The organism is Pseudomonas mandelii, assembly GCF_024138395.1.
GTDB lineage: Bacteria > Pseudomonadota > Gammaproteobacteria > Pseudomonadales > Pseudomonadaceae > Aquipseudomonas > Aquipseudomonas mandelii_E.
Genome location: NZ_JAMYDU010000007.1, coordinates 54821 through 170163 on the forward strand (window position 1 = coordinate 54821; position 115343 = coordinate 170163).

The following is a 115343-nucleotide window of genomic DNA, read 5'->3' on the forward strand; positions in this document are numbered from 1 at the left end:
TGTAGGAATCCGAGAGCATGCTCACAGGCTGACCTTCGGTGTAGTAGCGCGCCAGGCCGCGGGCCGAGACCATCATGCCGAGGGTCGCAATGAACGGCGGAATCCCGGTGATCGCAATGATGCTGCCGTTGATCGCCCCCGCCAGCAATCCCACCCCAAGCCCGACGATCACTGGAATCCACACCGGCAGGTCCGTCAGGGACGGAAACACCGCCCGGGCAAAGTCTGACGTCTGGGCCAGGCTGGCGGCAATCATCGCCGACAGCGCCAGCACCGAACCGGAGGACAGGTCGATACCGGTGGTGATGATGACCTGGGTCACGCCGATCGCCAGCAGGCCGATGATCGACACTTGCAAGATCATCAGCACCAGACGCTGAGAGTTCATCAGGAAGCTCTGGTCCCGCACGATCCAGCCGAACATCTCGAAGACCAGGCCAATGCCGATCAGCACCAGGAAGATACTCAACTCGGTCGGAAAGCGCCGGCGACTCTTGACCGGTACCGCTGCAGGCTTGTTTTCCAGTATCGCGTTCATAACCACTCACCCTTCTATTACGTCGCGACGGCAGCCAGGGCCACCGCCAGCATCCATTAGTGAACCGCGGACATGCCCGAGGCCAGTTGCATCACCCGTTCCTGGGTCGCTTCGCTGCGGTCGAGGGTGCCCATCAGGTCGCCCTCGTGCATGACCATGACCCGGTCGCTCATGCCCAGCACTTCCGGCAGTTCCGAGGAAATCATGATCACCGCCATACCTTCGCTGGCGAGGTAGGAAATAAGCCGGTAGATCTCGGCCTTGGCGCCGACATCGATGCCCCGGGTCGGCTCGTCGAGAATCAGGATGCGTGGATTGGTCATCAACCAGCGCGCCAGCAAGGCCTTCTGCTGATTGCCGCCGGACAGCGTGTCGATGCATTGCTCCAGCGACGGGGTTTTCACCCGCAGCTTCTTGCACATGTCTTCACACAACACGCGCAAAGCTTTCTGCTGGATGAAGCCGTTGCCGACGTAATGGGGCAACACTGCCATTTCCATGTTCTCCAGCACCGACAGGCACGGGAACAGGCCGCTGAGCTTGCGGTCTTCGGTCAACAGCGCGAAGCCCTTCTCGATCGCCATGTGTGGATCGCTGATGCGCACCACTTCGCCGTCGAGGCGGATTTCGCCACCGTCACTTGGGGTGATGCCGAAGATCGCTTCGGCGACGTTGGTCCGTCCCGAGCCCATCAACCCGGCGATGCCAAGGATCTCACCGGCATGCAGGTCGAAGGAGACGCCCTTGAAAATGCCGTCCAGCTTGAGGTCGCGTACCGACAGCAACAGATCGCCGATCGGCTTTTCGCGCACCGGGAACAACTGGCTCAGCTCGCGGCCGACCATCATCGAAATCAGGCTGTCGCCGTCCATGCTGTCGGCCCGTTGCAGGCCGATGTAAGCGCCGTCACGGAACACCGCCACTTCATCGGCGATGCTGAACACTTCGTTCATTTTATGGGTGATGTAGATGATGCCTTTGCCCTGGCTCTTGAGGTCGGCAATGATCGAGAACAGGTGCGCGACTTCTTTATCGGTAATAGCCGAGGTCGGCTCGTCCATGATCAGGACGTCGGAGTCATAGGACACAGCCTTGGCGATCTCGACCATCTGCCGTTCGGCGATGCTCAGGTTGCCCACCTGCTCTTCCGGGTCGAGATTGATCCGCAAACGCTCCAGTAGCTTGGCGGTGCAACGGTGCATTTCGCGATGGTCGATCATGTGCAGGCCGTTGAGCTGTTCGCGGCCGATCCAGATGTTCTCGGCGATGCTCATGTGCGGCATCAGGTTGAGTTCCTGGTGGATCATCGCAATCCCGGCCTGGAGCGCAGCCAGTGGTGTTTCAAAGACCACCGGCTTGCCCCGCAAGCGCAACTCACCGGCGTCCGGTTGGTAGATGCCGGCAATGATTTTCATCAGGGTGGATTTGCCGGCGCCGTTCTCGCCCATCAGCGCCAGCACGGAACCGGGACGCACCCGAAGCTGTACGTCGGACAAGGCCACCACACCGGGAAAACCCTTGCTGACGTTGATGATCTCCAGCAGGTACGGCTCATCGACAGGTGTTGCTGTTGGCTGGACACCCATTAACGGGGTGCTCGAAGCAGTCGCTGAAGCGAACATGATCAGGTACTCCATCAGCAAGGTCGCGTGGCAACCTTGCGTGCTTATTGTTGTTATCGAACGGATGGGCTATTTGAACGTGTCGACGTTCTGCAGCGTGATCAGGCGATACGGTACCCACACGGCCGGCTCGACCGGCTCGTTCCTGGCCATTTTCACCGCCGTGTCGATCGAACCGTCCGCCTGCCCCTTGGCATCCTGGAACACCGAGACCAGCAGAGAGCCCTTCTTCACCGCGTTCAAACCGTCGGGCGTACCGTCGACACCGGCGATCAGCACACTGCCTTTGGCGACGCCAGCCTGTTGCAGGGCCATTGCCGCACCAATCGCCATCTCGTCGTTATTAGAGACGACCGCGTCGAATTTGCGGCCCTGGGTCAGCCAGTCATTGACCAGGGTCATGCCCTTGTCCCGCGACCAGATGCCGGACTGCTCTTGCTCGATCTTGATGTTCGGGTACTTGGTCAGTACCTCTTTTACGCCCTTGGTGCGATTGGTGGTGGAGTTGTTGGCCAAATCACCGAGCAGAATCACGATGTCGCCCTTGCCGCCCATTTTTTCGGCCAGGTACTGCATCTGCATCTGGCCAGCCTCCAGATCGTTGGAGGCGACAGTGACCACGCCTTTGGGCAGGTTCAGGTCATCGGGACGACGATTGACGTACACCAGCGGAATACCGGCCTTGACCGCTGCTTCGGTGATTTTTTTGGTGGCGGCGGTATCCACCGGGTTGACCACAATGGCGTCGACATTCTGACTGATGAAGCTTTCTACCTGGCTCAACTGCCTGACCACGTCGCTGCGCGCATCTTCGAACTGCAGCTTGACGCCATCGGGGTAGGACTTGGCTTTGGTGTCCATGGATTCGCGCAGGTAGGTCAGCCAGGTGTCATCGAACTGCGACATGCTGACGCCGATCTTCATGTCAGCGAGTGCGGCGCCGCTGGCGAACATCAGGGACAAGGCCAGCGAGGCGAAACGGATCTTGGTCTTCATGAAAGGTCTTTCTCCACATTCTTGTTGGTTTTATGGATAAGGCGTGACGATTTCAGTAAGCGAGCAAGCGGGAAAAGGATTGAAACGAGGCGTGCGGCAGGTCGCCTGAAAATGACTTTATTGGAAATTAATTTCTATATCAACCAATTTTAGAATTTTTTTCTGATTTTATTCCATGACTCTCGAACGGACTCAGCACCACCACTTGATGCCGCTCGAAACTGAGCCGCGCAGCGTCTAGCACGCGGGTGGTCGCCAGTGCATCACGGGCGTCGACCGGCAGTGGGCCACCGCTCTGTAACGCGGTTTGTAGCTGCAAATAGAACTGGTTCCAGCAACCACGCTCCGACGGCACCCGCTCACGCACCTCGCCCTGCTCGAACCAGCCCCAGCGCCGGTGCTCTTCAACACCCCAGCGCTCGCCTTCGGATTTCGGTGTGAGCCCCGCAAGGGTCGACGCCTCTTGCCCATCCAGACCGTCGACGCTGTAGCAGCCCTGGGTGCCGGTCACGCGAAAACGCGGGCCGGGGGTGTTTTGCAGGCAACTGCCGCCCAGGTGCGAGATCACGCCGTTGGCATGGGTCAGGGACATAAAGAAGCCGTTGTCGAAGGGCTGGTCTTTTTCGAGGTAATCCAGTTCGGCGTACACCCGGGTGATGGGGCCGAACAACAGGAGCGCCTGATCCACCAGATGGCTGCCCAGATCGCGCAGGAAACCGCCGCCGCTGCCGTTGTTCACCGACTGTGGTGAATAGCGCTCGATCCGCGATTCGAAACGGGTGACCTGACCCAGTGCCCCGGACTCGATGAGTTTGCGCACGGTGAGAAAGTCCGAGTCCCAGCGCCGGTTCTGGTAGACGCTCAGTTGCACGCCCTGGCGCTCGGCCATGGTGATCAGAGTTTGCGCCTGTTGCGCATCGGCGGCGAACGGCTTGTCGCTGACCACCGCCACCTCGTGTTCGATGGCGTCGAGCACCAGCGCCGGGCGGCCTTTGAGCGGCGTAGAGATCACCAGCACATCGACCCCGGCTTCGACCAGTTGGCCGATGCTGTCGAACGCCGGCACACCGGGATGTTCCGCCGCCAGCAGTTGTCGGCGCTCGGCGGAACGGGTGACCACGCCGACGAAGGTTGCTCCCGGCAGACTGCTGATCAGCGGAGCATGGAAAAACCGGCCGCCATGGCCGTAACCAACAAGTCCGATACGCATGAAAGCATTCTCCTTATAGAACGCGGCCCCTGTGGGAGCGGGCTTGCCCGCGATAGCGGTCTGACAATCACAGATATGTTGAATGTGCCGCCGTCATCGCGGGCAAGTCGGATCGCCGCACCGCCGCTCCCACAGGTTTTGTGTAGGTCGGTTAGCGGCAGAGTTCGCTTTTGACGCGTTCGAGCATCATGCGGTTGGACTCGTCCGGCCGGTCTTCCCAAGCGAATACCGAGACGGTGGCGATGCCATCGAACTTGATTTCGCGCAACGTGCTGAAAAACGCTTCCCAGTCGACCTCGCCCTGGCCGATGTCCAGATGCTGGTGCACGGTGGCGGTGACGCCCGGCGGGTTGACGATGTAGCGCAAGCCCGAGGAGGCCTTGTGGTTGTAGGTGTCGGCGATGATCAGGTGGCTCAGCTTTGAGCCGGCGTACTTGAGCATCGAGGCGATATCACCGACACCGTCGTCATAGAAAAACGTGTGCGGCGCGGCATAGAGGTAGTTGATCCAGTCGCGATCCAGCCCACGAATGATGTCCACCGACTCGTTATTGCGCTCGCAGAAATCGTAAGGATGGGCCTGGATATCGAGCTTGATGCCTTCGCGTTCAAACTCGGGGATCAGTTCGTCCATGGAGCGCATGAACTGGTTTTCGCACACCAGCGGGTTGTCCGACTGGCCGGTGAACTCGGTGTTGACCAGCTCGCAGTCCATCTCCACGGCAATCTGGATCGCGCGCTTCCAGTTGCGCACGGCGGCCACGCGCAAACCTTCATCGGCGGCAGCCCAGTGGTACATCGGTAACAAGGAAGAGAGTTTGACCGCGGTGTCGCTCAGGGCTTTGCGAAATTCCTTGATCCGCGCCTTGTCGACCCGCGGGGCTTTGTAGAACGGCAGAAAATCTTCCCGGGGCGACAGCTCGATGTGTTCGTAACCGAGCTCGGCGACCTTGTCGACCATCTTGCCCAGGGACAGGTTGCGGTACATGTAGGGGTCTAGTGCGATGCGCATGTTTTTTGTTCTCCTTAACCAGGATCGACTCCGTCCCTGTAGGAGCGAGGCTTGCCCGCGAAGGCGTCGGCACATTCAACACTGATGTTGGCTGAACGTCCGTCTTCGCGGGCAAGCCTCGCTCCTACAAGGGGATCGGGGTTAGCTGTAGAAATGTGGGCGGTCTGGCAGGCCGGTTTTTACGATCTGCCCGCTGTTTTGTGCTTCGATGCAGGCATCCGCCGCCACCGCTGCCGCGAAACCATCCCACGCCGACGGCCCACCCACCTGCCCGGCCCGTACGCCATCGATAAACGCCTGCAATTCGACGTCATACGCGGCGATGAACCGGTCCTTCCAATCCATCAGAATCGCATTCGACAGTTTCGCCCCACTGCGCAATTGAACTTGCGACGGTTCCGGCAGTTTGGCGATGCCGGTCTCCCCGACCACTTCGCACTGGATGTCGTAGCCGTACTGGCAGTTGACGAACACTTCTACATCAATGCGCGTGCCTTTGGCGGTTTCCAGCAGCACGATCTGCGGGTCTTTCAAATGGGCATGGGCCTTGCTGGTCTTGCGCGGGAACACCACTTGCACCGACACATAATCGTCGTCGAGCAACCAGCGCAACACGTCCAGTTCATGGATCAGCGTGTCGGTGATCGCCATGTCGGTCTTGTAGTTTTCACCCACGGTCGGGTTGCGATGGGCGCAATGCAGCATCAACGGCTCGCCGATCTGACCGCTGTCGATCACTGCTTTCAACGCCCGATAGCCTTCATCGTATGGACGCATGAAACCGACCTGCACCAGCCGCTTGCCGTGAGCCACTTCGGCCTCGACGATCTTGCGGCAGCCTTCGGCGGTGACCGCCAACGGCTTCTCGCAGAACACCGGTTTGCCGGCGGCAATCGCCGCCAGCACGAACTCTTCGTGGCTCGGGCCCCAGGAGGTCACGAGGATCGCGTCGACTTCCGGCGCCTTGATCAGCGCATGACCGTCGGGATAGACCTCGGCAGTCAGTTTCAGATCGGAAACGACCTTGGCCGCTTGCTGCAAATTGATGTCGGTGACCGCGACGACCTGGCTGTTGAGCAAGGTCTGGCTGCAACGACGGATGTGATCCTGGCCGATGGCCCCGGTGCCGATGACGCCAATCCGCAACGAATTAGAAAGCAAAGACATATAAACACTCCTGTGGGTTCGTTTCAGGGCAATCAGTATTGACGGGCCTTGGCCAGTCGTTCATTGAGGGTCTTGGCCACCGCATCGGTGCGGGCGCTGGTGGAGACTTGCGCCACGCCGACCCGCCACCACGACAGGTATTTGTGAATCATGGTTTTGGGCAGGACCTTGATGTCGATCAGCGTCGACACCGTCTGCAACCGCGCATCCGCCAAGGCGTCTTGTAGTTGCTCGACCGTGTTCACTTTGTAAGTCTTGCAGCCGTAAGCCGCCGCGCTCATGGCGAAATCCACCGGTACGAAACCGCCATCGAGCTTGCCGGTCTGCGGATTACGGAAACGGAACTCGGTGCCGAAGCTGTCCATGCCGTGTTCCATTTGCAGGTTGTTGATGCAGCCGAAGGTCATGTTGTCCAGCAGCACCACGTTGATCTTGCGCCGCTCCTGGATCGAGGTCGCCAGCTCCGAGTGCAGCATCATGTAGGAGCCGTCGCCCACCAGTGCGTAGACCTCGCGCTCAGGCTCGGCGAGCTTCACGCCCAGTGCGGCGTTCACCTCGTAACCCATGCAGGAATAACCGTACTCGACGTGGTAAGTGTTCACGCCCTTGCTGCGCCAGCTACGCTGCAAGTCGCCGGGCAAACTGCCGGCGGCGGCGACGATCACGGCGTCATCGGCCAGTGTTTCATTGAGCACGCCGAGCACCCGGCTCTGGGTCAGGCAGGAACCGGTCAGCTCGATAAATTCGCGCAACACCGCTGGATCCAGGTGATCGTTGATTTCGGGGACGAAATCTTTCGTCTGGTATTCGACCTGATAAATGCGATCGACTTCCTCATCCAGTTGCGCCTTGGCCTGACGGGGTTGATCGCCCCAGCTCGAGCGGTAATCGCCCAACACATCGGCCAAGGCGCTCAAGCCGGTTTTGGCGTCCGCCAGCAGCTGCACGCCGTCGAGTTTCAGCGCGTCGCAGGGGCTGATATTGAGGTTGAGGAATTGCACCTCAGGGTGTTTGAACAAGGATTTCGACGCAGTGGTGAAATCGCTGTAGCGAGTACCCACACCGATGATCAGATCAGCATCCTTGGCCAACAGGTTCGCCGCCAGGCAACCGGTTTCGCCGATCCCGCCGACGTTCAGCGGATGGCTGGACACCACCGCGCTTTTGCCAGCCTGGGTTTCGGCGAAGGGAATATCGAAGCGCTCGGCGAACGCCTGCAACGCTGCATTCGCGCCGGAATATTTGACCCCACCGCCACAGATGATCAGCGGCTTGCGCTTGCCTTTGAACAGCGCCAGCGCATCGCCAAGCATCGCTTCGGTGGCCGGACGACGCTCGATGCGATGCACGCGTTTTTGCAGGAAATAATCGGGATAGTCGTACGCCTCGGCCTGCACATCTTGCGGCAAGGCCAGGGTCACCGCGCCGGTTTCGGCGGGGTCGGTGAGCACGCGCATGGCGTGGATTGCCGCGGTCATCAGTTGCTCGGGACGGTTGATCCGATCCCAGTATTTGCTCACGGCCTTGAAGGCATCGTTGGTGCTGATGCTCAGGTCGTGGAACTGCTCGATCTGTTGCAGGACCGGGTCCGGTTGGCGGCAGGCATAAACGTCGCCGGGCAACAACAGCAAGGGAATACGGTTGGCGGTGGCCGTCGCGGCAGCGGTGAGCATGTTCGCCGCGCCCGGGCCCACCGATGAAGAACAGGCGTAGATTTTGCGCCGCAGGTGTTGCTTGGCAAAACCGATGGCGGCGTGGGCCATGCCTTGCTCGTTGCGGCCCTGATGGACGATCAGGTCGCCGCTGTCCTGCTCCAGGGCTTGCCCCAGACCCAGCACATTGCCGTGGCCGAAAATGGTAAAGATCCCGGCGACGAATTTGCTCTGAACCCCATCGACCTCGATGTACTGGTTATCGAGGAATTTCACCAGGGCCTGGGCCATGGTCAGTCTTGTTGTGGTCATGCTTGCACCTTTTCCGTATGCAAATCCAATCCCTTGTAGGAGCTGCCGAAGGCTGCGATCTTTTGATCTTGATCTTTAAAAACAAGATCAAAAGATCGCAGCCTTCGGCAGCTCCTACGGGGGAAGGTGTCAGGCCAGGGATTTCTGCAGGTGTTCCATGCTCGCGCCAATCGCTGTCTGGATATCCGCCAGGTCATGGACGCTGTCGGCGAATGGTTCGAACGACAGGTAGCCGCTGTAGCCGGTAGCGAGCAAGGTTTCGATCTGCGCCGCGTTGCCAAGGATGTCACCCTCGCCCACCAGCACCCGGTGGCCGTCGCGGATGGTCGCCAGCGGCGCCTCGGCATCCTCGACGCCGGAGATGTGCACCAGCCCGGTCAGCTCGGGGAAGAATTCATGTTCGCTGGCCAGGTGATGGTGAAAGGTGTCATGCACCAGTCGGAACACATCCAGCCCACCGATGGCCTTGATCGCGTCGACCGCCGTGCGTTTGCGCCGCAGCGAGCATTCTTCGAAACCCAGCGGCTCGATGAAACCGAGGATGCCGTGATCGCGCAGGATCGGCGCCAGCTCACTCAACGCCGTGCGCAGCCCGGCAGCACGCTGCGCCTCGGTTCGTGGATCGGCGCGGTCGTTCAACGGGCACATCACCAAACCCTGCGCGCCGCAATCACGGGCATAAGCGGCGAGTTTCAGAGCGTGTGCACGGCGCTCGTCATTCCAGACATCGAACGGATACAGCGCGTTGATCGACAGCACGGTGATGCCTTTGTCCGCGCACAGTTCACGGACGTGTTCGGGCGCGGTGCCGTCCTCGATCTCGACGCCCTTGAGGTCATTGCGAATTTCGATGGCGTCGGCCTTGAGGGTCACCGCCAACTCGATGAACGCGGGCAGGGACAAACGTGGGGCGACCATACGGTTTAGGGCGAAACGCAGGGGTTTGCTCATTTTTTGTTGTTCTCCGCACAAGTGAATTATTTGGCTGTCGGCATGCTGAATTCAGGGCCCTTGGCGATGCTGTCGGGCCAGCGCTGCATCACGCTTTTGTAGCGGCTGTAGAAGCGGATGCCTTCTTCGCCATAGGCGTGGTGATCACCGAACAACGAGCGCTTCCAGCCGCCAAACGAGTGCCAAGCCATGGGCACCGGAATCGGTACGTTGATGCCGACCATGCCGACCTTGATGCTGCGGGCAAACGAACGGGCGATGCCGCCGTCGCTGGTGAAACACGACACGCCATTGCCGAACTCATGGGCGTTGATCAACGCCACGGCGCTGGCGAAATCCGGCACGCGCACGATGCCCAGCACCGGGCCGAAGATCTCTTGCTGGTAGATGCTCATCTCGGTCGTGACGTTGTCGAACAGCGTCGCGCCGACGAAGAAGCCGTTCTCGGCCCCCGGCACCTTGAAATTGCGCCCGTCGACAATCAGCTGCGCGCCCTGGGACACGCCTTCGCCAATAAAACCTTCGACCTTGGCCTTGTGCTCGGCGGTCACCAGTGGCCCCATGTCGCTGTCGCCCTGCATGCCGTTGCCGACTTTCAGTTGATCGATGCGCGGCAGCAATTTGGCAATCAGTTGGTCGCCGACATCACCCACCGCCACGGCAATCGAAATCGCCATGCAGCGTTCGCCGGCCGAGCCGTACGCCGCGCCGATCAGCGCGTCGGCCGCTTGATCCAGATCCGCGTCGGGCATGACGATCATGTGGTTCTTCGCCCCGCCCAGCGCCTGTACGCGTTTGCCGCGCGAGGTCGCTTGCTGGTGGATGTACTCGGCAATCGGCGTCGAACCGACGAAGGAAATCGCCTCGATGTCCGGGTGTTGCAGCAAGGCGTCGACGGCAGTTTTGTCGCCCTGGACCACGTTGAACACACCGTCCGGCAACCCGGCTTCGGTCAATAATTTCGCCATCAGCAAACTGGCCGAGGGGTCGCGCTCGGACGGTTTGAGGATGAAGCAGTTACCGGTGACCAGCGCGATCGGAATCATCCACAGCGGCACCATCACCGGAAAGTTGAACGGCGTGACTCCGGCGCAAACACCCAGAGGCTGACGCAAGTTCCAGTTGTCGATGCCGCCGCCGATGTTGTCGCTGAACTCGGTTTTCAGCAGGTTCGGCGCACCGCAGGCGTACTCGACGATTTCGATGCCGCGCGTCACTTCGCCCTTGGCGTCCGAGAACACCTTGCCGTGTTCGCGGCTGATGATTTGTGCCAGTTCGTTGTGATGCCGGTCGAGCAGTTCCTTGAACTTGAACATCACCCGCGAACGGCGCAGGGACGATTGCTCGGACCAGGCCGGGAACGCCTTCAGGGCTGAGGCGACGGCTTCGTCCACAGTCTTCTGGCTGGCCAGCCCGACCCGCGCCTGAACGCTGCCGGTGGCCGGGTTGAAGACATTGCTGAACCGCTCGCTGCCACTGTCCTGCACCTGACCGTCGATGTAATGACCTATTACCGGGGCGTCGCTCATTGTTCTTGTTCTCCCTTTGAATGTTGGAAATCAGAGATCCAGTAGCCAGCTGTGCTGCGGATCGTTATGGAACTGCCAGACGCGTTTCGGTCCGGCCATCACGTTCAGGTAATACGACTCGTAGCCGTAGGGCACGCTGACCGGGTGATAGCCCTTGGGCACAACAACCAGGTCGCTGTTTTCCACGGCCATGGCCTGGTCAATGCTGCGATCGTCGGTGTAGACCCGCTGGAACACGAAGCCTTGGGGCGGGTTGATCTGGTGGTAATAGGTTTCTTCGAGAAAGCTCTGATGCGGCAGATCGTCGGTGTCGTGCTTGTGCGGCGGGTAGCTCGACGAGTGCCCGGACGGCGTACGCACTTCCACCACCAGCAGCGAATGGGCCGGTTCGGTGTCCGGCAAAATGTCGCAGACGTAACGGGTGTTGGCGCCTTTGCCGCGCACGCTGCGTTTCATGCTGTCGGGTTTGATCAGCCGTGGGCCGAGGTTTTCGGCGGTCGAACCGGGGGCCGCGCAGACGGCGATTTGCACGTCGTTGAGTGCGACCACTTGCGCCTGACTGCCCGGTGGCAAGTACGCGGCGAACGGCGATTTGTCTTCGAACACCGATTGGCGATCACCGATGTTGTCCCAGTCGAACGCGCCCTGCCCTGGTGCTTCGCCTTTGATGCTGACCCGACCGCTGAGCAGCACCAGGCACAGTTCCTTGTCGCCGGCGCTGACCGGCAGGGTTTCGCCGAGGCTCAGGCGGTAAGCGGCGAAGCCGACGTATTCCAGTTCCCCCTGCCCTAACTCGACCATGACCCGGCCGCGTGCATTGCTTTTGACCAACAGGCTCATCTCGCGGTCCTCTCGTTGAGCAGTGCACGCAAGGTGTCGTAGCCTTTTTTGGCGTAGATGTAACTCGGTGCCACCGCTGGATCCTGCTCGGCCTCGACCACCAACCAGCCGTGGTAATCGGCGCCCAGCAGGACGTCGAGCAAGGCGCCGAAATCAATGTCGCCATCGCCGGGCACGGTGAACGTGCCGTTGATGATGCAGTCCGGGAAGCTCCACAGATTGTTGCGCGCCAGTTGCACCACCGGTTTGCGCACGTCCTTGAAATGCACGTGGCAGATGCGTTCGATGTGTTTGCGCAGCACCTGCAAGGGTTCACCGCCGCCCATATAGCAGTGGCCCGAATCGAACAGCAGGCCGACTTCGCTGCCGGTCAACGCCATCAGTTTGTCGATGTCCGCCGGAGATTCGACGTAGGCGCCCATGTGATGGTGATAGGCCAAACGCACGCCCTGGGACAGGGTGAAACGCGCCAGTTCGGTGAGTTTGTCGGCGTATTCCTGCCAGGCTTGTTCGGTGTGAAAACGTGGGCGCTCTACCAGCGGAATGAGCTGGCCTTGAATCGAGTCGGCGACTTCGCCATAAACCAGCACCTTGGCGCCGTTCTTCGCCAGCAGCTCGACATGGCTGGCGATGGCGTCGATTTCCTCGGTCACGGAACGGCGGGCCAGACGGCTGGAATACCAGCCGGAGACCAGCGCCAGATCGTAAGGCCGCAGCACGTCGCCGACGCCTTTGGCATCCTTGGGGAATTTACCGTTGAGTTCGAAACCTTCGTAACCGATTTCCTTGCCCTCGCTGAGGGCGGTGCTCAACGGCGTCTCGCCACCGAGGGACGGCAAGTCGTCGTTGCTCCAGGAGATCGGGTTGATGCCAATTCGGATAGCGGGCATGGCTGCACCTTTTGTTGTTTTCTAAATTACCGTTGAATCTGAGGCCGCCTTCGCGGGCAAGCCTCGCTCCTACAGGAAGCTGTGGTGATCTGTAGGAGCGAGGCTTGCCCGCGAAGAACGATAACGCGGTGTCACGTCAAGCGCGGGCTGTGCGCCAGGCGTCGATCAGTTCGACGAACGTGCCCTGCACCTGGCGGATCAGCGTTTCGTCGTCGATTTCACCGGTCATCCACGCGCGGCTCGGTTCCTGGAAAATCGTCCGGCCCACGGCAAAACCTCGGCAGGTCTGGCTCTGGCTAGCTTGCTGAAACCCTTCGGCCAAGGCCGCCGCCGGGGCATTCAGGCCCAGCAGCACCACGCCACGGCAATACGGATCGCGTTCCTGAATCAGCTCATCGAGTTGTTTCCATTCCTCGGCGCTTTGCGCTTCGATCTTCCACCATGCCGGGTAGATGCCCAGGTTGTAGAGGCGTTTCAGCGCGCGATACAGCACGTCCGGATGGGTTGACGGATGATCCTTGGGCGGAATGATTTCCAGCAGCAGCTCATGACCGCTGACTTGCGAGGCCTGATACAAACCCTTGATCTGCGCTTCCTGCTCCAAACGCAGCAGAGGCTCGTCGTCGGGGTGGAATTGCACCAGGCATTTGATGATCTGTTCTTGCGGCCAGGCAATCAGGTTGCTGCCGATCGAGCGCCCATGCTCGAACGCCAATGGCCGCGAACCCTGCACTTCCACTGGCCGCGCCACCCACCAGCCGCGACCGGTGGCGGCGTTCAGCGAGTCCTGGCCGAAGCGTTGATCGGCCAACAAGCCGACATCAGCCTCGACACCCTGTTCACACAAATCCGCTTCGACCCGCTCCACGGCTTTGATAAAGAGTTGTTTGAGTTCGCCGATAGCGTTCAGGTCGCGCCCGCCCTTGTGGGCCAGCTCCACCAATTGCCCGCGATGATCGAAGGCGAAGATGAACAGTTGCTTCCACTGTTTGCGCGGCACGCTGACTTGATGCAGACGCTGCAACACGGCGTCCTGATCCGGCCGGGTGATCGGTACCGGGCTGTTGAATAGATAGTCGAGTTCGGCGCGGGTCGGCATCGCCGGGGCGCAGGCATGGCGCGACACCACCAGACCGCCGCAGGCATTGGCCAACTGGCAGCAGCGCTCGTCGCTGGCATCCTCCAGCCAGCCGCTGAGGAAGCCCGACATGAAGGCATCGCCGGCCCCCAGCACATTGAGCACTTCGACGCGCACGCCGGGATAGATCGCGCCATCTTCGAGACGCACAGGGATCACCCCATGAATCACCGTGCAGCCTTGCGGGCCGAGCTTGACCACCAGCGTCGCCGTGCTCAGTTGCCGGACGTTGCGCAATGCAGTGAGCAAATCTTCGGAACCACCGGCGATCAAAAACTCTTCTTCCGTGCCGACGATCAGGTCAAAACGCGGGAGGATTTTCTGCACGTGTTGGCTGACGTTCTGATCGGCGACAAACCGGGTTTCGCCGTCCGCCTTGCCGGCCAGGCCCCAGAGTACCGGGCGATAGTCGATGTCCAGCACCCGTTTGACGTTGTGCTTCTCGGCGTAGTCCAGCGCCTGGATGCTCGCTTTGTAGACACCGTCGGTGGAGAAATGGGTGCCGGTGATCAGCAAGGCTTTGCTGGAAGCGATAAAGGCTTCGCTGATGTCTTCGGCGCGCAACGCCATGTCGGCGCAATTCTCGCGGTAGAACACCAGTGGAAAGGTTTCGCGGTCCTTGAGGCCCAGCAGGACCATGGCGGTCAGGCGTTCCGGATCGACCTTGATGCCGCTGACGTCGCAACCTTCGCGGGTCAGCGATTCAACGAGGAAGCGGCCCATGTGGTCGTCCCCTACCCGGCTCAGCATCGCCGACTTCAGACCCAGCCGAGCGGTGCCGAAGGCGATATTGGCGGACGAACCACCGAGGTATTTGGCGAAGCTGCTCACATCCTCCAATCGCGCCCCGACTTGCTGCGCATAGAGGTCGACGCCCAGGCGCCCCAGGCAAATCAGATCCAATTGACGCCCACTGGCAAAACGAGTCTGGCCCATGCTGGCTCCTGTTATTTTTATCTGCCTGCGTTCGGGGCGATGAAGGCGCCGAACACTCTTGGTGGATGCAGACTAAAACGACCGGGACCGAATAATCAATAATTATTCTAAATATTTTTCACGTGGAATATTTTTTCCAATAAACTTCTACACAAGCACTCCAGACACCGTGCATCGTTTCAGCAGACCCGATGACAGCCGCAAGCTCAAGATTTTATTCCGGCCTACCCTGTAGACTGCGCACAGCCAACCTATTGTCAGGGGATGACCCGCCTGTCATCTCTATAAGAACAAGCCAGAAGGATTCCTTATGTCCCGCACCGATCAGCCGGCTACGACCGAGAGCACGCCCGACAGCGATCTCGTCAGCCCCCCGATCAATGCCGAGCGTTTGTTGCAGTTGATCACCGATGAATACGAAAGCCTGCCACGCCAGCTCAAACGCATCGCCAGCTACATGAGCCAGCAGAGCGATCGGATCATGGTCGACCGCATCAGCGACATCGCCCGCGAATGTGAAGTGCACCCATCGGCCATCGTGCGGTTTTCCCAGCGTTTCGGCTTCAGCGGTTTCAGCGAAATGCAGGCGCTGTTTCGCGAGGCCTATACCCATAAAACCACGCCGGTGCAGAACTACCAGCAACGCATCCGCAGCATGATCGCCAACAAATCCCAGAAGGCCAGTGGCGGCGACCTGGCGCGCGAATGCATCGACGCCACCCTGTCGGGCATCGAACGGTTGGGGCTGGAACTCGATGATCAGGCCTTCGATAAAGCCGTGGACTTGGTGGTGAACGCCGACAACATCTACGTGGTCGGGGTGCGCCGCTCGTTCGCGGTGGCCGATTACCTGGTCTACAACCTGCAACACACCAACAAGCGCATCCATTTGGTGTCGGGTCTGGGCGGCAGTTACCGCGAGCAGATGCGCAGCGTGCGCGCCAATGACCTGGTGATCGCCATCAGCTTCACGCCCTACGGCAAGGAAACCCAGCACTGCCTGCGTATTGCCCAGCACAATCAGGCGAAAACCCTGATCATCACCGACAGCAACCTTTCACCTTTGGCCAAGCGCGCCAACACCGTGCTGCTGGTTAACGAAGGCAGCTCGTTTGCCTTCCGCTCGTTGAGTGCGACCTTGTGCCTGTGCCAGGCGCTGTTTATCGCCGTGGCTTATCGACTGGAATTGAAGGTTGATGAGATTCATGAGCAGGTGGGGTTTGAGGATTAGTGCGGGACGCCGATTAACTGAGCCCCAACGATCGTTCCCACGCTCTGCGTGGGAATGCATCCAATGACGCTCTGCGTCATATCGGACGCGGAGCGTCCGGGGCGGCATTCCCACGCGGAGCGTGGGAACGATCAGCGCACGACCTGTAGGAGCGAGGCTTGCCCGCGAAGGCGTCCTCAAGCCAAATCCATTTCCTTGCGTTCAACCTCCGGTACCCCTGCAAACCGATCCGCCAGAAACGGTGTGATGTCCAGCGGCAACGGCTCGTTGTTCACCAGTTTGTCCAGCAACACCCCGGTGATCGCCGACGTCAGAATACCGGTGCGAAAGTGTCCGCAGGCATTCAGGTAACCCTCTACCCCTTTCATCGGCCCGAGAATCGGCAGCTCGTCCGGCGAGCCTGGACGCAACCCGGCCCAGCAGCGTTTCAAATTGATGTCCGCCAGCGCCGGAATGCAACGCAGCGCGCCTTGCACCAGACCGCTGATTTCCGGGTAGGTGGTGGTCACGTCGAAACCCTTGTCTTCGGTGGTGCTGCCGATCAGGATTTCGCCGTTGTCTTTCTGCGCCACGTAGCAGTCGCTGGTGGTCAGGCAACCGTGCAGGATCTTCGGCATGCGCTCGGTCAGCAGGATCTGGCCCTTCACCGGGTTCACCGGAATGCGAATGCCGGTGGCCTGCTCGCTGAGGTCAGCAGCCCAGGCGCCGGCGGCGTTGATCAGCGTATCGCAACGGAACACGCCGGCCTCGTCGGTCTGCACACCATTGACCCGCGAGTCGTGCTTCAACACGCCGGTGACGTTGGTGTTGAAATACAGGTCCACACCGTTCTGTCGCGCGCCTTCGGTGTAGGCATCGGCCAAGCGGAACGGACTGACCTGATGGTCGCAGAGAAACTCCAACGCGCCCCTCGCCTCATGGCTGACACTCGGTTCGGCTTCGCGCAGTGCCGCTTGATCGAGCCAGCGCACCTGATCCGCCAAATGCGGAATACAAGCGACGATATGCTCGGCATAGAGCCGGTCTTCATCGTCATAAATCACGAATTTCAGTCCGGTCTTTTCGAACTTGAAATCCATCCCGTGATTCTCCTGCAACTCCCGGTGCAGGTCCGGGTACATCGCGTTGGACTGCAAGGCGAAATCGAAGAACGACTGCGGCAGGATGTGCGGCGTGCTGGAGTCCACCGCCACGGCCGCGCCATGGGCTTCGCGCTTGCGATTGGCCGACATCATGCGAAAGAAAATCACCCCGCAGCCCAGGCCCACCGACTCACCGATCGCCCACAGGCCACCCGCCGAAGCGCGGGTCGCATTGCCCGGACGCTTGGCGTCGATCAGCGCGATTTTCAGGTGTTTACGCTTGGACAATTGATAGGCGCAGGACGCCCCGATCACACCGCCGCCGGCGATGACCACGTCATAGAACTTACTCATGGCTTGCAGCCTCCCTGCCGACAGACTGGAACGCGGAAAAAGGAATCGGATCGACGGGGAAACGCGGTCGCAACCAACCCACATCCTGCCGGCCGGTGGCTTCACGCAAACGGTCGGTGCAATAACCGACACACATGCGCCCCTGACAATCGCCCATGCTCACACGGGTGCGCATTTTCAGGCTGGCCAGATCTTGCACGCCCTGCTCCAGCGCCCGATCGATGTCGGCGCGGGTCGCGTGTTCACAGCGGCAGATCACCGTATCGGCGGCCGGCAATGCGGTTTGCCCGGCGCCGCGCTCGGTGTAGCGGTCGACGGCGGCGCGAAAGCGCACGATGGACTTGAGTTTCGACAGGTAACGATCGCGCCTGACGAGCGCCAGTTCCAAGTCCAGCACATTGCGTTGCAGCAGGATCGACACTGCCGCGATCCGTCCCGCGAGCATGGCCGCCTCGCCCCCCCGAATCCCACCCATGTCCCCGGCCAAATGCACATGGGGTTCGCTGCTTTGCTGCCAGACATTGGCGCTGGCCCGCAGATAACCGTCATCGCTGAAACCGTGATCCAGGCCCATTTGCTGACTGAGTTGCGTGCGGGGAATGAAGCCGTAACCGACCGCCAGGGTTTGCGCGGCAACTTTCTCGGCGCGACTCAGCTCCGGCTCCCAAGTGCTGGAGTACGGCGCGACGGTCACCGAATTCAACTCGCCTTCGCCCTGTGCCTCGACCACGCCCCAGCCATAGTGCATGGGAATGCCGTGCAATTTCAGGTACGCGAGCATGCTCAAGCCATCGAGAAACAGCTGCGGCTTGTTCAACAGCGCGAGGCTTTCCCGAGCGATTTTGCCGAACGCGCACGCCTCGTAAACTCCGGCAACACTTACCCCGGAGGTGTGCAGCTGGCAGGCCACCAGCGGCAACAACGGACCGGTGCCCGCGATCACCACCGGCCCCTGCGGTTTAACCACGCCGCTCTTGATTTGCAGTTGCAGACCACCCAATAGAATCACGCCGGGCAAGGTCCAGCCGGGAAAGGGCACGCTGCGTTCATGGCAACCGGCAGCCAGCAGCAACTGCGAATACTCAATCTCCTGCAAGCGCTCATCGGCGTCCAGCAGCACCAGTGTGCGAGTGCCTTCGGCACCGACCACGCGATGATTGAGGCGCACGTCAATCAGGCCCGACTGCTCCCGGAACTCTCCATGCAGTTTGGCCAGCACTTGCGAATAGCGCGGCCCCAGATAGTCCAGGTGAACGTTATCGCGCAACGGTCCGCGATAGACCACGCCGCCGAGCCGCGAGGCTTCTTCAAGCAAGGTGCAGCGCACCCCGTGCCGGGCCAGTTCAATGGCTGCGGCCATACCCGCCGGCCCGCCGCCGACGATCACCGGATGCTGGCTCATAACACCTCCTGCCCGGTGATGCGGTTGACTTGGGTTTCGACGCTCATGCCCTCACGCACGATCGTCTGGCAGGCGCGACGTTTGTGTCGGCCATCGATTTTCACCAGGCAGCATTGGCACACGCCCATGCCGCAATAGGCACCGCTGACTTGATCGTGATCGTTACGGGCCACTTGACGAATGCCCAATGATTGAATGACCGTCAGGACGGTTTCGCCGATGGCGGCGCCGACGGTTTGGCCATTGATGTGCACAGTCATGTCCGCCTGCACCAGCGGCTGAATATCGAAGGTTCTGTCTTGGCGTTGCATTGCGCAGTTCATCCTTGAAAAGTAAGGGTTGTTCAGCTCCATGCTGCACTTACACCTGCGGTGGCCCGATGAGATACAAAAACGAGGGGGCCTGCTCGGGTACTAGTCGATGACGCAGCAGGGGCGTGGATTGTTCACGGTAAGGCATATCGCCGAACGAAATATTGATCCAGGCCAGTAAAAGCTGCCGCGCTCGCACCGATCCTCAGCTGGAAAACACGTAGTGCCCTTTGACCTTCTTCGAGCCGAGGAAGCCCAGATCCGGGAACAACAGCGTTTTGAGGTAAGCGACAAAAAACACCATGCCCAAGGTGATTGCGGCACCAATGAGCGTCAGTAGCGGATCCTTCTCAAACCCCTGGAACATGCGTGGAAACTGGCTCAGGGACAGGATCACGTAAATCGTATAGGCCTGCGCAACGTTCTTATAAAAACCCCAGGCGAACAGCAGCGGCACCCCTGCGGCAAACAGGGTAAAAAACACAGCGGCAACTGGCCCGATCATCGAGCCGAGGAAGAACCCGAACACCGCACCGAGCAACGCTTGGGCAATCGTCAGAAAAAGCAATGTCTTGATCTTGCCGGAGTGCCGCTGACACAGCGCAGGGTCCGCATAGGCACCGATCCAGTACGCCAGCACCCGATCCTTGACCTCTCCACCGGACAGCATCTTGAAAATTTCGGTTTTGGAACGCCCGCTTTCGAGCATCGCCACCAGTTGCCGTTTGCTTTCCTTTTTGTCCAAGGTATTTCTCCTGTCAGGCAACACAACATTAAGAGTGGGAGCAGCTCCCGCTGGGGCGATTCTCGCTGCTTGGGCATCCGAAAAGCAAAAAAACGCCGCTTCTACAGGAGGTAGAAGCGGCGCAGGCAAGTGCCTCAAAGAGGATCACGTCAGCAAGGCAATCAGAATGATGATCGGGATCGGTACGCCGAGAAAGAACAGCAATATTGAGCGCATGAGGGTTCTCCTGGGTTAGCGAACAGGTGGCAGCGTCGTGGTTGTGGTGGTAGTGACGTAGGCATCGGTTTCCAGGTACTCCACGGCATCCCGACGACGACCGCCGAAGATCGCGGCGAGGCTGGCAAAAAATGCACCGGCCAGCAGCGCGACAAACATCCACAACGCGGTCAAGGCTGCGACTTTGGCTGCCGTGTCGGCTGCTTGTTGCGCGGTCAGTTTGGCGTCGGCGACGGCTTTTTGGGTGCGGGCATAGACTTCATCGACACGGCGCTCGGCGTCCGCTTGAGTGAGGTTGGTCCGCTGCGCGACCAGTTGTGCAAGGTAAGTCCGATCCTCGGGCGCCAATTGACCGTCGTTGCGCAGGCTGCGCGCGAAGATCCGGGTGACGGTGCCATTGACGGCGTCCTCGCTGACGGCGACTGGCCGATCATCGCGAAACAGGCTGTCGATGAAGTAACCGTACGGGTCACCGTCGGTATTACCGACCGCGCTGCCGGCAGCCTGGGTCATGGCGCTGGCGGCACCGCCGGCGACTGTTGCCCCGGCCTGCACACCGCCGCTGACGATGTTGCTGACCGAGCCGACCACCAGCGTCGCGGTCACCAGCGTCGCGATACACCAGGCCAGGAAGCCATGGGCGGTGTCACGGAAGTAGACCTCATCGCCGTGCATGTAGGCCCACCTCACCCGCAGGCGACCGGCGATGTAGCCGCCGAGCCCGGACGCCACGATCTGGGTAAAGGCCAGCCAGATAATCGTCGAGATACCCAGCGTTTTGGCGCTGAAGCCTTCATGGGCCCACGGCGAAACCGCCGAAAAACCCAGACCAAATCCAAGCAGCACGAGAATCAGCGACAACGCCGCGGCCGCTGCGGCTCCGGCGAAGATAGCGGCCCAGGACACGCCAGAGAGCGTGCTGAACTCATCTGCGGCAGGATAAAAACCATCAGAGGATCTGTTCATTGTTGTAGTGCTCCAGGCAAGTGTTACAACTCGTCAAACGAGCAATTGCAGTCAACGTGCCAGTCGCGCCACCTGGAGAAATCGTTCTATTTCAATACCTTGAAAACAATGAACTTCTCAGGGTCATGCAGTTTGCAAGGTGTCAGTGATATCGGCGGGTTTTATGCATTGATCAAAACGGTGCCTGCATGAAATTTTATTTAGAAAACCATCGATCATTTCTTGGCAAAATGCCGCGCAATGTCTTGAACACCTAACCAGGCAAGCCCTATGACCCGCATCTTGACCATCGAAGACGACGCTGTGACCGCCCGGGAAATCGTCGCCGAACTGAGTAGCCACGGCCTCGACGTGGATTGGGTCGACAATGGCCGTGAAGGTCTTGCGCGCGCGGTCAGCGGTGACTACGACCTGATCACCCTCGACCGCATGCTGCCGGAGCTCGATGGTCTGGCGATTGTCACCACCCTGCGCACCATGGGCGTGGCCACGCCGATCCTGATGATCAGCGCCCTCTCCGACGTCGATGAACGGGTTCGCGGCCTGCGCGCCGGCGGCGACGATTACCTGACCAAACCGTTCGCCACCGATGAAATGGCCGCCCGGGTCGAAGTCTTGCTGCGTCGACAGAACACCGTGACCGCCCAGGCCACCACATTGCGCGTGGCCGATCTGGAGCTGAACCTGATCAGCCATGAGGCCAGCCGCGACAGCCAGTTGCTGACGCTGTTGCCCACCGAGTACAAATTGCTGGAATTTCTGATGCGCAACACCGGGCAGATTCTGTCGCGGATGATGATTTTCGAAGAGGTCTGGGGTTATCACTTCGACCCCGGCACTAACCTGATCGACGTGCACATCGGTCGTCTGCGCAAAAAGATCGACCCGCCAGGCAAAGTCCCACTGATTCGGACTGTGCGAGGCTCGGGTTATGTCATTGCTGAACCCCTCTAAAGGCTGGCGCTCCTCCAGCAGCCGCTTGCTGGCGCTCTACAGTTCGCTGTTCGTGGCCTGGAGCGGGATTCTCATGGGCGTCATGTACTACGAAGTGTCCAGCTACCTGGACACCTTGGCCAAGCATTCGTTAATGCAACGTCAGCATCTGTTTTCCCGTTTCCAGGGCGCGCAGCTGGAGGACGCCCTCGCGGCCAGCGTCACCTTCGACGTTCGCGGCATCGATGCCTATGGCTTGTTCGATGACCAGCGGCGCCACCTCAGCGGCCCGTTGCACCAGATCCCCCAGGGCCTGCCACTGGACGGCAAGATTCACATCCTCAGCGACTGCGTCGACGCCGATGACCCGACCCTGCCCGCCGACAGTTGCGATGCCTCGGCGACCCGGACCCTGGACGGGCGCTGGCTGGTATTGGTGCGGGACAACGGTTCGTTGTTTGCGGTGACCCGGATCATCCTGCACGCGCTGCTGTGGGGCGTGTCGCTAACCATTCTGCCCGGCATCGCCGGCTGGCATTTATTGAGACGACGGCCGCTGCGGCGGATCCGGGCGATCCAGGCCAGCGCCGAAGCCATCGTCGCCGGCGACTTGACCCGACGCCTGCCGCTGTCCAACCGCCCTGATGAACTGGACATGCTCGCCGCCATCGTCAACGCCATGCTCGAACGCATCGAGCGCTTGATGAACGAGGTCAAGGGCGTGTGCGACAACATCGCCCATGACCTGCGCACACCGTTGACGCGCCTGCGGGCGCAGCTGTACCGGATTCAGCAGCAGGCCGATGACGGTTCAACGCTGGCCGTGCAACTGGATTCGGTGCTCGGCGAGGCGGATACCTTGATGGCGCGTTTTCGCGGCTTGCTGCGAATTTCCGAGTTGGAGGATCGCCAGCGCCGTTCGGGTTTCGTGCAACTGGACCCGGTGCCATTGCTGCAAGAGCTGCATGATTTTTATCTGCCGCTGGCCGAAGAAGGCGAACTGACTTTTGAACTGCAACTGCCCGAGTCCCTGCCCCGGCTCAACGGCGACCGGGCGCTGCTGTTCGAAGCCGTGGCGAATTTGCTGAGCAACTCGATCAAATTCACACCGCCCAGTGGCGCAGTGATTTTGCGTGGGGTGAATGACGCTGGGCATACACGAATTGAAGTACTCGACTCAGGTCCCGGCATTGCACTGGCCGAGCGAGAGGCGGTGTTTCAGCGTTTTTATCGCGCCGAGGGCGGTAACCCGCAAAGCGGATTCGGGCTGGGGTTATCGATCGTCGCGGCGATTATCAGCCTGCACGGTTTTACCCTGGAAGTGGGCAGCAGCGAGCTGGGTGGTGCACTGTTGGTGCTGGATTGTCGACAGAGTTTGATTCCCGAGGCCTGACATCATTTTCATTACAAAGAAGCTCTATGTGGGAGCAATGATTACTGTAGGAGCCAGGCTTGCCGGCGAAGGCGCCCTTAAGGACGTCTTCGCCGGCAAGCCTGGCTCCTACAGAGCGCAGCGTCAGACAACATCAATGTTGGCTGGAAGGTAGCCATCGCGAGCAGGCTCGCTCCCACAGGATTTGCTTGGGCTGGGAAACTCGATTCAATACCCCGGAACCTCGCGCAGAAACACCGGCAGATCAGTGATCGGTGGCAGGGCCGGAATCTCGCAGTACATCTGGACCACCCAGCCTCGGTGATAACTGGCATGGTTGACCACATGCAACAGCATCGCGCCGGCGCTCATGACCCCGTTTTCCCCCGACACGGAGGTGAATTCGATGGGTTTATCCAGCGAATCGTCGGTCTGGGCCGAGCTCCATCCACAGAACCATTGATCGATCTCCTGCTGCACCAGTCGCAGCTCGGTGAGTTCAGGATGGAGCAGACCATGGGAGGTTTTGAAGCCGTGGCCGCGCCCCTCCAGATGCGCTTTCCAGATGCAATCGACCACGTAGATATGGTTCAAGGTGCCGATGATGTTGTTGAACACCGACATCCGTTTGCGGTTGAGCTCTTCCGGTGGCAGCGCCATGAGGCTGTCGAAGAGTCGCTGATCGGCCCAGCGCCTGTAATCGGCGAGCATGCGGGCAGTGCGTACGTTGATCATCAGAGGTCTCCCATGACGATGGGCGCATTGCCAAGAATAGCTCCCCGCTGACTATCGGTCACGCCGGAGCCGATCATCACGCATTCGATATCGACGCTCACTTGCCCTCCTCCATGTAGGAGCTGGCGAAGCCTGCGATCTTTTGATCTTCGGCGGCAGCTGAAATACCAAAGATCAAAAGATCAAAAGATCAAAAGATCGCAGCCTTCGGCAGCTCCTACGCTGTCAATTAGCTGAACCACTACACACTTTAATAACCGAACCCGGTTTAACCGGCAGTCAAGTGCACTTTTACGATTGACTTCACCTGCCTCGCTCAGTAAATTGCCCGGGCCGGTAACAACGGCCTTTTATCAACTCACAAAAGAATCCAATGGACACAGCATCTAGCCGCTGTCGGGTTACTGCGAATATGCAGAACCTGGCACATAACCCAGACAATGACGGGACTCGACTTTTCGGTCGGGTAAGCTGCGCTAGAGCCTGAGGCTCCACCGTAACTTGCCTCACCGGAATCAGTCCGGCCCAGAGGCATGTTATGAACTTCAAAACCACTGTAATGCCAGGCGTACGCGCCTTTGCATCGACCATGCGGGTCAAGCTTTTCCGTGAGCGTCTGTTGACGATTCGGCCCAGCGCCCCGTTTTCCGCCCCTTCTGCCCACACCAAGGCACAGCCTCGTGCCAACTGGCGCGTCTGCCCGACAACGGGCCGGCTTCAGCAACGCTGGAGCTTCGACGAAAGCCAGGAACCACCGAGTCGGCGCATCGCGCGCCTGATGTTCGGCCTGTACGTTGGGGCACGCACTTTCAATTGATTTGAAGGCACTTTAAAGGTCCTTCCCGAACGGTTTTCTTAAACGAAATCCGACAACTTTCTATTGCCTGTTAAAAACAACTTTAATTGGAATCAAGTTATGGACGAAGCCAGTAGTCGGTTCGCGGTCTGTCACGTGTTAGTTGATGGACAGCGAACGGTAAAACATCAAAACACAATCATCCGACTCGATCGCTTATTTGCGGCTCGACATACGTGCGCTCGTCTTTGATTAGCTGAGTACCTGTGTGTCGTGCCGCAAGCCTGCGGCAGGAGCACAGCAATGACCCTTGTAAAAACCGCAAAGAAAACCACCCGAGGCGCCTCCAGCGACAACGCCAAGCTGTCGATGCGTGCCGCCCGGGAAGCGCAAAACGGCCTGGCCGTAACCCTCACCAACCTCAACGCCACCGCTGACGGTTTGACCGAACTCGAAGCCGAAGGCCGTCTGGCTCGTGGGGGTCACAACGAAGTCGCCCATGACAAGCCGCCTCACGCCCTCGTCCAACTGCTCAAAGCCCTGAACAACCCCTTCATCTACGTGCTGCTGACCCTGGCCGGCATCAGCTTCTTCACCGACTACTGGCTGCCGATCAGCCAAGGTGAAGGCGACGACGCCGACCTGACCAAGGTCATTATCATCATGACCATGGTCAGCCTGAGCAGCCTGCTGCGGTTCTGGCAGGAATACCGTTCGGCCAAGTCCGCCGAAACCCTCAAAGCCATGGTGCGCACTACTGCCACCGTCCTGCGTCGCCCACAAAAGGGCCGCCCGCCAGTGTTGCGCGAAGTGCCGATGCGCGAACTGGTGGCCGGCGACATCGTGCAGCTCAGCGCTGGCGACATGATCCCGGCGGATATCCGCCTGATCGAATCCCGCGACCTGTTCATCAGTCAGGCCGTGCTGACCGGCGAAGCCTTGCCCGTCGAGAAGTACGACACGCTGGGGGATGTGGCGCAGAAGTCAGCGACCGGCAGCGCTGCCGATCAGTCCAACCTGCTCGACCTGCCGAACATCTGCTTCATGGGCACCAACGTGGTCAGCGGCACCGCCAAAGCGGTGGTGGTCGCTACCGGTTCGCGCACCTACTTCGGCTCACTGGCCAAAGCCATTGTTGGCTCGCGGGTGCAAACCGCGTTCGACCGCGGGGTGAACAGCGTCAGTTGGCTGTTGATCCGTTTCATGCTGGTCATGGTGCCGATCGTGTTCCTGCTCAACGGCTCCAAAGGTGACTGGAGCGATGCGCTCCTGTTTGCACTGGCAGTGGCGGTCGGCCTGACCCCGGAAATGCTGCCGATGATTGTCAGCGCCAACCTGGCCAAAGGCGCCATGGCCATGGCCAAGCGCAAAGTGGTGGTCAAGCGCCTTAATGCGATTCAGAACTTCGGTTCGATGGACGTGCTGTGCACCGACAAGACCGGCACGCTGACGCAGGACAAGATCATTCTTGAACACCATGTCGACAGCAATGGCCAGCGCGACGATTCGCTGCTGGAACTGGCCTGGCTCAACAGCTATCACCAGAGCGGGCTGAAAAACCTGATGGATCAGGCGGTGGTGCAGTTCGCCAACAACAACCCAAAGTTTCGGTTGCCGTTCGCCTACAGCAAGGTCGATGAACTGCCGTTCGACTTCGTCCGTCGACGCCTGTCGATCATCGTCAAGGACAGCCGCGACGATCATCTGATGGTGTGCAAAGGCGCGGTCGAGGAAATGCTGACCATCGCCAGCCACCTCAATGAAAACGGTTTTATCGTGGCGTTGGATGATCAACGTCGCCAAGCGCTGCTGGCCCTGGCGAACGAATACAACGAGGACGGCTTCCGGGTGCTGTTGGTCGCCACCCGCGAGATCCCGAAGGCACAGACGAAAAACCAGTACGCAACCACTGACGAACGCGAACTGGTGATTCGCGGCTTCCTGACCTTCCTCGATCCGCCAAAGGAAACCGCCGGCCCGGCGATTGCGGCGCTGCGCGACATGGGCGTGACCGTCAAAGTGCTGACCGGCGACAACGCCGTGGTGACCTGCAAGATCTGCCGCGAAGTCGGTCTGGAACCCGGCACGCCGCTGCTCGGCCGAGACATCGAAAAGATGGACGACGCCACCCTCAAGGTGCGAGTCGAGGAACGCACGGTGTTCGCCAAGCTGACGCCACTGCAGAAATCCCGGGTGCTCAAGGCGTTGCAGGCCAACGGTCACACCGTGGGTTTCCTCGGTGACGGCATCAACGACGCCCCTGCCTTGCGCGATGCCGACGTGGGTATTTCGGTGGACAGCGGCACCGACATCGCCAAGGAATCGGCCGATATCATCCTTCTGGAAAAGAGCCTGATGGTGCTCGAAGAAGGCGTGCTCAAGGGCCGCGAAACCTTCGGCAATATCATGAAGTACCTGAACATGACCGCCAGCTCCAACTTCGGCAACGTGTTCTCGGTGCTGGTGGCCAGTGCATTCATTCCATTCCTGCCGATGCTGTCGATCCACTTGCTGCTGCAAAACCTCATGTACGACATCTCTCAGCTGGCGCTGCCGTGGGACAAGATGGACAAGGAATTCCTGCGCAAGCCACGCAAGTGGGACGCGAAGAACATCGGCCGTTTCATGCTGTGGATCGGGCCGACCTCGTCGGTGTTCGACATCACCACCTTCGCGCTGATGTGGTACGTGTTCGCCGCCAACAGCGTGGAGATGCAGGGCCTGTTCCAGTCCGGCTGGTTCATTGAAGGGCTGCTGTCCCAGACCCTCGTGGTGCACATGCTGCGCACGCAGAAAATCCCGTTCTTCCAGAGCACTGCGGCGTTGCCGGTGATTCTGATGACCGGGCTGGTGATGGTGCTGGGCATCTACATTCCGTTCTCGCCACTGGGCACGCTGGTCGGTTTGCAACCGCTGCCGTGGGCGTACTTCCCATGGCTGGTCGGCACCTTGCTCAGCTACTGCGTGTTCGCGCAGATCATGAAGACCCTCTACATCCGTCGCTTCAAGCAATGGTTCTGATGATGTAAGCCCCCGCAGCGAGGGGGCAAACCCAAATGACTTGAACACCGCAATCCCTGTAGGAGCTGGCGAAGCCTGCGATCTTTTGACTTTGCCTTTAAAAATCAAGATCAAAAGATCGCAGGCTTCGCCAGCTCCTACAGGGTCGGGTGTTCGTCAGATACCATCCCTCCGGCTCCCGGGCCGTCAATAAATGCAACACGCAAAAAGGGAGAGTCCTCATGTCGGGAACTACTCTACTGATCAACCTCGCAGGCACCATCGCCCTGTTGTTGTGGGGCACCCACATGATTTCTTCGGCGCTGTTGCGCGGCTTCGGCACGCCATTGTGCCAGTGGCTGGGCCACAACCTGAATAACCGCTGGATGGCTTTGCTGTCTGGCATCGGCATCACCGGCGTCCTGCAAAGCAGCACCGCCGTCAGCCTGATGGCGACTTCGTTCACCGCGGCCGGAACGCTGGGACTGGCGCCGGCACTGGCGGTGATGCTCGGCGCCAATATCGGTTCGACCTTGGTGGTGCAACTGCTCAGCGCCGATGTGTCGATGCTCACACCCATCGTTCTGCTGGCGGGCCTGATCGTCTTTCGGCTGCGTGATGACTCGCGCTACGAAAGCGTCGGTTGCGCGCTGATCGGCTTGGGGCTGATGCTGCTGGCCCTGCACATGCTCGGTTCGACGCTGGCGGAAGTCGAAGGCACGCCGATCTTCCGGCTCATCATGCAGAGCCTCGAGGGCGATCTGGTGATTGCACTGCTGGTGGCGCTGATCCTCACCTGGCTCTGCCACTCCAGCGTGGCCGTGGTGCTGCTGATCGTCTCGTTGGCCGCGACCGGCATGCTCTCGGCCAGCCCGATTGTCGCGCTGGTACTGGGGGTGAATATTGGCGGTGCGCTGCCTTCGGTCATCAACGCCGGTTCGAGCGTCGGCCGACGCCTGCCGCTGGGTAATCTGCTGGTGCGGACGGTCGGTGCCCTGGCGGTCTTGCCGTTTGCCGGGCTGCTCGCTCAGGTACCGCTCGCGCCCTCGACGCTGGTGGTGTGCCTGCACACCGGTTTCAATCTGCTGCTGGGATTGGTGTTCATCGGCCTGACCGAGGTGCTCGCCAATGCCCTCACCCGATGGCTGCCGGCGCCTGAGCGGGATGTCGACCCTGGCATGCCGCACTACCTGGATGAAGCCGGTCTGGAAGTGGCCAACATCGGCTTGTCGAATGCCGCCCGCGAAGCCTTGCGCATGGCTGACATGCTCTCGGCCATGCTCGGCCGGATGCTTCAACTGCTCCACACATCGCTACCGGCCTGCGCCGATGAAGTGCGGCGCATCGATCAATCCCTGGACCTGCTCAGCGCGGCGATTCGGGCTTATCTGGCCGACATCGGCAAGGAAGGCATCAGTGACAGCGATGCCGATCGCTCCCAGGAAATCCTCACGTTTGTGATCAACCTCGAACATGCCGCGGACATTCTTTCCAGCAGCCTCGCGCAGTTGGCCATGCGCCGCTTGCGCCGGGGTGAACAGTTCTCGGCCTTCGAACTGGGCAACATCGCCCCGCTGCACGACGCCGTGCTGGAAAGTTTGAGCCTGGCGATCATCGTGTTCCTGCGCGAAGACATCGCCACCGCGCACCACCTGATCCATCGCAAGGAGATCGTCAGAAGGCTGGAAGCCTGCGCCAGCCGCGAGCATTTTCGCCAGTTGCAAGAAGACAAAAGTACCTGGGCGCAATCCGGCGATATTTTCCAGCGGGTGCTGCGTGATTACCGGCGTGTACATCACCACATCGCCGCGCTGGCGTATCCACTGCTGGAACGTGCCGGTGAGCGCTCGATCGAGAACATCGACCCGGCAAAGGAAAACCCGGCAAAAGCAACTTCAGCCGCAACGCATTCCTTGTAGCAGCTGCCGAGCCCGCGAGGCTGCGTTCGGCTGCGCAGCAGTCGTGAGCCTGGCTGACGTGGGTCTGCCTGATGCACCGCAATGTCTGATTTTACGACTGCTGCGCAGCCGAACGCAGCCTCGCGGGCTCGGCAGCTGCTACGGATTGCGCATTAACTGGCGGGATTCTGAGCGGTCGCCTGTGCATGCAACGAATCGGCAGGGAACTCCTGAGCACTGCCAGGCATCCTAAATTATGTGTTACTTCCTTTCGCTTTCGGAGGACGCTGTCATGCGCCATCTGTTGCTTGTAACTTCGCTGGTGCTTTGTTTGCCCGTTGGTTCGGCCATGGCCGATGTGGAGGCAAAAGATGTCGCCACTTCGGCAGGGCTTTCCGCATCGCTGTATTCGACATTCAAAGATGACAAAATCGTGATTCCCGCACAGGATGACGCCTCTAGCTTCGTGGCGAGTGGCGGTACGATTCGCGGCGCTTACCTGGAGTCGGTGTTGAAGGAAATTCGACAAAATAATCCCGACCTCAAGGCAAGCGATGAAGACCTGGCCAAAGCGATCCTCGCTCAGTAAGGTCCAGTCGGTCATTGAAACCTGTAAAAGTCAGCCATGGGGCTCGCAACACTGGGATAGTGTTCGGGCCCTAGGTTGCTGGCGTCCCGCCGGTCAGGCGCGCCCAGCCCGCAACCAATTGCGCGCTGATGCTGACGCCGCCGCACACCACAATCACCACATCATGAGCCTCGGCAATCGCTGGATGGTCGAGGTACGCCACCGCCAATGAAACACCGCACGCCGGCTCGACCAACTGACGCAAGTCGTTGGCGTAACGAACCACGCCCATGATCGCCTCATCATCGCTGAGCACCACGCATTCGTGCGCAAAGTCGAGAATGTGCTGCACCGGCCAGGCCGCCACCTGCGCCGCGCCAAGTGAGGTGGCGACGGTGTCGATGCGCGGCAATCTGACCGGGTGGCCGGCACTGATGGCAGCCGCGAAAGACGCCGCGCCCTGGGTTTCGCAAGCAACGATCCGACAATCCATGCGCTGATGACGGATCAGGCCAGTGAGCAGTCCCGCCAACAAACCTCCGCCGCCCACCGACGTCACCAACACATCGACCTGAGGGCAGTCCTCGAGAATTTCATCGACCATCGTGCTGTGCCCTTCCCACAACACTGGATGATCGAAGGCTGGCACGTATTCGGTGTCCGCACCCTTTGCGAGCTCTTTCGCCCGTTGATTGGCTTCGTCCCAGACCTTGCCGTGGACGATCACCTCGGCACCGGTTTTCCTGATCCTGGCGCGGGTGGTTTCCGGGGTGGTGTTCGGCACCACAATGCAGGCTTTCAGCCCAAGACTGGTCGTGGCCACGGCGGTGGCCAACCCGGCGTTGCCCGCGGAAGGACAGACCACTTTGCGCTTGCCCTGCTCCGCTGCCTGGCTACACAACAGGCCCATACCGCGCAGTTTGAACGAGCCGCTGGGCTGCAGGTTTTCCAACTTGAGCCAGATCCGCCGGGCCGGGGTCGACAGGCCCGGGTGCAGAATCAGGGGCGTTCTGATGTGAAGCATCGTGTGCTCCTTGTGACGCCCTCGGTTCATCGAGATGTTCAACGAGCCGGGAGTGAATAGATAGAATCATCCTTATCCAAGCTTAGTTCACCCAGCCTCGCGGCTATCGTTCTGGCGATGCGCTGGCAACCCTGGTGATGGCGCTTGATTGCCGATATCTCTGAACCCACCACAATTTAAATGTGGGAGCGGGCTTGCTCGCGAATGCGGTTCATCATTCAACATTGATGTCGACTGATACACCGTCTTTGCGAGCAAGCCCGCTCCCACATTAGAGTGTGTACAGGCTGAGTTGGCTGTGGAGATCCACTCGTACCTGGACCGTGTCATAACGGGCCAAAGTGGCATGCGGGGTCTGAAGCGGATGAACATGGGTCGCGGTGATGACCATGACGTGACCACCCGCCGCTTCACCGGCGCGAATTCCCACGGCGGCGTCTTCGAAGATCAGGCACTCGGTGGGCTCGACTCCTAACCGACGAGCGGCCAGCCGATAACCCGCAGGGTCGGGTTTGCCGGCGCTGACGTCTTCAGCGGTGACCATCACGGCAGGTTCGGGAATGCCTGCCGCCGCCATTCGGCGCAGGGCCAGCGCCCGTGGCGCGGAGGTGACGATGGCCCATTGGTCAGCGGGCAATGACTTGAGAAAGTTCGCCGCGCCGGCCACCTCGACAATCCCTTGCACATCCTCGATTTCCGCCTCGGTGATCCACGCGGCTTCAGCTTCAGCGTCCACCCCGGGCAAGGCCAGACGGGTGATGGTGTCGATGGCCCGAACGCCGTGGATAGTCGGCAGGAAGGTATCGACATCGACGCCGTGGCGCAGGGCCCAGATAGTCCAGATCCGCTCGGCGGCCGCGATGGAATTGAGGACAGTTCCGTCCATATCGAACAGAAAAGCGCGGTACGAGGTGTTGAACACGGAGGCTTGAACGGACAAAGGGCGATTTCCAGAACCAGGCGAATGTTATCAGGCAATGTACATCAGCCGCGTAAGAGCTGCCGCAGGCTGCGCCTACAAAGAGCGGTTCGAATGCAAGGCGTTTTGCACACAATCGAGCAACTGTCCCACCGCCCAAGGCTTCTTGATGAACGCCACCCGATGCTTGACCCCCGAACTTTTCGGGGTTTCGAAGCCGGACATGATCATGATCGGTTTGTCTGGCCAACGGTCGCCGAACTGATTGGCCAAGTCCGCGCCATTGAGTTTGCCCGGCATGGTGATGTCCGTCAGCAACAGTCCTACCTCCGGCGCGTGCTGCTCCAGAAACTGCGACGCAGCGTCCGCGCTGACCTGTGGTTCAACCGCAAAGCCTTCCTCCTGAAGAATTTCGCACAGAAACTCCAGGATCAACGGGTCGTCCTCCACCACAAGAATCAAACCGTCAGACAAGTGCGCGCCCGCCGTCGATACTGGACTCATGACTGTGCCACTCCCTGATTGCGTAAATAGTTTCGCCGGCTCAAATCCGCCACCTACAGGTATGAGCAGCGGACTTCGTGGAAATTCATTTTTGATACAGTCAGACGACGAAATCAGCTGAAGCGCATGCTTTGTAGCATCTGGCGATTTCATCGAGTCTTGGCTCATCGCATCAGACTTGAACGCCGCGCAGCAACATGACAGCATTCGCAATTGCAACAACTTCCCATTTGCGAATTATCTTCGTTCGAGGTTTCGTCGTGTCGGGTCAGTCCGCTTCGTCTCTTTCCGAGCTTTACCGTGGGCATCACGGCTGGCTGTTCGGCTGGCTGCGCAAAAAGCTCGGCTGCCCCGACAATGCGGCCGACTTGGCCCATGACACCTTCGTCAAACTGCTGGGTCTGGACGCTTTGCCGACATTGCAGGAACCACGGGCCTATTTGCTGGTGGCCGCCAATCGTCTGTTGATCAATCAGTATCATCGCCGTCGGGTCGAGGAAGAAACCCTGCGCAGCATGGTCGTTCTGCTCGATCAGCAGGCCCAACAAGGCCCGGAACAGATCATTGCCGTGCGCCAATTGCTCGGCAAAGTGCTGTTGCTGTTGCTCGAAGAGCTGGAAGAGAAACCGCGCCAGGCTTTTCTGATGGCGCGGGTCGATGGCTGTTCCTATGCCGAAATTGCCAGGCACCTTCAGGTCTCCGAAAGCAGCGTCAAGCAGTACCTGGCCAAGTCACTCGCGCACTGCCATGCCCGTTTGTTCGATGCCTTGCCCGAGGGATTGAGCGATGAGTGAAAGCCTCACCCAGGATCAAATCCGCGAGCAGGCGGCCCATTGGCTGGTGCGTCTGGACGAGGCGCCCTCACCTGAAGTTCTGGCCGAATTCAACGCCTGGCACGCTGCAGATGTGCGCCATGCGCAACTGTTCGAACAACTTCAGCAGCTTTGGCAATCCTTCTCGCCGCCCCCGAAAACCCGGCCTTTTCGCGCCCGCCTGATAGGCGCAGCCCTGGTGTTGCCGGCGGCTATCGCCGTCGGTCAGTGGCTGCCCGTGCAGAGCTGGATGGCGCCCGCCACGCAGACGATCGCTTCGACCCCCGCCCGGCTGATTTTCCACGACAGGCCACTGCCCGAAGTACTGGCCGAAATTGATCAGCATCGTCGGGGGCTTATCTGGGCGTCGGATGCGCAATTGCAAACCTTGCGCTTCACCGGCGTGCTGCCCGGGCAAGACAGCGATGCCGCACTGGCCTTATTGCAGGCGACCTTGCCGATTCGCATCGAGACCTACAGCAAATATTTGGTGCAGGTGCGAACGCGCTAAGCCCTGAACCCGATCGTCTTTTGTAGGAGCTGCCGAAGGCTGCGATCTTTTGATCTTGATCTGTGGCGACAGGAAGATCGCTAAAGATCAAAAGATCGCAGCCTTCGGCAGCTCCTACGGGGATTCCGATCAATTTGCGGAGCCCCGAAAAAAATCTTCAAGACAACTGCCCGATTTCATTTCAGCCCGGTCATTGGAGTTAATACAGTCGATTCCATGAGCAACAACAATGACCCACCAGACCTTTTCCTTCTTTCGCCTGAGCGCTTTGGCACTTGCCTTGAGCTGCGCTGTACCGGCCTTCGCCGACTCCACGACAGACACCTTTCACTTCGAACTGGCAAGCCAGCCGCTGGACTCGGCACTGACGGCACTGGCCACGCAGACCGGGTTGTCCATCGGCGTCGACGCGGCGCTGTTGCGCGGCAAAACAGCGCCGTCGCTCCAGGGTGATTACAGCACCGAGCAGGCACTCGATAGCCTGTTGCGCGACAGTGGCCTGCAATGGCGCTTCAGCGGTAAAGACAGCGTCACGCTACAACCGGCTCCGGCGCCACTGGAACTGGGCAGCGGCTCACTGTCATTGTCCGACACCGTGGTGTCCGCCACCCGCAGCGAGGCCAGCATCGCCTCGATTCCTGGCACCGTGCAGTTGATTCAGGCGAAGGAGATCGCGCAACAATCGGCTGCCGGGCGCAAGGTGGCCGATATTCTCGGCACGCTGGTGCCCGGTCTGGCGCCCTCCTCCGGCACCATGAGCAACTACGGCCAGACCATTCGCGGACGTAACGTGCTGGTGCTGATCGACGGTGTGTCGCAGAACGCCAGTCGCGACGTTTCGCGCCAGCTCAACAGCATCGCGCCATCGAGTATCGAACGCATCGAGGTGGTTTCCGGTGCCAGCAGCCTCTATGGCGCGGGCGCCTCGGGCGGCATCATCAACGTCATCACCAAGCGTAACGAGGGACAAGCCCTGGCAATGAGCAGTCGCGTAGGCCTCAGCAGCGCCGACAACCTCAACCGCAAAGGTTTTGCCTACGAAGTGTTCCAGAGCGTGACCGGACGCCAGAACGCCTTCGACTGGTACGTGTCCGCCGATCTGTTGCAACGCAACGACCAGTTCGACGGCAACGGCAACCGCATCGCCCAGGAAGCGTTTCAGGGCAGCAACATGGACACCGAAAGCCATGACCTGCACGCCAAATTCGGCTTCGATCTGGATGACGATCGACGCCTGAGCCTATCCGTGCAGGAGTATGAGGACAAGCAAGACACCGGCTATGTGGCCGGTTCTCGCAATGGCGAGTCGGTGGCGATCAAAGGCTTGCAGTTGAGCGACCAGCCGTTCACCCATAACCAGGCCGTGAATTTCAATTACAGCGATCGCGATCTGTTCGGCCAGCACTTGATGGTGGAAAGCTACTGGCGCAAACAACAGGCGCGGTTCTTCCCATACAACTGGGGTGCCAACGCCGGGGTCGTGGCTTCCGAGAGCGAAGCCGAGGTCTATGGCCTGCGCACCGCCGTGGAAAGCCCCCTGCCCTCGATTGGCAGCGCCACCGGCAATCTGGTCTGGGGCGCCGACTTCGAGAACGAACAAATCAGCCAGCAGGGCGACAGATATCGCGTCGACGGCTTGGCCTACACGCCGACAGGCCAGCGCTACGCCTTCGGCCCGGACATTGAAACCAACACCACGGCACTCTTCGCTCAATCGAGCTGGGACATCGGCGACTGGACCCTGCGCGGCGGTGCGCGGCACGAGTGGATTCACAGCGATGTCGCCGACAGCATCGCCTTTGGCGGCATTTCCCAAGCGGGCGTGACCGAGGTGTTGCCCGGCGGCACGCTGAAGTACGAAGACACCCTCTACAACCTCGGCGCGGTCTACCACATCAGCAGCGTCCAGGATGTATTCGTCAACTTCAGCCAGGGCTTCTCGCTGCCCGATGTGCAGCGCTTTCTGCGTGATGTGCGTGGCAGTTACAACATCCAGGACCTCAACGCTCAAGCGATCAAGGTCGACAGCTACGAACTGGGCTGGCGCGGTGACTGGGAGTCGTTGCAGGCCAACGTCACCCTGTTCGAAAACCGCTCGGACGTGACGCAGTACTACGACTCCGTCACCCGGGCGCAACGGCTGATCGATCAGAAAGAACGCGTGCGCGGTGTCGAGACCAGCCTGACGTATCACCTCGATCAAGCCTGGTCGCTGGGCGGAACCTACGCCTGGACCAAAGGCGAAACCCGCCAGAACGGCGAATGGCTCGACCTGCCGGCCACGCGCATCTCACCGGCCAAAACCACCGCCTTCGTCGCCTATGAGCAGGACGACTACAACCTGCGGTTGCAGGCGATGCGCCTGGACAGTTACGACGCCGGTTTTCAGGATGGCAACGGTCGTAAAATCGAAGGCTATACCACAGTCGACCTGCTGGCCGGCGTGGAACTGCCGGTGGGCAAACTGGACATGGGCGTCTACAACTTGAGCGATCGCAACTACGAAACGCTCTACATGCAGGCCAATGCGGCCGCGCCTTACCCTCATGCCGAAGGGCGTCGATTGGCGGTCAGCTATTCGGTGGATTGGTAAACGCGCGCGCTGTTGGTTCGTGGGGGGGCGAATTGTGGTTAAAATGCCGCCCCTTTTACATGATCGACCTTGCCCGATGAACCCAGACGCCCTCTCCGTCCTCCACGACCATTTGCTGACTGCGCTGGCGGCTGCGCCCGCAGAAACCCGTCGGCTGTTCCACGGCCGTGGCCGCTGCTGGCCGGGGCTGGAGCAATTGACCGTCGACTGGCTGCAGGGCGTGGTTCTGGTCTGCGTGTTCAAGGAACCGCAAGCGTCGCAACTGGACGATTTGAAGCAGCGGCTGATGGCGATCACGCAGTCGCCTGCATGGACGACATCCGGCGCGCATACCTTGCTGCTGCAACATCGATACCTGCAGGAAAGCACCACCGAGTGGCTGCTCGGGGAGCCGATCGAAGAGATGACGATCACCGAGGGCGGCCTGCATTATCGCGTGGACCTGGGCCGCAAACAGAACACCGGCCTGTTCCTCGACATGCGCTACGGCCGCGATTGGGTGCGGGCCAATGCTGATGGCAAGCGGGTGTTGAACCTGTTCGCCTATACCTGCGGGTTTTCGGTAGCGGCCATTGCGGGAGGCGCGACGCATGTGGTCAATCTGGACATGTCCCGCGCGGCCCTGAGCCGTGGCCGCGACAATCATCGGCTCAATGGACATGACTTGAGCAAGGTGAGTTTTCTCGGCCATGACCTGTTCAAGTCATGGGGCAAAGTGATCAATAGCGGCCCTTACGATCTGGTGATCATCGACCCACCGTCCTTTCAGAAAGGCAGTTTTCTGCTGACCAAGGATTATCAACGCGTACTGCGCCGACTGCCGGAATTGCTCAGCCCTCAGGGCACGGTGCTGGCCTGCATGAACGATCCGGCTTTCGGTGCGGACTTTCTCATCGATGGCGTCACCCGCGAAGCGCCGAGCCTGCGGTTCGAGCAACGGTTGGAAAACCCGCCGGAGTTTCCCGATGCCGATGTTGAGTGCGGGTTGAAGGCGTTGGTGTTCAAGCTGCAAGACTGAGTAGCTGCCCGCCCCCTGTGGGAGCGAGCTTGCTCGCGATGACGGTGGGTCAGTCGATATCCGTGTTGAATGATAAACCGCTATCGCGAGCAAGCTCGCTCCCACAAGTTATCAACGCAGATGCAACACCCAGACTAATGGTACTTGAGTGCCAGCCCCCGGCTTCTTACGATGATGATACGTGGCGGTTGGAGGTGTAAGCCGTTGCGTAGGTGGTGAGTGAACTGAACCCCAATAAGCTCACCACTTGTTTCATGCGCATCTTGAGCCTCCGGCTCTACTTCCTCCCCATCAAAGAGCTTCGAGGCTCTTTTTTTGTCTTTCAAAAAGCATCGGCGTTGACCGGTCGGCAATGGTGAATACCCTGAGCCGCGTCGCAGAGCCTGGATGCATCAAAAAGCTCACGACCGATCACCCGCGCAGCCTCCAGATGAACCGTCGGCGCCTGGGTCTCCGAGTCGAGCAACAGCTCGGACGTCACAACGCTGGCACCGCAATAATCGAAGATTCCATGGTCGATCTGCGTCTTCATGGCGTCGGCATAACCATGGCGCGCATAGGTTCCCGCGTCGGCGCCACCGACACCCACAAGGTGAACCCGCAGATGGCGAAGCTTCTTCTCCAACTTGGCATCCGCACTGAAATCGAATGCCCAGCCATTAGCGAACACCCGATCGATCCAGCCTTTGAGCAGCGCCGGCATCGACCACCAATAAACCGGATAAACCAGCACCAACGCATCGGCGCGATCAATCCTCGCCTGCTCGGCGGCCACATCGGCGGGGGGTGGTGCTTCCCGGTGATGGACGGCAAGATCGGCCGCGCCGAACCTCGGGTCGAACCCTTGCGCCCAAAGGTCCGCAATTTCGAAAGAGTGATCGGAATCAGCCGCGGATACACCGTCGGCGATCTGCCTTGCGAGGCTATGGGTGAGCGACTGGGGATCATGGTGAGCCACAACGATAAGTGCGTGCATGTCGAAACCTCCTGCTACGGAATCAGTGATTGAGGGCTAGAAGCGAGCCTTATATACTCTTGGTAAGTTACGATCAGTAAGCTACTTTTGGTACATAAGCATGTCAAGCACCGAAATACCTGAGCTGGATTCCGCCCCGCAACCGCGCCGCCGGATGTCGCGCGAAGAGCGCCAGCGCCAGTTGCTGGATGTCGCCTGGCAGCTGGTTCGAGAAGAAGGGACGGAAGCGTTGACCCTGGGCCGGCTCGCTGAACAGGCGGGGGTTACCAAACCGGTGGTTTACGACCATTTCACCACCCGCCCCGGATTGCTGGCGGCGCTTTATCAGGAGTTCGATGCGCGTCAGACCGCCCTCATGGACGCCGCGCTTCAAACCAGTGAACCGACCCTGGCCAGCAAGGCAATGGTCATCGCCTCGTCTTATGTCGACTGCGTGCTTGTTCAGGGCCGCGAGATACCCGGCGTGATCGCCGCGTTGACCAGCTCGCCCGAGCTGGAAAAGATCAAGCGCGAGTACGAAGCGATCTTCATGGACAAGTGCCGCAACGCCCTCCTCCCCTTTGCCGGATCGGGCGAAATCACGCCGGCGAGTCTTCGGGCGATGCTCGGTGCAGCCGAGGCGCTGTCCCATGCCGCCGCAACTGGAGAGATCACGCCAGTGCAGGCACAGGACGAACTTTTCGCAACGATCGTGGCGATGGTCGAAAGGAGCGCACGCCTCGGGGGCGGCCTCAAAACCTGAACGGCTGGCCCCGCCAGGACAGCAGCGTAACGCCACCTATACTCCAAGCCACCTTCTCCCACGGGGGTCTGCGCTACCCACAATAAAAAGCAGAGGTGGAACATGGTCTGGCAGCAAATCTACGACCCTTTCGATAACCCGATGCTATCAACCATCATGGCGGCGGTGCCGGTGGTGGTGATGCTGGTCTCCCTGGCGTTTTTCCACATCAAGGCGCATCTGGCGGCATTGCTGGCCCTGGGCTCGGCCTTGCTGATTGCGATCTTCGCCTTCGGCATGCCGGCGAACATGGCGGGCTCGGCCGCGCTTTACGGTGCCGCCAACGGTCTGCTGCCGATTGGCTGGATCGTGCTTAACATCATTTTCCTGCATCGGCTGACCACCGAAAACGGTTCGTTCAAAGTGCTGCAGGATTCCCTGGCGCGCATCACTGACGATCGACGTCTGCAACTGCTGCTGATTGCCTTCTGCTTCGGGGCCTTCTTCGAAGGGGCCGCCGGTTTCGGCACTCCCGTGGCGGTAACCGGGGCCATTCTGATCGGGCTGGGCTTCTCGCCCCTGGCCGCGTCTGGCCTGGCGTTGATCGCCAATACCGCGCCCGTGGCGTTCGGCGCCCTTGGCACACCCATCATCACCCTGGCCAAAGTGACCGGGCTGGATGAAATGGAGCTGTCGATGATGGTCGGCCGGCAGCTACCGTTTTTTTCGGTGATCGTGCCGTTCTGGCTGATCTGGGCCTTTGCCGGCTGGCGCAAGATGCTGGAAATCTGGCCGGCGATCCTGATCGCCGGGGTCAGCTTCGCCATACCGCAATTCCTCGTGTCCAACTACCACGGGCCGATGCTGGTGGACGTGATCGCCGCGCTGATTTCCATGGCCTGCCTGACCGGTTTCCTCAAGGTCTGGAAGCCGGCCACTGTGCATACCTCCGCCGCCTTGTCAGGCCGGGCCGACACCTCCAGGGTGGATGCGGACCCGGACGAGAAACCCACAGCGACCTTTGCCAGCGATGCAAAACCAGCCGTGATGCGGGCATGGTTACCGTGGATCATCCTCACCGTCTTCGTCTTCGCCTGGGGCACCCAGAGCTTCAAAAACCTGTTCGATACTCGTCCAGCGATAGATCCGCAAACCAACTCGGCCAAGCTCGATCCCCAAGGCAAGCCGATGCGCGAAGCGAACCCGATCTTTGCCCCGACCGTGACCTTCACCACGATTCACCAGCAGATCGAGAAGGTCCCGCCCGTTGTGCCCGCGCCTAAAACCGAAGAAGCGGTCTACAAGTTCAACTGGTTCACCAGTACCGGCAGCGGCATCTTGCTGGCGGCGATTCTCGGCGGACTGCTGATGGGTTATTCCATCCCGCAGCTGGTACACCATTACTTGCGAACGTTGTGGGTGGTGCGTTACTCGCTTATTACCATTGTGGCGATGCTCGCCCTGGGCTTTCTGACCCGTTACTCGGGCCTCGACGCCACGATGGGGCTGGCCTTCGCCGCAACGGGCATTTTCTATCCCATGTTCGGCACGCTGCTCGGCTGGCTCGGCGTTGCCCTGACCGGCTCGGACACGGCCTCGAACGTGCTGTTCGGCGGCTTGCAACGGGTAACGGCCGAGCAATTGGGCCTGAGCCCGGTATTGATGGCCGCGGCCAACAGTTCCGGTGGGGTCATGGGCAAGATGGTCGATGCCCAATCGATCGTGGTCGCCTCCACCGCCACCCGCTGGTACGGCCATGAAGGGGAAATCCTGCGCTACGTGTTTTTCCATTCCGTGGTGCTGGCGATCCTGGTCGGCGGGCTGGTAACGCTGCAAGCATATGTGGCGCCATTCAGCCATATGGTGGTGGGTGGGCATTGACGAGGCGAATGCTGTCAACCGTGGCCCGGGGTCATAGCCCGGGCCGTTCACATCCAGCCGAAACTTGCGCATGGCAACAGTAGGCTAAGCTTTCAGCAGCTCATTGCTCACGATGCTCGATTCTGCAGGGTTTGGTTTTTCTGGAGAGCGTCTGCAACAGCTATTTCAGACAGGCCCAAACCTTTCACGCAGGATTGACGTGATGACCGAGCCCCTCCTCAGCTTTGATGCACTCAAGCGCGCCGCTGCCGCCGGCGAGATCGATACGGTGTTGGTCTGCATGATCGACATGCAAGGACGACTGGTCGGCAAGCGATTCCAGGTCGAGTTTTTCATCGACAGCGGCCACGAAGAAACCCATTGCTGCAATTACCTGCTGGCCGACGACATCGACATGGAACCGGTGCCGGGTTACGCCGCGGCCAGCTGGAGCAAAGGCTATGGCGACTTTGTCCTGAAACCCGACATGGCCACGCTGCGTCGCGTGCCCTGGCTGGAATGCACGGCGCTGGTGCTCTGTGACGTGCTCGATCATCACCATAGAAGGGACCTGCCGCACAGCCCGCGGGCGATCCTGAAAAAGCAGATCGAGCGCCTGCGCGAACGCGGCTATACCGGCATGTTCGCCTCGGAGCTTGAGTTCTATCTGTTCGACGAGAGTTACCAGGCGATCCACGAGCGCAACTACCACAAGCCGAAAACGGCCGGCCATTACATCGAGGATTACAACATCCTGCAGACCACCCGCGAAGAGCCGGTATTGCGGGCGATTCGCAAACACCTGCAGGCCTCGGGCATTCCGGTGGAAAACTCCAAGGGTGAGTGGGGGCCGGGGCAGGAAGAGATCAACATCCGTTATGCCGATGCCCTGACCATGGCTGACCATCACGTGATCATCAAACACGCCTGCAAAGAGATCGCGCAACTGCAGGGCAAGGCGATCACCTTCATGGCCAAGTGGCGCTATGACGCCGCCGGTTCCAGCAGCCATGTGCACAATTCGCTGTGGGACAAGAATGCCAAGAAGCCGCTGTTCTTTGACCCCAAGGCTGAGTTCGGCATGTCGAAACTGATGCGTTCCTGGGTGGCCGGGCAGCTCAAATACGCCAACGACATCACCTGTTTTCTCGCGCCCTATATCAATTCGTACAAGCGCTTTCAGGCTGGCACCTTCGCCCCGACGCGGGCCGTATGGAGCCGGGACAATCGCACCGCAGGCTTTCGCTTGTGCGCGGAAGGCAGCAAGGCCATCCGCATCGAATGCCGTATCGGTGGCGCCGACCTCAATCCCTATCTGGCCTTCGCTGCCTTGATCGCCGCGGGGCTGGCCGGTATCGACGAGAAGCTCGACCTTGCGCCGCCCTTCGAGGGCGATGCCTACGTCGATGAGCACTTGCCTGAAGTGTCGAAAACCCTGCGCGAAGCCTGCGCCGCACTCAAGGCGTCGAGCATGTTGCGCGAGGCGTTCGGTGATGAAGTGATCGACCACTACGTGCACACCGCCGAGTGGGAACAGAAAGAATACGACCGGCGCATCACCGACTGGGAACTGCAGCGCGGCTTCGAGCGCTATTGAGCACACACCATGACAGAGATCGTTCAACTCATCTCCCCGGTCGATGGCCGGGTCTACGCCGAACGCCGCCGCGCCGATGCAACGCAGCTCGAGCAGGCTCTGGCAGCTGCCGCAACCGCCCAGGCGCAATGGCAGCGCCGGCCACTGAGCGAACGCGCCGCGTTTTGCAGCGCCGCCGTAGACGCGATGCTGGCGATGAAAGACCAGATCGTGCCGGAACTGGCCTGGCAGATGGGCCGCCCGGTACGTTTTGGCGCCGGCGAGTTGCGCGGCTTCGAAGAACGTGCGCGGCACATGATCGCCATTGCGCCTGAGGCGTTGGCGGCAATTGAACCTGTGCCTGTCGCCGGTTTTCGGCGCTGTATCAAACGTGAACCGTTGGGTACGGTGCTGGTCGTTGCACCGTGGAATTACCCCTACCTGACGGCGGTGAATACGATCATTCCGGCGTTGATGGCGGGCAACAGCGTCATCCTCAAACACGCTTCGCAAACGCTGCTGGTCGGCGAGCGGTTCGCCGAAGCCTTTCGTCGCGCCAACCTGCCCGAAGGCCTGTTCCAGAACTTGCTACTCGATCATCAGCAGACCGCCGCGATCATCGCCTCAGGACGCGTGCATCAGGTGAACTTCACCGGGTCCGTCGACGCCGGTAAGGCCATGGAAGCCGCCGCCATAGGCCGCTTCCTTGGCGTGGGTCTGGAGCTTGGCGGCAAAGACCCGGCCTATGTCCGGGCAGACGCCAACCTTGAACATGCGGTGGAAAACCTGGTGGACGGCAGCTTCTTCAACTCCGGGCAGAGCTGCTGCGCCGTCGAACGTATCTATGTCGATGAAAAAATCTACCCGGCCTTTGTCGAGCGCTTCGTTGACTTGACCCGCCAATATGTACTGGGCAATCCGCTGGACGAAGCCACCACCCTCGGCCCGCTGATCACACCGAGCGCCGCTGAATTCGTGCGCGGGCAGATCGCCGATGCGTTGGCACAAGGGGCAAGGGCGTTGATCGATCCAAAGGACTTTGCCGCCGACGCGCCGGGCAGCGCCTACCTCGCGCCGCAGGTACTGGTAGACGTCACCCATCAAATGTCGGTGATGCGCGAGGAAAGCTTTGGCCCCGTGGTTGGCATCATGCCGGTGGCCAGCGACGACGAAGCCATCGCGTTGATGAACGACAGTGAGTTCGGGCTCAGCGCCTCGATCTGGACGCAAGATCTCGCCGCCGCCGAACGCATCGGCGACGAGATCGCCACCGGTACCGTATTCATGAACCGCTGCGATTATCTGGACCCGGCCCTGGCCTGGACCGGGGTGAAGAACAGCGGGCGCGGCGTAACGCTGTCGCGCCTTGGCTATGAACACCTGACCCGCGCGAAATCCTTCCATCTGCGCTACGAGATCTGAGCCATGAGCCTGACCGCGAACTGGAACTACCCCACGAGCATCCGCTTCGGTGTTGGCCGCATCGCCGAACTGGCCGAGGTCTGTCGCAGCCAAGGGATCCAGCGACCATTGCTGGTCACCGACAGTGGTCTGGCGCGTGCCCCGATCACCACGGCGGCGCTGGAATCCTTGCGCTCCGCCGGCCTTGGAGTAGCGCTGTTTTCTGACCTCAAACCCAACCCCGTTGAAGCCAACCTGGCGGGTGGGCTCGATGCGTGGCGCGCAGGCAAACACGATGGCGTGGTCGCTTTCGGTGGTGGCAGTGGCCTGGACATGGGCAAGCTCATCGCGTTCATGAGCGGCCAGACCCGACCGGTTTGGGATTTCGAGGACATCGGCGACTACTGGACACGCGCCGACGAAAGCAGCATCGCCCCGGTCATTGCGGTGCCGACCACCGCGGGGACCGGCTCCGAGGTCGGCCGTGCGGCGGTGATCATCGACGAACGCACGCACACCAAACGCATCATCTTCCACCCGAAGATGATGCCGCGGGTGGTCATCAGCGACCCGGCCCTCACCATCGGCATGCCGGCAAAAGTCACCGCCGGCACCGGCATGGACGCGTTTGCCCATTGCCTGGAATCGTACTGCGCTCCCGGCTTTCATCCGATGGCCGAAGGCATTGCGGTGGAAGGCATGCGCCTGGTGGCCAATGCTTTGGTACGGGCGGTACACACCCCCTCCGACCTCGACGCGCGCGCGCAAATGCTCGCGGCTGCGGCGATGGGCGCTACCGCTTTCCAGAAAGGGTTGGGCGCAATTCACGCGCTTTCACATCCGTTGGGATCCCTGTACGACACCCACCACGGCATGACCAATGCCACTTTCATGCCCTACGTGCTGAAGTTCAATCGCCCGGCCATCGAAGAACGCATCACCCGTCTGGCGGCTTATTTGCGCCTGCCCTCCCCGGGCTTCGACAGCTTTCTGGCCTTCGTCCTCAAGCTGCGCAAAGACATCGGCGTGCCGCATACGCTGTTTGAACTGGGGGTGGATGACAAGCAGGCCGATTTGATTGCGGACATGGCGATTGTCGACCCCTGCGCCGGCGGCAATCCGTTGCCGTTGACACGAACTGGCGCGGCAGAAATTTTCGACGCGGCGTTTCACGGCCGTCTTTAAGCGGGTTAGAGACAGGAGCAGTACGACAGGGGGTTGAAGACAAACCCATTCGGCACGCACCACGCGGATGGATGTGGATCAAAACCTGACAAGGGCACACATAATGAGTCCAGTAAGCCAACCCGGCGCCACCGCGCCACAAGACGACGACCTCAAGGTGTTGCACAACATGGGCTATGCCCAGCAACTCTCGCGACGCATGGGCGTTTTCTCCAACTTCGCCATTTCCTTTTCGATCATTTGCATCCTCTCGGGTGGCATCAACTCGCTGGCCCAGGGCACCTCAGGTGCGGGCGGTGCGGCAATCGGTATCGGCTGGCCACTCGGCTGCCTTATCTCCGGGGTTTTCGCCATGGCCATGGCACAGATTTCCTCGGCCTACCCCACGGCTGGCGGCCTCTATCACTGGGGCTCGATTCTGGGTAACCGTTTCACTGGCTGGCTGACGGCCTGGTTCAATCTGTTGGGGCTGATCACGGTGCTCGGCGCGATTAACGTCGGTACCTATTACTTCTTTTTCGGTGCCTTCGGACCGGCCCTGGGAATGGAAGACACCATCACCACACGGATCACTTTCCTGGCGATCCTGACCGGCCTCCAGGCCTTGTGTAACCACTTCGGCATCGGCCTGACGGCAAAACTCACCGACTTCTCGGGCTACCTGATCTTCGCCACCGCAATCGCGCTGACCATCGTCTGCCTGATCTCTGCATCCAGCTATGACTTCGCCCGGCTGGTGACCTTCAGCAACTATTCCGGCGAGGCCGGCGGCAACGTCTGGCCACAGGTGTCGAACGGCTGGATTTTCATGCTCGGCCTGCTCTTGCCGATCTACACCATCACCGGCTATGACGCCTCCGCGCACACCTCCGAAGAGACCCGTCAGGCAGCCTGGTCGGTGCCGCTCGGGATGGTCAGCTCGGTGGCCTGGTCGTTGCTGTTCGGCTGGGTGATGCTCTGCTCGTTTGTACTGATGCTGCCAAGCATGGACGAAGCGGCGAAGCAGGGTTGGAATGTGTTCTTCTGGGCGATGGACACTCAGGTGAACCCGACGATCAAGATGGCGCTTTACGTAGCGATTTTCATCTCGCAGGTGCTCTGCGGGCTGGCGACCGTGACCTCGGTTTCACGCATGATTTTCGCGTTCTCCCGGGACGGCGGCCTGCCCTTCTCGAAAGCATTGGCCTCGGTCTCACCGACCCATCGCAGCCCGGTGGCGGCGATCTGGACCGGTGCCACCCTCGCGGTGCTGTTCGTCTGGGGATCGTCCCTGGTATCGATCGGCGAAACGCCGGTGTACACGATTGTGGTCTCCTGCACGGTGATCTTCCTGTTCTTCTCTTTCATCATTCCCATCGTCCTGGGCCTGTTTACCTACGGGACCGCGAAATGGCCGACCATGGGGCCATGGAACATGGGGCGCGGGTTGTACTCGTTGTTCGCCATCCTCTCGATCCTCTCGATGGTGCTGATCTTTGTGATCGGCATTCAGCCGCCGAACGATTGGGCGCTGTACATCACGCTGGGTTTTCTGATTCTGACGGCGATTATCTGGTTCGCCTTTGAAGCCCGACGCTTCCAGGGCCCGCCGGTGGGCGACATGATCATCAAGCGTCAGGCAGAAATCGCAGCGGCTGAAGAGGCGTTGAATAAACAGGCGGGGTCGTAAAGCGATCTGTAGCAGCTGTCGAGCCTGCGAGGCTGCGTTCGGCTGCGAAGCAGTCGTGAATACGGCATCCACGGTTTGATTGATGCACCGCGTCGTCTGGTTTTGCGACTGCTTCGCAGCCGAACGCAGCCTCGCAAGCTCGACAGCTGCTACAGCTGCTAGAGAGCGCTCGTTTTTTTGGCGCCGAACCGAATCCGGATCAACCAATCAGGAAGCACGCAGATGGACCGTCTCACAGCGAAAGATTTTGCCCCTGAACTGCTCGAACTCTACGACTACTACGCCCACGGCAAAATCAACCGGCGAGAGTTTCTTGATCGTGCGGCGCTGTTCACCTTGGGCGGCTTGACGGCCTCAGCCCTCCTCGCTGCCCTGAGCCCGAATTATGCGCTGGCCGAGCAGGTGCCATTTACCGACCCGGACATCATCGCCGAGTACATCACCTACCCCTCGCCCAAGGGTCACGGGCAGGTTCGTGGTTATTGGGTGCGCCCTGCGAAAGCCACGCGCAAGGTGCCGGCGGTGCTGGTCGTGCATGAAAACCGTGGGCTCAACCCTTACATCGAGGATGTCGCCCGGCGTCTCGCCAAAGCGGGGTTCATCGCACTCGCCCCGGACGGTCTGACGTCGGTGGGCGGCTATCCTGGGAACGATGACAAAGGTCGGGAATTGCAGCAGAAAGTCGATCCGGAAAAACTCATGAATGACTTTTTCGCCGCCATCGAGTGGCTGATGAAACATGAAGCCACCAGCGGGAAAGTCGGCATCACCGGTTTCTGTTATGGCGGTGGAGTCGCCAATGCCGCGGCCGTGGCCTATCCGGAGCTAGGGGCAGCCGTGCCCTTTTATGGCCGTCAGCCAAAGGCTGAAGATGTCCCCAGAATCAAAGCCCCGCTGCTGCTCCACTATGGTGAACTGGATACGCGCATCAATGAAGGATGGCCCGCCTATGAACAGGCGTTGAAAGCGGCCGGCAAAACCTATGAAGCCTATATCTATTCAGGCGCTAACCACGGTTTCCATAACGACTCCACGCCTCGATACGATGATGCCGCCGCCAGGCTTGCCTGGGACCGGACACTGGCCTGGTTTCGGCGTTACTTGGCTTGATTAATCAAATACGAATAATGGCGATAAAGAACTTAACGTTTATGAAGAAGTAACTGAACAGGTCTCCCTTCATCGCCAATCTTAATATTGAATACACCGCCTGCTAACCCATCGCGATTAATAAAATAATATTAAAATTACTCTTCCATTGCCCATTGCATATTTATCCGCGCCTGCTTAACTGCACAAACTGCTGATGACAGCAGTGCCCGCACAACACCACGGAAGGAATCGTTATGAGCAGTTCAACTCGCCATAGCATGCCCCCCTATGGGGTGGCCATCCAAAGCGCGATCAAGGCCGGCGACCTGCCGCAAATGAAAACGTTATTGAACCAACGCGATGTATCCACACCAGAAAACAAAGAGCTAAGTAACGCTTACGAGCAGTTGGCCAAGGAAGTCGCACGCCTGGAAAAGCACTAACCGCTATTTCCGCTCCCCTTATTGCAATGGAGGCAATAACCATGTCTGGTTCTAATCAACAAGCTGTCGGTTTGTTCCCGCTCGGCTACCGAATTGGTACTTCGATGCCGGGTGCACAAAGTCTGGCACTCAATCTTCTGGTCTTTACCCCTGATGAGACTGTCAACGGCACCGCTGCAATCACTCAGGCGACCAACCCGCCGCTGGATGTGCATTCCGATGTCTGGGGCGAGTATACCTATCTGACAGTCATGTCACCCGGCGTCAGCAAAATCCTGATCACCGCCCAAGGCAATCACGGCGGCTCAGGCTCCAATTCCATCGTGAATTTCAAGTTGCAACTGGTAGTGGGCACCGACTGGAAAGAAGGTATTGCCAACTACTCATACTTGAATGGTCAGCAGTGGGTCGAGGTCAACAATGCTCCCGCCCATCTCATTGAGGCGGTGCCGTCCCACGTCTCCCCGCTGCCGTTGGAACCCGGCCCGGTAATTCCACCGGAGTCATCGTATCCGCCCATCATGCCGCTGTACGCCGCCCCGATTCAAAGTGCAATGGCCAGCGGTGACCTGGCCCAGATGAAAAACCTGTCGCGCCTGGCCCAGCAGCAACTGGATCAGCAACCCCAACTGCAGACGGCGCTTGAAACGGCCAAGGAAGAAATCAGCCGGCAGGAGCGCCGCTGACTCGACCACGAAATATGCCCGACTTGTCTTGAATACAAATAAGGGAGTAGCACCATGTCAATCGGACTTTTTCATACCCGCCTCAACGTCAGCAATCACCTGCCGGGCGCACCGGTTTTAACGCTCGATCTGCTGGTGGATACCGCCAAGAAAAAAGTCAGCGGGATTGTCAGTATTGTCCAAAGCACCTACCCGCCCCTCAACTTCCGTGCCCGTGTCTGGGGTGAATACTCCGAGGCCAAATTGGTGCCGACGGCGGAGAACCACATCATCCTCACCCTGGCTGGCAGTCCGAGCGGCCCTCTCAGCCAGATCGCCCAGACCTTCGGTTTGAAGGGCATTTTAGGCGGCGATTGGGCGAGCGGTTATGCCGACTACAAGTACGAGAATCAGGGCCAATGGCATTACGTGAAACACGCAGCGGTCAGCCAGGCTCCCGTTATTGTGCGCCCAGAGCATCCGCACCATGCGGTGCCGCTCTACGCCGTCGCGGTACAGCAAGCGCAAGCCAGCGGTGACCTGGCGCAACTGAAGGCTGTGGTCAGCCAGGGTGAACAGCAACTGGCCCACAGCGGTGCGCTGCGTAATGCGCTGGACCAATTGAACGTTGAAATCGCCCGGCTGGAGGCTCGCTAAGCCGCACTACCGGGCTTGGCCATCACCAATGGCCGAGCTCGGGCGATGTCAGTCAGTTAAACCATTTCGGCAGCAATACGCTCCTCGTAGCAGCTGTCGAGCTCCGGCGAGGCTGCGTTCGGCTGCGAAGCAGTCGTAAAACCAGAGATTGCGATACGTCAGGTAGCCCGCGTTAGCCGGATTCACGACTGCTTCGCAGCCGAACGCAGCCTCGCCGGAGCTCGACAGCTGCTACGGATTGCATTATGGCTTAACTGACTGCATTGGCCACAAAAGGTAAATCCGGTCGCGCCACTGACCCAAGGAAGGCGCGAACACTTCGATGGATTCGTGCCGCGCACGCGTTGTGCGCAAGGATTTTCCATGTCAGACAGTCGCCCTGCCCGCTACCTCAGTGAAACCGACCTCAAACGCTACGTGCCGGTGCATGTGGTCTGGGAAATCACCCTGGCCTGCGATCTCAAATGCCTGCATTGCGGCTCACGCGCCGGCCATCGACGCCCCGACGAATTGAACACCCGGGAATGCCTGGACGTCATCGATTCCCTAGCGGCCCTCGGCACTCGCGAAATCACCCTGATTGGTGGTGAAGCCTATTTGCGCAGGGACTGGACTCAACTGATCCAGGCCATCCACGATCACGGCATGTACTGCGCCATACAAACCGGTGGACGCAACCTGACACCGGCGAAAATGCAGGCAGCGGTGGATGCCGGGCTCAATGGCGTGGGTGTTTCACTGGATGGATTGGCCCCGTTGCATGATGCTGTGCGCAATGTCCCGGGCTCGTTCGACAAGGCGGTAGACACCTTGCGACGGGCCAAACAGTCCGGGCTTGCGGTGAGCGTCAACACCCAAATCGGCGCGGCCACGTTGCCCGATCTGCCCGAGTTGATGGACCTGATCATCGGCCTCGGCGCCACTCACTGGCAGATCCAGCTGACGGTCGCGATGGGCAATGCCGTCGATCACCCGGAGCTGTTATTGCAGCCGTATCAACTGCTGGAAGTGATGCCGTTGCTGGCGCGTTTGTATCGCGAAGGCGTTGACCGCGGCCTGCTGATGAACGTGGGCAACAACATTGGTTACTACGGTCCTTATGAACACATGTGGCGTGGTTTCGGCGACGACCGCGTGCACTGGAGTGGCTGCGCCGCCGGCCAGACCGTGCTGGCGCTGGAAGCCGACGGCACCGTCAAGGGTTGCCCGTCATTGGCAACGGTGGGATTTTCCGGCGGCAACGTGCGCACCATGAGCCTGCACGATATCTGGCACTACAGCGAAGGCATGCACTTCGGCCGCCTGCGCGGCGTCGACGACCTGTGGGGTTACTGCCGAAGCTGTTACTACAACGATGTCTGCCGTGGCGGCTGCACCTGGACGTCGCACTCCCTGCTCGGCAAACCCGGCAACAACCCCTACTGCCATTACCGCGCGCTGGATCTGAAAAAACGCGGGCTGCGCGAGCGCATCGTCAAACTCGAAGACGCGGCAAAGACCTCCTTCGCCGTCGGACGTTTTGACCTGATCACTGAACGCATCGACACTGGCGAGAAGGTCAGCAGCGTCAGCGACAGCGGCCAGGTAATCAAACTGGCCTGGGCGAACCAGGGCCAGAAATCGCCGGACGAAGGACGCATTCCGCCGCAACTGGCGCTGTGTCGGGGCTGCTTGCAGTACATCCATGCGCACGAAGTGACCTGCCCCCACTGTGACGCCGATGTCGCCGCCGCTGAAGCCGTGCACCAGACAGACCGTGCGCGGCAACAAGCGATTATCAATACCCTGACCGGCCTGCTGGGGATGCCACACGGCTAAGACTCACTATTTGTAGCAGCTGTCGAGCCTGCGAGGCTGCGTTCGGCTGCGCAGCAGTCGTAAATCCGGCTGACGCAGTTTGCCTGATGCACCGCAAATTCTGGTTTGACGACTGCTTCGCAGCCGAACGCAGCCTCGCAGGCTCGACAGCTGCTACAGGTTTTTGTTCTATGTAACTCGGTGAAGTCTGCATGCAGTGCAGCAGTGTGAATCTCGCAGCGCCCGCGCGATTCCCAGTGCCAGGACGATCAACAGCGCGGCGACGGCAAACGTTATTCGCATCCCGTGGGCGATGGCTGCGGGAGATGCCGTGGTGATGTCTGCCGTCGCCGAGGCAAAGGCAAACACCGCGCCCATGACCGAGGCTCCGGTGATCAGTCCGAGATTACGCGACAGGCTAAGCATGCCGGCAATCACGCCGCGCTGGTCCGGACGGATGTCGGTCATGATCGCGGTGTTGTTGGCCGCCTGGAACAACGCGTAGCTGGCAGTGATCACCGCGATGGGCGCGAGGTAACCGAGGATGCCGAAACCCGCCGGCATCATCGATAAAGCACCCGTGCCGAGCGCCATCGCGGCGAGCCCGACGAGGGTCATGCGCCGAGTGCCAAAACGGTCCACCAGGCGACCGGCCGGCACGCCGGTCAGCGCAGCCACCAGCGGGCCGACCGACAAGGCAAGGCCGACAAACGCCGTGCCGAGTCCAAGCGCACCCGAAAGATAAAACGGCCCGACCACCAGCGTCGCCATCATCACCGTCGAAACGAGCGTGCTCATGGCCAGGCTTGCGCTCAAACCCGGCTCGCGGAACAGCGCCAGTTTAATCAATGGCGAGGCAACCCTGGCCTCAACAAATATGAAAATCCCTGCGCCGACAACAGCCGTCAGCAGGAGCGCAATGTTGAGCGGCCCAAAATCACTGTGCCCGATCGTCATGGCCAGCGCATACGCCGCAAGGGTCAGTGCCAGCAGCAACGTGCCGGCCTTGTCGAAACCCACCCGCGGCGCTTTCGTCCGCGGTGCATCCGCCGGCAAATAGCGATACGCGAGCCAGATGTTCAGAATGCCCAGCGGCACGTTGAGCAGAAAAATCGCCTGCCAGCCGAAGCCGGAAATCAAAAGCCCTCCGAGCGACGGCCCCAGTGTGGTGCCGACCGCCGACATCGTGCCAAGCAATCCCATGGCGCTGCCGGTCTGTGCTTTTGGCACTGTCTCACCGACAAACGCCACGGTCAGCGCCAGCATGATCGCCGCCCCTAGCCCCTGCACCGCCCGGGCGCCGACCAGCCACCCAAGCGATGGCGCGACACCGCAGGCCAGCGATGACAGGGTGAAAATGCCAATGCCCGTCAGCAGCAAGCGCCGACGACCGACGAGGTCACCGAGTCGTCCGACGCTGACAATCAACGTGGTGATCGCCAGCAGATACGCCAGAACGATCCACTGCACTTGCTGAAAGGAAGCATTCAACGCCTCGGCCAGTATTGGCAAACCCGCGTTGGCGATGCTGGTGTCGAGTGAGGGCATCAACATCGACAGCGAAAGGCTGACGAGCGCCCAGCGAACCGAGCCTGATGAGGTGATAAGTTTCATTGTCTGGCCACATCTGAAAGGTAGATCAGCAGCGTATGCCCGCGCGTGACATGGCGGAAGACGCATCACTTGCACTTGATAGCTGCGTTTGACGCCATGTCACCCCCACGCCGTGCTAACGTTGAGGCATGACGACTCCCGACCTGAATTTGCTGATTACCCTGGATGTGCTGCTCGCCGAAGGCAGCGTCGCACGCGCCGCCCAACGACTGCGCCTGAGCCCGTCGGCCATGAGCCGGGCGCTGGCGCGATTGCGCGAAACCACCGGCGACCCGCTGCTGGTCCGGGCTGGACGCGGGCTGGTGCCGACGCCTCGGGCGCTCGAATTGCGCGAACAGGTCAGTCGATTGGTGCAAGACGCAGAAGCCGTTTTGCGCCCCGCCGAACAGCTCGATCTCAAGCAACTGGTGCGAACATTCACGCTGCGCACCAGCGACGGTTTTGTCGAGAACTTCGGCCCGGCGCTGATTGCCCGCGTCAGTGAGCAAGCACCCGGCGTGCGCTTGCACTTTATGCAGAAGCTGAACAAGGACAGCGCCGCGCTTCGCGACGGTTCCGTCGACCTGGAAACCGGCGTGGTCGGCGGCACAACGAGCCCGGAAGTGCGCACCCGCGCGTTGTTCGAGGATCGCTTCATCGGCGTCGTGCGCACGGGGCATCCGCTGAGCCAGGGCGAGGTCACCGCCTCCCGTTACGCTGCTGGCAGGCACATCCTGGTCTCGCGACGCGGGCTCGATAGAGGGCCGATGGATGAAGCCCTGGAAGGGCTGGGACTGGAGCGCGAGATCACCACCATCGTCGGCGGTTTCTCGGCCGCGCTGGCGCTGACTCGCGCCTCGGACCTGATCGCCACCGTGCCCGCGCAACACACCCGAAACCTGCGCGCCGGCCTGCACGGTTTTGATCTTCCGCTCGACCTGCCGCCGATCACCATTTCGATGCTCTGGCATCCACGAATGGATGCCGATTCAGCGCATCGATGGTTGCGTGATTGTGTTCGAGAGGTGTGTGCAGCAATTTCAGCCGTGCCCCACTCGTTGTAGCAGCTGCCGAAGGCTGCGTTCGGCTGCGTAGCAGTCGTGAATCCGGTTAATGCGGTCTGCCTGATGTACCGTAATCTCCGGTTTTACGACTGCTACGCAGCCGAACGCAGGCTTCGCCAGCTGCTACAGGGTCGTGTTCGGCTTAGCTGACTGGCATTGCCCTCAAACCTTCCTCTTCTGCAGCCCCTTCAACCGCAAACTCGCCCGCTGCACCGCCGCCATTTTTTCCGGACGCTTCATGCGCTTCCATTTTCTGATGTCGTCCTTGGTGCGGCCACAACTGACACATAGCTCACCGCTCAGCTGGCAAACGGCAATACACGGATTTTCGATATCCTTGGCCACGTTTCAACCCCGCGTCGAGCGCTTGGGCGCCAGGCGTTGCTGCCAGTTGCCGGCATGGGCGCGCAGACATTGTTCTTCAGAATCGAACTGCACATGGGCCGCTACCGGGCTGACAAGAACCCCCGCTTCGCTTAACGCCATAGCCGTCAGTTCGACCATGCGCTCGCCCTGCCCGCTCGCCAGCGCCTGATCCTTGTTGGCCTGCGTATCGAAGACCCAGATCACCCGCAGGCTGGAAGGAAAGGCCGCATAATCGACTTCGTGGGTCAGCCAGCAGAACCCGACTATTTGCGCTTTGGCTGTTTCACACGCCTCGGTCAGGGTGGCGACCAGGCGACGTTCGATGTGTGCCTGATCGCGTTTGCTTAAAGACATCGGGTAAGGGTCCTTGGATGGGCGTCGATGGAAAGGGCTCATCATACGATACCGGGCTGATCCGGGAGTTGCTGTGTCTGTGCTGCCGTCTTCGCGGGCGAGCCTCGCTCCTACAGGTTTTGTGTCGTTTGCACGATCGTGTTTCCACACAAAACCTGTAGGAGCGAGGCTTGCCCGCGAAGAGGCCAGTCGCCTACCTCAAGACTCAACTAAAAGATTGTCCCTATCACCCCCCAATACTCCACCTATTAGCTGACTGCTTTATAGGCGTCTAACCTTATTGGAGCGCTGGCGTAAGCTGGCCGGTTGAGACTTGATAAAAGATACGAATGAGTCAGAAGCGTACTAGGCTTGCCGTGGGCCACCGTGCTGGCAACTCGATTGCTGTTCTCCAGATTTCCCGTGTGACCACGACGATCGGTTGATCGAACGGCTACAGCCTATGTCATTGATTTCGCTCGTCACTATTGCGCGCCCACCCCGGGCCGGATAGCCGGATGAATACGACCAAAGGTAACGCACACATGGCAAATGAATCGAAATGCCCGTTCAATCACGCCGCCGCTGGCGGTGGCACGACGAACCGCGATTGGTGGCCGAACCAACTGAATCTGAAAATCCTGCACCAGCACTCGCCCTTGTCCGACCCCATGGGCGAAGACTTCAACTATGCCGAAGCGTTCAAGAGCCTGGACTTTCAGGCGCTCAAGCAAGACCTGCGCGCACTGATGACCGATTCGCAAGACTGGTGGCCGGCAGACTTCGGTCATTATGGGCCGTTGTTCATTCGCATGGCCTGGCACAGCGCCGGCACCTACCGCACCGGTGACGGTCGTGGAGGGGCCGGTTCCGGTCAGCAGCGTTTCGCGCCGCTCAACAGTTGGCCGGACAACGTCAGCCTCGACAAGGCCCGCCGGCTGCTTTGGCCGATCAAGCAAAAGTATGGCCGCAACATCTCCTGGGCCGACCTGATCGTGCTCACCGGCAACGTCGCGCTGGAGTCCATGGACTTCAAGACATTCGGTTTTTCCGGCGGTCGGCCAGACGTCTGGGAACCGGATGAGTCCGTCTACTGGGGCTCCGAAAGCAAGTGGCTGGCAGGCGACACCCGCTACGAAAAAGACAAAAAAGAACCCATGCAAGAACCCGGCGAAGGCCCACTGGTAGCTGAGCCTGGGGAAAATGAGGACAGCCGTACCGACAAAGGGCGCAATCTGGAGAACCCGCTCGCCGCAGTACAGATGGGCCTGATTTACGTCAACCCCGAAGGCCCGGAAGGCAATCCGGATCCGCTAGCCGCGGCGAAGGACATCCGCGAGACCTTCGGGCGCATGGCGATGAATGACGAAGAGACCGTCGCGCTGATCGCCGGCGGCCACGCCTTTGGCAAGACCCACGGCGCCGGCCCTGCCGACAATGTCGGTGCCGAGCCCGAAGCCGCTGGTCTCGAAGCACAAGGCCTGGGCTGGAAAAGCACTTTCGGCAGCGGCAAGGGTGGCGACACCATTACCAGCGGCCTGGAAGTGACCTGGACCACCACGCCCACAAAATGGAGCAACAACTACCTGGAAAACCTGTTCGGCTTCGAGTGGGAACTGACCAAGAGCCCGGCGGGCGCTAGCCAGTGGACAGCCAAAGACGGCGCCGGTGCTGGCATCATTCCAGATGCTCACGATCCGTCGAAGCGGCGTAACCCGACCATGCTGACCACGGACCTGGCCCTGCGATTCGATCCGGTCTATGAGCCGATTTCGCGACGCTTCCTTGAGAACCCCGATCAATTGACCGACGCGTTCGCCCGCGCCTGGTTCAAGCTGATCCACCGTGACATGGGCCCCCTCTCGCGCTACCTCGGCCCGGAAATGCCCAACGAAGAACTCCTGTGGCAAGACCCGATCCCGGCGGTCGACCATGCCCTGGTCACCGACAGCGACGTCGCCGCACTCAAAGGCAAACTCCTGGCCTGCGGCCTGACCGTCTCGCAGCTTGTATCAACTGCCTGGGCGGCGGCTTCCACCTTCCGCGGCTCCGACAAACGCGGCGGCGCCAACGGCGGACGCCTGCGTCTGGCGCCGCAGAAATTCTGGCAGGCCAACCAGCCTGAGCAACTGGCGAGCGTACTGGCGAAACTCGAGAGCATCCAGAACGAGTTCAACAGCGGCGGCAAGAAAATCTCCCTGGCAGACCTGATCGTGCTGGCCGGTTGCGCCGGTGTCGAGCAATCGGCAAAAAATGCCGGCCATACCGTGACAGTGCCTTTCACGCCGGGACGAATGGACGCCTCGCAAGAACAAACGGATGTTGAATCCTTCGGCTACCTGGAACCTGCCGCCGATGGCTTCCGAAACTACCTCAAATCCCGCTACAGCGTACCGGCCGAGGCTTTACTGATCGACAAGGCGCAACTGCTGAAACTCACCGCGCCAGAAATGACCGTGCTCATTGGCGGTATGCGCGTGCTGAACACCAACGTCGGACAAACCCGGCACGGGGTGTTCACCAAGCAGCCGGAAGCGTTGACCAACGACTTCTTCAAAAACCTGCTCGATATGAGCGTGGAATGGAAACCGGTGTCGGACGACAACGAGGAGTTTGAAGGGCACGATCGCAAAACCGGCGACCTTAAATGGACTGCTACGCGTGTCGATCTGGTGTTTGGCTCGAATGCGCAGTTGAGGGCGTTGGCTGAGGTTTACGCCTGCGACGACGCGAAGGAGAAGTTTGTGAATGACTTCGTTGCGGCTTGGGACAAGGTGATGAATCTGGATAGGTTTGATTTGAGATGATCTGAGCAACACTGCTGAAAACCCGCAACGCCTCCCTCTGTGGAGGCGTTGTGGTTTTTCTCCTTTCACACGTTAGCGACTCACAAGACTCGCAAGCGCCCCTACTCGCCGCGCGCATGCTCCAACACCACTTCCAGTGGGTGGCGCAGTTGCTTGTTGGCGCGACGCTTTACTTGACTGCGACAGGAGTAACCGGTTGCCAGTGCTTCTCCCGTCTTGTCCAGCTTGCCGGCCCATGACTGCTCGAAAATCGTCCGCGAGGTGTCCTGGTTGCGCGCTTCATGGCCGTAGGTTCCGGACATGCCACAACAGCCAGTCGCCTCCGTCACCAACTTGAGTCCAAGCCGGGCAAACACGGCTTCCCATTGCGAAGTACTGGCCGGCACATTGGTCTTCTCGGTGCAGTGCGCCAACAAACGGAATGTCTGGGTAGCGGGATGCGGGTTTTCGGGCAACACATCGAAAAGCCACTCCTGAGGGAGCAAGACTTTGGGGCAATCATTGAGCCCCGGCACTTTCTGATATTCCTGGCGGTAGACCAGCGTCATCGCCGGATCCAGACCCACCAGCGGTACTTCGCAGTCGGCCAGCGCCTTGAGTTGACTGGCGTTACGGATCGCCGCTTTGGCGAAGGCGCCGAGGAAGCCCTGTACATGCAAAGGCTTGCCGTTGGCACTATAGGGCGCCAGAAACACCCGATAGCCCAACTGATGCGCCAACTGGATAAAGCTCGCCAGCAACGGGGTTTCGAAGTAACGGGTGAAAGCGTCCTGCACCAACACCACGCTGCGCTGACGTTGCGCGACGGTAAGCTCGCGCAGGGCTGGCACGCTGGCGACAACCACCTTGCAGCGGGTCAACGTGGCCTGCAAGTCGTAACGGTTGATCAGCGGGCTGTCGAGCATGCCGACGTGTCGCTCAAGCAAGCGGCTCATCCATTTTGAGCCCATTACCGCGTTGTACAGGCCCGGCGCGTAGGCCATGTAAGGAATGGTGAACTCCAGCGAGCCGATCAGGTAATCGCGAAGCGGACGTTGATAGCGACCGTGGTACAGCTCCAGAAAACGTGATCGAAATTCCGGAACGTTGACCTTGACCGGGCATTGCCCCGCACAGGATTTACAGGCCAGACAGCCCGCCATCGCGTCGTACACCTCATGGGAGAAATCCGCCGCGCCGCGCGAGCGCGCCAGGTTATTGCGTAACCGCGCGGGCAACCCGCTCAACCACGACAATTTGCCCCGCGCCGCTTCCAATACATCGATATTGGCCGCGCCTTGCAGACGCAACCATTCGCGAATCAATGACGCCCTGCCCTTGGGCGAATGCTGGCGTTCACGGGTAGCTTTCCACGACGGGCACATTGCATCGTCGGGATCGTAGTTGTAGCAAGCGCCGTTACCGTTGCAGTGCACAGCGGTGCCGAAACTTTGCCAGACGCGCTCGTCGATTTGCCGGTCCAGCTCACCGCGCAGCGTCACTTCGTTAACCTTGAGCAAGCCTTGGGCGGCATCCGGCGGCGTGCAGATTTTGCCGGGGTTGAGCTGATTGTGCGGGTCGAACGCGCCCTTGAGCGATTGCAGCGCGGGGTACAGCTCGCCAAAAAACTCAGGAACATATTCCGAACGCAATCCCTTGCCGTGCTCGCCCCACAGCAAACCACCATAACGCCGGGTCAGCTTGGCCACGGCATCGGAGATTGGCTTGACCAGCGCGGCCTGGGCCGGGTCTTTCATGTCCAGCGCCGGGCGCACATGCAACACACCGGCGTCGACGTGCCCGAACATGCCATAGGCCAGGCCATGGCTGTCGAGCAAGGCGCGGAACTCAGCAATGTAGTCGGCCAGTTTCTCCGGCGGCACGGCCGTGTCTTCAACGAAAGGCTGCGGGCGAATCTCGCCTTCGACGTTGCCCAGTAGCCCGACCGAGCGTTTACGCATGGCGTATACGCGGGTCACCGCTTCGGCACCTTCGGCCAACGTGTGGCCCAGCCGCTCGATCGTCGTGTCGGCCTGCAGATGCGCCACGAACGACGCCACGCAAGCGTTCACTTGCGTCAGGTCTTCCCCACTGAATTCCACCAGATTGATACCCAGCGTCGCGCGCTGGGCGTCCGTCGGGAAATACTCGGCGACGCTGTGCCAGACAATATCTTTCATCGCCAGCATCAACACTTTGGAGTCCACGGTTTCGATGGACAGCGGCTTGTGCGCCAACAGCGCATTGGCGTCGCGCAGAGCATCCATGAAGCTGCCGTAGCGTACGTTCACCAACACCGAGTATTTGGGGATCGGCAGCACATTGAGCTTGGCTTCGACGATGTAGCCCAACGAACCTTCCGCACCGCACAGCACGCTATTGAGGTTGAAGCGTCCGTGCTCGTCACGCAGGTGCGCCAAGTCGTAACCCGTCAGGCAGCGGTTGAGCTTGGGGAACACCGACTCGATCAGGTCGGCCTGGGTTTCCTGAATGTGCCGCGCGGTGCGGTACACCTCGCCGATGCGGCCGGGCTGCGCGCACGCCACCTCCAGCTGCGCGTCGGACAGAGGCTGGCTGTGCAGGCGCTCACCGCCGAGCAGTACGCTGTGCAGTTCCAGCACATGATCGCGGGTCTTGCCATAGGTGCAACTGCCCTGGCCGCTGGCGTCCGTGTTGATCATGCCGCCCACGGTGGCGCGGTTGGAGGTCGACAGCTCCGGGGCGAAAAACAATCCATGAGGCTTCAGCGCGGCATTCAGCTGGTCCTTGACCACGCCCGCCTGCACCCGCACCCAACGCTCGGCGACGTTGATTTCGAGGACGGTGTTCATGTGCCGCGACAGGTCGACCACGATGCCATCGGTCAAAGACTGGCCGTTGGTCCCGGTGCCACCGCCCCGCGGGGTCAGCTTGATCTGGCGAAAGCGTGGTTCGGCCATCAATGTCGCGATGCGCACGATATCGTCCGCGTCGAGGGGGAACACCGCCGCTTGCGGCAGACGCTGGTAAATCGAGTTGTCGGTCGCCAGCACGGTCCGAGTGGCATAGTCGGCACTGAGCTGACCGCGGAAGCCGCTGGCACGCAGGGCTTGCAAAAATTCCGGGTACTGTGCCGCGGGTTCAACGGTCGTCAACGGGGCGATCATCACAGGATGGTCTCTTGTAGGTCTAATCACGGAAAAATCAAAACACTTGTCGCCTGAGCATTAATAGGTCAGCCTCAGGTCGTCGGCTGCGCCAATGATCCTGCAGTCTCTGGTGCCGAACAAACGGATAATCCTGTCGCTATCGATGACTTTTACGAATGAATTACCGCCACCTCACCCCCTCGATGTCGTTGCTGCTGGCCTTTGAAGCCGCCGCCCGACATGAAAGCTACACCCGCGCCGCGATGGAACTCTCGCTGACCCAAAGCGCCGTCAGCCGGCAAGTTCAGGCGCTGGAGCAGCAACTGGGCCTGACGCTGTTTCGCCGTGAAGGTCGGCAGGTGCAGTTGACCGATGTCGGTCGTCTTTATCAGCGGGAAATGACCGAAGCGCTCGGACGCATCCGTAGCGCCACGTTGCAGGCCATGGCTTATCAATCAGGCAGCGGCACGTTGCGCCTGGCCACATTGCCGACCTTCGGCTCGAAGTGGTTATTGCCGCGCCTTCATGACTTTTACAAAAGCCATCCTGGCATGCTGGTCCACATCAACTCCCGGATCGACGCCATCGACTTTGAAACCAGCGGTATTGATGCCGCGATCGTCGTCGGCAATGCTGATGTACCGGGCCTGATCAGCCATCGGCTGCACGCAGAAGAAATGATGGTGATCATTTCGCCGCAGGCAGCCCAGGCCCATGACGACTGGACACCGGAGCGCATTGGCGGGCAGATACTGCTCAATGTCGCGAACAATCCCAACGTCTGGGGCGAGTGGTTCAGCCACCACGGCTTGCCCCATCGAATGATGCGCCTGGGGCCCAGTTTCGAACTCACCTCACACTTGATCCAGGCCGTCAGAGCCGGCATTGGAATAGGTCTGGTGCCGCGTATTCTGGTGGCCGACGAATTGGCCAGCTCAGAGCTGATCAGCCTGGACCTGCCCTTCGCCAGTCAGCGCAGTTACTACCTGACCTACCCGCCACGCAACGAAATGCTGCCGTCACTGATCGCGTTCCGTACCTGGTTGCTGGAACAGATATGAACGCCCGGCAGAATGATCACCGCCCGAGGAAGGCGTAGCCAAAACCCACTACCTTGGCATCTTCGCCGTAGCCGCCCAGGAACGAAACACCGACAGGCAGGTTGCCCTTGATGGTGCCTGCGGGAACCGTGATCTCGGGAAACCCCGTGGCGGAGGCAATGTACGACGACGCATAGGTGTCACCGGATGTGCAGACGTAACTGTCATCGGTCACGCCGTGAACCACCGAAGCCGGGCAATTGATGGTCGCGAAGAACAGGCTATCTACGTTGTTCTTCTTCATGATGTCCATCAGTTGCGCGCGCAACTGCGGGATCTTTCTGGAGAGGATGGAGATATACAGCGGCGAGTCGGTGCTTGCGCCATTCGATACCGCTTCCAGCCCGGCCAGGCGTGCCGGGTTCATTCCATGCGGGCCGTTTTCAGCCTGATTTTTCCTGGCCAGATCGAGAAACTGCGCCAGCGTTCGAGGTTGGCTGGCGTTGAGGGTGGCCAGGTAGCGTTCGAATTGCGGTTTGAATTCACTCTCTCCAACGGGGCCCAATACATCGCTCCATAGCGTTTCAAACGCCTTGGGAAGGTCGATGGAGACCACATGAGCACCGCGCTTGCCGAGGGTTTCCTGCGCCGTTTTAAAGACCGCATCCACCTCCGGGTTGGCGCCTTTGAAGTTAGTGATCACGCCAATGGTTTTGCCTTGCAGCGAAGAACGGCTCAGCGCTTGCTCAAACTGTATTTTGTCTGCCGCAAGGTCAAGGGTCGCCGAGTCGCTTTTGTCCTGTCCCTTGATCGCATCCAGCACGATGGCCTGATCCAGCACACTGTTTGTAATCACTCCACCGGTATCGAACGCGAGAGAGAGCGGAATAATACCGCTGCGACTGATCAGACCCAGCGAGGGTCTGAAGCCCACCGTACCGGTGACGCTGGCGGGCGCGCGGATCGACCCGCTGGTATCCGACCCCAGCGCAAAGGGTGCAAACGCTGCAGCGACGGAGGCGGCAGAACCGCTGCTGGAGCCAGAAGCGTCACGCTTGGTGTTTCTGGGATTCAGCGTTTGGCCGCCAAACGAGCTGTAGCCAAACCAGCCAAAGGACGCTGCCAGTTCCGACAGATTGGCTTTGCCGAGAAGAATCGCTTGCCCGTCGATCAGCTTCTTGACGGCGAAGGCATCCTGGCTCGGCACCGACGAACGCAGTACGTAGGATCCACCCGAGGTGACCATACCTGCGGTGTCAAAGTTGTCCTTCGCTACGAAAGGAATGCCCGCCAGCGGTGCGTACTTGGCATTGGGGTTTCTGGCGCGTTCGGCATCCCATTTCCTGGCCTGTTCGATCGCCTGATCATTGAGGGTCACCAGCGCATTGATGTTTTGACCCTGATGGTTGTTCGCGCGAATGTTATCCAGATAGTGCCTGACCAGTTGCTCGGAACTGAGGGTCCCGTTATTCAATGCCTGACGCATATCGGCGAGGGTCATGCGGTCGATACCGTCATCCGCCTGAGCACTTGCCGCCAGTACCAAACACGAACAAGCCACGAACTTTTTATTCAACTGCATGGGTAATTTTCCTAGTGGGTACAGGCGAACGGAATGAGCTCGCAGCTCATGTGGGTGCGAGGGAGTGGGAGGCAGAGGTAAAAAAAGCCGGCGTTATTCTGCCGGCCCTGGAAAGTTCTGAAGGCAACGTGGAAGATCGCAGCCTACGGCAGCTCCTACAGCAACTTGTTTTTCTGCAAAAATTCCTTGGACACACTCTCGATAGACTCACGGCCGACGTCGACCCGAGAATTGAGACCCGCAATGGTGTCGTCGTCCAGTTTGGAGGAAAGAGCGTTGAGCAATTCGCCGATTTTCGGGTTCTCGTTAAGGACTTCGGTACGAATCACTGGCGTCAGCGCATAACTTGGGAAAAATCCTTTGTCGTCCTTCAGGACAATAAAGCCGAATGCCGGAATCCGCCCGTCAGTCGACAGCACCAACGCCACATTCACCTGACCATCCCTGAGCGCCTGATAGGTCAATCCGCCGTCCATCCGGATGACGTTTTTACGCTCGAATTCAAATTTGTACGTATCTTGAAGCGGTTTCAAGCCATCAGGGCGCGAAAAAAACTCAGCGTTAGAGGCGAACTTATAGGCTTTGCCTGTTCCGATATTTTTTGCCAGATCGCTGATCGAGACGATCCCGTCCTTATCGGCCTCCTCCTTGCGCATGGCAAAGGCATAGGTGTTGTTGGCTTTTGATCGGTTCAGCCACGTAATGCCCTTCTGTGCATCAAGCGTGCTGATCCTCTTATACGTTTCGTCAGCATCAAGTTTGTCCAGGACTTTGTTGTAAGTAATCAGCGAAGTGCCGGTGTATTCCCAATACACATCAACCTGACCGTTTTCTTGCGCAGCGCGTAATACAGATGACCCCAAGTCAGGGCGCTTATCGACGCTGTATCCATTGGTGCGCAGCAATTGAGTCGTCATTTCAGCAACCAGTTGCTGTTCTGTAAACTTCTTGCCGCCGACCACAATCGTGCTGTTGGCAGAAGCACTGCCCACGACACCTGAAACAAGGCCAAGGCTAAAGATCAGACTGGCTAGCATTCGATAAATCATCATGCACCTCATATTATTGGTTTAGGTCTATGGTCTTCAGATTCATTCGCGCCCGGCCAACCTCAAGCCCCGTGACACTGCAATGTTTTGAATCAAGCCGCAGCCCAGATCGACTGCAATCGCCAGGAGCGCGGTCGACGCTGCACCGGCCAACATCATGCCGAAGTCATTCAGGTCGATACCGGTAAAGATCAACTCACCCAACCCTCCTCCACCGACCAGAAAGGCAAGCGGCGCAGTACCGACGTTGATGGCGAGCGCCGTACGTATGCCCGCGAAAATCACGTTCATCGCATTCGGAATTTCGACTTTCCACAGTGTCTCCGCAGGCGTCATGCCCATGGCCTCGGCCGCTTCGACCAAGTGTTGCGGCACCGCGCGCAATCCTTCATAGGTGTTGACCGCCACGGGTAACAAGGTCGCGACAAATAATCCGATGATGGCCGCGCCGCTGCCTACGCCGATAAAGCTCATGGCCAATGCCAACAGTGCGAGCTTGGGTATCGCCTGCCCCACATTGAGGAACTGCATAGTTGCCATGGCGTAACGCTGGTTCGCAGGACGGCTCATCCATACGCCCAATGGAAGCGCAACGAGCAGGGCCAGCACCCCACTGATGGCAACGATCTGCAAATGCTGAACCGTCAGGTAGCTGATATCGCCCCAGTAATACTGAAGCCCTTCCCAAAATCTGATCATTAAGTCAGACATCGTCAGTGCACCGCCGGAGTAATATTTTCAACAAGTCGCGCCAGGATGTCGGCCTGGTGGACATAGCCGATGAAGCGTCCGTCGCTGTCGTTACATAACGCCCAGTCCTGGCCGCGACCCAGTAGCTGCGAGAGCACGTGGCGCAGATCATCCCCGGGCTTCACGATCAGTTGCGAGCGCATGGCGATGCCGCTGTTTGCGCCCACGACTTGCATCTGCTCCCGTGGAGGGATCCTGCTGGCGACGTCAGCCGCACGCAGCAAACAGAGTCGTTTCATGATCCTGTCGCTGCCCATGAAGTTCTCCACGAACTCGCTGTTGGGCCTGGCGAGAAGATCATCCGAGCTGCCGAACTGCTCGATTTTTCCGTTATGGAACAGCGCGACACAGTCAGCCATCTTCACGGCTTCGTCGATGTCGTGACTGACAAAAAGCACGGTCTTGTTGACTTGGCGCTGGATGCGCATGAACTCGTCCTGGATCACTTCCCGGTTGATCGGATCGATCGCGCCAAACGGCTCATCCATCAACATCACGGGCGGATCCGCTGCCAGCGCTCGGGCCACGCCCACTCGCTGTTGCTGGCCTCCCGAGAGTTCGCACGGGTATCGCTTCAGAAATTTTGACGGCTCCAGCGCGACGACTTCCAGCAACTCCGCTGCTCGCTTGCGGCTTTTGGTTTTATCCCATCCCAACAGATTGGGGACGACGCAAATGTTTTCCTCTACGGTCATGTTCGGGAACAAACCGACTTGCTGAATCACATAGCCGATCGATCGTTTGAGGGTGACGCTGTCCAGTTCGGACGTATCGCGACCGCCAATTCTGATCGTTCCCGACGTCGGCGTGATCAGTCGGTTGATCATTTTCAAGGTCGTGGTTTTGCCGCAGCCAGACGGCCCGAGCAGTACGCAGATTTGCCCCTCTTCAACGTTGAATGAGACATCTTCTACTGCGGTGATTGAGCCAAATTTCTTGTTCAGGTTCTCGATCTGGATCACGTCGTCGCTTCCTTCATTCGGCCAGTGGCCACTTTGTTCTTGTTCAGGCCTTTTGGCGTCAGGAGGAGCTGCAGGGCGTACAGCGCATAATCGGCCGCAATGGCAATAATGCTGATGACGATGGCTCCGGCTACCAACTGTCGCGTATCAGATTGGGCGATGCCGCGAATAATGAGACTGCCCAGGCCACCGGCGCCGATATAGGCGGCGATTGCCGCGATACCGATATTGATAACGGTCGCCATCCGCACGCCCGCCATGATGAGAGGGACCGCTATCGGTAGTTCAACCTTGCGCAGCCGTTGCCAGGTCGACATTCCCATTCCGATCGCCGCTTCACGCAACGCAGGATCAATGTTGGAGATCGCGGTGGTGGTGTTGCGAATGATCGGCAGCTGGGAATAGAGAAAAAGCGCAATGACCGCTGGCACTACACCGATCCCGTAACCAATCAGGGACAGGGCCGGGATCATCAGCCCGAACAGCGCGGCAGAGGGAATAGTCATCAGAACAGCAGCAAAGGCCAATACCCAACGGCGGGTTCTGGGGTGCTGGGATATTGCGATCCCGACGGGCACGCCGGTCAGAATCGCCAACCCCACCGCGATTGCCACGATGAGAAGGTGTTGTCCGAGTAGCAGGCTGATCAGCCCGCCGTTTTCCAGAATGAAACTCAAGGTTTCCATGGTTGTTAGGCCTTCTTCGCGTCATTGTTGTTTTTGCCGGCTGTGCATCTGGAAGTGGACGCCGGATTTGTAACGAACCTTACCGCGCTCCTGAACCGAGCCTGAGCTTTGAGTTCGACGATTTCTATCAAAAAACCGACGTCCCGAGGCCCGCCAGCGTGCAGTGCAATGTGAAGGGTCGAGCGAGGAAGGAAGTATGCAGGATCGCCGAATTATCAAGGCTCGCCAGAGCGTACCTCCTGTCGGGCCAAGTCATTAGCTTGCTATGCGGTTTTGTAGAGAGAGGGTTTTTTCGGCGGATTAGCGTTCGTTGATCGACGCGCTCGGTGACTGCAATCAGGAATGAGCATCATCAAATTTCCGCCGCTCTTCGCCGGGCGTGCATCCCCACACACGACGGTAGGCAGCGCCCAGATGTGACGCCGAGACGAACCCGCAGCTATAGGCAATGGAAGCAATGGGCTGGGTGCTTTCACGCAGCAATCGGCGTGCTTCGTTAAGCCGGAGCTCAAGATAGAATTTTTTCGGTGTCATCCCGAAGTGCTGATGCCACAACCGCTCCAACTGACGATGCGACAGATTGCATCGGTCGGCGATCTCTTCGATGCCGACAATGTTCTCCAGATTATTTTCCATGAACGCAATGGCGGCCGTCAGCCGCTTATCGTGAATCCCGAACCGCCACTGTATCGACATTCGCTGATGTTCTTCCGGCGCCCTTATCCTTGCGTGCAGAAATTGCTCTGCGATGCTGGCGGCAAGCTGATTGCCATAATCAAGCGCGATTTGCGCCAGCATGAGATCGATGGCCGCCGTCCCCCCCGCACATGTCCATCGGTTTCCATGGTTGACGTACAGCTCTCTGGTGACTTCGATAGTGGGAAACTCTTCCGCAAATTGACCGATGGACTCCCAGTGCAACGTGCAGCGCTTCCCTTCCAGCAATCCGGCTCGGGCAAGAATGAAAGTACCGGTACTCAGTGCGCCGACGGTTATCCCTCGTGCCGCTGCGCGCTGTAAAAAGCGCAGCATCCTGGGTGGTTTCTGATGCTCGATGTCCAGGCTCGCCAACACAAAAACGCGATCAACCTCGGGCGCTTGTTCGACCGGCAGTGTCTGGATCTCGATACCACTGCTGGAGCTGACCGGCCCACCCGCTTCCGTGAGAAGGGTCCACTGATAAAGCGTCTTTCCCGAAAGCCGGTTCGCGGCCCGCAAAGGCTCGCTGGCTCCAGCCAATGCCATCATGGAAAACTGAGGGAGAATGAGCAGCCCGATTCGCTTGGTGGTGTAACCATTCGCAGGTGTCGCTGGTTCACGGGGGCTCGTCATCGCCAGATCCTTATCAGGGGCCGGATCCTTATCAGGGGGCCAGCCGTTCAGACAACACAGCTTAGGCCGGCCTGAGGGCCTGGCTTTGGATTGGCTATGTTAGGGCCCTTGACGGGAAACGTCGCTGGAGGAATGCACCGCGACGCTGGAAATGCTGCAAGACCTCGTTGCGAGGCCTTACAGGATAATGGCGAGCGAATCAGCCGCGCGTGCGAATAGCCTTATCGATGCTCTGGATCATCGATTTGAACACGGGACTGTCGACTTGATTCTGCTGGCCATGTTGCATGTGCGGCATGATCAGCGCGCTCGCACCTGCATCACCCGGATAGTGCCGGTGCAGACGCTCGGACTCCGAGGGCATGTGCAGGGTGTTCTCGGCGCCGTGGATAATCAGCGCAGGCGGGAAGTTTTTTGCGCCTTCCATGGACCGCTCCGGGTCATATGCCACATACGACTTATAGGACTTCGCAGTCACGTGGGTGCAGCCAGGCCAACGGTCAGCACCACCCGCTTCGGTATAGCCGCCCAACTGCTGATCAACATAAGCCTGAGTTTCAGGATCAAGCGGATAATATCCAAGGCGGGTCGCTTCGGTGCCAGTATCAAACGGAGGAATAGGCGCGTCATCCGGGAGTTGGTGAATGGCTGCGTCCGCTACCTCTTTGTCTGCACGCAGGGCTTGCAGCGTGCGGATGTTGGTGTAACTCATCGGCACCCAAAACCGGATCTGCTCACCGCCTGCGGCAGCAAGCTCAGCCACTGCACCGAGGCTGGCCACCGCCCCCATCGCCCAGGATGCGACCACAGGCATCTCACCAAAATTGTCGCGCGCCCATACAACCGCACCGAGGACTTCGTCTTTCTGGTCTTCGAGGGTGACATTGGTGATCACAATGTCACCCGCCTGGACGGTGTTTCGTATGTGCTTGTTGGTAAAAAAGCCCGCCACGTCGTAGGTCATGACTCGATAGCCCCGGGCCGCCAGGGCACGACCGAAAAGCTGACCGTACATCGAGACCCCGCCCGTGAAGCCGGAGTTGAAGACTACGGGTGGAAGTTTGCGGGACGATGCGTCGATTTCTTCTGGTTCGAATACCATTCCCTTGAGACTCAGCGTTTCGTCTCCGTACTTGACAGCAAAGTTGATTTCTTTAGTCGTAATGTTCGTCATCGCTTGATATCTCGAAGTTTGGGTGCGGGCGTAGATCAAATTACCAACTGGCCAGAGGCTCCACGGAGAAGCTGGTCAACAGGAATCCGGGTTTCTGTAGAAACATGATGTGCAACGGCACTAACAAAATTAAAAGCCTGGGACCAATCAAACAGGTCGGAATACGGCACACCGTCGTTGTTGGTTCCAACATGAGGTGCATCGGTTGCTTCCAGGAGAATCTTGTCTGCGCCAACTGTGCGAACAATCTGCACGACAAAACGCGCTGTTTCCTCGGGACTGACAGAAGTGCGATAGCCAGGGCCCTTGAACCACACATTGCCTCGTCTGCTCGCTTCAGTGAGTAGAGCGATATAAGCCGGCTCTGCGGTGCCCCGCTCGCTGTGACAGCTGCCTAGATGATCGATGATGACGCGCACATCGTCAGGGATCTGGCGCAGCACGCGCAGATTGGTCTCTGCTTCTTTCGCGTAGATGTGGAGGTGCTGATGCGGGAGCAGGCGAGCATAAAAGGCAGACCATTGCCCATCACTGAAGCGTGTATCAGCAACAGTTTCAGGCCTTGCATCGTGTAGAACGATTCGAGCGCCGACAACTTGCGGGTGCGCAAGACGTTCTTGTATGGCGTAGGCAGGATCCGCCTTGATCGTTCCTACCAGTTTGATTTCCCCGTAGCGCAGGGGGTTTGCAACCTGGAGACGCTTGAGCTCTTCAAACGAAGCGAATACGTTTTCCGAGTCCGGCAGGATACTGAGGTGCACATTATTGATCACCGCCGGGGCAACTCCGGCAGTGATCAGTTTATCCAGATAAGCGGTAAGCGGATGCGGCTCCGGTAACACATAGGGCAGCGAGCCCGCTACCCGGCGAAGATCTTGCGAAGTGTAAAAATGAACGTGACTATCAATTCTTTTCGTCGAAGGCAGCATGATTATTGTTTCCTGCTTTTGTGCGAAAACAATAATCGTCGTCAGTGCTTCGTCGCTCCCGCCAACTCGACGTGTAGTATCAAAATTTCGCCATGTGCGATTTGACAGGCATGCAGGATCTCAAGACTTTGCCAGTCGCCATTCAAGCGATGGCGAAATTTTGTTGTCGCGACATTCGTCAGTCACCTCTCTTACACCGGAGAAATCGTGGCCAGCGCACCAATCAAAATGGTCAACACCAGAAATCCACCCAGGAAAAATGCCATCTTGCCCATTGGGCCTCCTACGTTATGAGTTTGCGGTGCAGCGGCTACCGCCGCTGCTGACCGTACTGTCATTCTGAGTCGAAGGCTGATCCCATTACAGATGCAGATGGCAAAGGAAAAACCGTATCAGCCGTCCTCCAATGTCGCGGACATGGCGAAGGCTGCGATCTTTTGATCTTCAGCGTCCCTAGCTTTTACATTCCAGTGGAGAACTCTGGCGGGTGTTCAATTGCCGGGCGTACGGTGCGCAAGGCTGCCTCGTATTGACCAAGTATCTGCAACGCCCAGTCGGCACGTGCCCGAATGCGACTATCGTTTTCGTCTGAAGGCTTTTCGCTGTTAAGCATCGACTCTACGTTTCTTATGATGAGTTGTTCGGGCAAATACATGATCCGGCTATTTTTGTAGCTCGATGTGCGTAATTCAGCAATTGGGTAGGCGCCCCCAAGCCCTGCCGAAACGCCTACCAACAGTGCAGGCTTATGCCCAAGTTCGCCGAGCCCTGCGTACAAAAAGAAGTTTTTCAGGGCCGGGCAAGCCATGCCATTCCACTCAGGGCTGATCACGATCAGTCCGTCGCTTTTTTGAGGATGGATTGCTGGGCATTCCAGACTCTGTCGGTGTCTGCTTCTGGCCAAGGCGGTAGCCGACTGGAAGCCAGGTCAATCAGTTCGCTTGAGTCACACAGCTCAAGTTTCTCTAATCGATCGCGCAGATACCTGGCGACCTTGACTGATTGACTGTTTGATCTGTTCGATCCAGACAGCAGAACGATATGACGACTCATCGCGCCACCTTCTGTTTAGCGTTTACCTTGGGTGCGGTGCGGCGGGAACGCACGATGGGCCAGAACAATTCTTCTTTCCAGCTTATCGGTGACAAGTGCTCGATCCCGTAGGCTGGCGGACGCCGACGGGTAATTTTTGCGGTACCGAACAGGATGTCCCAAAGAAATAACAGGTTGCCGAAATTGCCTTTGTAATGGGTAACGCCATCCTCGGCAGTCAAACCGTGATGCGCAGAGTGAGTGGAGGGTGTGGAGAAGGTTCGCTCCAAAACCCAAACAAGTGGGCGTAACGCGCGGATGCGATAAAGTTTGTCGTCCCATGCAACGCTGCTGTGCGCTGCAAAAATTACCGTCATTTTTACAATCAAATAAACATAATAAATGGGAGCAAGACCCAGATAAATCAGCATGCCCGATAGCCAGATACCGGGCATCAGAAGATAGTAGAAGCTGTTGTTGCGATAGACGATGCGTACACTCATATAAGGTGCGGAGTGATGTGCACGGTGCAATGCATACAGTGCGGGAACCCGGTGAGTCAGGCGATGCCACCAGTATTGGGTCATGTCATCCAGCAGTAAAAACAATACAAATCCTGCAATCCACGGGATTCCAGCCAACGCGTCTTTCATCTCCGGTACAGCCTGACTCAGCATCTTGCCACTTAGCCACATGACGAAAGGGAATGTGACCGCCAGTAGTATGCCGGAGCCGACGACTTCAATGAGTACGTCACGTTTGCCGCCTGACGACTGACGAAACGAGGAACAGGCAAGCTCTAGCAAAATGAAGGCAAGGAAAATCCCGGCCACTATCAACGCAGGGTTATTGGCGAGCATTATTGTATTCATGGCACTCTCGATTTAGGCCCTTGCGGGCAATGCCATGTCATTAGAAACCCAGGAGTCAGTCCTCCCAATGCGCGAAATGGACAAAATTGAGCTAGAACCGGCCAATCGCCCGCCCCAGCGCTTTCATCGAGGTCGGCTGGGCCAAGTGCTGGAGCGCTTCCTTGACAGCCAGGTTTCCCGAAAAAGCACGGATTACAGCCTGATCCAGCTGGATCAGCTGTGGCGCGAGGCGGCGCGCATTGATCCGGCGATCGGGTTAAAACTGTTCGCGCTGTTCACGCCTCAGGACTGGCACGTCCTGGCTTATCTTTGCCTGTACAGCCCCGACGTTTTATCGGCTATGCAACTTTGGGCCCGGTACGCACCGCTTGCGTCGGACACAGACAATGTGAAGTTGGTGAATGATGACAATGGCGTCGGAATGGAGTTATGCATCGACGCGCCAAAAGAGTTGGCGCGGTATGTCATCGAACACTACGGCGTGATGGCCATCGCGCAATTGCGACGTGGAACGGGGCAGGATGTGCAGCCGACTCTCGCAAAATTCATGCATTCGCGTCCCTCGTATTACAAGCAATACACCCAGTGGTTTGGCGACCGTATCGAGTTTGACTGCCCGGTGAACTGCTTCTATTTCCATGCGCAAAGCCTGAGCCTGCCGATGCAGACCCGTCATCACGGGATGTTGGAGTTATTGACTCAGGAACTGGATCGACGGATTGCCGCGCATCGCAATTTCAGCGGTTGGTCAGCCAAGGTTGCCGAAGGAGCGCGACGATCTCTGGCGAGAGGTGAAACTCCAAATCTGGACGATCTGGCAAAGGCGCTGCACCAGACACCCAGGACATTACGTAGACGCCTGGAAGAGCAAGGCACGACCTTCAGGCAATTACTCGATCAGATTCGTGCAGAACTGGAACTGCATCTTGAATTGCAAGGCGAGTCGCTGACGGAGATCGCAGCCCAATTGGGATACGGCGATTTGACGGCTTATCTCCATGCCCGAAGTCGATGGCGCAACGCTAAATAATTGGCATCTGCGAAACCGCTGAAAATCAAAAGATCGCAGGCTTCGCCAGCTCCTATGCCGACCGCATTTCTCCATTTAAAAATTTTCTGCCTCGGGCGCACGGAAGGCCTTACTGTAGTAGCCAGACTGGTCGAAACAGCAAACCTGCTTCTTGCCGGATGCAAGCATATCGCAGGCATCACCAATTCGTTTTGCGCGCGTCTTAAGTTGCTTGGCTGAAGTAATCCAGTGTATCCAGTCTATTCGTGCGATGGTCGTCGTATTGTTCCAGACTTTATGAGCCTCAGGACTGGCTGCCAGTGCCTCCTGAAAATCTGGTGGGATGTCAGGCTCGGGTTCCTTCTTCACAGGGGTTAGCTCTAGTGTAACGATATCCCCAACGGCCGCGCCTGCGGCTTCGTATAACTCTCTACTTACCTGCAGCCAATGGCTCAGCTGACCATCCGGCTCAAGGGTTGCCTGGAAATGGTGCCCATCGATTGTGCCTTCAACTGTCGTCCTTCCTCGCCTCGGAAGCTGTTCACTCGCGTCTCTTGGCAGTACTACGAACGCCCACGACGTATCATTACCAGGCTTTGCCGGACGAAGAAGCTTTGCTTCGAATCGGGATTTCACATCGATTGTTGTCATTGCAACGCCTCCACCTAATACGCCTAACTACTATTTGGCGACATCACTGTCGCGTTTAAACGCGACAGTGATGTCGTATAACGTTCCTTGTCGTCCTGCAAGCCCTTGTCTAGCCAGGAGGAATTGCAGCAAACGCGACATAGCCCAGGGAGAAACGCGACATGGATGACGCCAAGCTCAGTTGCGGTAAAGATCCAGTGTAGAAGGTTGACGCTAACTATTTGCCACTAGTCTGTCCAGCGGCTGCTATCGGTCGATTAAAAGTCATCGGCTAATCGGTCCCGCTTTGCACATCACCGCAAACCCGTAGCTGTTGGCAAAACACGCTCTCTAGCGCGAAGCGGTGATCCCTTTGTTCATCCGTCGCGCTTCTACACCCGATAGCTGCCTCATAAGAGGATCTACTACGCTTGGAAGAATCGATCAGGACGGCATGGGCAAAGGGCACTGGACGCCTTGTCATCGATGATCTCCTCGCTGGCAAGACGCCCAACTACCGCCGCCAAAGTAATTCCAGGGTGCATTGCACAAACGTAAACGCCGCCCACTTTTGGTAGATAACCGATGACGGGGATGCCATCGGCAGGCATGGGCCTGAGTCCGACACAAGCCCATTCCGGATCTATGGAAACAACCCCATGGAGTTCGTTCTGGATTGTCTTGGCAGTTCGAAGCGCTATCGCTGCCGGCTGATTTTCCATGGCGTCGTCCAGGTAATCTTCTGCCGCAATCAACGCACCGTCCGAACTTTGCCTCACTTCCATTTCAGGGCTGGAGATGAGGGTGTGCACGAGGTTGGGTTGTGACTTGTAACGGATGAAAATGGCAGGCGAGGCCTCTATTGGCAGGGGCACTTCAAGCATGTCTGTCAGCTTCGTAGTGCCTGTCCCGGCTGCCAATACGACAATATCGGCATCGATGATGCCTATTGTTGTTTTGACTCCGGTCACCTTTGCATTCTGGGTTACAAAACCGAGAACTCGCGTCTGAGTGAGAATTTTCGCCCCACATGCCTCGGCACCTGCGATTAACGCATGCGAAACTGCCACTGCGTCCAGCGCCCCTTCTTCAGCCGCATATAAAGCAGACTGAGGAGGGTTTTTGAGATTTGGTTCAAGATCGAGAATCTGCGATCGAGACACCAGGTTTGCCGAAGCTTGGTTACCTGAAACCGGCAGCGCTCCACTCGACATCACGCTGTAAGACAAGGCGCCTGTCCATCGTATCTTCAGGCCAGACAGCTGCGTTTCGAGTCGGCGATACTCCTTGATTGCAGAACCGCGCAGTTGTGCAATTGGGTCAGGTTCGGGGTGAGAGGTATTGATCCAGGCGAATGAACTGCCAGTCACTCCCGAAGCTATATCTTCAGCCTCGACCAAGGTGACATTCGCGCCTTTACCGACCAAGTGATACGCCAATGACGCGCCCACGATGCCTGCACCAACGACAACGACTCGTTTGCCCCGACCATTTTCCATACCAACCTCCGTTCTGTCGATGTTCCGATGGTACGACAGCTGGATGATTTCATGACATGGGATCCTGATCGTTCAGGGCGCTTTTGGAGTGGGCCGGGAATGCCTCACGCTACTGCTCGTGAAGCGCGCACTTTCTCGTATCGCGAGAATCCGATCTTGATGCCGACCAGAATGGGGGCAGCGATTACAAAAAGCAGGGCCACGGCGATGAACGCTGTGTCGAAGGCAATCACCGTGGATTGACTTGTCACTAACCGACCCAGAAGGCTCGTCGCTGCCCGGCCAGCGGCCACTGCATCCATTCCTTTCCCCATCAGCATGGCGGTCGTGGTCGTCATCCGCTCGATGACCGCGGCCCCGCCTGGGGTGACGTTGGCGCCGAGGACCACAGCATTGGTGACGATGTTGTGGTCAATCAGTGTCTGGAGCCCTGCGACCCCAATAAGGCCACCTAACTGGCGCCCCGTATTGAAAAGGCCTATTCCACTCGCGAGGTTTCGGCTGTTGAGGTGGCTGAAAGCGATCAGCGTGATCGATAAAAACAGAAAGCCAAGCCCCAATCCGCGCAACAGGATGGCGGCCATCATGTCGTCCGCGCCGCTTTCGCTGGTCGAACCGGACAGCATCCACATCGCTACCATAATCATCAGAATTCCAAAGGGCACGGTGGCAACCGGCGGAACGCGGCGGACCTGCATGAGCCAGGCTGAGATCAAGAGCCCACCGATAAAAAACCCACCACTGGGCAACAGGAGCTGACCGGCATCGGTAGGCGTGAAACCGAGGACGGACAGAGCGAATGCCGGAATCAGAAACGCGCTGCCGAACAAAGCGGCACCGGCGACAAAACTGACGATAAAGGCGAAGGAGAAATCGCTCGATTTGAACAGGGTGAAGTCGAGCAGCCCCTGCTCTTTGGCCAACACTTGTTGGCCGAGAAATCCCAGCAGAGCGGCTGCGCCGATCACGGTTAGCCACAGGATGCGAGGCTCCTCGAACCAGTCCCATCGGCTGCCTTGGCTGAGAACGTAGGTGAAACAGAACAGGGTGGCAGCGATCAGCGAGAAACCGATCCAGTCAAACGGACGGTGCCGGACCTTGGCGGGCAGCGGGCCGTCTGCGATCAGCAAAAGTCCGCTAGCCGCCAAGGCAATCGGGACAACGCTGAAGAAGATCCATGTCCAGGATTGGCTATCGATCAACCACCCTTGAAGCGCCGGGGCGAGCGTCGCGGGCGCGACCACGGAGCCCATGGCAAACAGGGCCTGGAGGATTGGCTGTTGAGACCTCGGATAAGCGCGAAATATGATCGTTTGGCCCCCCACCAGCAGAGTGCCGCCGGCGAAGCCCTGAATCACCCGAAGTGCAATCAACAGATCCAGCCGAGCGGTGATGGCGGCCATGCCGCATGCCAGGCCCATGACCAGGGTTGAGCCGATGATCACATGACGCGCAGCGAAACGGTTCATCAGCCAAGGGGCAGTCATGAAGCCGATCAGCTTGAGCGCGAGGTAGCCGATATCCAGCCAGGCAAACTCATCGGGCGTTGCAGAGGTGTCGCCGATGATGTCGCTGCGCCCGAGCGACAGAACGGTGCTGGTGATCGCTTCCGTCAGCGTGGCAAGCACGATGCCCGCCATGAGCAGAACACCGGTCGTAGCGCTGGCGTTACTCCGCCTGGCGGTGGCAACCGTGTTCATGAGCCGCCCCCTTGCGCAACCTCGACGCGCGCGGACAGGCCCGGCACGATGCGGCCCGGCAACGGGTTGTGGGCAAGCCGGATCTTTACCGGAACCCGCTGCACGACACGCACGAAGTTTCCTGTGGCATTGTCTGCGGGAAGCAAACTGAACGCCGACCCACTCCCCGGTGCAAAGCTGTCGACCACGCCTTCAAGCGCCTCGTTCGGGTAGCCGTCGACCGTGATGCGCACGCGCTGACCGGGCCGGATATGTTCGAGCTGGGTCTCCTTGAAATTCGCCACGACCCACACATCATTGACCGGCACGATATCGAGCAAGGCTGCACCCGGCGTAACGTACCGGCCGACGCGGACCTGACGGTTACCGACAACGCCATCGACAGGCGCGTGTACCACGGTGCTGTCGAGATCGATCTGGGCGAGATCACGCGCGGCCTGTGCCTGAGCCACAGCAGCAACGGCAGCTTCTCGCTGGGCCACAAGGACGGCGATGCGTTGCTGTTGAGCCTCGACCGTGGCCGAAGCGGCCGATACCGTCGCCTCGGCTCTGGAGCGTGCCGTGCCGGTTTCATCGACGAGAGCCTGGCTGACCGCGTTGCTGACGATAAGTTTTTGGCTGCGATCATGGGTCTTGGTCGCCAGATTCATTTCGGCGCCGGCCGAGCGTCGCTGGGCTTCGGCCTGTCGAATCAGGCTACGCTGAAGCCGGGTTTCGGCATCGACATGGGTCAGGCGAGCCTCGGCAGCGCTGACATTGGCCACTGCCTGCGCGAGCCGTGCGCGATAGTCCCGATCGTCAATCCGGAACAGGACATCCCCCGCCCGGACGGTCTGGTTGTCCTCGACCTCTACCGCCGTGACATAGCCGGCAACCTTGGCCGCGAGCGAGGTGAGATCGCCGCGCACATAAGCGTTATCGGTGGAGGTCGCACCGCTCGACAACGCCATGGCCCAACCGCCAGCCAAGACCACCACGGCACCGATACACAGCAGAATGCCGATCATCTTTCTCTTGCTTTGCCGCGCCACCACGACAGGGGTCTCGTCGCTTGCGCCGGTGGCGACCTTGTCCTGAAGCGAGTTCATGTTCTCATTTCCTGTTCAATGCCAAGGACCTGCAACAACCGCAGGACGGCAGTGATCTGCCGCCCGGCTGTCGAGCGTCGATGAGCGCGTTGATCGGCTCACTTTTTAATAGGTGTAACGAGCTCCTTCTCGTTGGTGTCGAGGACAAACACCGCCAGCAGGCGTGCGGGTTTCGTGTCGCTGGCGTTGGCGCTGACTTCGTGCACGGAGCCCGGCTCCTCTACGAAGTTTTCGCCGACGTTGTAGATCTTTTCCGGCTCGCCTTTGACTTTTATGCGAAACGAGCCCTCCAGGACCGTTGCATAAATGAAGGCCGTTTTCGGATGGGTGTGGGACGGCGACGCGGCGCCCGGCCCGTACTCGACCAGCACGCCCTTCATGCTCTTGCCCGAGATGTTGGGAATGGGACGGTCGAATACGACCGACACCTTGCCGGCGGGCGGCTCGGCGGCCGACGCTGCGCTGATCGACAGCGCTGCGAAGGCAGCGGCCAAGAGATATCGGGTAAACATGGCAATGCTCCTTTATGCGTATGTGTTGTGATGGCGCGGCCCGTTACCGAGCCGACGCTTGCCTGATGTGTCTTGGGGAGCCTCAGCGCCCCGCCTGGGCCGTCGACTGAGCGAGCCAGTCCTCGAAGCGGATCGCCCCCAGGCGCGGGTTCTTGCCGGGTGTCAGCGATTGATCGTCGAGCACCGAACCGAAGTAACGCGCGTGCACATCCGGCACAACTTTGCGCGTGTCCTGAGTGGCACGCAGGAAGCGCCGGACCAGTTCGTCGAGTGGCATCGCCTCGGGTCCCGCGACTTCGACCGTGCCATTGACCGGCGCTGCCAGTGTGACCTCGGCGAGCGCCGCCACCACGTCGTCGGACGCCATCGGCTGGATCAGCGCCGGCGACAGGTAAATCTCCTCGCCGACGGTGGCCGCCTGCGCGATGCCACCGACAAACTCGAAGAACTGCGTGGCACGCAAAATGGTGTAAGGAATGCCGGACGCCTTGATGAGGTTTTCCTGCGCGACCTTGGCCCGGAAATAACCGTTTTCGGGAAGCCGCTCACTGCCGACGATCGACAGGGCAACGTGATGACGAACCCCGGCGGCCGCCTCCGCAGCCAACAAGTTACGGCTCGACGTTTCGAAGAAGTCGAGAACGGCCTGGTCCTCCCACGAAGGCGCGTTCGCCACGTCGACGACAATATCGGCGCCATCCATCGCCTGGGCCAGGCCCTCGCGGGTGATGCTGTTCACGCCCGTGCTGGGGGCGGCTGCGAGTGCGTCATGGCCGCGCTCGCGGAGGATATTCACAAGTTTCGATCCGATGAGGCCAGTGCCTCCAATGACGACGATCTTCATGGTTTCTCTCCACTTCTCGACTGCACCATTGCTGTCGACATAGAGGAAGAGTGCCTGCGCGCGTCAGGCAAGTCCTTGTGCCGGCCTTGGGTTTGCCTTCAGGGAAGCTTGGTTTTTCGTCCATAAAAACAGCTATTCAATGGGTATCTCTTGCCGCGGGCGCTGCCGTATTATCGATACCACTTACCACCGCCAGCTCGGACACGGAGTCGAGGGCGCTCGACCAGGGGATCCTCATCTTGCAATTCGTGTTTGAAGACTACGTGCTCGATCAGGAGCGCCGGGAACTGACCTTGCGCGGGCAAGTCATGGCTGTCGGGCCACAGGTCTTCGATCTATTGCTGCAACTCGTCAGCAATCGCGATCGCGTCGTCAGCAAGGACGACCTGCTCAAGGCCGTGTGGGGCGGTCGGATCGTCTCGGAGTCGACCATCACCAGCCACATCAATGCGGTGCGCAAGGCCATCGGCGATACCGGCGAGGAGCAGCGCCTGGTGCGCACGGTCCCCCGCAAGGGATACCGCTTCGTCGGCGAGATCAAGGTCGGTGAGATCGGCGAAACGCGACAGCCTGACGGCCCAGGCATCGGTGAACGCGCGTTTGACCCGCTCGTCCTGCCGGACAAACCTTCCATTACCGTCCTGCCCTTCCACAACCTGAGCGGCGATCCCGAGCAGGAGTATTTCGCCGACGGCATGGTAGAGGACATCATCGCCGCCCTGTCGCGTATCCGCTGGCTGTTCGTCATCGCGCGCAATTCGAGCTTCACCTACAAGGGTCGGGCCGTGGACGTCCAGGGCGTCGGCCAGACACTCGGCGTGCGCTACGTGCTGGAAGGTAGCGTGCGCAAGTCCGGGAACAAGATACGCATCACCGGGCAGCTCATCGACGTGACGACCGGGACGCATATCTGGGCCGAGCGCTTCGAAGGCATGCTCCACGACATCTTCGAGCTGCAGGATCAAATCGCCGAAAGCGTCGTCGGCGCCATAGCGCCGCAGCTGGAACGGGCGGAAATCGAGCGCGCCAAGCGCAAACCAACGGAAAGCCTGGACGCTTACGACTATTACCTGCGCGGAATGGCGAAACTGCACAACGGCACCCGCGAAGCCATCGACCAAGCGCTGCCGTTGTTCTACAAGGCCATCGAACTCGATCCAGAGTTTGCATCGGCCTACGGCATGGCAGCCTGGTGCCACTTCTGGCGCAAGTTGAATGGCTGGATGACCGATCGGCCTCGAGAAATCGCCGAAGGCGCACGACTCGCGCGTCTGGCGGTGGAACTCGGCCGGGATGATGCGGTGGCGCTGACGCGAGGCGGCCATGCACTTGCCCACCTCGCCGGCGATATCGATGGCGGCATTGCCCTGCTCGACCGGGCACGCCTGCTCAACCCCAACCTCGCCCCCGCCTGGTTCCTCGGCGGCATCCTGCGCGCGCTGCGCGGCGAAACAGACGCCGCCATCGAGAATCTGACCCATGCCGTTCGCTTGAGCCCAGTGGATCCGGAAATGTTCAGAATGCAGGTCGGCATGGCGCTCGCGCACTTCTTCGCCGGGCGCTTCGAACCCGCTGCTGCCTGGGCGGAAAAGGCGCTGAGAAACCTGCCCTGCCTCCTGGTATCGGTTGCCCTGCTGGCGGCCAGTCACGCGCTCAGCGGACACATGGACAAAGCGAAACAGGCGATGCAGCGTTTGCATGAACTGGATCCGTCTTTGCGCGTTTCTAACCTGAAGGACTGGCTGCCAATCCAGCGTCCCGAGGATTTTGCGCGGTTCGCTGATGGGTTGCGGCTGGCTGGGTTGCCTGAGTGACTGCGGTACAGCGAGCTGCGAATTGCTTGCTAAAGCCAACGCGGGAATTCCCTACTGTAGGAGCTGCCGAAGGCTGCGATCTTTTGATCTTTCAATCTGAAAAACAAAAGCCCCGCCCCACCTAATGGAGCAGAGCTTCTTACTGCACATCACAATGAACCAAAGCCCTCACCTACTCCTGCGGATCATCCTGATCCAGCAGGTATTTGGCGTCAAAAAACAGAAGTCGCGCGATTACAGCTGAGGGGGTGGGGCGTGAAATACAGGCCTATGATTTATATGGATTTTTAAAAAAGTCGGAATTGGTAGCGCAGAGTTATCCAGAGACTTCTATTATTTCGTTATCGCCGAACTCGGTCTAATCACTGTTATGCGTCAGCGACAAGCCCTTAATCAACAATTAAAGGAGCGTAACATGTCGATAAAAAAAATAATTGCCTTACTCGTGCTCACTTTTAGCTTTTTCGGAGTTACGAGTTGTGCCGACATAAGAAATTATTCAGAAATTTCAAGCGAAAGAAACAAGAGCATTGTATCTGATATTGACTATTATGACTTTGCATACAATATAGATATTATTGTGCTTCCCGCAGAAATAAAAACCAAAGGAAATATAGATATAGACAATAACGTTGGCGAATTACAAATTTCAAACTGGGGAACTGTTATCAAGGATGCGACTCAGAAAGAAATTCACAACAGCAATCGCTTTATCGAGTTTGGGAAGTACAGTGGCCGCATTGAAATAAGCGCCGAAGTATCTTCAGTGTCTATAAGCAACGCTTGGGGTGGCATTCGATCGAAGTGCAATGTTGTTTACACGTATAAAGATTTAGTGGCAGGAAAAATACTCTCCCAGCATGAGAGTGCCATTGAAGTAATGGCGCTACCCATTGCCATACCAAAATCCGGAAACAGTTTTGTTTACAGCCTTGATCAACTTACATATGCTGTTGTTCGTGAGGCGATTATTGGTCTCATTCGGTTGTCGCCTGTTGCTGATATTCAGCTAACACAGAGACAAGTGAAGTTTTATAATTTAAATATTAAAAATAAACCCAATCAAATTATTAGCTATATTCCGATCGACAATCTTATTCACAAGAATAAAAAAGAACTAAACTCTGCTTTTTCAACGGCTAAGAAAATGCAAAAAAACAGTAACAAATTGGCGAAGAAAAATAAATCAAAAGCTAAAGTAGACGCCGTCTCTGCTCCCGCCACCCCTCCTCTGGAATCTAACATAGCTAGTGATACAGCCACCGCAAACACCGTTAAATCGAGTGAAAACTCTGTCAGTCAGAATTCTAAAAACGCTAAGACAAGTTATGACGACAGTGGATATATAGCCATTCCGGGGCACTATCAACCTCAAAACGAGGTATCGGCAGAGCAAGAAAGAGCAATGGATGAATGTTTAAAAAAGGAAAATTTAAAGTTACAAGAAGCGATTGACAATGCCGCTTCGCATACTGGATATACAGCCGTTGCGGGACTCTATCAACCTCTAAACAAGATAGCGGCAGAGCAAGAAAGAGCAATGGACGAATGCTTGAAGGAGAAAAAAGCAATTTGACGTCTACGATTCACTCGGGCTGTGTCCTTGTTCTATTGGTGTGTGTTCGCAACTATCACCGTAGACCAAGGCCAGCTTTTTTTTATTTTTTGCGGCCACATCAGCTAGTTAGCGGCTAAGTAAGTGCCATTCAAATCAGTCCCCTTTTTCCAGCGGCGTGTTTCCAACCTGAAGGAATGGCTGCCAATCCAGCGTCCTGAGGATTTTGCGCGGTTTGTTGATGGGTTGCGGCTGGCTGGGTTGACTGAGTGAGTGCGGTCTGGTGGATTGCGAATGGCTGACCGTAGGAGCTGCCGAAGGCTGCGATCTTTTGATCTTTCGATCTGAAAAACAAAAAAGCCCCGTCACGCTGAAGCAACGCCCTCACCTGCGGATCAACCTGAATAAAGACCGTTAACGATGGAAAGCTATGCGCGGCGGTTCGAGTGTGGGCTTTAATGTCCGTGCTTATATGCAGCCACATTAGCTTCGACTCCCTACGAAGGCGGATGCGCCTAACGGCGGATTCAGGTGGCTATGCACTTGTCTATCAAGGAAGAAACGACATTGAAAATAGCTTTTGGCGCCCTGCTGTTGACCTGGCTGACGACTATCGCACTCGCTGACGAGAACCCTGTCGGCTTCCACTCTTCCACACTGGCGGACTCGCACAATGACCGCGCACTGGAGATGGTCGTTTGGTACCCCAGTGCAACTACCGCCGCCACGCAATTGATCGGCGATGATGCGGTGTTCGTTGGTGCTTCTGCCGTTCGTGACGCGCCGCCCGCTGCTGGCAAGCATCCATTGTTGGTGCTCTCCCACGGGTACAGAGGTAACTGGAGCAACCAGATCTGGCTTGCCAGTGCTCTGGCCCATAGGGGTTACATCGTTGCCGCAATCAATCACCCTGGCACCACCACTCATGACCGTAGCCCTCAAGCAGCGGCGCAGTTATGGCAGCGGCCCGTTGATGTGCGCCGAGCCATTGATAGGGTCACGACTCAACCTGAAAAATTCGGCTTGGTCGCTAATGATCGAATTGCAGTAGTGGGCCATTCACTCGGCGGCTGGACCGCTCTGGAGATCGCCGGTGCTCGTTTCGATCCAGACCGCTTCGCCCATGACTGCAAAGCCCACCCGCAGTTATCAAGTTGCACCGTCTATGAAAAGATAAACCCCGCAAGCACCTCCGAATCAAAGGCTGCGTTGGCCGCCGATTTGCGCGATAAACGCGTCACTGCTGTGGTTACATTGGACTTGGGCCTTTCACGGGGCCTGACCGATGAAAGCCTGGCCGCGCTGCCGGTACCAGCGCTGGTGATCGCTGCCGGCGTACCGTCGCGCGAGCTTCCCGCTGAGTTGGAGTCTGCCAACCTGGCCAAACGCCTGCCGGCGGCGTCAAGCCGTTACGTCGAAATCAGCGACGCAAGCCATTTCAGCTTCTTGTCGGTGTGCAAACCTGGCGCGCAGGTAATGCTCGAAGAAGAAGTACCAGGCGATGGCATCATTTGCCGGGATGGCGACAGCGCTCGCCCGCGTGGGGTGATTCAACAGCAGATTACAACGCTGATAGCGGAGTTTCTTCAGTCATCTATCTACGAAGAAGACAGTTTGTAAACTCGTGGTACGAGAACTGCCGCAGCTCAACAAAAAACTCGCTGGAGCAGTTTCAGCGCCCGCGCAATCTGTCAGATGAGTTGGCCAGGATGAGCGCTGTGGGTCGGAAGCGGTCGGTTGCGATTCTATTGCATAGAAAAACAGAAGGGGCAGATTTATTTTCATGTTTTTGTGCCGAAATTAATTTTTGCAGTTCGCTGAATGATTATTGAGTCATTTGGAATCTCTAATCTGGTGGCTGTGTCTGCCGATCGCATTTCGATGAGAGTTGAATTTCCAACCCCTCTAAAAATCACAGTGGCACCCTCAAAAGCTTTGAAGTTTTCAACTTTTGAGTCTTTTGGGCTAGGCAATAAGTTTGAATATGGCGTCTTTACAAGGATGGTTGTATTTTCGATGCGGATTTTTGCTAGATTCATTGCGACTTTTAGCAAGTCTGACGTTACTCCACCCATAAAAATAGGAACTATTAAGATAATTCCAGCTAGCATAACTCTGTTCTTCCTTATTTTTTTTAGGTTGAACTGCGTTTCGCTTTCCTGCGGGACGGGAACAATGGAGGTCCTAGGCTGAGGCTGTGCTGACATTATTTTATTGCTTTGCTCCGCAAAGGCGGAATACATAATATATTGGAAGACTGGTAACAGAATTAAAGGCATGTGTTCAACAAAATTCCTTCGGGCGAGAAAATAAATCGTAGCTATTCCGCAGGCGCCAAAAAAAACTGATGGGAAGTTTATTTTTTGAAGGGTAAACGCCGGATCGCTATTTTTTATGTCGAGTTTTTTTCTAGCCCATGCGATCGAGTTTATAGCTGGTATAAGTATTGGTGATAGCAGAATCCCTGCGGCGGTAATAGATACTGAAAAATAAAGGCAAACGATGCCGAAACAAAAAGCTGCGACTAAAAATAGCAGGCCATCCCCAATTGATACACCTTGAGGGTAGTGTCCATTAATCAGTAGATAGCTAACAATAGCTCCCCCGCCCGTCAGAAGCCCGATTTTTGCTGATAGGGACAGTAATTTAGTTATAATATCTATTTGTTTTTCAAGTTCTGTTTGTGTATTTGTCATCATTCATTCCTCAGCTTTAGTAGTTTGCAAGACTTGTGTATTGACTAGAAGCCTAAAGTTTGATCGATCCTAGAAGATGCCTTCGTGCGGCCGCTTCTGGCCGATAACGGCCCTTTCACTACTAAAATTGATCCTATTTGTGCATCACCCATGACAGCCATTAATTGATGCATAGTCTAAACAAGACTGACCAGCTCGATTTTTTGAATTCTTTGAGCAGAGTTAATAGTATCGAACTCGCGATCGATCGTTTGCGGTACGATGCCGTCAATAACCTCAATGCCAAGAAGATTCCTCAGCGGTATCAGTGATTGAGGAAATGTGGATTCCAACACAAGGATCGATCTCGCGATTTGAGGGCGTGCTTCAGCGAGCAAAACTGCGTCCATAACAGCTCTGTATTTAACGCATTGGAATAGCCCCCTTACAATGTCAGATTCCGCAGAGACTGCAGATTTGACCTCCGCAGCTACCCAAACCGCTTTACTATTGAACGAGACGTCAAGGCTGTCACCAGATGGTAACCGGTGTTCGGTCACTCCCGCTGGGATGTTAGAGCTGAGCCCGATGACACGCGGGTTACATGCAACATAGTCTTTGAGCGCTTTATGATCCTCGCTCTCTCCAGCGCCGTAGCCCTCACTGGCTTTTTTTAAGACAGGTGAAAAGTCGCACGCTACTGGCTCAAGCGAAAGCGCTTTAAGAACTTCATCCCATCGAGAAAAGGAAAAAACGTGCGCAAGTTCTGCCTCAACAATGACACGCTTCTGGCGAAGCGGAAGTGCTGAAAAGTCCTCTTTTTTCACGAGAAACCAACCAATGCCCTCTCCTGGCAGGCCGGTGTTTTTGTTGATCACGAGACACTGAAGAGGTGGAACCTTTACCTCCCATATCTTTGAGAGACGTTCTAACGATTGGCCAATGCTCCCAAGGACATAATTAAGGTTGCGCGGGTTAGGCATCCCCAGTTCTTCGGCAAGATCGGAATAAAAAACTGGGACACCCGCCTGTGCTTGACGAACAAGCAGAGGAAGCGCGGCGCGGGCACGTATTTGGTAGGTCTTATCACCTGAAATTGGCTCAGAAATCTTCGCGGTACTCATTTCTCTCCTTGAATATATGGTTGGACGCCATGTCTCGGAAGACAGCTATGAGCGTATCTATCCAGGATCGAGAGTAGCCTATGGCTATCATTTGCAGCAAGGTCCGCTATAGATTGCAGCCCTTCACGACAGACAGCTATCGACCAAAAGCAGCCATTACAGCTCATAGACGTCGCGGTACGCTTGGACTAGGTCTGTAATCAGCATTTTCCAAAGGGTCAAAATTGCAAGACGGAGCGTCATCAACACGACTAGCGCACTGGAGGAAAACTCTATGCACGTTCGAGAGGCTTCGCATCAAGTCGCTGTATTACATTGAACAAAAACATGTAAAGACCTAAATATCCTTGCTGGGCTTCGGCAAGCGTGACATCCGCGTGAACCCCTTTCGAAGCAATATCGTTAAGCTTTTTTGCAAATGTCAGTAGATGATCTAATTCAGCACGAAGGAGATCTGTCGATGTTGATCGTTTAAATTTGACATGGATAAACTCATGCAACCGATTCAAATACTGTTCATCTCCCATCTTACGCTCAACACCATCATTGCATCTAACAACGCTATCAGTTGCTGGATAGAAGTAATCCGCGACAGATTTTAGCGCCCTCCTAACTTGCGTTAGTAGCAGTGAAAGATCTTCTGACGAGTCAGAACTTATTAGCTGATTCGCCTTATGAATTTTTTGATAAACCTCCTCTGATCTAGCCCGAAAATAGTTCATTACGTCATTTTGCGTTTTTTCCAGATAGCTCTTTGTCGTAGACTGAATGGCCAATTGACGCTCTATCTGAATGGCGAAGTTTAAGCATTTGTTCAGAACGCGAGTTTTAATTATATTGATAGATTTGATACGCAGCCGAAACTCACTTTTGATGGACTGATATCTATCTGTAAATGCAGCGCTGTCATATTCTCCCATAGAGGCCGGAAGAGCCAAATCATTGATAGATTTTTCACACTGGTCAAGCTCAACTGGGAAGTCTCCAACAGAAACAATTAGCACTCTCTTGTTGTCATCCCCAGTTGCCGGCGCGCCGTTTGGACCAAAAGGCAAAGTTCTAGAATCCAGCCATCTCTCTGCTGACTGCGACATCAAATAGCTGAAGGCTTCCTGTTTTAAATGGGACACGTCCTCGTATAGAACGCGCGATACTTCAGCGCGGTCTTCAATGAGATCTCTCAAAAAAAGAGCCGTACTCATATGGTCGTTTAGATATCTAGACAGTCGCAGGCTCGCGCGTACAGCCTTATCCACATCCCCGTTTTCGATGTGATCAAATATGCGCGCAACTAATTCTGACGGAACCATGTTTTTTTCCAATTGTTTTTTGTTCTTGACACACCAACGAGATGCGCCCCCATTTAACATGTCGAGCTAATCCGTCAAACCCTAGTGCAAACCGATATATTTAGCATCTCGTTTATCAAATGCAGGTCTAGTACCCTCTAAAATATCAATAATCTTCTTGTTGATACCAGAATCCTCAATCGACCCGCTTATATATGTGATTTTATTTCCCGCTTCTTTCTGCATTTCAGCACAAATTACTTGCTCGGCGTCGCACACGACTGCAAGATTTGGATTGTGCGTAACCAGTATTATTTGGCGCCGCTTCTTGGCCTCTTTCACACAGGGTACCAGAATCTTATAGACAGTATTGTTGTCAAGGTTTTCTTCGGGCTGATCGATAATTAGCGGAATATCGTCCCGATCAATGAGCAGATAGAATATCAATAGCAAGTTGCCGCGCTCACCAGGGGAAAGTTGCTCTAACGTTTTTCCGTCCCAGCGTAAATTATAAACCGGCTGAAGATAACCCAAACCAAATATAAAATCATATATATCACTAGTGGATATACCGGCTGCCAGCTGCTCTTCCAACTCTACTGCGGCACCATTTCTTCCCTCTCGCTGGTCGCTATGTATGGCTATTATCACGGACTTCAGGAAATCCACCACACTCGGCAACAAATCAAAATCAGTGACTTCTATAAGCTTTTTCAGTTGCTCAGTGCCATCTTCACTCCCTGAAAAACTACCGATTTTCCGTTGATTAATATATTTCAAAAAGAGGGCAGAAAACTTTTGCTCGGTAATCGCCACGTTGAAGGCAAGCTTAAACTGCTGGCTTTGTGCAAGGGGATGTTCCCCTAGAAATCGTTGAACTGCTCCGTAGTATTTGCCATAGTCGTTTCGTAAGGCCTCTTTAGCTGAAAAAATTTCCGATGCCTTCAAAATCTGTTGCTCACGCAGGCCAGCTGCTTGCTCCTGAAGCTGCGGTAATAAAGCGATCTGATTCTCTATGTGAGCCAGCGAACCAGGCTGGTCAACAGATCCAACTAAATTTATCTTTTCCTGCTCCCACAACCGCACTGACGCCTTATATGCCTCGTAGGCACGTTCAGGCGCGCTAAGCTCTTGCGCCAGAGTCGATATATCCAGCTCGATCTTCGCTTTGGCAACATTCGGGCTGGCCGGGTTATTTTCATCCAGCATGGCGTTAATTTCGCTCACAGTTTTTACAGCTTCTGCTACGATTCTTTCAACCTTAAATTTTGTTATTTCAACCTTCACCAACTCTTGCCAATTTAAGCCAAGTTCTTCCAAATCTTGACGAGAATCCGCTTCGACAGCGGAAACTTGTCTTTCTAAATTTGATATTTTCCCTAAGAGCCTCTCCCCTACGACCCTTGTAGATGTGGCTTCACGTGTTGAGGTCGCAGCGATTGCTATGACTTTATCCAACGCAACAATTGATTCCTGATGCTCTTTTATCTTTGTGGACACAGCAGCAGTTAATTCCGCATTCGCTGGATCAGCAGAGGGCTCGGTTTGGTCAGCTGGACGCAACAACTCATGAGCTTCGATCTCGCGCTTTTTGGCCAGAAGCAACTCCTTCAGGTGCTTTCTATAACTGCTTGCAAGTTGGCCTTCACAGCTAGCGAGTGCTCTATTGATGCCCTTCAGTTGCTCAACAAGAAGGTCGATGGTTTTATTGTTTTCTTCTGATCTATGATCCAATAAGAGATCTAATGTCGAAAATCCTTGTTGCTCCGCCACCGGCACGTGAGAAAAAATTACGTGCTGAAGCTCATCATAAAATTTGCTCCCTCGGCCCTTGCTCACTTCATTGCATATTGATTCCAAATAATCTTGAGGAATATATTTTACAAGTTCTACCGCTCCCTCGGGCGGTAGGCTATCAAGAGATACTGGTCCCAGACGTTGGTCGTCGCCCCACAGAGCTGACGCTTCAAAATGCCGTGCTCTATTAGCTTTACGGTCACGAAACCTCTCAGTTGATAAGAAACTAAAGGTTTCATGTCTTGGGGTATTGCCTATCAGGCCTAGCACGTCCGCCAAAGCACTTTTGCCACTGCCTTTATTACCTATGATTGCTATTAATTCAGGATTTAGCGGCGTTACTCCGTCGAACCAAACTTCTTCATAGGCAGAGCCAACTTTCTTACTTATCGAAATCTCTTTTAGGACCTTTGTGGGCCTACCTCGTATGGAAGTTAGGCTAGGTGGGCAAATGCCAATGTACACGCGACTATCTGGCTCATTGAGTACTTGGAGCAAACCTCTAAATGTGGGGTCCGCCTTAATCCAGGTATATCTATCTTGATCCGGCTCAAACATCTCTTCATATGTATGAGCGTCGGAGCTATGAATGCAAGGCTTTGGCTGACCGAATTCAGCAATAAATTCATCGGCCGAATTATGGAGAGTTCCCAGAGCGAAGTCTCGAGTTTTCGCGTTGCTAGATACTAGCGCATGCGATTTCTGGATCATGACCTTTCTAGTCAGATGCCCTTGCCCATCCCAGTTGACCTTGGATAGGTCTTCATCGCACGGCACACAAAAAAAATGCTTATCTGAAAACTTTGACTTTTGGCGGCTTATCACATCAGTAACCTGAGTGTGATCGATAGTAGCCTGCATCATTCCAACGAATAAGTCGCTATGCTCGGCAAATTTAGCATGATGTGCTTTAAGTGACTTTCCTAGGCGCTCCAAATTTCTTCGCGTTAGCGACTCTTTCTGGTCTAATCCGCCTGCAATACCTTCACTTGTAAAACTCAATTGCGCCAAAAAGTCCTCCGCGATTTCGTCTGGAGAGACCTCATCAGAGAATATGACGTGATAGTTAACTCGGTTTCCGTCGACTAGAACACTCGTACGCAGCTCGACGTTGGCAAAGAGCTTAACCAGCTTTGCTTTTTCGTAGAATTCTTCGCCGACTATCCTCTTCAATAGCTCATCATTGGCCTGAATATCCCGTAGATATTTATAACCATCTACTACGAAATAATCCGCCACCCCTACCACAGCTACATTTTTCTCTACAGCCTTCCGAAAAAACTGTTGAGCGTAATACTCAAGGTCGTCGCCAAATCCATTGTTCAGAATTGAAAAGGGTGTGTGCACCTGAAGGTCCCACACCCTCCATTCCGCACCTTTAGGAAAATTGATCTGCATTACGGCACTCCCTGCTCGTTGTGTTGGTCCCTGATGCTAGCGCCGATTCCATATAAACAACACGTGATTTCATAGCGACTGGGAATTTTTCAACTTCAGCAGCGCTGGCAAAAAATCTCGCTCGATTCTTGTCGACGCAACCAGCCTTGGCCCCACGGATACCAGCGCGTTCAACGCGCTAGGCATGTCACAAGAACATATCGTTCAATGCAAGATCCGATTGTCGCCTGCCATCCCGCTCGGTCGACCGGCACGGCCCGTGTGGGATTTAAGGTTTGGAAACCTACTATCGTCCTTTCTTGTATACACAACGGGTAACTGCTTGGGTTGATCGCTGCCGTTCGACAGGCAGCTATCGGCCAGCTTTGGGTTGCCAGTCGCGACCGGCAAAAATCGGCCAGAAGCGGTCGTTCAGACGTGACTAGGAAAACCGATCAGGAGACACGAGGATCAAATGGACTTCATTTTTGATTTAGTAGCTCATCGCATTGGCGTTTATGTACTGCGATTGCTGAGTGGCGGCCGTTTCAAGGGAGAGAGTGGTTTCGCCTGGGGCTGGGCAGTCGTCGTCGGCGGCCTGATTTTGCTCTCTCCATTAGCAGCGTTGATAACCTGGCTCATCTATACCAGCGGTCCATAAACTGACGTCTGCTTTTGGCCGATTGCTGCCTGTCACGAAGGTCAGCAATCGGCCCATACCAGCGAGTCATGACATTTCTGAAAAATATATCAGTTCCCTTTTTCCTCCCATTACCTACGTACAGTTGCCATCTTTTTTCAACCCTGCACGGCTCCATTCAAAAGGACCGACGTAGCGTTCAGCGTCATACCCATTCGCCGGTGACTGATCCGGCATCGCCTACCAAAACCTCAATTAAACACCACGTCACCGCACACACGCCCGGATGGATTTCAAGCGGGCGGCAGATGCGGCCGCACCGCAACACAACCCTAAAAATGTCAGACGCTTCCCTTTTTTTGAAAGCGCTCACACGTTTAACGATGCGTGTTTAAAGACACCCGCCGTTACGTCCTAACGGCTACAACGCCTTGCGTCATTGCCTACGCGTGCGCCAGAATCCGCTGGCTTGTGCGGCTGTGGGGCAGGCTATATCGTTTCCCTGTCACTGAAAAACAGTGATCGGGTTTGGTAGCCCGCTGTGGTAGCCGTATGGCAACACCTTATGCAGTCTCTGTTTTGGACTCGCGTTTATATGGTGGTCATGCGTGGGGCTCCTTTGTGAGCGCCGGGTTTCCTACTGCAGCCGGTCTACCAACCCACGTATGGCCGCCACCCTTCGTTTGGTAGCGAGGGTGATGGCTCCTTAAAATCTGCGGAAGGAGTTTCATCTATGTTCAAAGTAACACCCAACCCGCCAGACACTGATCCGGCATCTCCCTACGAATCTAACGATTCAAAAAAATTTCACGAAGCCGCCGAACGCGCTCTCAATTTCTACCTCAACCCGGCAGCGGTCATGAATAACACCCCACGCAAACCCAGTACCATGTACATGGTTGCGCCGGATGTCGGCCATGAAGCCTTGCTGGTTCAAACGTGTGAGAACCTGGCCTCGGCCAGTGTCATGGCCAGCGACCTTGCTGCATTGGTAGAGGGCACCCAGCGCCATACCCTGCTGGCGCTTCAGCAAGTCGTCATGCTGGCTGAACTGGCGGTGAATCGAATGCTGGATAACTTCGTTCCACCCAAGTAAATCACTTAACCCTTTACCGAGAGGCTTGCCCCTCGGTAAAGGGCTTTGATAGTTGCAACGCGAACCTGAACGAGCCTGGTAGTAAATGTGTATGTGGGTTTTCTGGGCTATGTCCCACATTGAAGCGATGCAGATTTACTACCACTTTCTGGGTTTCGGAACGTATCGAACCAAGTTCCCAGAGGACTCGGAGCCCTACCCGGAGGCGTGGATAGCAGAGCAGCATGCGTATCTGTCAGCGCTCAAAAACAGCCAAGATTGATTGGTAATCTCAAGGATCGAGGAGAGGGAATGAGCATTTTCAGTCGCATCAAGACCTTCGTCAGGCGCGGTGCGCAAGAGCAAGTCGTCGGTTACTCCATTCCAGAGTTGAAGTCAGTTTTTACTGAGCATTTATCATGCCTCACTCTGCCGCTGACCGACTATCCGCAAGTGGTTTCTTTGGAGGATTTCGATGTCTCGGCCTATTACTCTGCTTTTTTAATCTGCGATGAAGACGTTCATAATTTTTCGGCGCTCATCGGATCGAATTTCGGATTCAAAACTGAAAAACCATTCAACGATCTTCCCGTAAAACGCTATTCCGACATCCGAGAAAACCACCACCTGATCTATTTCACATCCCACGGGGAATTTAATTCCGCAACGATCCGGATGGTTACGAACAGCGTTGAGTTCCTGAGCATCATTCAGAGCGAGAGACTGGCTGTTCCGCCACCCTGGGTAGCGTTTGAGGGATACAACCCTTCGTGGTGGGCAGGCGATATGCAAGGCGCTCAGGGCTATTACAACGACAATTACTTCGCCCCGTTTTTTACTAATTTAAGCGGAGCAGAAAGGGAAATTTATTACGAAAAATTCAACGCGACGAATGAATGGATAAAAAGCTTGGAATTGATGTACGACGTTGAGTGATCGTTCACCTTTCTGGGGCTGCTTCGCAGCCCAACAGGGCGATGCGGCGTTCCGACAAGCCCCCTCGCCACAAAAAATTCCTCAGCCTTAGCATTTCGTAATCTGCAAGATCGAATTCCAGACACAAAAAAGCCCACTGACCGTCACCGGTTCAGTGGGCTTTTGACAAGCCTTCTACTTACAAAGCCATATCAGTCGCAGCATTAGCCTTCGGCACTTTAGCCGGAGCAGCCGGAGCAGCAGCCGGAGCCGCTACCTGACCAATCACCGGCGGCGGAGTCAGCTGCAATACCTTGGAGGTATAAGCCCACTCTTCCGCAACTTTCGCAGGGTTGCTGTTCAGCTGAGTGCCATAGCTCGGCACGATCTGACGCAGCTTTTCCTGCCAGGCAGGGGTCGCAACCTTGTCCTTGAACACTTTCTGCAGCACGGTCAGCATGATCGGTGCAGCAGTCGAAGCGCCTGGCGATGCGCCCAGCAGACCAGCAATGGTGCCGTCAGCAGAAGCAACAATCTCGGTACCCAACTTCAGCACGCCACCAGCAGCTTCATCACGCTTGATGATTTGCACGCGTTGGCCGGCTTGCCACAGGCGCCAGTCTTCGGCTTTGGCGTTGGGGAAGTATTCTTTCAGGGCGTTGAGGCGGTCTTCGTCAGACAGCATCAGTTGGCCTGCAAGGTACTCGACCAGCGGGTATTCCTTGATGCCGACCTTGGTCATTGGCCACACGTTGTGTGTGGTCGTGGTGGTCAGCAGGTCCAGGTACGAGCCTTCTTTGAGGAACTTGGTGCTGAAGGTCGCGAATGGGCCAAACAGGATGACGCGCTTGCCGTCCAGCACGCGGGTGTCCAGGTGCGGAACCGACATTGGCGGTGCGCCAACGGAGGCTTTGCCGTAGGCCTTGGCCAGGTGTTGTTCGGCCAGGGTCGGGTTTTCGGTCACGAGGAACGAGCCGCCGACCGGGAAGCCTGCGTATTCCCGGGCTTCAGGAATGCCGGACTTCTGCAGCAGGTGCAGTGCACCGCCGCCCGCGCCGATGAAGACGAACTTGGCGTCGGTTTCGGTTTCGGTGCCGTCTTTCAGGTTTTTGTAGCTGACGCGCCAGCTGCCGTCTGCGTTCTTGGTGATGTCTTGCACTTCGCTAGACAGTTTCAAGTCGAACTTCGGTGTGGTTTGCAGGTGCGCGACGAACTGGCGGGTGATCTCGCCAAAGTTCATGTCGGTGCCGATCGGGCTCCAAGTGGCCGCGACTTTCTGGTTCGGGTCACGCCCTTCCATCATCAGCGGAACCCACTTCTTGATCACAGCTGGGTCTTCGGAGTACTGCATGCCGGCGAACAGCGGGCTTGCTTGCAGGGCTTCGTAGCGCTTTTTCAGGAATTTGATGTTGTCATCGCCCCACACAAAGCTCATGTGCGGAGTGGAGTTGATGAACGAACGCGGGTTCTTCAGCACGCCTTGCTGAACTTGCCAGGCCCAGAACTGACGGGAGATCTGGAAGGCTTCGTTGATTTCAACGGCTTTGGCAATCTGGACGTTGCCCTTATCGTCTTCCGGGGTGTAGTTCAACTCGGCCAGGGCGGAGTGACCGGTACCGGCGTTGTTCCAGCCGTTGGAGCTTTCCTGGGCGACGCCGTCGAGGCGCTCGACCATTTCCATCGACAGACCGGGTTCCAGCTCATTGAGCCAGACACCCAGCGTTGCACTCATGATGCCGCCGCCAATGAGCAGCACATCGACTTTCTTTGCCTCTTCCGCGTAAGCGGACGTGATCCCCATCGACAAAGCCAGCCCCAGCAGGGCCGTGTTCAGTTTTTTAAACATCTGTAGCACCTATGATAAACGTCATCCGCCTTCGATCCTCAATCATGAGCAACCCAGGTGTACGGGTACGCAGGCAGCGTGCCGTGGGTTTCTGCACTTACAAGGATTTGAAGGTGGGCACACAAGGCCGACGTGACTCCATCGACCTCAGTTATATGTCCCTCATGTGCTGATTTTTATCATTATTGGCTCAGCTACTTGAGCGACATTGATTCTGTCGGTACGTCTGTGGACGTACGAACTGAATAGTCAAACCAAGTTAGCGCGACAGAATATCACGCCTCGGCCAGCCTGCGCGCCCGAAAGGACTCAACAGTCTAGACGGGACGAGGCCCGCGCACTGCGTTTTCGCCCAAACGATTCAGCACAAACGCCTGCGCGTTGCGCGTCATTTGGTCGAGATGGCGGTCACGTTGCTTTTCTGCATCGATCATTGCCCGCTTCCCGTGTTTTTGCAGCAAGTACGTATGTATCTGCCGCACCTCCAAAGAACTGTAGATCGACGTGACATCCAGTAATCCCATCAAACCTTCGGTGCCATGATCACGGGTATTCATCAGCACTTGAGTGCCGCGCACACCCAGCACTTGAAAGCCCATCGATTCGAACCAGGGCACCTTGGTAACGGTGCAGGTCAGTTCGGCATGCGGGTAGCGGACGAGCATGTCTTGCAGCATCGCCCGGGCGACGCCGCGCCGCCGATGGCCGGCCTGCACCGCCATATACGCCACACCGCACGCTTCTGGATCGTCTTTGACTGGCAGGTACAGCAGAAAGCCGATGACCTTTTCAGGGTCTTCATCGTCCATTGCGACGATCAGTTCGACAGCGATGCTTTTGGCGCCACCAAGCGCTTCGAGGTAGAGATGAACCTCATAACCCACCGCGTATTGATACACGTTGTACAACGGGTTGCTCGGCGCGATGCCCACCATGCTGATGTCGGTTAAATTGTCGACGACCATCTGCAGGATCTGGCTGTTGATGGGCTCCGGGCACGGAGTGGCAAAGTGGGTGAGCTGGGGCATTGCGTTTCTGACTCCGGGTTAAGGCTTACTGAGCATCAGCCCCGCTATTGTCACAGATCGAGCCCCCTACAGGAAAATCACTGCTCGGGCGCGACGATGCGAAAGCGGATGCTGATGTCGTTGGAGACAACCTTGTCGCCCCACTCCCCTTCCCCGATATTGAAGTCGCTGCGTTTCACAACGATGTCGCCATCGAAGATCCCGATGGCATGTTCCGGCTTCAACTGCACCTTCACCTGCAACTCGCGCGTCATGCCCCTGAGCGTGAGGTTGCCGGTGATCAAGTAGCGTTGGTCGCCCAGTGCTTCCACCCCGGTCGATTCAAAGGTCGCCACCGGATACTTCGCCGTGTTGAACCAGGCAGGTTTTTGCAGCTCATTGTTGGCATCGCTGCCCCCGGCTTCGATGCTGGCAAGGTCGATGATCATCTTGGCTTGGGCCGATTCGGGGTTTTGCGTATCGAAATCGAGCGTGACGTCGAACTTGCCGAAGGTGCCGTACGCCCTGGAGCCGAACTGGTTATAGGTGAAAGATATCTTGCTAGCGGTGGTGTTGACTTGGGTGTATTCGACGGCGTGGGCGCTGGGCAAAGTGCCGACCAGGAGGATGGCGAGCAATGCGGCGAAACGCGGGAATCGAGGGGGCATGGGATTCTCCGGTTGAAGCGCCCTTCAGGGATTGAAGTACCACACCGACATGGCTGCGATAGCTGGACTTAAGCAAATAATTGCTGGTTACGCTAGGTGCGGGAATAAATGCGATCTGTAGCAGCTGGCGAAGCCTGCGTTCGGCTGTAGCAGCTGTCGAGCCCCAGCGAGGCTGCGTTCGGCTGCGAAGCAGTCGTAAAATCAGAGATTGCGGTACGTCAGGCAGACCGCATTGGCCGGATTCACGACTGCTTCGCAGCCTCGCTGGGGCTCGACAGCTGCTACAAGGATTGCGTAGCGGCTTATTACGAATACGCCCCAATCATCCACTTCACTTTTTCCAGCGCCTCCCGAAGCGCGCCCATTTCTACCGAACCCAGCGCCAGGCGAAACGCGTGCGGGACGTTGGCCGAAGTGGCAAACGGTTCAGCAGTTGAAACCGAGACATTTTCCCGCATCAACGCCATGGCGATCTGGTCGGCCCGTGCGTCTTCCGACAATGGCAGCCACAGAAAATACGACGATGGATGGCGAATGCAGCGCAGCCCCGCCAGTACCTCGCCGGCCACGACTTGCCTCGCTTGCGCGTCCTGACGCTTTTCAGCTTCCAGTTGCATGACGGTGCCGTCGTCGAGCCATGCAGTGGCGATCGCCGTCATCACGCCAGGGGTGTTCCAGGTGGTCGCTTTGATCGTGCGCTCCAGCGCGGGTACGTGTTGAAGAGGCGCGACGACGAAGCCTACGCGCAAGCCGGTGGCCACACTCTTGGAGAGCCCCGACACGTAAACCGTCCTCTCGGGGGCGAGTACCGCCAGCGGTGCGGGCGGATTTTCCGCCAGGAAGGCGTAAGCGGCGTCCTCGATGATCAGCAGCTCATGCCGGCGCGCAATCGTCACCAGATACTCGCGTTGATCGGCACTCATCACCCATCCCAGCGGATTGTGCAGGGTCGGCATTGTGTAAACGGCCCGCACGCGTCTATGCCGGCACAGGCTTTCCAGCGCCTCCAGATCAGGCCCGTGATCGAGCACCGGAATGGGCACGATTTCGAGGTGCAGTGAATCGGCCAGGGCCTTGAAGCCTGAATAGGTCAATGCATCCGCCGCAATCACGTCACCGGGTTGCAGCAGCGCCATCATTGTCACGGCCAGCCCCTGCTGGGCACCGGTGACGATCAGCACTTGGTCCGCCTCAACCGTCAAACCCCGGACTTGTAAATGGCGTGCCACAGAGGCGCGTTCGTGCGGGCGCCCCGCATGCGGCTGATAGCGCAGCAGCGATTCCAGATCGCCGGCCGCTGCGAGCTGGCGCAGGGCATTTCTCAATAGCTCTGCCTGCCCGGGAAGCGCCGGATAGTTGAAGTTCAGGTCGGTCATGCCAGCGGCAACCGCATGCTGGTCGATTGCCTGGTTTGGCGACCATGAGGTTTCCCGGACGAACGTCCCCCGCCCCGCTTCCCCGCTGACCAGTCCCATGGCTTCCAGCTCCGCATAGACCCGGGTTGCCGTCACCAGAGCCAGCCCTTCGGTTGCCGCCAACTGACGGTGGGGCGGCAAGCGCGTGCCCGGCAACAGTCGTCCTGAACGGATATCCGCCGCAAACGCATCCACCAGTGATTTGTAGCGTGAACGAGGCATGCGCAAGTGTATCCATGACAATATTTTGATTGTATTGAGTTTCGTCCATACGATGCCTCCCATGCAACCTGCATAAAGGGGATCCTCAATGGAACGCACATCGAACCTGCAAACCCACACCACGGAAAAGACCGCGAGCGGCTGGCTCAACGGGTTCATTGGCGTGCTCATTTTCAGCGGCTCGCTGCCCGCGACACGGGTGGCCGTTCTGGAATTTGACCCGATCTTTTTGACGGTTGCCCGGGCCAGTATCGCAGCCCTTCTGGCGCTGTGCATGCTGCTGCTTTTCAACGAGAAACGGCCGGCCAAAAGTCAGCTTGTTTCTCTGGCAATCGTGGCTCTGGGCGTTGTATTGGGGTTTCCGCTGCTGACGGCGCTGGCGCTGCAATATGTGACGTCCGCGCATTCCATCGTCTTCGTTGGCCTGCTGCCATTGGCCACCGCAGCCTTCGGGGTCTGGCGCGGTGGCGAACGTCCGCGGCCGGTTTTCTGGGTTTTCTCGGTGCTGGGAAGCCTGCTGGTGGTGGGGTTTGCCGTCTCCCAAGGCCTGACCGCCTCTCCTGCCGGAGACATCCTGATGTTGCTGGCCATCCTCGCCTGCGGACTGGGCTATGCCGAAGGGGCGAAGCTTTCGAGAACACTGGGCGGCTGGCAGGTGATTTCCTGGGCCCTGGTGCTGTCGTTGCCCGTCATGATCCCGCTGACCTGGTTCCTGGCCCCGCCTTCGCTCTCGGGAATCACCCCGACCGCATGGTTCAGCCTGGCTTATGTCTCACTGTTCAGCATGTTTCTTGGCTTCGTGTTCTGGTACCGCGGGCTGGCTCAGGGCGGGATTGCCGCCGTCGGTCAGCTGCAACTGCTGCAGCCGTTTTTTGGCCTGGCGCTCGCGGCCACGCTGCTGCATGAGCACGTCAGCCTTGGCATGTTGGGTGTGACCGTTGCGGTGATCCTTTGCGTGGTCGGTGCGCGCAAGTTCTCGAGATAGACGATTCGCATCAGAAACCGACTGTTGGTCGGCCTGGGGGCCGCAGGAAGACTAATCTTTTAAGGCAAGGCCTGAATTTGTCGTGATGGACCGGCCTCCAAGATGTTCCCGGTTCACCGTCGTACTCGATAGGAGGAATGAAAAATGGCCAATGTCGAGAAAAAAATGCCGGTGCAAACCGGCACTGAAAACGAGAACGAAAAAACCGATCAGCAACCGCTGGCAACAGACCCTTGGCGGCCCTTGGAAAAACTGCGTCAACAAGTCGATCACCTGTTCGAAGACTTCAATCGCGGCTCGGCCCTGACGCCTTTTCGGCGTGGACTGTTCGATGTCGAACCGTTCTGGAGTCGGGAATTTATCGGTCGCAGCCTGCCTGCGGTGGACATTACCGAGAAGGATGAGAGCTTCGAAATCACCGCTGAATTGCCAGGCATGGATCAGGAAAATATCGACATCAAATTGTCTAACGGCAATCTGATCATCAAAGGTGAAAAGAAAGAGGACAAGGAAGAGAAAAGAAAGGGCTATCACCTGTCAGAACGTCACTATGGCTCCTTCCAGCGGGCATTCAGCCTGCCCAAAGGGGTTGATGCCGACAAGATCGAAGCGAATTTCAGCAAAGGCGTGCTGAGCATTTCGCTGCCGAAGAAGCCCGAAGCCATGAATGCGGACAAAAAGGTGCAGATCAAATCCAGCTGAATCCGAACAGTCCTCGCGAAACAAAAAAGCCCCTTGTCGGGAAACCGGCACGGGGCTTTTTTCATGTGGTCTAAAAAATAACCGGGCGGGCCGGCTAATGCCTGTCAGTTGCCGCAACATATTCTCTGTAGCAGCTGCCGAGCCCGCGAGGCTGCGTTCGGCTGCGAAGCAGTCGTGAAACCAGAGATTGCAGTGTGTCAGGCAGACCGCGTCAGTCGGATTCACGACTGCTTCGCAGCCGAACGCAGGCTTCGCCAGCTGCTACACGGCATCAGGGGCGCGCTCGTTATGAACGCCCCTGCGTTCTCACGCTGAGCCAAGGCCATGAAAAAGAACGAACAGTGGAACCTGTCCTACTTCGCGATCGCTTTTATCGTGCTGAGCCTCATGCAGATATTTTTTGGCGAGCGCCAAGCGGTGCAGCCTCTCCCCTACAGCCAATTCCTGCAGTTGTTGAACGAGCAAAAAGTCAGTGATTTACAGGTCGATAAAGACCAGATCAGCGGCAAGTTGCAAGAGCCCATTGACGGACGCGACCGGTTCTCCACGGTGCGGGTCGATCCGGCGCTGGCGACCGAACTGTCTCAATCGGGCGTCGGTTTTACCGGAACCACCGAAAACACCTTTATGAGCAGCCTGTTGGGCTGGTTGTTGCCGTTTATTCTGATCATGGTGTTCTGGAGTTTCCTGTTGCGCGGGATGGCGGACAAACAAGGCCTTGGCGGGCTGATGAATGTCGGCAAGTCCCGGGCCAGGGTCTTTGTCGAGCGCGACACCGGGGTGACCTTCGCCGATGTCGCGGGCATCGACGAAGCCAAGGCTGAACTGGTGGAAATCGTCTCGTTCCTCAAGGACACGGCCCGATATGAACGCTTGGGCGCGCACATTCCCAAGGGCACCTTGCTGGTCGGCCCGCCCGGCACCGGCAAGACGCTGGTGGCCAAAGCCATCGCCGGTGAAGCCGGTGTGCCGTTCTTCTCGATCTCGGGGTCCGAGTTCGTCGAGATGTTCGTCGGGGTCGGGGCTGCCCGGGTACGCGACCTGTTCGAACAGGCACGCCAAGCGGCGCCCTGCATCATCTTCATCGATGAACTCGACGCGCTGGGCAAGATGCGCGGCGTCGGTACGCTGGGTGGCAATGACGAAAAAGAACAGACCCTCAACCAGTTGCTGGCCGAACTGGACGGCTTCGATCCCCGTGAGGGCGTCGTGTTGCTGGCCGCGACCAACCGGCCGGAGGTCCTCGATCCGGCGCTGTTGCGGGCTGGCCGCTTCGACCGGCAGATTCTGATCGACCGTCCCGATCGCAAAGGGCGGGAAGCGATCCTTAAAGTTCATTTGCAGAAAGTCACCGTAGAGCCAGGGCTCGATGGCGCGCGTATCGCTGAAATCACCACCGGTTTCACCGGCGCCGATCTGGCCAACCTGGTGAACGAAGCGGCCATCGTCGCCACCCGGCGCGGTGCCGAGGCGATCAACCTGAACGACTTCACCGCGGCGGTAGAACGCCTTATCGCGGGGCTCGAACGCAAGAGCAGCCTGCTCGATCCCGAGGAGCGCCGGGTGGTGGCCTATCACGAAATGGGGCATGCCTTGGCCGCCAGCACGCTGCCGGCGATGGACCCGGTACATAAAGTGTCGATCGTGCCCCGCGCCATCGGCTCGCTCGGCTATACCCTGCAGCGACCGACCGAGGATCATTTCGTCATCAGTTGCCAGACGCTCAAAGACCGGATTGTGGTGCTGATGGCCGGCCGCGCTGCCGAGTACCTTGCCTTTGGCCAGATCTCCACCGGGGCCGCCGATGATCTGGGCCGCGCGACCGATATCGCCCGGCAATTGATCACCCGGTTCGGCATGAGCGCCGAACTCGGGCAGTCGGTGCTGGAGCGGCAAAACGCAACGTACCTGGGAGATCGCATGGCCACGGTGGGCGAGAAGGATTATTCGGAACAGACCGCCCGGGAAATCGACCTGGGTATTCGCGCCCTGCTCGATGAAGCCTATCAACGGGCCAAGGCATTGCTGGAAAGTCGCCGGGCAGACCTGGATGAGGGGGCCCGCCTGTTGTTGGAAAAGGAAACACTCACACCCGAGGAATTTCCGCCTCTGCTGCCGCTGAAACCAGCCCCGGCATTACCGCTACCGTGACCGTGATCGATTGTGGGAGGGGAGTTCATTCAGTGTTTTTCCGACGCTGTCCGCCAACAACGCTAGGCTTACAAACAATGTGGTGATTATCGCCATTTTGCAGGGAGCGCAAAAATGGAAATCATTAACCGTTGGCAAGACCTCTCGCTCAGGATGGCCCAGGGAGGAATGTCGCAATGAAGCGTTCCAATCATTACAAATGGACTGCCCTGGGCGTCATTGCGCTGACCCTTTTCAGCGTACTGATATTTTTGCTGATCAAATCCTATTCCTACGACACATCGACCTACTTCGAGTCGCGCGACTTCGTTCGCCAACTCAAGCAGTTCGATGCCAATTGGAACGTGAAGATTCTAAGAGCAAAAATCGGCATGAACAACAACCTGCTTCTGGTGGCGCATCCTGAAGCAGAGCCGCGATGGGAACAACTCGACAACCTCAATGCTACCGGCCCACTTTCGACCCTTTGGCAATCTCGACGGCAGGGTTATCTGGATGCACTGGAAAACAAAACCCGATTGGTTGAGCAATTCAAACAGCACAACACCATGTTGCGAACTTCACTGGATGCCTTGCCTGAGATCGAAGATGACATTCAGGCATCGCTGAAAGACCTCAGCGACAAACAGCCATTGGAGCTTGTAACGGCGTCCGCCCAGGTGTTCGATATTACGTTGACAACACTCGAATACGCGCTCTATGTATCCCGTGACAAAGCTGAAGAGATCGCCCATCAGCTAAATGAACTCAGTGAATACGTCGAGCAACTGCCACCAGAACGACGCCTGCCTTTCACTGCATTTGTCGAGCATGTAAACGCCATCGTTCGAGAGCAGCCAATCGTCAATGACCTGCTCGATCGCATCAGTGTGATTCCGGTCGCACAGCAACTGGACAGCATCAACGAATTATTGAACGAGACCCAACGGCGCACCGGCGCGACAGACCGCCAATATCACCTTTATCTCGGGATATGCGCCGGCATCATGGCGCTGCTGTTGTTGTACCTGGCGGCCCGGCTGGTTCGCAGTTATGCCGTGATCAACAAGATGAACAACGAGTTGCAAACGGCAAACGAGCGACTGGAGCAACGCGTCGAGGAGCGCACCCGCGAGTTGATCGAGGCCGAACGTGAACTGGTCGATGCCGCGCGCATGGCCGGCATGGCGGAGATCGCAACCAATGTGCTGCACAATGTCGGCAATGTGCTGAACAGCGTTAACGTCTCGGCAGATTTGATCACCCGCAAATTGGCGATGAGCAAAACCCTTGGATTGGGCAAAGCGGTAAACATGATGAACGAACATGCCGAAGACTTGGGGCAGTTCATGACCTTCGATGACAAAGGCAAACTGCTTCGCGGTTACCTCAATCAACTGGTCGACTCCATCGCGACCGAGCAGGCGAGCATCGTCGACGAACTGTCACAACTCACCAAAAGCATCGATCACATCAAGGACATCGTTTCCACTCAACAGGCCTATGCCGGCGCGGCCAGGCTGGTCGAGCCGTTGAACGTCGTCGATCTGTTCGAGGATGCGTTGCGCATGAATTCCGGCGCCTTGAGCCGGCACCATGTCGTCGTCACCAAGGACTATCAGGACACGCCAACGATCATCGGCGACAAACACCGGCTGCTGTTGATCCTGATCAATCTGATCAGCAATGCCAAATATGCGATGTCCAAGGTCAGCGACCATCAGCGGCATATGACGCTGGGCATCAAGGTTATCGATAACGTAACACTGCGCCTCAGCGTAGAAGATCAGGGCGAAGGGATCGCTGCCGAGAACATCACCCGCATCTTCAATCACGGTTTCACCACGCGCAAGGAAGGTCATGGTTTTGGCCTGCACAGTTGCGCGCTCGCGGCGGTAGAGATGAACGGGCACCTGCGTGTCCATAGCGATGGACCGGGCCATGGCGCGGTTTTCACTCTGGAGATTCCGCTGGAGACTGCCGACGCGATGCCGACCGCTGGAATGTCAGTCAGTTAAGCCTTTTCAGCAGCGACGCGCTCCCTTGTAGCAGCTGGCGAAGCCTGCGTTCGGCTGCGCAGCAGTCGTAAAATCAGGCACCGCAGTCCGTCAGGCACACTGCGCATTCAGGGTTTACGACTGCTTCGCAGCCGAACGCAGCCTTCGGCAGCTGCTACAGATTACGTTGCGGCCTAACGAAACCTGCCAACACGACTACCCCACCAAGGCCATCAACTGTTGGCGCTGCGCATCCGTCAGCATCGGGCCGAAACCGGCACCGGCGTTTTCCGCCATGTAACGCGGGTTACTCGTGCCGGGGATGACACAGGTCACCGCCGGATGAGCCAGCAGGAACTTGAGCGCCAGTTGCGCCCAACTGCTGACCCCCACTTGCGCGGCCCATCCCGGCAGCGGTGTGCCTTTCAATCGAGCGAGCAAACTGCCGCCGCCGAAAGGCCGATTACAGATCACCGCCACACCGCGCTCGCGACACAGCGGCAGGATTCGCTTCTCGACACCACGGTCGTCCAGGGCATAGTTGATCTGCAAAAAGTCCATCGGCTCGGCTTTCAACACGGCCTCCACTTCGTCATAGGCCGACGCGGTGTAATGGGTGATGCCGATGTAGCGGATGCGCCCTTCTGCCTTCCATTCGCGCAGGGTGGGCAGGTGGGTTTTCCAGTCCAGCAGGTTGTGAATCTGCATCAGATCGATACGGTCGGTCTGCAGCAGCTTGAACGACTGTTCCATCTGCGCGATGCCTTCTTCGCGACCACGGGTCCAGACCTTGGTGGCCAGAAACGCAGGCGAACGAGGTCGATGGATCGACAGCAATTCACCGGTCGTCTGCTCGGCGCGACCATACATCGGCGAGCTGTCGATCACCGTGCCGCCCTTCTCGAACAACGCGATGAGCACGGCGGGCAGCTGCTTGTAGGCAGCGTCGGAAGGCGCGACATCAAAGCCGCGATAGGTGCCCAACCCGACCATGGGTAACGGCTCGTTGCTGGAAGGAATGGCTCGGGTCAGCATGTTCTTGCCTCCTGTTTCCGTCGACGGCGCCGATGCAGCAAAGGCCGGATCGAAGGTGAAGACCGCCGAAACACCGGCAGCCAGCGTGAGTAGTCTTCTACGCGTGAAGACAGCAGGATCGGTCATGGAATTCCCCCTGACTGTTCATTCATGGTCGCCTTTTGCTCCTGTCGTCTGGCCAGCCACAGGCATAACCAGCCCCACAGCCCGGCGAACGGCACAATCATCACCGCCACCAGCCCAAACCCCGCGCCCAGCGCCGTCAACCCGGCGGAGAGCCAGCCACTGGCGGCATCGCCGCCGCGATACACCAGGGTTTCGATCACATTCTTGGCCTTGTACTTTTCCTCGCGGCTCACCACCGTCCACAGCACTTCTCGCGCCGGGCGCACGATGGCGAACTCGACGGCGCGACGCAGCCCTTGCGCCAGCGCGACGGTTGCAGGCACGGGCGCCAAGGCCATGGCGCTGAACGCCACAATCGTCGCCAACGGCAATGCCACCAGCGCCCCGCCGATACCGATCAGGCGGATCAACGGCGCGGTCAACAGCAGTTGAAATAGCAACGTCAGCGCCGACACGATCAAATCGACCACAGCGAAGAATTGCGTCCTGCTGGCCACATCAGCATAGCTGCCAGCCACAATCCGTCCCTGTTCGAAATACAGCAAGGTCGCGGCACTGGTGTGCAACAGCATGAACAGCACCAGCCCCATCAGATAGCGCGAGCGCAGGATCAGCGTGATCCCGGCCAGCATGCTGCCGCCCATGCGCCGCTCATCCAGCCAGTGGCTGCCGGACTGCGACGCTGTGCGCGACAACAGCGCCCGATAGCAACGCACCGCACATTCCAGCAACACGGCCGCCGCAATGGTCAACGCCACCGGCCCAAGATTCGTGGCCATGGTCGCCGCCAGCAACGGCCCGATGAACGTGCCCAGGGTGCCGCCCGCCGCAATGAAACCGAACAGCCGCCGCCCTTGCTCGCTGGAAAAGCGGTCGACCAGCACGCTCCAGAAAATCGACACGATGAACAGGTTGTAGATGCTGATCCAGACGAAAAACACCCGCCCCACCGCCACCGGCGCAATGTGATTGGCGATCAGCACACCAAACACCAGCATCGACAAAGCAATCACGCGATAAATCAACGGCACGAAACGCATGGCAGGCAGCCGCGAAACCAGCGCGCCGAACAGCGGCACCATCACCAGCATCACCACAAAAGTGGCGGTGAACAGCCACTGCAACTTGTCGGCACCGCCCTCCAGGCCCAAGGCGTCGCGCAAGGGTCGCACCAGGTAATAACTGGCGAGCACGCAGAAATGGAAGGCGAAACCCAGCATCAGGGCCGTTCGTTCGGACGGCAGAACCTTGACCCATTTCAGCGCGCCGGTGGCTGTCATGGCGCATCGCCCGGATACAAGCGTCGAACCTCAGGCATCGGTGCGCTCCCCGTATGGCAACTATCGATGTACTACACTCTGACAGCGCTCAAGCGATAGCCGTCGTCAGGCCAGAGCAGTCCATGTCGTCCACTAAACTTAGCCGAATGTCGCGAACCCTGATGTCTCTCTTCGCATTCGTTGCCGTTGCGTATCTGATGCTCTGCGCGGCGCTGTTCGTGTTTCAGCGCGCCCTGATCTACTACCCGCAGCCACGCGCCATCGACGCGCCCGAAACACTGCTGACGCTGCAAGTCGCCGATGCACAGGTGCGGGTGACCGTCAGGCCGCACGACGGCCCGAAGGCGTTGATCTACTTCGGCGGCAATGCCGAAGACGTTTCCCGTAATCTGCCCGACTTCTCGCAAGCCTTTGCGGATCATGCGATCTACTTGCTGCATTACCGAGGCTACGGTGGCAGTTCCGGGTCGCCGTCCGAGGAAGCGATTCAGCGCGATGCCATGACCCTGTTCGACATGGTCTACAACACCCATCCCTCCATCGCCGTGGTGGGTCGCAGCCTGGGCTCGGGCGTCGCCGTGCGCCTCGCCAGCCAGCGCCCGGCTTCGCGGCTGATTCTGATATCGCCTTACAGCAGCCTTGAAGACCTCGCCGTACGCCAGTTCCGCTGGTTCCCGGTGAAGTGGCTGCTTCAGGACAAATACGAATCGTGGAAATACGCCGCACACATCACCATACCGACGCTGTTGATCGCCGCCGAGCACGACGAAGTCATACCGCGCTCAAGCACGGAACGGCTCTACATGCATTTCGCCAAGGGCGTGGCCACGCTGCAGGTGATACCGGGCACGGGCCACAATTCGATATCCGAGAGCCCTCTTTATCTAAAGATGCTGGGTGCTGCGTTGTGAGTCAGGTGTAGGCCAATAGACGGCCGCAAAACACCACGGTGACCCATAACCCCATCGAAAGCACTGCCTGCACTTTTGCAATGGCCGGTGCCGCGACGCCTGTGTTCCATCGGCTGACTGAACGGTATACACCCACGTGGAAAAGCGCTGCATTGACCCCCGCCGTAGCTATCAGGCTCAGTTTCAAAATGAAAATATTATTGGTAGCGAAGTCATGGGGATGGGCGGTAAACATCATCAGCCCAGCCGGCACGATCAATAGCAGGGCAGCGAGGGACCATCTCAGCAGATGGCGAGCCAGGGCCGTCACCGCAATGTCCTTGGACAGCCCAAGCACCCGCAGATCGAACATGAAGACCGAGCCCACAAGCACCACGAAGCCAATGATATGAACCACCTCGACGATCGGGTACAGCCACAGCTCGCCGCGCATGGCCAGCCCAAGCCGCGAGTCATCCAGACAGTCCAGCCAGCTGTCCGGACCTGTTCCCGCGCGGGCACTTGTGGTGTCCATCAGCGCAACTCGGTGGTTTTATCGCCGATGGTGATGCGTTCGGCTCGCAGTTCTTCAGGTTTGTTTCGATTCGGATAGCCGACCACAGTAGCCGTCGTACCGACATTCAGCATGTCCTTCGACAGCCCACGGTTCTCCATCCGCGATGGCGGGGCCAGAACGATGACCCACGTCTTGTCGGCTGTTTTGAGACGCAAGAGCCCGTGCGGATGGGAATAACCGGATTCCTCGATGGTTCCGTTCAGCTGCATGGAGTTGCTGGAGTCGTATTCACTCCAGCCGTGATGAGCGAACGCCGCAGTGGCCACCAACAGCGATGACAGTCCGATGCTTCTGAGCAAGGCTTTCATGATGCGGTCCTCCTGTTGCAGTCATTGATTAACATCAGTCATGCGAGAACAGCGTAGCCCGAACAACCGATCAATCGTCGTCGCATTTGACCTCTTTCTTGTACTCATCCCGCTTGGCTTCGATCTTGACCTTGCAGCCACGCTCCCGGTATTCGTCTTTCCACTCGCCACGACGCCAACTGGCGCCGCGGCCATTCGGGCATTTGATCTCTTCCTTGTATTCATCGTTTTTGGATTCGATCTTTACCTTGCATGGCCCGTCCCAGTACTCGTCCTTCCACTCGCCCCCTTCGCGCCCGCCTCGCCAGTGATCCGCTGACGCCGGCGTCAACATGACTGAGCCCATCGCAGCCAACATCCACACGCCCAGCATGGGTCTCGCGCTCATTTCACTTCCTCTGCAATTGAAGGCGATATGCCTGCTGCTGATACGACAACGCTTTGCGGCAGGTTTCTCCGTTGGCGAGACGAAACTGTGGGCTGATCGTCGGAAAGGAAACACGTTATCTACATCGCTGACTGGGCTCTGGGCGAGACTTAATCTCACTTTGGTTTTGTGCTGGAATGACTGGCCTCATCGCGGGCAAGCCCGCTCCCACAGGTATCTGCTTTGACCAAAAGATTTGTGAACGACACCGATCACTGTGGGAGCGGGCTTGCCCTCGATGAGGCCCGCAAGAACACCCTCAAATATAACCGCTGGTTTACTCGTCAGCATTCAGCGCATAAAACTCATGCAACTTGGCCTGCAACAGTTTCTTGTCAGGCAGTTGAGTCTGATATTCCGCGATCAATGCCGGTGAAAGTGAACGGTTCAGGGCGTACTCGACGACTTCGTCATCTTTGCTGGCGCACAGCAAGACCCCCAAGCGCCGGGTTTTCATGGGGTTTGCGGACATTGCGATCCAAAGCTTCAAGATAGAAGTCCAGCTTGCCGAGGTATTCTGGCTCGAAGCGCCCGACCTTGAGCTCAATCGCCACCAGGCAATTGAGCCCGCGATGGAAGAACAGCAGGTCCAACGCAAAATCACGACCGCCAACCTGCAACGGATTGAGAACCAATGAAACAAAAGTCACGCCCCAGCTCGATCAGAAAATCCCTGAGCCTGCGCAGTAACCCGCCATGCAAATCAGCCTCGACATGACCGTGCGCCAAATCGAGAAACTCGACCATGTAGGTGTCCTTGAACACGCTCAAGGCTTCGGGATGCATTTGTCTCACCAGTGGTGAGACTTTTAGGGGACTGATGACGCTACGCTCGAATAATGCGGCTTTGAATTGGCGCTCCAACTCCCGGCTCGACCACTTCCTGAATCGCCATGCGCAGGTAAAACTCACGCTCTTCCGGGCGTTTGCTTTGGTTGAGAATGATCAGGTTTTGGGTCCAGGGCAATTGTCGCAGCAGTGCTGCGACAATTGCCTCATGCCTGTATGCCTCGTAAAACTTGCGCATGCGAAAGAGATTAGCCCTGGTAAAACCACGCAATCCCGGCTGAGTACGCGCGAGGTGAGTAGCCAGCTGAGCGACCACTCCATCCCCCACTCCGCCGCTTCGATCTTCCGGCTGATGTAAGCCCCGACCTGCCAGTGCAATTCAATCAACTCGGTATTGACTGCCTGCACCGCTCGCCTTGTAGCAGCTGGCGAAGCCTGCGTCCGGCTGCGAAGCAGTCGTAAAATCAGGCAACTGGTTCTTTCAGGAGGACCGTGTACCCCGCATATGCGAGGACTTCGCCCTCGAACGCAGCCTCGCGGGCTCGGCAGCTGCTACAGATTGGGTAAAGTCTGCCAATTTTGATTTGCCTGGCCCAAGCCAATAGTCGCAGCACTGCTGCGACTATTTCATTCTCGGATAACTAAACCCCTTAACCAACGTCAACTCCCCCACCGCCCGCATCGGCACCAGGAACGTTTCCATCTTCTCGTTCGGCGTCCCCTCCTCCGTAATCACCGTGATGTGCGCAGTGGTCAGCGCCTGCTGTGCCTCTTCCTGCCCCTCCTCATCACTGCGATACCCACCACCGTAGTAGTTCACGTACACCTGATACTGCCCCTTGATCGGAACAGGCATGGCGAAGATTTCCGGGCCGTAGCCGGTGGTGACGTCGACGTCGAGTGCGCCGCCGTTGGCCGCGACGCGGTCGCCGTACCAGATGTGGCCGCCGTCGGGCGTGACGACATGCAGGTCGAGGTCGGTGCCGTCGCTGTCCCAGGCCAGCAGCACGCGCAACTTGGCCGGGGTGGCGCCGCCGCTGGTGTTGAGGAACTGGGTGCGGTGGCGTTGTTGCCCATCGGGGCTGCGGACCTCAACGCTGTTGCTGCCGTTGGGGAATGAGAACGGGCGATCGTAGCGGCCGGCGGGGTCGATTTTCAGCGGCATGCTGACGCCGTTGACGATGAGTTTTCCGGGCTCATTGCCCTTGGGGGCGGATTTGATCTGGCCGGTGATGCGAGCAGTCTTGGCCTGCCCCACCGGTGTGTTGACCGAGGACGCCGGGTAATTGACTGGCTGACGGAAGTTTTCGCCTTCACCTTCGGGCGCGCCCGTGTGCCAGCCGCCGACGGGCGTGTCGAGTTTGACCGCGCTATCGGCGGCGAACGTGGTCGGCCATACGCAAAAAGAACAAAGGAACAGGAGGACCTGTGGGTAACGGAGTTTCATGGCCTATTCCAGCAAGAGGTGGCGGGCGAGCCCTTCGATGTAGGTTTCATCCTGGCCGTTGGGGTGTGCTTCGAAGGCCAGGTGCAGGTATTCGTGGGTCAGGTCGAGGCGGTCTTGCAGCGACAGCACGCCGCGCACGTAGATGCGCTGGCGTTCGCGGTCGACAAAAGGACGGCCGAAGGCCAATCGGCAGACGGCGAAAGTGCCGACTTCGTTGTAGCCGATCTCACTTTCGAGGCGTTGACGCCAGCCGCGGCGTTGGCTGAGCAGCCAGTCTCGGGCGGCGGGCAGCGCTTCGCAGGAAGCGACGGGATTGTCCCAGCGGCTGAGGCTGGCGCGCGGATAAGCGTGCAGCAGGATGGCGTCGTAGCGTTGACCGGCGTTGGCCTGTTCGACGGCTTGCTGCCAGGAGAGTTTGTCCGGCCCCGGTTGGTCGGAGTGATAGGTGACGGTGCTGCCGGCGAGGACCAGATCGCTGGTCCACGCAGCGATGTTGCGCGACTCAGGCGCGGCCGGGCGTGGGGCGACGCGCTGTCGACTGCTGCTGTCATCGATGCTCAGGCAGTCGCCGTTGCGGGTAGCGTTTTGCAGCAGGTAGGTGCGGATCGCGACGCTCAGGGCTTTGGCGGCTTCGGCAGGTTCCGGTCTGGCTTCGCGCTGCAGGACGCGGGCGACGTATTCTTCGCGGTCGAGGCGAGCGACCAGTTTGTCTTTGAGCAAGAACAACTCGCCGTCGCTGTGAATATCCAGTTGATTGCCGTTGGTGAACTCGACGCGATAGTCGCCTTGCAAGGGCCCGGGCGCTAACACGCGATCCCCCGACAGCACGCGTTTCAGCGGATAACGCGCGAACAGGCCGACCTCGACGCACTTCCCCGCCTCGGCGGGCCAAGACGAAGGCAACACCGTCGCCAGTGCCTGACCGTAATTGCGCAAGACCATTTGACTGGTGCCGCGCCCACCGGCCCAGATCGGTGTGCCATCCGCCGTCCAGCCAGCAAATCCGCCCTGACGCGATGAAGGATCCTGATCCCCCAGCCAGCTCCAGGTTTTCACCCGCAACCGGCCACCGAGTTCGCCCACAACATTGCCGTCAGCAGCATTCAGCACCACATCGAGCAACACCCTTCGGGCCTGATCCTGCGCCGGCATCACGGCCAATACCTTCAGCAACTCAGCCACCGAAACCCGGGTCTGCGGTTGCAACGACGGCAAATCCAGCAACCACTTCGGTGCTTGTCTCGCCTGCCAATACTCGCGCCACTCAGCGCCAGCAATGCCCAGACGCGCAGGCTCAAAGTACAAGCCGCAGGACTTCACCAACGCCTGATCGCGATCGATCTTGCCGCCCGCGGTGCAGCAATAAACCTCTTCCTTCGATTGCCCGCGACATTCATAAGCCGGTTCACGCGCGCCGGTGTCCACTAGCCAGCCGTAGACAAACAGCTTCCACAAACTGCCCAGCGGCGTCTGCAGATCAGCTGGCAATGGCTCGCGCGCGATCACCTGAGTCCGGCTCAATGAAAGCCATTCACCCTTGAAGCCCAGGCGCAACGGCTCGTCCTGCGCTGTCGCTAGCGCAGGCATCAAACACAGCAACAACCAGACCAAACGCCGAGGCATATCAGTGAACCGTGACCTGACCGAGCGCCGGTTTCTGTTCCTGAGCCTGGTTCTGCGGTGCGTAGACCTGAGTGAATCGCACCGGCGGCAGATTGAACTGACCCTTTTGCGAGAAGCGCACCAGATGACGCAGGCGCAACTCACCGCTCAAGGCATCCACCGGGATCGCGTAGGCCATTTGCCCCGGTTCGAAACGGGCCTTCTCCAGCGCAGTCGGCTCAGTGCCGGTCTTGCCCATCAGCTTGATGCCCCACGTGGTGCGCTCGACGTCCGCGCCCGGTGGCAGCGGCACTTCGAGCATGCCGTAGCGCAGCGGCTTCGCGGCTTTGCTGGTGATGATCAGTTCGTCCAGGTACAGGCTGTCGCTGGACAACGGTTTGCTGCCGACCGCTTCGAGTTTGAATTCGAACGCTTCGTCACCCGGCACCAATCGCGACAGGCGACGGGTGATGGTCACGGCCATCGGGGCCACCGGCGGTTGCTTGCTCTGGAAGCTCAACGCGGCGCGAAGCGGGCGTTCTTGCTCCCCGGTCAGCGACAACATCGTCGGCACGGGCGCAGAACCCTGCCACGTCCAATACATCTCACCGGTATCACCGTGCTCTTTCTTCCAGCCTTCACCCGGTGCCAGTGCGATGGTCGGTGAGGCCTGTTCGATGCTGCGTTGCAGCCAGGTCAGCGCCAAGGCGCGTTCCAGGGTCGATTGCTGCGGCAACAGACGTTGCAGCAACGCTGGCGCATGCGCCTGATCGAAGGCTTGCAGCGACAGGTTCAGCGCTTCGACAAACGGTTGAGAGCTGGCGGCCACGTGTTGTTGCGCAGCCTCCAATTGACCATTGAACGCCGACGGCAGATTGACCTTGGCCTGACGCGCCAAGGATGCAGTCAGCACTCGAGCGCTGGCCAGTCCCAATGCCGAATCCGGATCGTTCATGACCAGGCTCTCTGCGCCGTCGTCCATCATGCTCGCCGCATGGCCTTCGCCGGCTTTCACCAGGTCGTCGATCAAACCGCTGAGCAGTGTGTTCACCGGCAATTGCATCTGTTTGGCAAACGACAGAATCAAGGCCCGCTGCAACAGCGGCGTGTTCTGCGACTGCTTGGCGTACACCTCCAGCACCCGCTGCCAATGCTCCGGCGGCAAGCTCAGTTCCAGTGCTTTGCTGGCGTGCCAGTCGGCGTAATAGGCATACGCGGTGAGGAACGCATCTGGCTCACCGTCATAGCCCCACCAGGTGAAGCTCGCCGATGGGCCGGCCATTTGCACCAAGCGCAGGCGGCTGTTTTGCATGGTCAAACGCAAGCGATCGCGGATCTGCGGGTTCGACGACAAGGTCGGATAAGCGATGCTCAGCGGCAGCAAACGGCTGGCGGTTTGTTCGACGCCGCCGTACGGATAGCTCAGCAGATCATCAAGCGCCGAACGGAACAGCGCTTGCGGACTGTCATCCAGACGCAGACGAATATCCGTGGCGTCTGCCGGCAAGGTCAGCGGCGTATCACCGCTGGCCACGTCCAGACTTTGACTCTGAGTCACCTGCCAGCCTTCGCCGGTCGCGGTCAGACGCACGGCCAGGGCATCCGCGGTTTTGCCGTCCTGCACCAGCTCGGCGGTCCACTCGCCATTGGCCACTGTGAACGCTGGCAATGCGATGTAGTTGATGCCGTTGTTCAACGTGACCGGCACACGTTGTTCGGCGCCAGCGTAATGAATCACCAGCTCAGCCTTGACCGGTTTCTCGGCCTGACTGAACGCGAACACACCGAGATCCGGTTTGTCGCCGTTGCGGAATTTGCTCGGGCCGCTCCACTTCAGGTACAGC

General features: G+C 58.1%; 95 protein-coding genes and 2 pseudogenes (2 of these 97 running past the window's edge). 37 read left to right on the forward strand and 60 right to left on the reverse strand.

Features of this window, described 5'->3' with window-relative positions; all coding sequences use genetic code 11:
* The 12 genes from NHU87_RS13570 to NHU87_RS13625 all read right to left on the reverse strand — a co-directional run.
* Positions 1 to 538 carry the 5' portion of an ABC transporter permease gene (locus NHU87_RS13570; protein WP_007907889.1) on the reverse strand. It extends 485 nt beyond the left edge of the window, so 538 of the gene's 1023 nt are visible here — the first part of the coding sequence; it begins with the start codon at positions 536 to 538; its stop codon lies beyond the left edge, outside the window.
* A 56-nt stretch (positions 539 to 594) separates the two neighbouring features.
* On the reverse strand, positions 595 to 2160 hold the full coding sequence (locus NHU87_RS13575) for a sugar ABC transporter ATP-binding protein (RefSeq protein ID WP_253549076.1): 1566 nt from the start codon (positions 2158 to 2160) through the stop codon (positions 595 to 597).
* Between the two features lie 69 nt (positions 2161 to 2229).
* On the reverse strand, positions 2230 to 3156 hold the full coding sequence (locus NHU87_RS13580; protein WP_253549078.1) for a sugar ABC transporter substrate-binding protein: 927 nt from the start codon (positions 3154 to 3156) through the stop codon (positions 2230 to 2232).
* Between the two features lie 139 nt (positions 3157 to 3295).
* Entirely contained in the window at positions 3296 to 4366 is a 1071-nt protein-coding gene (locus NHU87_RS13585) for a Gfo/Idh/MocA family protein (protein ID WP_253549080.1), read from the reverse strand.
* Positions 4367 to 4517: 151 nt separating this feature from the next.
* Positions 4518 to 5378 carry a sugar phosphate isomerase/epimerase family protein gene (locus tag NHU87_RS13590; protein ID WP_253549082.1) on the reverse strand — a complete coding sequence of 287 codons (861 nt, stop codon included), beginning with the start codon at positions 5376 to 5378 and terminating at the stop codon, positions 4518 to 4520.
* Positions 5379 to 5519: 141 nt separating this feature from the next.
* A complete protein-coding gene (locus tag NHU87_RS13595; protein ID WP_253549084.1) occupies positions 5520 to 6545 on the reverse strand; it encodes a Gfo/Idh/MocA family protein in 1026 nt (341 codons plus the stop codon).
* A 32-nt stretch (positions 6546 to 6577) separates the two neighbouring features.
* Complete coding sequence (gene iolD / locus NHU87_RS13600) at positions 6578 to 8509, reverse strand: 3D-(3,5/4)-trihydroxycyclohexane-1,2-dione acylhydrolase (decyclizing) (protein WP_253549086.1); 1932 nt, start codon at positions 8507 to 8509, stop codon at positions 6578 to 6580.
* Between the two features lie 129 nt (positions 8510 to 8638).
* Positions 8639 to 9460: a TIM barrel protein gene (locus tag NHU87_RS13605; protein WP_253549088.1), complete on the reverse strand. Its 822-nt coding sequence runs from the start codon at positions 9458 to 9460 to the stop codon at positions 8639 to 8641.
* Positions 9461 to 9486: 26 nt separating this feature from the next.
* Positions 9487 to 10989, reverse strand: a complete 1503-nt coding sequence (locus NHU87_RS13610; RefSeq protein WP_253549090.1) for a CoA-acylating methylmalonate-semialdehyde dehydrogenase — start codon at positions 10987 to 10989, stop codon at positions 9487 to 9489.
* Between the two features lie 30 nt (positions 10990 to 11019).
* Positions 11020 to 11829, reverse strand: coding sequence for a 5-deoxy-glucuronate isomerase (gene iolB, locus NHU87_RS13615; protein WP_253549092.1), 810 nt, complete (start codon positions 11827 to 11829; stop codon positions 11020 to 11022).
* A complete protein-coding gene (gene iolE / locus NHU87_RS13620; protein WP_253549094.1) occupies positions 11826 to 12719 on the reverse strand; it encodes a myo-inosose-2 dehydratase in 894 nt (297 codons plus the stop codon). Before iolE ends, iolB begins: the two co-directional genes overlap by 4 nt.
* A gap of 136 nt (positions 12720 to 12855) precedes the next feature.
* Positions 12856 to 14793, reverse strand: a complete 1938-nt coding sequence (locus tag NHU87_RS13625) for a bifunctional 5-dehydro-2-deoxygluconokinase/5-dehydro-2-deoxyphosphogluconate aldolase (protein WP_253549096.1) — start codon at positions 14791 to 14793, stop codon at positions 12856 to 12858.
* 310 nt (positions 14794 to 15103) lie between these two features.
* On the opposite strand from NHU87_RS13625, the gene NHU87_RS13630 reads away from it, so the two are divergent.
* Complete coding sequence (locus tag NHU87_RS13630; RefSeq protein ID WP_253549098.1) at positions 15104 to 16024, forward strand: MurR/RpiR family transcriptional regulator; 921 nt, start codon at positions 15104 to 15106, stop codon at positions 16022 to 16024.
* Between the two features lie 176 nt (positions 16025 to 16200).
* Here NHU87_RS13630 and hcnC read toward each other — a convergent pair whose 3' ends face one another.
* The 5 genes from hcnC to NHU87_RS13655 all read right to left on the reverse strand — a co-directional run bounded on the left by hcnC (position 16201) and on the right by NHU87_RS13655 (position 21100).
* Positions 16201 to 17460, reverse strand: a complete 1260-nt coding sequence (gene hcnC / locus NHU87_RS13635) for a cyanide-forming glycine dehydrogenase subunit HcnC (RefSeq protein WP_253549100.1) — start codon at positions 17458 to 17460, stop codon at positions 16201 to 16203.
* Positions 17453 to 18862: a cyanide-forming glycine dehydrogenase subunit HcnB gene (gene hcnB, locus NHU87_RS13640; protein ID WP_253549102.1), complete on the reverse strand. Its 1410-nt coding sequence runs from the start codon at positions 18860 to 18862 to the stop codon at positions 17453 to 17455. The genes hcnC and hcnB overlap by 8 nt, the downstream gene beginning before the upstream one ends.
* Positions 18859 to 19173 (reverse strand): cyanide-forming glycine dehydrogenase subunit HcnA, encoded by a 315-nt coding sequence (gene hcnA, locus NHU87_RS13645; RefSeq protein WP_253549104.1) that lies wholly within the window; start codon positions 19171 to 19173, stop codon positions 18859 to 18861. The genes hcnB and hcnA overlap by 4 nt, the downstream gene beginning before the upstream one ends.
* A 205-nt stretch (positions 19174 to 19378) precedes the next feature.
* Positions 19379 to 19918 (reverse strand): hypothetical protein, encoded by a 540-nt coding sequence (locus NHU87_RS13650; RefSeq protein WP_253549106.1) that lies wholly within the window; start codon positions 19916 to 19918, stop codon positions 19379 to 19381.
* A 231-nt stretch (positions 19919 to 20149) separates the two neighbouring features.
* The gene (locus NHU87_RS13655; protein ID WP_253549108.1) at positions 20150 to 21100 is read right to left on the reverse strand and encodes a hypothetical protein; all 951 of its coding nucleotides are present in this window, start codon (positions 21098 to 21100) and stop codon (positions 20150 to 20152) included.
* Positions 21101 to 21370: 270 nt separating this feature from the next.
* Between NHU87_RS13655 and NHU87_RS13660 the strand changes: the two genes are divergently transcribed.
* On the forward strand, positions 21371 to 22054 hold the full coding sequence (locus tag NHU87_RS13660; RefSeq protein WP_048397077.1) for a response regulator transcription factor: 684 nt from the start codon (positions 21371 to 21373) through the stop codon (positions 22052 to 22054).
* The gene (locus NHU87_RS13665; RefSeq protein ID WP_253549110.1) at positions 22032 to 23426 is read left to right on the forward strand and encodes a sensor histidine kinase; all 1395 of its coding nucleotides are present in this window, start codon (positions 22032 to 22034) and stop codon (positions 23424 to 23426) included. Before NHU87_RS13660 ends, NHU87_RS13665 begins: the two co-directional genes overlap by 23 nt.
* Before the next feature lie 207 nt (positions 23427 to 23633).
* On the opposite strand, the gene NHU87_RS13670 is transcribed toward NHU87_RS13665, so the two are convergent.
* Complete coding sequence (locus NHU87_RS13670; protein WP_253549112.1) at positions 23634 to 24140, reverse strand: DinB family protein; 507 nt, start codon at positions 24138 to 24140, stop codon at positions 23634 to 23636.
* 538 nt (positions 24141 to 24678) lie between these two features.
* Here NHU87_RS13670 and NHU87_RS13675 point away from each other — a divergent pair.
* The 4 genes from NHU87_RS13675 to NHU87_RS13690 all read left to right on the forward strand — a co-directional run bounded on the left by NHU87_RS13675 (position 24679) and on the right by NHU87_RS13690 (position 30423).
* Positions 24679 to 24957 (forward strand): hypothetical protein, encoded by a 279-nt coding sequence (locus NHU87_RS13675; protein WP_253549114.1) that lies wholly within the window; start codon positions 24679 to 24681, stop codon positions 24955 to 24957.
* Between the two features lie 282 nt (positions 24958 to 25239).
* Positions 25240 to 27957: a magnesium-translocating P-type ATPase gene (gene mgtA, locus NHU87_RS13680; protein ID WP_253549116.1), complete on the forward strand. Its 2718-nt coding sequence runs from the start codon at positions 25240 to 25242 to the stop codon at positions 27955 to 27957.
* A gap of 221 nt (positions 27958 to 28178) precedes the next feature.
* A complete protein-coding gene (locus NHU87_RS13685) occupies positions 28179 to 29855 on the forward strand; it encodes a Na/Pi cotransporter family protein (RefSeq protein WP_253549118.1) in 1677 nt (558 codons plus the stop codon).
* Positions 29856 to 30126: 271 nt separating this feature from the next.
* The gene (locus NHU87_RS13690; RefSeq protein WP_253549120.1) at positions 30127 to 30423 is read left to right on the forward strand and encodes a DUF2388 domain-containing protein; all 297 of its coding nucleotides are present in this window, start codon (positions 30127 to 30129) and stop codon (positions 30421 to 30423) included.
* A 70-nt stretch (positions 30424 to 30493) separates the two neighbouring features.
* Here the strand turns inward: NHU87_RS13690 and NHU87_RS13695 are convergent, their stop codons facing one another.
* The 3 genes from NHU87_RS13695 to NHU87_RS13705 all read right to left on the reverse strand — a co-directional run bounded on the left by NHU87_RS13695 (position 30494) and on the right by NHU87_RS13705 (position 32849).
* Positions 30494 to 31426, reverse strand: coding sequence for a pyridoxal-phosphate dependent enzyme (locus NHU87_RS13695; RefSeq protein ID WP_253549122.1), 933 nt, complete (start codon positions 31424 to 31426; stop codon positions 30494 to 30496).
* A 271-nt stretch (positions 31427 to 31697) separates the two neighbouring features.
* Complete coding sequence (locus NHU87_RS13700) at positions 31698 to 32366, reverse strand: HAD-IA family hydrolase (RefSeq protein WP_253549131.1); 669 nt, start codon at positions 32364 to 32366, stop codon at positions 31698 to 31700.
* Positions 32367 to 32441: 75 nt separating this feature from the next.
* Positions 32442 to 32849 carry a response regulator gene (locus NHU87_RS13705; protein WP_253549133.1) on the reverse strand — a complete coding sequence of 136 codons (408 nt, stop codon included), beginning with the start codon at positions 32847 to 32849 and terminating at the stop codon, positions 32442 to 32444.
* A gap of 260 nt (positions 32850 to 33109) precedes the next feature.
* Between NHU87_RS13705 and NHU87_RS13710 the strand changes: the two genes are divergently transcribed.
* The 4 genes from NHU87_RS13710 (at position 33110) to NHU87_RS13725 (ending at position 37783) form a co-directional block, all read left to right on the forward strand.
* A complete protein-coding gene (locus tag NHU87_RS13710) occupies positions 33110 to 33643 on the forward strand; it encodes a sigma-70 family RNA polymerase sigma factor (protein ID WP_253549136.1) in 534 nt (177 codons plus the stop codon).
* A complete protein-coding gene (locus NHU87_RS13715; protein ID WP_253549138.1) occupies positions 33636 to 34172 on the forward strand; it encodes a FecR family protein in 537 nt (178 codons plus the stop codon). Before NHU87_RS13710 ends, NHU87_RS13715 begins: the two co-directional genes overlap by 8 nt.
* Positions 34173 to 34401: 229 nt before the next feature.
* Positions 34402 to 36765 carry a TonB-dependent receptor domain-containing protein gene (locus NHU87_RS13720; RefSeq protein WP_253549140.1) on the forward strand — a complete coding sequence of 788 codons (2364 nt, stop codon included), beginning with the start codon at positions 34402 to 34404 and terminating at the stop codon, positions 36763 to 36765.
* 76 nt (positions 36766 to 36841) lie between these two features.
* Positions 36842 to 37783 (forward strand): class I SAM-dependent methyltransferase, encoded by a 942-nt coding sequence (locus NHU87_RS13725; RefSeq protein ID WP_253549142.1) that lies wholly within the window; start codon positions 36842 to 36844, stop codon positions 37781 to 37783.
* 322 nt (positions 37784 to 38105) lie between these two features.
* Here the strand turns inward: NHU87_RS13725 and NHU87_RS13735 are convergent, their stop codons facing one another.
* Positions 38106 to 38759 carry an NAD(P)H-dependent oxidoreductase gene (locus tag NHU87_RS13735; RefSeq protein ID WP_253549144.1) on the reverse strand — a complete coding sequence of 218 codons (654 nt, stop codon included), beginning with the start codon at positions 38757 to 38759 and terminating at the stop codon, positions 38106 to 38108.
* Between the two features lie 100 nt (positions 38760 to 38859).
* On the opposite strand from NHU87_RS13735, the gene NHU87_RS13740 reads away from it, so the two are divergent.
* The 11 genes from NHU87_RS13740 (at position 38860) to NHU87_RS13790 (ending at position 51846) form a co-directional block, all read left to right on the forward strand.
* On the forward strand, positions 38860 to 39501 hold the full coding sequence (locus NHU87_RS13740; RefSeq protein ID WP_253549146.1) for a TetR/AcrR family transcriptional regulator: 642 nt from the start codon (positions 38860 to 38862) through the stop codon (positions 39499 to 39501).
* A 102-nt stretch (positions 39502 to 39603) separates the two neighbouring features.
* On the forward strand, positions 39604 to 41361 hold the full coding sequence (locus tag NHU87_RS13745; RefSeq protein ID WP_253549148.1) for an L-lactate permease: 1758 nt from the start codon (positions 39604 to 39606) through the stop codon (positions 41359 to 41361).
* Between the two features lie 202 nt (positions 41362 to 41563).
* Positions 41564 to 42937: a glutamine synthetase family protein gene (locus tag NHU87_RS13750; RefSeq protein ID WP_253549150.1), complete on the forward strand. Its 1374-nt coding sequence runs from the start codon at positions 41564 to 41566 to the stop codon at positions 42935 to 42937.
* Between the two features lie 9 nt (positions 42938 to 42946).
* Positions 42947 to 44338: an aldehyde dehydrogenase family protein gene (locus NHU87_RS13755; RefSeq protein ID WP_253549152.1), complete on the forward strand. Its 1392-nt coding sequence runs from the start codon at positions 42947 to 42949 to the stop codon at positions 44336 to 44338.
* Between the two features lie 3 nt (positions 44339 to 44341).
* Positions 44342 to 45502: an iron-containing alcohol dehydrogenase gene (locus NHU87_RS13760; protein ID WP_253549154.1), complete on the forward strand. Its 1161-nt coding sequence runs from the start codon at positions 44342 to 44344 to the stop codon at positions 45500 to 45502.
* Positions 45503 to 45605: 103 nt separating this feature from the next.
* Complete coding sequence (locus NHU87_RS13765; RefSeq protein WP_253549156.1) at positions 45606 to 47171, forward strand: amino acid permease; 1566 nt, start codon at positions 45606 to 45608, stop codon at positions 47169 to 47171.
* Positions 47172 to 47393: 222 nt separating this feature from the next.
* Complete coding sequence (gene yghX, locus NHU87_RS13770; protein ID WP_253549165.1) at positions 47394 to 48281, forward strand: YghX family hydrolase; 888 nt, start codon at positions 47394 to 47396, stop codon at positions 48279 to 48281.
* A 236-nt stretch (positions 48282 to 48517) separates the two neighbouring features.
* On the forward strand, positions 48518 to 48706 hold the full coding sequence (locus tag NHU87_RS13775) for a DUF1843 domain-containing protein (RefSeq protein ID WP_253549167.1): 189 nt from the start codon (positions 48518 to 48520) through the stop codon (positions 48704 to 48706).
* A gap of 41 nt (positions 48707 to 48747) precedes the next feature.
* Complete coding sequence (locus tag NHU87_RS13780) at positions 48748 to 49392, forward strand: DUF1842 domain-containing protein (protein ID WP_253549169.1); 645 nt, start codon at positions 48748 to 48750, stop codon at positions 49390 to 49392.
* 54 nt (positions 49393 to 49446) lie between these two features.
* Positions 49447 to 50028 carry a DUF1842 domain-containing protein gene (locus NHU87_RS13785; protein ID WP_253549172.1) on the forward strand — a complete coding sequence of 194 codons (582 nt, stop codon included), beginning with the start codon at positions 49447 to 49449 and terminating at the stop codon, positions 50026 to 50028.
* Between the two features lie 363 nt (positions 50029 to 50391).
* On the forward strand, positions 50392 to 51846 hold the full coding sequence (locus NHU87_RS13790) for a GDL motif peptide-associated radical SAM/SPASM maturase (RefSeq protein ID WP_253549174.1): 1455 nt from the start codon (positions 50392 to 50394) through the stop codon (positions 51844 to 51846).
* A gap of 168 nt (positions 51847 to 52014) precedes the next feature.
* On the opposite strand, the gene NHU87_RS13795 is transcribed toward NHU87_RS13790, so the two are convergent.
* Complete coding sequence (locus NHU87_RS13795; RefSeq protein ID WP_253549176.1) at positions 52015 to 53439, reverse strand: MFS transporter; 1425 nt, start codon at positions 53437 to 53439, stop codon at positions 52015 to 52017.
* Between the two features lie 128 nt (positions 53440 to 53567).
* Here NHU87_RS13795 and NHU87_RS13800 point away from each other — a divergent pair, with 128 nt between their 5' ends.
* Positions 53568 to 54482 (forward strand): LysR family transcriptional regulator, encoded by a 915-nt coding sequence (locus tag NHU87_RS13800; protein ID WP_253549178.1) that lies wholly within the window; start codon positions 53568 to 53570, stop codon positions 54480 to 54482.
* Between the two features lie 162 nt (positions 54483 to 54644).
* Here the strand turns inward: NHU87_RS13800 and NHU87_RS13805 are convergent, their stop codons facing one another.
* The gene (locus NHU87_RS13805) at positions 54645 to 54827 is read right to left on the reverse strand and encodes a DUF1289 domain-containing protein (protein ID WP_253549180.1); all 183 of its coding nucleotides are present in this window, start codon (positions 54825 to 54827) and stop codon (positions 54645 to 54647) included.
* Between the two features lie 3 nt (positions 54828 to 54830).
* A complete protein-coding gene (locus tag NHU87_RS13810) occupies positions 54831 to 55202 on the reverse strand; it encodes a hypothetical protein (RefSeq protein WP_253549182.1) in 372 nt (123 codons plus the stop codon).
* Positions 55203 to 55699: 497 nt separating this feature from the next.
* On the opposite strand from NHU87_RS13810, the gene katG reads away from it, so the two are divergent.
* Positions 55700 to 57988, forward strand: coding sequence for a catalase/peroxidase HPI (katG, locus tag NHU87_RS13815; RefSeq protein WP_253549184.1), 2289 nt, complete (start codon positions 55700 to 55702; stop codon positions 57986 to 57988).
* Between the two features lie 101 nt (positions 57989 to 58089).
* Here katG and ydiJ read toward each other — a convergent pair whose 3' ends face one another.
* Positions 58090 to 61113, reverse strand: coding sequence for a D-2-hydroxyglutarate dehydrogenase YdiJ (gene ydiJ, locus NHU87_RS13820; RefSeq protein WP_253549186.1), 3024 nt, complete (start codon positions 61111 to 61113; stop codon positions 58090 to 58092).
* Between the two features lie 158 nt (positions 61114 to 61271).
* Between ydiJ and NHU87_RS13825 the strand changes: the two genes are divergently transcribed.
* Positions 61272 to 62156: a LysR substrate-binding domain-containing protein gene (locus NHU87_RS13825; RefSeq protein ID WP_253549188.1), complete on the forward strand. Its 885-nt coding sequence runs from the start codon at positions 61272 to 61274 to the stop codon at positions 62154 to 62156.
* A gap of 16 nt (positions 62157 to 62172) precedes the next feature.
* On the opposite strand, the gene NHU87_RS13830 is transcribed toward NHU87_RS13825, so the two are convergent.
* From NHU87_RS13830 to NHU87_RS13875, 10 genes and pseudogenes are all read right to left on the reverse strand, one after another.
* Positions 62173 to 63717: an amidase family protein gene (locus NHU87_RS13830; protein ID WP_253549190.1), complete on the reverse strand. Its 1545-nt coding sequence runs from the start codon at positions 63715 to 63717 to the stop codon at positions 62173 to 62175.
* A gap of 155 nt (positions 63718 to 63872) precedes the next feature.
* On the reverse strand, positions 63873 to 64754 hold the full coding sequence (locus NHU87_RS13835; RefSeq protein WP_253549192.1) for a glycine betaine ABC transporter substrate-binding protein: 882 nt from the start codon (positions 64752 to 64754) through the stop codon (positions 63873 to 63875).
* Between the two features lie 54 nt (positions 64755 to 64808).
* Positions 64809 to 65465, reverse strand: coding sequence for an ABC transporter permease (locus NHU87_RS13840; RefSeq protein WP_253549194.1), 657 nt, complete (start codon positions 65463 to 65465; stop codon positions 64809 to 64811).
* A 14-nt stretch (positions 65466 to 65479) separates the two neighbouring features.
* Positions 65480 to 66478: an ABC transporter ATP-binding protein gene (locus NHU87_RS13845; protein WP_253549196.1), complete on the reverse strand. Its 999-nt coding sequence runs from the start codon at positions 66476 to 66478 to the stop codon at positions 65480 to 65482.
* A complete protein-coding gene (locus tag NHU87_RS13850; protein WP_253549199.1) occupies positions 66475 to 67164 on the reverse strand; it encodes an ABC transporter permease in 690 nt (229 codons plus the stop codon). Before NHU87_RS13850 ends, NHU87_RS13845 begins: the two co-directional genes overlap by 4 nt.
* 336 nt (positions 67165 to 67500) lie before the next feature.
* The gene (locus NHU87_RS13855) at positions 67501 to 68496 is read right to left on the reverse strand and encodes a GlxA family transcriptional regulator (protein WP_253549201.1); all 996 of its coding nucleotides are present in this window, start codon (positions 68494 to 68496) and stop codon (positions 67501 to 67503) included.
* Between the two features lie 199 nt (positions 68497 to 68695).
* Entirely contained in the window at positions 68696 to 69670 is a 975-nt protein-coding gene (locus tag NHU87_RS13860; RefSeq protein WP_253549203.1) for an alpha/beta fold hydrolase, read from the reverse strand.
* A gap of 35 nt (positions 69671 to 69705) precedes the next feature.
* Positions 69706 to 70599, reverse strand: a complete 894-nt coding sequence (locus NHU87_RS13865; RefSeq protein WP_253549205.1) for an amidohydrolase family protein — start codon at positions 70597 to 70599, stop codon at positions 69706 to 69708.
* Between the two features lie 460 nt (positions 70600 to 71059).
* Positions 71060 to 71652 (reverse strand): annotated as a pseudogene (locus NHU87_RS13870) (NADPH-dependent FMN reductase).
* Positions 71649 to 72503, reverse strand: coding sequence for a sterol desaturase family protein (locus NHU87_RS13875; protein ID WP_253549214.1), 855 nt, complete (start codon positions 72501 to 72503; stop codon positions 71649 to 71651). Before NHU87_RS13875 ends, NHU87_RS13870 begins: the two are co-directional and overlap by 4 nt.
* A 67-nt stretch (positions 72504 to 72570) precedes the next feature.
* Between NHU87_RS13875 and NHU87_RS13880 the strand changes: the two genes are divergently transcribed.
* On the forward strand, positions 72571 to 73533 hold the full coding sequence (locus NHU87_RS13880; protein ID WP_253549216.1) for an AraC family transcriptional regulator ligand-binding domain-containing protein: 963 nt from the start codon (positions 72571 to 72573) through the stop codon (positions 73531 to 73533).
* Positions 73534 to 73608: 75 nt separating this feature from the next.
* Here NHU87_RS13880 and NHU87_RS13885 read toward each other — a convergent pair whose 3' ends face one another.
* From NHU87_RS13885 to NHU87_RS13910, 6 genes are all read right to left on the reverse strand, one after another.
* Positions 73609 to 74163, reverse strand: coding sequence for a YdeI/OmpD-associated family protein (locus NHU87_RS13885; RefSeq protein ID WP_253549218.1), 555 nt, complete (start codon positions 74161 to 74163; stop codon positions 73609 to 73611).
* Positions 74164 to 74567: 404 nt separating this feature from the next.
* A complete protein-coding gene (locus NHU87_RS13890) occupies positions 74568 to 75662 on the reverse strand; it encodes an NAD(P)/FAD-dependent oxidoreductase (RefSeq protein ID WP_367399031.1) in 1095 nt (364 codons plus the stop codon).
* An 83-nt stretch (positions 75663 to 75745) separates the two neighbouring features.
* On the reverse strand, positions 75746 to 77341 hold the full coding sequence (locus NHU87_RS13895) for a DHA2 family efflux MFS transporter permease subunit (protein WP_253549222.1): 1596 nt from the start codon (positions 77339 to 77341) through the stop codon (positions 75746 to 75748).
* Entirely contained in the window at positions 77338 to 78429 is a 1092-nt protein-coding gene (locus NHU87_RS13900; RefSeq protein WP_253549224.1) for an HlyD family secretion protein, read from the reverse strand. Before NHU87_RS13900 ends, NHU87_RS13895 begins: the two co-directional genes overlap by 4 nt.
* Positions 78430 to 78527: 98 nt before the next feature.
* The gene (locus NHU87_RS13905; RefSeq protein WP_253549232.1) at positions 78528 to 78941 is read right to left on the reverse strand and encodes a cupin domain-containing protein; all 414 of its coding nucleotides are present in this window, start codon (positions 78939 to 78941) and stop codon (positions 78528 to 78530) included.
* 82 nt (positions 78942 to 79023) lie between these two features.
* Positions 79024 to 79785 carry an SDR family oxidoreductase gene (locus NHU87_RS13910; RefSeq protein WP_253549234.1) on the reverse strand — a complete coding sequence of 254 codons (762 nt, stop codon included), beginning with the start codon at positions 79783 to 79785 and terminating at the stop codon, positions 79024 to 79026.
* A gap of 239 nt (positions 79786 to 80024) precedes the next feature.
* Between NHU87_RS13910 and NHU87_RS13915 the strand changes: the two genes are divergently transcribed.
* Entirely contained in the window at positions 80025 to 81599 is a 1575-nt protein-coding gene (locus NHU87_RS13915) for a winged helix-turn-helix domain-containing protein (RefSeq protein ID WP_253549237.1), read from the forward strand.
* Positions 81600 to 82014: 415 nt separating this feature from the next.
* A complete protein-coding gene (locus tag NHU87_RS13920; protein ID WP_253549240.1) occupies positions 82015 to 83175 on the forward strand; it encodes a hypothetical protein in 1161 nt (386 codons plus the stop codon).
* Positions 83176 to 83305: 130 nt separating this feature from the next.
* Here NHU87_RS13920 and NHU87_RS13925 read toward each other — a convergent pair whose 3' ends face one another.
* The gene (locus NHU87_RS13925) at positions 83306 to 83638 is read right to left on the reverse strand and encodes a hypothetical protein (RefSeq protein WP_253549243.1); all 333 of its coding nucleotides are present in this window, start codon (positions 83636 to 83638) and stop codon (positions 83306 to 83308) included.
* Positions 83639 to 83721: 83 nt separating this feature from the next.
* Between NHU87_RS13925 and NHU87_RS13930 the strand changes: the two genes are divergently transcribed.
* A complete protein-coding gene (locus NHU87_RS13930; protein ID WP_253549246.1) occupies positions 83722 to 84774 on the forward strand; it encodes an alpha/beta hydrolase family protein in 1053 nt (350 codons plus the stop codon).
* Positions 84775 to 84935: 161 nt separating this feature from the next.
* Here the strand turns inward: NHU87_RS13930 and NHU87_RS13935 are convergent, their stop codons facing one another.
* The 4 genes from NHU87_RS13935 to NHU87_RS13950 form a co-directional block, all read right to left on the reverse strand.
* The gene (locus tag NHU87_RS13935) at positions 84936 to 85850 is read right to left on the reverse strand and encodes a hypothetical protein (RefSeq protein WP_253549264.1); all 915 of its coding nucleotides are present in this window, start codon (positions 85848 to 85850) and stop codon (positions 84936 to 84938) included.
* Between the two features lie 176 nt (positions 85851 to 86026).
* Positions 86027 to 86953, reverse strand: coding sequence for a hypothetical protein (locus tag NHU87_RS13940; RefSeq protein ID WP_253549268.1), 927 nt, complete (start codon positions 86951 to 86953; stop codon positions 86027 to 86029).
* Positions 86954 to 87225: 272 nt separating this feature from the next.
* On the reverse strand, positions 87226 to 88263 hold the full coding sequence (locus NHU87_RS13945; RefSeq protein ID WP_253549271.1) for a hypothetical protein: 1038 nt from the start codon (positions 88261 to 88263) through the stop codon (positions 87226 to 87228).
* Between the two features lie 81 nt (positions 88264 to 88344).
* A complete protein-coding gene (locus tag NHU87_RS13950; RefSeq protein WP_253549274.1) occupies positions 88345 to 91437 on the reverse strand; it encodes a TrlF family AAA-like ATPase in 3093 nt (1030 codons plus the stop codon).
* 454 nt (positions 91438 to 91891) lie between these two features.
* On the opposite strand from NHU87_RS13950, the gene NHU87_RS13955 reads away from it, so the two are divergent.
* The 3 genes from NHU87_RS13955 to NHU87_RS13965 all read left to right on the forward strand — a co-directional run bounded on the left by NHU87_RS13955 (position 91892) and on the right by NHU87_RS13965 (position 94067).
* The gene (locus NHU87_RS13955; protein WP_253549277.1) at positions 91892 to 92077 is read left to right on the forward strand and encodes a hypothetical protein; all 186 of its coding nucleotides are present in this window, start codon (positions 91892 to 91894) and stop codon (positions 92075 to 92077) included.
* Between the two features lie 712 nt (positions 92078 to 92789).
* Positions 92790 to 93152 (forward strand): DUF6124 family protein, encoded by a 363-nt coding sequence (locus NHU87_RS13960; protein ID WP_253549280.1) that lies wholly within the window; start codon positions 92790 to 92792, stop codon positions 93150 to 93152.
* A 291-nt stretch (positions 93153 to 93443) separates the two neighbouring features.
* Positions 93444 to 94067, forward strand: a complete 624-nt coding sequence (locus NHU87_RS13965) for a hypothetical protein (RefSeq protein WP_253549283.1) — start codon at positions 93444 to 93446, stop codon at positions 94065 to 94067.
* 178 nt (positions 94068 to 94245) lie between these two features.
* Here the strand turns inward: NHU87_RS13965 and mqo are convergent, their stop codons facing one another.
* From mqo to NHU87_RS13985, 4 genes are all read right to left on the reverse strand, one after another.
* Positions 94246 to 95892: a malate dehydrogenase (quinone) gene (gene mqo, locus NHU87_RS13970; RefSeq protein WP_253549286.1), complete on the reverse strand. Its 1647-nt coding sequence runs from the start codon at positions 95890 to 95892 to the stop codon at positions 94246 to 94248.
* A gap of 317 nt (positions 95893 to 96209) precedes the next feature.
* Positions 96210 to 96920, reverse strand: a complete 711-nt coding sequence (locus NHU87_RS13975) for a GNAT family N-acetyltransferase (protein WP_253549289.1) — start codon at positions 96918 to 96920, stop codon at positions 96210 to 96212.
* Positions 96921 to 96997: 77 nt separating this feature from the next.
* Positions 96998 to 97567, reverse strand: coding sequence for a YceI family protein (locus NHU87_RS13980; RefSeq protein ID WP_253549292.1), 570 nt, complete (start codon positions 97565 to 97567; stop codon positions 96998 to 97000).
* A 305-nt stretch (positions 97568 to 97872) separates the two neighbouring features.
* Positions 97873 to 99204, reverse strand: a complete 1332-nt coding sequence (locus NHU87_RS13985; protein ID WP_253549295.1) for a PLP-dependent aminotransferase family protein — start codon at positions 99202 to 99204, stop codon at positions 97873 to 97875.
* A gap of 88 nt (positions 99205 to 99292) precedes the next feature.
* On the opposite strand from NHU87_RS13985, the gene NHU87_RS13990 reads away from it, so the two are divergent.
* From NHU87_RS13990 to NHU87_RS14005, 4 genes are all read left to right on the forward strand, one after another.
* Entirely contained in the window at positions 99293 to 100189 is an 897-nt protein-coding gene (locus NHU87_RS13990; RefSeq protein ID WP_253549299.1) for a DMT family transporter, read from the forward strand.
* A gap of 144 nt (positions 100190 to 100333) precedes the next feature.
* Positions 100334 to 100891 (forward strand): Hsp20/alpha crystallin family protein, encoded by a 558-nt coding sequence (locus NHU87_RS13995; RefSeq protein ID WP_253549302.1) that lies wholly within the window; start codon positions 100334 to 100336, stop codon positions 100889 to 100891.
* Between the two features lie 324 nt (positions 100892 to 101215).
* A complete protein-coding gene (gene ftsH / locus NHU87_RS14000; protein WP_253549305.1) occupies positions 101216 to 103042 on the forward strand; it encodes an ATP-dependent zinc metalloprotease FtsH in 1827 nt (608 codons plus the stop codon).
* 176 nt (positions 103043 to 103218) lie between these two features.
* On the forward strand, positions 103219 to 105039 hold the full coding sequence (locus NHU87_RS14005) for a DAHL domain-containing protein (RefSeq protein ID WP_253549308.1): 1821 nt from the start codon (positions 103219 to 103221) through the stop codon (positions 105037 to 105039).
* A 195-nt stretch (positions 105040 to 105234) separates the two neighbouring features.
* Here NHU87_RS14005 and NHU87_RS14010 read toward each other — a convergent pair whose 3' ends face one another.
* Positions 105235 to 106053, reverse strand: a complete 819-nt coding sequence (locus tag NHU87_RS14010; protein WP_253549554.1) for an aldo/keto reductase — start codon at positions 106051 to 106053, stop codon at positions 105235 to 105237.
* Between the two features lie 122 nt (positions 106054 to 106175).
* Complete coding sequence (locus NHU87_RS14015) at positions 106176 to 107459, reverse strand: NTP/NDP exchange transporter (RefSeq protein WP_253549311.1); 1284 nt, start codon at positions 107457 to 107459, stop codon at positions 106176 to 106178.
* Between the two features lie 122 nt (positions 107460 to 107581).
* Here NHU87_RS14015 and NHU87_RS14020 point away from each other — a divergent pair, with 122 nt between their 5' ends.
* Complete coding sequence (locus NHU87_RS14020) at positions 107582 to 108370, forward strand: alpha/beta hydrolase (protein ID WP_253549314.1); 789 nt, start codon at positions 107582 to 107584, stop codon at positions 108368 to 108370.
* Position 108371: 1 nt separating this feature from the next.
* Here the strand turns inward: NHU87_RS14020 and NHU87_RS14025 are convergent, their stop codons facing one another.
* The 7 genes and pseudogenes from NHU87_RS14025 to NHU87_RS14055 all read right to left on the reverse strand — a co-directional run.
* Positions 108372 to 108884, reverse strand: a complete 513-nt coding sequence (locus NHU87_RS14025; RefSeq protein ID WP_253549318.1) for a DUF6644 family protein — start codon at positions 108882 to 108884, stop codon at positions 108372 to 108374.
* Positions 108884 to 109234: a DUF6152 family protein gene (locus NHU87_RS14030; RefSeq protein WP_253549321.1), complete on the reverse strand. Its 351-nt coding sequence runs from the start codon at positions 109232 to 109234 to the stop codon at positions 108884 to 108886. Before NHU87_RS14030 ends, NHU87_RS14025 begins: the two co-directional genes overlap by 1 nt.
* A 70-nt stretch (positions 109235 to 109304) precedes the next feature.
* Entirely contained in the window at positions 109305 to 109622 is a 318-nt protein-coding gene (locus NHU87_RS14035) for a hypothetical protein (RefSeq protein WP_253549324.1), read from the reverse strand.
* Positions 109623 to 109938: 316 nt separating this feature from the next.
* A pseudogene (locus tag NHU87_RS14040) lies at positions 109939 to 110918 on the reverse strand (PDDEXK nuclease domain-containing protein).
* 154 nt (positions 110919 to 111072) lie between these two features.
* Positions 111073 to 111897, reverse strand: a complete 825-nt coding sequence (locus NHU87_RS14045; protein WP_253549327.1) for a YfaP family protein — start codon at positions 111895 to 111897, stop codon at positions 111073 to 111075.
* Positions 111898 to 111900: 3 nt separating this feature from the next.
* Positions 111901 to 113520, reverse strand: a complete 1620-nt coding sequence (locus NHU87_RS14050; protein WP_253549330.1) for a DUF2300 domain-containing protein — start codon at positions 113518 to 113520, stop codon at positions 111901 to 111903.
* Between the two features lies 1 nt (position 113521).
* A protein-coding gene (locus NHU87_RS14055; protein WP_253549573.1) for an alpha-2-macroglobulin family protein crosses the window boundary here: on the reverse strand, positions 113522 to 115343 show its end. 2753 nt of this gene lie beyond the right edge of the window; 1822 of the gene's 4575 nt are visible here — the last part of the coding sequence; its start codon lies off the right edge, out of view; its stop codon occupies positions 113522 to 113524.

Bases quoted from the DNA above. Each gene is read 5' to 3' on its own strand.
- NHU87_RS13585 (WP_253549080.1), bottom strand. From the start codon at position 4,366: ATGCGTATCGGACTTGTTGGTTACGGCCATGGCGGCCGGTTTTTCCAT.
- NHU87_RS13765 (WP_253549156.1), top strand. From the start codon at position 45,606: ATGAGTCCAGTAAGCCAACCCGGCGCCACCGCGCCACAAGACGACGAC.
- NHU87_RS13580 (WP_253549078.1), bottom strand. From the start codon at position 3,156: ATGAAGACCAAGATCCGTTTCGCCTCGCTGGCCTTGTCCCTGATGTTC.
- NHU87_RS14035 (WP_253549324.1), bottom strand. From the start codon at position 109,622: ATGAGCGCGAGACCCATGCTGGGCGTGTGGATGTTGGCTGCGATGGGC.
- NHU87_RS13880 (WP_253549216.1), top strand. From the start codon at position 72,571: ATGCGCGAAATGGACAAAATTGAGCTAGAACCGGCCAATCGCCCGCCC.
- NHU87_RS13660 (WP_048397077.1), top strand. From the start codon at position 21,371: ATGACCCGCATCTTGACCATCGAAGACGACGCTGTGACCGCCCGGGAA.
- NHU87_RS13905 (WP_253549232.1), bottom strand. From the start codon at position 78,941: ATGTTTACCCGATATCTCTTGGCCGCTGCCTTCGCAGCGCTGTCGATC.
- NHU87_RS13800 (WP_253549178.1), top strand. From the start codon at position 53,568: ATGACGACTCCCGACCTGAATTTGCTGATTACCCTGGATGTGCTGCTC.
- NHU87_RS13895 (WP_253549222.1), bottom strand. From the start codon at position 77,341: ATGAACACGGTTGCCACCGCCAGGCGGAGTAACGCCAGCGCTACGACC.
- NHU87_RS13750 (WP_253549150.1), top strand. From the start codon at position 41,564: ATGACCGAGCCCCTCCTCAGCTTTGATGCACTCAAGCGCGCCGCTGCC.
- hcnB (WP_253549102.1), bottom strand. From the start codon at position 18,862: ATGAGCCAGCATCCGGTGATCGTCGGCGGCGGGCCGGCGGGTATGGCC.
- NHU87_RS13900 (WP_253549224.1), bottom strand. From the start codon at position 78,429: ATGAACTCGCTTCAGGACAAGGTCGCCACCGGCGCAAGCGACGAGACC.
- NHU87_RS13835 (WP_253549192.1), bottom strand. From the start codon at position 64,754: ATGCTAGCCAGTCTGATCTTTAGCCTTGGCCTTGTTTCAGGTGTCGTG.
- NHU87_RS13690 (WP_253549120.1), top strand. From the start codon at position 30,127: ATGCGCCATCTGTTGCTTGTAACTTCGCTGGTGCTTTGTTTGCCCGTT.
- NHU87_RS14005 (WP_253549308.1), top strand. From the start codon at position 103,219: ATGAAGCGTTCCAATCATTACAAATGGACTGCCCTGGGCGTCATTGCG.
- NHU87_RS13685 (WP_253549118.1), top strand. From the start codon at position 28,179: ATGTCGGGAACTACTCTACTGATCAACCTCGCAGGCACCATCGCCCTG.
- NHU87_RS13740 (WP_253549146.1), top strand. From the start codon at position 38,860: ATGTCAAGCACCGAAATACCTGAGCTGGATTCCGCCCCGCAACCGCGC.
- NHU87_RS13935 (WP_253549264.1), bottom strand. From the start codon at position 85,850: ATGACAAATACACAAACAGAACTTGAAAAACAAATAGATATTATAACT.
- ydiJ (WP_253549186.1), bottom strand. From the start codon at position 61,113: ATGATCGCCCCGTTGACGACCGTTGAACCCGCGGCACAGTACCCGGAA.
- NHU87_RS14010 (WP_253549554.1), bottom strand. From the start codon at position 106,053: ATGCTGACCCGAGCCATTCCTTCCAGCAACGAGCCGTTACCCATGGTC.
- NHU87_RS13745 (WP_253549148.1), top strand. From the start codon at position 39,604: ATGGTCTGGCAGCAAATCTACGACCCTTTCGATAACCCGATGCTATCA.
- NHU87_RS13985 (WP_253549295.1), bottom strand. From the start codon at position 99,204: ATGCCTCGTTCACGCTACAAATCACTGGTGGATGCGTTTGCGGCGGAT.
- NHU87_RS13610 (WP_253549090.1), bottom strand. From the start codon at position 10,989: ATGAGCGACGCCCCGGTAATAGGTCATTACATCGACGGTCAGGTGCAG.
- NHU87_RS13960 (WP_253549280.1), top strand. From the start codon at position 92,790: ATGTTCAAAGTAACACCCAACCCGCCAGACACTGATCCGGCATCTCCC.
- NHU87_RS13725 (WP_253549142.1), top strand. From the start codon at position 36,842: ATGAACCCAGACGCCCTCTCCGTCCTCCACGACCATTTGCTGACTGCG.
- NHU87_RS13975 (WP_253549289.1), bottom strand. From the start codon at position 96,920: ATGCCCCAGCTCACCCACTTTGCCACTCCGTGCCCGGAGCCCATCAAC.
- NHU87_RS13995 (WP_253549302.1), top strand. From the start codon at position 100,334: ATGGCCAATGTCGAGAAAAAAATGCCGGTGCAAACCGGCACTGAAAAC.
- NHU87_RS14050 (WP_253549330.1), bottom strand. From the start codon at position 113,520: ATGCCTCGGCGTTTGGTCTGGTTGTTGCTGTGTTTGATGCCTGCGCTA.
- NHU87_RS13910 (WP_253549234.1), bottom strand. From the start codon at position 79,785: ATGAAGATCGTCGTCATTGGAGGCACTGGCCTCATCGGATCGAAACTT.
- NHU87_RS13860 (WP_253549203.1), bottom strand. From the start codon at position 69,670: ATGACGAACATTACGACTAAAGAAATCAACTTTGCTGTCAAGTACGGA.
- NHU87_RS13950 (WP_253549274.1), bottom strand. From the start codon at position 91,437: ATGCAGATCAATTTTCCTAAAGGTGCGGAATGGAGGGTGTGGGACCTT.
- NHU87_RS13755 (WP_253549152.1), top strand. From the start codon at position 42,947: ATGACAGAGATCGTTCAACTCATCTCCCCGGTCGATGGCCGGGTCTAC.
- NHU87_RS13945 (WP_253549271.1), bottom strand. From the start codon at position 88,263: ATGGTTCCGTCAGAATTAGTTGCGCGCATATTTGATCACATCGAAAAC.
- mgtA (WP_253549116.1), top strand. From the start codon at position 25,240: ATGACCCTTGTAAAAACCGCAAAGAAAACCACCCGAGGCGCCTCCAGC.
- NHU87_RS13795 (WP_253549176.1), bottom strand. From the start codon at position 53,439: ATGAAACTTATCACCTCATCAGGCTCGGTTCGCTGGGCGCTCGTCAGC.
- NHU87_RS13990 (WP_253549299.1), top strand. From the start codon at position 99,293: ATGGAACGCACATCGAACCTGCAAACCCACACCACGGAAAAGACCGCG.
- NHU87_RS14015 (WP_253549311.1), bottom strand. From the start codon at position 107,459: ATGACAGCCACCGGCGCGCTGAAATGGGTCAAGGTTCTGCCGTCCGAA.
- NHU87_RS13735 (WP_253549144.1), bottom strand. From the start codon at position 38,759: ATGCACGCACTTATCGTTGTGGCTCACCATGATCCCCAGTCGCTCACC.
- hcnA (WP_253549104.1), bottom strand. From the start codon at position 19,173: ATGCAACGCCAAGACAGAACCTTCGATATTCAGCCGCTGGTGCAGGCG.
- NHU87_RS13655 (WP_253549108.1), bottom strand. From the start codon at position 21,100: ATGAACAGATCCTCTGATGGTTTTTATCCTGCCGCAGATGAGTTCAGC.
- NHU87_RS13780 (WP_253549169.1), top strand. From the start codon at position 48,748: ATGTCTGGTTCTAATCAACAAGCTGTCGGTTTGTTCCCGCTCGGCTAC.
- NHU87_RS13955 (WP_253549277.1), top strand. From the start codon at position 91,892: ATGGACTTCATTTTTGATTTAGTAGCTCATCGCATTGGCGTTTATGTA.
- NHU87_RS13885 (WP_253549218.1), bottom strand. From the start codon at position 74,163: ATGACAACAATCGATGTGAAATCCCGATTCGAAGCAAAGCTTCTTCGT.
- NHU87_RS13575 (WP_253549076.1), bottom strand. From the start codon at position 2,160: ATGTTCGCTTCAGCGACTGCTTCGAGCACCCCGTTAATGGGTGTCCAG.
- NHU87_RS14020 (WP_253549314.1), top strand. From the start codon at position 107,582: ATGTCGTCCACTAAACTTAGCCGAATGTCGCGAACCCTGATGTCTCTC.
- NHU87_RS13695 (WP_253549122.1), bottom strand. From the start codon at position 31,426: ATGCTTCACATCAGAACGCCCCTGATTCTGCACCCGGGCCTGTCGACC.
- NHU87_RS13810 (WP_253549182.1), bottom strand. From the start codon at position 55,202: ATGTCTTTAAGCAAACGCGATCAGGCACACATCGAACGTCGCCTGGTC.
- NHU87_RS13920 (WP_253549240.1), top strand. From the start codon at position 82,015: ATGTCGATAAAAAAAATAATTGCCTTACTCGTGCTCACTTTTAGCTTT.
- mqo (WP_253549286.1), bottom strand. From the start codon at position 95,892: ATGTTTAAAAAACTGAACACGGCCCTGCTGGGGCTGGCTTTGTCGATG.
- NHU87_RS13665 (WP_253549110.1), top strand. From the start codon at position 22,032: ATGTCATTGCTGAACCCCTCTAAAGGCTGGCGCTCCTCCAGCAGCCGC.
- ftsH (WP_253549305.1), top strand. From the start codon at position 101,216: ATGAAAAAGAACGAACAGTGGAACCTGTCCTACTTCGCGATCGCTTTT.
- katG (WP_253549184.1), top strand. From the start codon at position 55,700: ATGAATACGACCAAAGGTAACGCACACATGGCAAATGAATCGAAATGC.
- yghX (WP_253549165.1), top strand. From the start codon at position 47,394: ATGGACCGTCTCACAGCGAAAGATTTTGCCCCTGAACTGCTCGAACTC.
- NHU87_RS14030 (WP_253549321.1), bottom strand. From the start codon at position 109,234: ATGAAAGCCTTGCTCAGAAGCATCGGACTGTCATCGCTGTTGGTGGCC.
- NHU87_RS13760 (WP_253549154.1), top strand. From the start codon at position 44,342: ATGAGCCTGACCGCGAACTGGAACTACCCCACGAGCATCCGCTTCGGT.
- NHU87_RS13855 (WP_253549201.1), bottom strand. From the start codon at position 68,496: ATGACGAGCCCCCGTGAACCAGCGACACCTGCGAATGGTTACACCACC.
- NHU87_RS13830 (WP_253549190.1), bottom strand. From the start codon at position 63,717: ATGCAGTTGAATAAAAAGTTCGTGGCTTGTTCGTGTTTGGTACTGGCG.
- NHU87_RS13965 (WP_253549283.1), top strand. From the start codon at position 93,444: ATGAGCATTTTCAGTCGCATCAAGACCTTCGTCAGGCGCGGTGCGCAA.
- NHU87_RS13675 (WP_253549114.1), top strand. From the start codon at position 24,679: ATGAACTTCAAAACCACTGTAATGCCAGGCGTACGCGCCTTTGCATCG.
- NHU87_RS13590 (WP_253549082.1), bottom strand. From the start codon at position 5,378: ATGCGCATCGCACTAGACCCCTACATGTACCGCAACCTGTCCCTGGGC.
- NHU87_RS13605 (WP_253549088.1), bottom strand. From the start codon at position 9,460: ATGAGCAAACCCCTGCGTTTCGCCCTAAACCGTATGGTCGCCCCACGT.
- NHU87_RS13775 (WP_253549167.1), top strand. From the start codon at position 48,518: ATGAGCAGTTCAACTCGCCATAGCATGCCCCCCTATGGGGTGGCCATC.
- NHU87_RS13840 (WP_253549194.1), bottom strand. From the start codon at position 65,465: ATGATCAGATTTTGGGAAGGGCTTCAGTATTACTGGGGCGATATCAGC.
- NHU87_RS13865 (WP_253549205.1), bottom strand. From the start codon at position 70,599: ATGCTGCCTTCGACGAAAAGAATTGATAGTCACGTTCATTTTTACACT.
- NHU87_RS13705 (WP_253549133.1), bottom strand. From the start codon at position 32,849: ATGAGTCCAGTATCGACGGCGGGCGCGCACTTGTCTGACGGTTTGATT.
- NHU87_RS14025 (WP_253549318.1), bottom strand. From the start codon at position 108,884: ATGGACACCACAAGTGCCCGCGCGGGAACAGGTCCGGACAGCTGGCTG.
- NHU87_RS14045 (WP_253549327.1), bottom strand. From the start codon at position 111,897: ATGAAACTCCGTTACCCACAGGTCCTCCTGTTCCTTTGTTCTTTTTGC.
- NHU87_RS13875 (WP_253549214.1), bottom strand. From the start codon at position 72,503: ATGAATACAATAATGCTCGCCAATAACCCTGCGTTGATAGTGGCCGGG.
- hcnC (WP_253549100.1), bottom strand. From the start codon at position 17,460: ATGAGTAAGTTCTATGACGTGGTCATCGCCGGCGGCGGTGTGATCGGG.
- NHU87_RS13715 (WP_253549138.1), top strand. From the start codon at position 33,636: ATGAGTGAAAGCCTCACCCAGGATCAAATCCGCGAGCAGGCGGCCCAT.
- NHU87_RS13630 (WP_253549098.1), top strand. From the start codon at position 15,104: ATGTCCCGCACCGATCAGCCGGCTACGACCGAGAGCACGCCCGACAGC.
- NHU87_RS13825 (WP_253549188.1), top strand. From the start codon at position 61,272: ATGAATTACCGCCACCTCACCCCCTCGATGTCGTTGCTGCTGGCCTTT.
- NHU87_RS13785 (WP_253549172.1), top strand. From the start codon at position 49,447: ATGTCAATCGGACTTTTTCATACCCGCCTCAACGTCAGCAATCACCTG.
- NHU87_RS13670 (WP_253549112.1), bottom strand. From the start codon at position 24,140: ATGATCAACGTACGCACTGCCCGCATGCTCGCCGATTACAGGCGCTGG.
- NHU87_RS13925 (WP_253549243.1), bottom strand. From the start codon at position 83,638: ATGTGGCTGCATATAAGCACGGACATTAAAGCCCACACTCGAACCGCC.
- NHU87_RS13625 (WP_253549096.1), bottom strand. From the start codon at position 14,793: ATGGGCCAGACTCGTTTTGCCAGTGGGCGTCAATTGGATCTGATTTGC.
- NHU87_RS13595 (WP_253549084.1), bottom strand. From the start codon at position 6,545: ATGTCTTTGCTTTCTAATTCGTTGCGGATTGGCGTCATCGGCACCGGG.
- NHU87_RS13850 (WP_253549199.1), bottom strand. From the start codon at position 67,164: ATGGAAACCTTGAGTTTCATTCTGGAAAACGGCGGGCTGATCAGCCTG.
- iolD (WP_253549086.1), bottom strand. From the start codon at position 8,509: ATGACCACAACAAGACTGACCATGGCCCAGGCCCTGGTGAAATTCCTC.
- NHU87_RS13790 (WP_253549174.1), top strand. From the start codon at position 50,392: ATGTCAGACAGTCGCCCTGCCCGCTACCTCAGTGAAACCGACCTCAAA.
- iolB (WP_253549092.1), bottom strand. From the start codon at position 11,829: ATGAGCCTGTTGGTCAAAAGCAATGCACGCGGCCGGGTCATGGTCGAG.
- NHU87_RS13940 (WP_253549268.1), bottom strand. From the start codon at position 86,953: ATGAGTACCGCGAAGATTTCTGAGCCAATTTCAGGTGATAAGACCTAC.
- iolE (WP_253549094.1), bottom strand. From the start codon at position 12,719: ATGCCCGCTATCCGAATTGGCATCAACCCGATCTCCTGGAGCAACGAC.
- NHU87_RS13720 (WP_253549140.1), top strand. From the start codon at position 34,402: ATGACCCACCAGACCTTTTCCTTCTTTCGCCTGAGCGCTTTGGCACTT.
- NHU87_RS13980 (WP_253549292.1), bottom strand. From the start codon at position 97,567: ATGCCCCCTCGATTCCCGCGTTTCGCCGCATTGCTCGCCATCCTCCTG.